Source organism: Streptomyces sp. NPDC002588 (genome assembly GCF_040295925.1).
Taxonomy (GTDB): domain Bacteria; phylum Actinomycetota; class Actinomycetes; order Streptomycetales; family Streptomycetaceae; genus Streptomyces.
On the sequence record NZ_JBEOWF010000048.1, the window covers coordinates 1 to 86,895 of the forward strand.

The following is an 86,895-nucleotide window of genomic DNA, read 5'->3' on the forward strand; positions in this document are numbered from 1 at the left end:
AAGTACATCCAGTACGAGGGCTTGCACCCGGCACGCCGAGAGCACGCGCCGGACGCCGCTCCTTGACGGGCAAACGTTGCCTGCCGCGGCACTAGGCTCGGGTGTCAGCTCTGCGCCTCCGTGATGTTGACCATCCACGCGATGCCGAAGCGGTCGGTGCACATGCCGAACACGTCGCCCCACATCTGCTTGTCCAGCGGTACCGCCACCGCGCCGCCGGCGGACAGCTTCTCCCAGTAGCCGCGCAGGTCGGCCGCGTCGTCGCCGCTCAGGCTCACGGAGAAGTTGTTCCCGGCGGTGAACTGCGTGCCGGGCGGGTTGTCGGCGGCCATCAGGGTGAAGCCGGCGGGGGTCTCCAGCATGCCGTGCATGATCTTGTCCGCGCCGGCGGAGCCCGGGGCGTCGCCCTGGCCGAAGTCGCCGTACGTGTTCACGGACAGGTCGCCGCCGAAGACCCCCTGGTAGAACTCCAGCGCCTGCCGGGCGTCGCCGGCGAAGCTGAGGTACGGGTTGAGTCGCGAGGCCATGGAATCCTCCTGAACGAGGCAGAGGGGCACTGTCCCGGAGACTAACCGGGCGCACCGACAACGGCATGTCGGGCGAGGGGGCGACCGGGGTTCGCCGCGCCGGGGCGTGCGGTGCGGCAGGCTGGACCCGTGAGCAACCTCAACGCCCCCGCCGACGGGCTCTCCGGCCGACCGTCCGACCGTCTCTTCGTCAAGATCTGCGGTCTGCGGACCGAGCACGACGTCGACACCGCCGTGGCGGCCGGCGCCGACGCCATCGGGTTCGTGTTCTCGGCCAGCCCGCGCCGTGTCGACGCCGCGACCGCCGCCCGGCTGTGCCGCCGGATCCCGGAACACGTCCTGACCGTCGGCGTGTTCCGCGAGGAGCCCCTGGACGACGTCCGGTCGCTGGCCGCCGCCGCGGGCATCCGGGCCGTCCAGCTGCACGGCCCCGAGGACCGTGGCTACTACGACGACCTCGCGACGGGCGGCTGGACGCTGATCCGCGCCGCGGCCTTCGGTGACTCCGTGCCGCGCTGCGGGGAGTTCGGCGAGGACCTGCTCCTGCTCGACGCGCCGGTGCCGGGCTCCGGTGTGGCCTGGGACTGGTCGAGGATGCCGCAGCCGTCCGCCGGGGCCGGTCCGGCGGAGAGGTGGCTGCTGGCCGGCGGGCTCACCCCGGACAACGTGGCGGACGCCGTCGCCGCCGCCCGCCCCTGGGGTGTCGACGTCTCCAGCGGGGTGGAGAGCAGCCGGGGCGTCAAGGACCCCGCTCTGATCACCGCGTTCGTCGAGGCGGCCCGGGCCGCCGGCACGGTGGCGCGCTGACGGACGCCGCCCCCGCTCCGGGGGGAAGCCGGCACGTTCTGCGAGGCGTCGTCGCCGGCGGTTCCGTCGCCGCGCGGCTCGACGCGCACCCGCCGAGCTCGGCGGCAGCCGAGTTGCTGAAACGGTCGGGCAGGTGGGCGAGAGCGGAACGGATCTACGGCAGGTCCTGGGGCGGCCGTGGTGCGGTGACGGCGGTGAGGCGTGGCGCCGGCACCTCGTCGCCCAAGGCGTGCAGCCGGGTCCGCAGCTCCGCGGCGCCCGTCGGGTCGGTGCGGGCGAGCAGGCGCAGGGCGCGCTCCCAGACCGTGCGGGCCGAGCCGGGATCGCCCGTTGCGAGGTAGGTGTCACCGAGATGCCGCAGCGTCCCCGCCTCGCTGAACGTGTCGCCGACCTCACGGTAGAGCCGTAGCGCGCACTGGAAGCAGGCCACGGCCCGCTCGTGTTCGCCCAGGTGGTGGCGGGCGACACCGAGGCTGTCCCAGGCGCCGGCCTCGCCGTAGCGGGTCCCTTCGAGCCCGGCGAGTCCGGTCAGGGCCTGCTCGAAGTGGGCGGCGGCCCGGCGGTGGTCGCCCCGCAGCACATGGGTCCAGCCCAGGGCGTGCAGCGCGCTCGTCTCCGCGACCCGGTCGCCGACGGCCCGGTAGAGGGCGAGCGCCCGGCCGGCCGCCTCCAGCGCCCCGTCGTGGTCCCGTGTCCGGTCGAGCAGCCAGCCGTGGCAGCGGTGCGCGTGCGCGAGGCCGAGCCGGTCGCCGAGTGCGGCGAAACCGTCCAGGGAGGCGCGGATGTGGACGCGGGCGTCGTCGTGGCGTTCGAGACGGGCGAAGGCGCGGGCCAGGCCGCGGTGCAGATGGGCCTGTGCGGTGGGGTGGCCGTCGCGCACGGCCGCGTCGAGGCCGGCGCGTTGCAGGGCGGCGGACTCGTGCCAGTGGCCCTGCCGGTCCATGAACCGCTCCAACGTCCACGCCAGGGACCAGACATGGGCGTCGTACCCCTGTTCCCCGGCCAGCGCGGCGACGGCGTGCAGCACCTGCCGCTCGGCCGTGTACCAGCGCAGCGCCTGCCCGTCGTCGGTGAAGGCGGTGACGGAACCGGGGCGTGGGGTGGGCAGCGGGCTGACCGTCCACCAGGGGGAGTAGAGCCGCCCCGCGGCGTGCGCGGTGTGCAGGCAGTGGTCGAGCAGGCGGCGTACGGCTGCCTCCCGCGCGTCCGCGCGGTCGTGTTCGGCGGCGCGTTCCCTCGCGTAGGTGCGGAGCAGGTCGTGGCAGGAGTAGCGGCCGGGGACATGCTCGGTGAGGAGGTGGGAGCGGGCGAGCTCGGCCAGCAGACCGCGGACCTCCTCCGGGGTGCCGCCCGCGAGGGCGGTCGCGGCGGGCAGCGTGACGTCCGGGCCGGGGTGCGGGGACAGCAGCCGCAGCAGCCGCGCCGCACCGCGGGACAGCGCACGGTACGACCAGGAGAACACCGCCCGTACGTCCCCCGCGGGGTCCGTGTCCGTGAACGCGTCGAGGCTGCCGTGCGCAGCGCGCAGTTCCTCCGCGATCGCGGTGAGCGGGAAGTCCGGGTGGGCGGCGGCGCGGGTGGCGACGACGGCCAGGGCCAGCGGGAGCCCCGCGCAGCGGGTGACGATCTCGTCGACGGCCGCGGGATCGGCCAGGACCCGGCCCGCGCCGAGCCGCCGGGCCAGGGACTCACGGGCCTCGGCGGCGGGGAGCCGGTCCAGGGCCAGGGGGTGCGCGGCCTCGGCCGTGACCAGCCCGAAGAGCCGGTCGCGGCTGGTGACGACGACCAGACAGCCGGGGCTGCCCGGGAGCAGCGGGCGGACCTGTTCGGCGTCGCGCGCGTTGTCGAGCAGGATCAGCACGCGGCGCCGGGCCAGCAGACTGCGGTACAGCCCCGTCTGGGCGTCGGCCCCGGCCGGTATCCGCTGCGCGGGCACGCCGAGGGCCTCCAGGAATCCGCGCAGGGCCTGTCCCGGATCCGTCGCGGTGCCGTTCGGGTCGAAGCCGCGCAGATCGACGTACAGCTGCCCGTCGGGGAAGCGGTGGGCGACGCGGTGCGCCCAGCGGACGGCCAGGGTGGTCTTGCCGACCCCGCCCATGCCGCTGACCACGGCGATCCGCACGCCCGGCGGCGCGGTGTCCGCCGCCAGCCCCGTCAGCACGGCGAGCTCGCTCCTGCGTCCCGCGAAGGTCGCGAGATCGGACGGCAGTTGAGCGGGCCGAACGAGAGGCACGGCCCCCGAGCCCCCGGAATCCTCCGCTTCCCCCACTCCGGCGAGAGCGGGAACGGCGGAGAGCCGGGGGGCCGACGGCGTGGGAGCGGCGGGGCCGGGAGGAGGCACGGTGCGGCCCGGAGCGGGGGCGGGGGTTGTCCGGCCGTGGGCCGAGAGCGTGCGGTCGGCGGGGGAGGGGCCGTCAGGGGCCGTGGGGGCGGACGCCGGCCGGCCGGCGCCGCCGGGCCGGGGGCCCGTGTCGCGGTGGAGGGCCGCTTGCTGGGCCGCGCGCAGTTCGGCGCCGGGGGTGACGCCCAGCTCGGTGTGGAGCAGGGACCGTACCCGCTGCCAGGTCTCCAGGGCCTCGGCCCGCTGCCCGGTGGCCGCAAGCGCGCGCACCAGACGGGCCTGGAGCGGTTCGTCGAGCGGGTGGTCGGCGGCCGTGCGGTGCAGTACGGCGAGCAGCTGCCCGTCCGCGGGGCCGCCGTTCGCCGGCAGCGCGTCGGCCGCCTCCTTCACCACCGCCAGGTACTCCCGTTCCAGCGCGGTGAACGCCGGATGCGAGCGGGCCTCCATCGGCACCCCCGTGGCGACGGCACCGGTGCGCAGGGAGAGCGCTTCCACGAAGAGCGGTACGTCGGCGGCGGCCCGCGCCCGCCGCACCAGCTCCCGGAACCGCAGCAGGTCCAGGCTGTCCGGCGAGGCGTTCAGCCGGTACCCTCCCGCGTCCCGCACCAGCCAGCCGCCCGTCTCCCGGATCGCCAGCTGCGGTTCCAGCAGCCGCCGCACCACCCCGACGTGCCGGTACACGGCGTTCGCGGGCGACCCCGGCGGCGACTCGCCCCACAGTGCGTGCACCGCCTCCTCCAGGGCCACCGGCCGCCCCGCGTGCGCCATCAGCAGCGCCAGCAGCAGCCGCTGCTGAGCCGCCCCGAGCCGCACCTCCTCGCCGCCGCGCCAGACCCGCACCGGTCCCAGCACCGTGAACCGCATCCTCACCGTCGTAGCCCTCGATCCGCCCCGTGCGTACGTACGCCGTGCCCGCCCGCCGTCGCCGGTCAGGCGGCCGGAAGTCCGTCGATCCAGCCCAGCACCAGCGCGTTGAACTCGGCCGGACGCTCCTGGAAGAACCAGTGGCCGACCCCCTCCAGCACCACCGAGGCGCTGTAGGGGTGGCTGCTCAGCGACGGCTCCCAGTCCCCGTCGATCCCCTTGGCCTTGAGGGACGCGGCGGACGACAACGACAGCACCGGGCAGGCACGGCGGGACAGATAGGTCTCCACCCCGGGCCGCACGGTCAGCGGGGTCGCCGCCTCGTCGAACAGGCCGTGGAAGACGTCCCGTACCGTCATCGGATCCATGCCGAGGATCCGCCGCCGGTGCCAGACGCGCAGCGCCTCCGCCTCGGGCCCGGCCGCCGCGTTGTTCTCCAGCCCGCCGAGGACGGTCGCGGCGGTCCCGACCGGGTCCGGGACCCGGAAGGCGGCGGCGAGCTGCGGCGCGAACTCGGCCTCGAAGCCGTAGGAGGGGTCCACGGCGACCACGCCCCGCACCAGGGACGGGTACTCGACCGCGAGGACCGAGGCGACCAGGGCGCCCAGCGAGTGCCCGACCACGACCACCGGCCCGGCGTCGATGTCGTCGAGCAGCTCCGACAGGTCCGCGGCGAAGTCGCGCGGCCGCTGTCCGCCGGTGAGTCCTGAGGAGCGGCCGTGGCCGCGCAGGTCCGGCGCGATCACCCGGTGCCGCGCGGAGAAGGCGCCGATCTGCGCGGCGAAGTCGTGCGAGTCGCAGGTCGCGCCGTGCACCAGCAGCAGCGTCTCGCCGCCGCGGTCGGCGCCCGGGCCCTCGTCGGTGTGGAACAGCCGGTTTCCGTTGATCATGGTGTACGTCACTGAACGCGCTCCTCTTGCAAGGGAGTTGCTGGATGGCGGGAGCGTAGGCAGGGGGTAGTGGACGAAGTGTGCCTGCCTTGTGACCGGGGTAGAGGACAGGGTTACGGTGTTTGCGCGTGCCGCTCGGTCTTCGCCCGTACCTCGGCCGCCCAGACCGGGTCGAAGTCCTGCATCGCGTCCCGCGCGTCCCGCCAGGTGGCCAGCGCGCCGGCCCGGTCACCGGCCGCGAGCCGTGCGTCGCCGAGCCGGTCCAGCACGCCCGCCTCGTTGAACAGGTCGCCGACCTCCCGGAACACGGCGAGCGCCCGCTCGTGACAGGTCACGGACCGCCGGTGCTCGCCCAGCCGGCCGTGGACGTGGCCCAGGGTGTCCCAGGTGTAGCCCTCGGCGATCCGGACCCCGAGCTCCTGGAACAGGGCGAGCGCCTGGTGGGCGTGGGTGAGCGCGCCGTGGCAGTCGCCGGTACACGCCTCCCCCCAGGCCCGTGACACCAGCACGTACGCCTGCCCCTTGCGCTGCGCGGACGCCCGGTACAGGTCGAGTGCGGGGGCGAGTTCGTCGAGCGCCTCCCCGAACCTCTCCTGACGGGTGAGCACGGCCCACCGGGCCAGCCGGACCTCGGCCTCGCCGTTGCCGTCCGCTGCCTCCTCGAACCAGCCCCGCGCGTACCGCAGGTGCTCCTCCGCCTCGGCGAAGCGCCGCAGCATCATGCAGGCCCGGCCGAGTGCGCGACGGGCGTGCCCGAGGGCGACGGGGTCACGCAGGCGGTGGGCGGCCGGCAGCGCGGCGCGTTGCACGGCGAGGTACTCGTGCCAGTGCCCGAACCGTTCGTGGAAGCGCTCCAGGCACCACGCCAACTGCCAGACGTGGGCGTCGAGTCCGCTGTCCACGGCCTGCCGGAACGCGCCGAGCAGGACGGGCCGTTCGGTCCGGAACCAGAGCTGGGCGCCCGCCGCGTCCAGGGCGGCCGGCCGGGTCTCCGGCAGGGGCTGGGCGGGTGCCACGGGAGTGATGAGGGCCGTCGGGGCGTCGAAGAGCAGCGCGGCGGCGTACGCGGTGTGCAGACAGTGGTCGAGCAGCCGGCGTCGCGCGGCCCGCCGCTGCGCCGTGCTGTCGGTGGTGTGCAGGAGCTCGGCGGCGTAGGCGTGCAGCAGGTCGTGGACGGCGTACCGGCCGGGCGTGCGCTCGGTGAGCAGGTGGGCGTCGGCGAGTTCGCCGAGCAGCGGGCGGGTCCGCCCCACGGGCAGGTCCGCCAGCGCCGCAGCGGCGGGGACGGTGAGATCGGGCCCGGGGTGCAGGGCGAGCAGCCGGAAGAGCCTGGCCGCGCCCGGCCCGAGGGCGTCGTACGACCACGAGAAGACCGCGCGTACGTCGGTCGCGGTGTCGGACCCGGAGTGCCGGAAACCGTCGAGTGCGCCCGGTCCCTCGAGTCCGCGTGAACCGTCCGGTCCGCGTGACGTGCCCCGCAACTCCTCGGCCAGGGTGGCGAGCGGGAAGGCGGGGTGGGCCACCGCCCGCGCGGCGACGATCGCGAGCGCCAGGGGCAGCCGTGCGGTGAGCGAGACGATCTCGGCCACGGCCTCGGGCTCGGCGGCCGCCCGTTCGGCGCCGATCCGCAGCGCCAGCACGGCACGGGCGTCGTCCGGTGTGAGCACGTCCAGGGTGAAGGGATGGGCTCCGTCGGCGGAGGCCAGGCCGGTGAGCCGGTTGCGGCTGGTGACGAGGACGAGGCAGCCCGCCGTACCGGGCAGCAGCGGCCGGACCTGTGCCGCGTCACGGGCGTTGTCGAGCAGCACCAGCATCCGGCGCCCCGCCAGCAGACTGCGGTACAGGGCGGTCTGCGCGTCGGGCGAGTCGGGCACCCGCGCGGCCGGTACGCCGAGGGCGTCCAGGAACGCCCGTACGGCGTGCCGCGCCGGTGTGGGCGTGGCGGCGGGGTCGAAGCCGCGCAGGTTGACGTACAGCTGACCGTCCGGGAAGCGGTCGGCCACCTCGTGGGCGAGGCGCAGGGCGAGGGCGGTCTTGCCGACGCCGGCCGTGCCGCCGATGGCGCAGACGAGGGGGGCGGTGGTGTCGCCGGATCCTGCGCGGATGCCGTCCGCGCCGTCGAGGAGGGCGCGCAGACGGTGCAGTTCGGCCTCGCGGCCGGCGAAGGCGGGCAGCGAGGAGGGGAGTTGGGCGGGGGTGAAGGCCGGGGGAGTGACGGGGGGTTCCGTGCGGGCGGGGTCCTCCCCCTCCGCCCGCAGCCGGGCGGTGGTGAGTTCGGGGCCGGGGTCCACGCCCAGTTCGTCGGCGAGCCGGCCGGCCGTCGTGCGGAACACCGCGAGGGCCCGGTCGCGGCGCCCGGTCGCCGCGAGGGAACTCACGAGCAGCGCCTGCATCCCCTCGTCGAGCGGGTGGCGCTCGGCGCTCGCGGACAGGGCGGGCAGGACCCGGTCCGCCCTGCCGCATTCGAGCGCGACCCCCGCGGCTTCCCGCACCACGGCGTCGTACTCCCGGTCCAGCTCGACGAAGACCGGATGCGCGGGCGCCTGCGCCGGACAGCCGGCGGCCGGACCTTCGCGCAGCGCGAGCGCCTCGGCGAACACGTCCACGGCGGACTCCGGCCCGCTCCGGCCGAGCACGTCCCGGGCCCTGCGTGCGAGCAGGCGGAAGCGCAGCAGGTCGACGGAGTCGGCCGGGACCACCAGCCGGTAGCCGCCACCGCCGCGCAGCAGCAGACCGCCTTCGGCACGCGGCGGCAGCTCGGGCTCCAACAGCCTGCGCAGGGCGCCCACATGACGGTGCACCATGTTCACCGCTCGCGTGGGCGCCCGCTCACCCCACAACCAGTCGACGATGTCGGGCAGTTGCACCGGGGAACCGGCCCTGGCCAGCAGCAGGGCGAGCAGGGTCCGGCGCAGCGGAGGGCCCGGGTCCACCTCGGCTCCGTCGCGCCAGATCCGTACCTCGCCAAGAACCGTGAACCGTAACGGGACCGGTCTCATCGGAACCCTCCACCTCCACCACCGACCGGATCGTCATGCTAGGCAGTGCGGGAGGGGCGTTCACGGGGCCGGACAAAACAGGCGTGGCGGGGGGCGCGGCGGTGTCACCCCGCGGCGGTCACCACCTCCGCGATGGCGGCGAGTGCGTCATGACGGTCGAACTCGGCGGCCAGTTCGGCCGCCCGCCGACGGTGCCCGGGCTCGGCCAGCACCGCGAGCACGGCCTCCCGGACGGCGTCCGGTGTGGGCCGCCCGGTGCGCAGATCGAGCCCGGCGCCGCTCCACCGCACCCGCGCCGCGATCTCCGGCTTGTCCTCGCCGTCCCCGCCCACCACGATCGGTACCCCGTGCCGCAGGGCCTGGTGGACACCGCCGTAGCCGCCGTTGGTGACGAGGACGGAGGCATGCGGCAGCAGCCGCTCGAAGGGGACGTACCCGCCGAGCCGGACGTTCGCCGGCACGGCGCCCGCGGCCTCCATCTCGGCCGGGCCGTCCGCGCGCCCGGTCACGGCCACGACCAGCACGTCCGCACCGGCCAGCCCGTCGACGGCGGGCCGCACGAGCCGCCCCAGGTCGCGGTTGTCGAAGGAGCCCTGGGTGACCACGACGACGGGCCGCCCGGCGTGCTCCACCTCGCCCCACCACTCCGGCAGCGGCCTCGGCTCCGCCGCCGCCGTGTGCGGCGCGTCGCCCAGCGGCCCGACGAACCGGAACGAGGACGGCACGTCACGGCGCGGGTACTCGAACCCCGGGACGGTCAGCTGGAGGTAGTGGTCGGGCACGGTGACCAGACAGTCGAGGACGAATCCGGGAAGCCGGGTGCCGCTCTCCCCGAAGTTCTCCTCGATGTGCCGCTGGGCGTCCGCGAAGACCTCCTTGACCTGGTCGTTCATCTCGCGGTGCCGCTGCCTCGCGTCCTCGCCCACCAGCGGCGGGAGACCGAACCCGATGGGCGGGGCGTCCTCGCTGAGCAGGGTGGGCAGGGTGATGCCGAGGCTGACGGTGACCGGCCGGCGCCCGGGCGGTGCCGAGAGGGCCAGCGCGGTCGCCCCCAGGAACAGCGGATCGCTGATCACGACGGACGCCGGGAAGCGGCGGTCCAGCAGGTTGCGCAGCGCCCGGTACTGCGCCGCGGTCGGGTCGCCGAAGATGTGCTTCATGTCGTACGTCAGCTGGGCCGGCCCCGGCGACAGCGCCGCCCGTTCGGGGAAGAACAGGTCCAGCTTCCGGTCGTCGAAGTCCGCCGAGGGCGGCAACGACACGGGAAGGGCACCGACGGCCCGGACGTCCTCGGCGAACCGGCTCCCGGTCAGCACGACCACCTCGTGGCCCCGCCGTACGAGGTCGGCGGTCACGGTGAGGACGGGCTGGACGTGGCCGTGGAACGGCGTTGCGGTGGCGATGACCAGTGTCACGACGACTCCCTGTGCTGGGCGGACTGTGCGCCGGGAGCGTAGGAACCGGATGTGCAAAAGAAGTGCGCCGGCGGTACCGCACCACGAAAGCAGGGGGGCAGCCGGGATGCATGCCGCCCAATCCCCCGAGGTCTTCGCGAAGAATGCTTCCTTGTCATGAGCGGGCCGGAATCTTGCTAATATCCGGCAAAATCTTCGCTTCCGCTGGAGGAACCGCGTGGGCAGACCTGCCCTCATACGCGGCGGCATCGCCGCCGCCGCCTCGCTCGCCCTGGCCGTGGGTCTCGGACCGCTGGTCACGTCCGCCCAGGCGGCACCGGCCGCGGAGGTGGTCATCCCGGCACGGACGTACCAACTGCCCGGAACCGCCCTGTTGAGCGCCGGAGCCTCGGGATTCCTGCGCTACGAACCCGGGCGCGGCCACCTGTGGACCGCCTACACGGGTGAGGACACGGTGGTGGACTCCTCGGCCACCGAGATCTGGGGCATGCCGGAGTTCGGCGCCGGCTCGGACGTGGTCGCCCGCTACGACGACGCCACGCGGACCGTGACGCTGCGGGACATGGCGGCCGGGGGGACCGGGACGGAGATCCCGCTCCCCGAGGGCCACACGTACCGGGGCACGCTGGGCCGGACCGTGGTGACCACCGGGCCGGACCTGTCGGCCTGGCATCTGTTCGACGTCCAGGACGACGGCACGGTGCGAGACCGTACGGTGACGGGCGTCCCGGACGGCGCCACCGGGGTGAACGACGGCGACTCGCCCGTGGGCGACGCCCACGGCATGCTGGTCCAGCACTGGGTCGGCTGGACGCAGAAGAGCGCCTGGCTCGACGCCGACGAGGGCCGGCTGGTCGAACTGCCCTACAACCCGGTCGTCTCCGCCACCGGCCGCACCGTCCTCACCGCCACCCACCTGGTGTCCTGGGACACCCTCACCGGCACCGTCTCCGTCTACTCCCGGGACGACCTGACCACCCCGGTGCGGACCGTGCCGCTGGCGGACGACGGCGCGACCCACCTGGTGGGCATGGTCGGCGACACGCTCCTCGTCTCCCGCTACGACTCCTCGCTCGGCGCCAAGGACGGCGGTCTGCCGGTCTGGCGGGTCGACGCGCTCGGCACCGACGGCTCGACGACGGGGACCGTGCTGGCCCGGTCGGAGAGCCTCGCCCTCGCCGTGCCGACCCCCGACGGCGGACTCCTGGTGCCCGGCAGCGGCGGCGACATCGCCGACTGGGGCGTGAACCTGGTCCGGGCGGGCGCGGACGGCAAGCCCGTGGTCCGGCGGGTCGCCGCCTCGGACCTGAGCCCCTCGCCCGATGCCGTACAGGACCTCACCCTCACGGGCGGCCGGCTGACCGTACGGGAACGGGACGAGGAGGTCGGCCGTACATACCTGTACAGCCGGCCGGTCGACGTCACCGGTGACACCATCACGGTCGGCTCCCGCACCAACCGCGGCGAGACCACCGGCGAACCCGGGATCGTGGAGACCGGGGACGGCCGCACGGTCGTCTGGAACACCTGGACCTCGGGCGGCGACCGCGTGCCCCGGGTCGTGCAGCCGACGGGAACCCTGCCCGGCACACCCGTCGACGCCGCGCACGACTACGTCCGCGTGTGGGACGCCAAGGGCCGCCACGTCGCGATGGCCACCGAGTACACCGAGGCGGCCGGTTCGCAGACGCGGGTGGTCGATCTCGACACGGGCGGCACGGTGCTGACCTCGGCGCAGCACGGCATGGCGCTGTGGGGCACCACCCTGTGGGTGCACGACGGCAGCGACAGCGCCGTCCCCGTCGACGTCCGCACCGGCAAGCGCGGCGAGTCGGTGTACTTCGGACGCGGGTGCCTGCTGGAGGACCTCCAGGCCGTCGGACGCTGGCTGCTGTGGTCCTGCGTCGGGTCGCGCGAGGCGCAGGGCGTCTACGACACGGTCGCGCAGACCAGCCTGACCCTCACCGAGGGGGACTCCTGGGGGACCGCGGAACTCGGTGACGGATTCGTCGTCACGGAGAAGAGCGGCGGACTCGAGGTGACCGACGTCCGCAGCGGCACACCCGTGACGCACACCGTGGAGGCGCTCCGCTCCGGGCAGCCCTGGGACGTGGACCCGTACACCGGCCTGATCGCCTACGTCGACACCGGGAACGACACCCACGTGGTGTCCAGCGGCGTTCCGGTCTCCCCGCTCGGCCGGCTCGACTCGGCCGTCGCCGGGTCGGCCGACGTGAAGGGCGGCGCCGCGTCCTGGAGCGCCAGATGGTGGCTGTCGAAGCCGGCCGCCTCCTGGAAGCTCGCACTCAGGAACAAGGCCACCGGCGCCACCGTGCGGACCCTGACCGGCGGTACGGCCCGCGGCGGCCTGATCGCGACGTCGTGGAACGGCAAGGACACGGCCGGCAAGCTGGTGCCCAACGGCACCTACACCTGGACGCTGACCGCCACCCCGGCCGACGGGCAGGGCGCGGCCCTGACGAACACCGGCACGGTGAAGGTCACCGGCGCCACCCCGGTCCGCCGCGACCTCGTCGGCTCGGACGGCTTCGGCGAGGTGCTGACGCTGAACGGCTCGGGCGGACTGACGTACCAGTACGGCACCGGCACCGGAACCCTCACCGGGAAGCGGACGGGCACCGGCTGGCCGACGACCATGAAGGCGGTGCCCTTCGGCGACCTGAGCGGCGACCGCTGCAACGACGTGCTCGTACGGCTCTCCAACGGCACGCTCCGCGCCTACCGGCCCGGCTGCGCCGCGGCGCTGACGCCCACGACCCCCTACACCTCGCTGGGCACCGGCTGGAACCAGTACGACGTGCTGACCTCGCCGGGGGACGTCAGCGGAGACGGCCGGGCGGACCTGATCGCCCGTCAGGCCTCCACCGGGAGCGTCTACCTCTACAAGGCGACGAGCACGGGGAAGCTCTCGGCCAAGGTGAGGATCGCGGCCGACTGGAAGGGCTACAAGAAGATCGTCGGCGCCGGTGACCTGAACGGCGACGGCCACGGCGATCTGCTGGTGCAGGACAAGTCGAACGAACTGTGGCGGTACGACGGCACCGCGACCGGCAGGTTCAAGAGCCGGGTGAAGGTCTTCGACGACTGGGGCTCGTCGTACAACACGGTCGTCGGCGTGGGCGACATCACCGGCGACGGCAAGGCCGACCTCGTGGCCCGCGACACCGCGGGCAACCTCTGGCGGAGCAACGGCAACGGCAAGGGCTCCTTCGGCGGCCGCACGAGGATCGCCACCGGCTGGCAGAGCTACAAGGGCGTGTTCTGAACCTCGCTCCTCAAGTGAGCCCCGGGCCCGGACGACTCACCTCGTCCGGGCCCGGCCTTTCAGCCTGGCCGGCGGCCGTCGTCCCCCAGGGCCCTCACCCCTGCGAGCTCTCCTCGGCCGCGCGGCGGTACTCGGCGTTGATGCGCTGGGCCTCCTCCAACTGGTCCTCGAGGATGACGATGCGGCAGGCGGCCTCGATCGGGGTGCCCTGGTCGACGAGTTCACGGGCCCGGGCGGCGATCCGCAACTGGTACCGCGAGTACCGGCGGTGTCCGCCCTCCGAGCGGAGCGGCGTGATCAGCCGGGCCTCCCCGACGGCACGGAGGAAGCCCGGGGTGGTGCCGAGCAACTCGGCCGCCCGGCCCATCGTGTAGGCGGGGTAGTCGTCGTCGTCCAGTCGACCGCTGAGCGGACTGCCTGATGTCATGTCACCTCGTCATGCGACGCGTCGGGGCCCTGGCGCGCCGTACGGCATGCCAGGGCCCCGATTCAACACCATCGTCCGTGCCGTCCTCACACGTCCGGGAAGGCGGCACCGTCGAGCGGCTGCGAGGGGGTCCAGAACGACGAGGCGTCGGGCCGGGGTTCCGGCGCCGGCTGGGGGTGGCAGGTGAAGCCGAGGCGGGTCATGGCCCGGGTGACCTCGCCGCTGGTGAAGTCGCGGCGGTCCTGCCGGGTGACGACCTCGCCCACCTGCTTGACGGGGTAGCGGCGGCGGCCGATGGTCACGGACTCACCCGTGACGGGTTCGGGCGAGACGTCCTTCATGGCGTCAAGCACCCCGTCCTTGGTCAGTTCGAACGGGTACCGGGCGATGACACAGCGCATGATGCCTCCCAAGGGGGACGGGAACGGGGACGGAGAAACGGTCCGGCCCGAGGCGGGCCGGACCGGCGGAGCGGGACATGGGGCGTCGGGGCGGGCCGTCGGGGTGGACGGGGCCGCTTTGGCCGTCAGGTGGTGACGGGGGACTCCCGGCGCGGCCCGCGGCGCGCACCCTCACCGGTGGGCCGGCCCCGGCCGGCGCGACCGCGACGCCCGCGGGCGGACGGGGCCGCGCCGGGGCCGGTGCGGCGGGGGCGTTCCGCGGGCGGTGCGGCGATGACGACGGGCACGCCGGACGGGGTCCGGGCGCCGGTGATACGGCTCAGTACCGTCTCGCCCGAGCGGACCGGGGTGACCTGGGGGGTGATGCCGGCCGAGGTCATCAGCCGGCTCATGGAGCGGCGCTGGGCCTGGGTGACCAGGGTGACGACGCTGCCGGACTCGCCGGCCCGTGCCGTACGGCCGCCGCGGTGCAGGTAGTCCTTGTGGTCGGCGGGCGGATCGACGTTGACGACCAGGTCGAGGCGGTCGACGTGGATGCCGCGGGCCGCGACGTTCGTGGCGACCAGCACGGTCACGTGACCGTCCTTGAACTGGGCGAGGGTCCGGGTGCGCTGCGGCTGGGACTTGCCGCCGTGCAGGGCGGCGGCGCGGACGCCGCTGCCGAGCAGGTGCTTGGTCAGCCGGTCCACCGCGTGCTTGGTGTCCAGGAACATGATCACGCGGCCGTCGCGGGCCGCGATCTCGGTGGTCGTCCGCAGTTTGTCCGCCTCGTGCACGTGCAGGAGGTGGTGCTCCATCGTGGTGACGGTGGCCGACGACGGGTCCACGGAGTGCACCACGGGGTCGGTCAGATAGCGGCGGACCAGCAGGTCGACGTTGCGGTCGAGGGTGGCGGAGAACAGCATCCGCTGCCCGTCCGGGCGCACCAGGTCCAGCAGGGCGGTGACCTGGGGCATGAAGCCCATGTCGGCCATCTGGTCGGCCTCGTCGAGGACGGTGATGCGTACGTCGTCCAGCCGGCAGTCGCCCCGGTCGATCAGGTCCTTGAGCCGTCCGGGCGTGGCCACCACGACCTCGGCCCCGCCGCGCAGCGCACCGGCCTGCCGGCCGATCGACATCCCGCCGACCACGGTCGCCAGGCGCAGCCGCACGGCACGGGCGTACGGGGTGAGCGCGTCGGTGACCTGCTGGGCGAGTTCCCGGGTGGGGACGAGGACCAGCGCCAGCGGGCGCCGCGGCTCGGCGCGCCGGCCCGCCGTACGGGCCAGCAGCGCGAGGCCGAAGGCGAGGGTCTTGCCCGAGCCGGTGCGGCCCCGGCCGAGCACGTCACGGCCGGCCAGCGAGTTGGGCAGGGTCGCCCCCTGGATGGGGAACGGCACGCTCACGCCCTCGTGGCCGAGCGCGGCCAGCAGCGGCTCCGGAAGGCCGAGAGCGGCGAACGAGTCGACGGCGGGCAATGCGGGTGTCAGTGTCCTGGGCGGCGCGAACTCACCGGCGGTCCTGGGCGGCCCGGACCTGCCACGGGTGGTGCGGTTTTTCCGTGCGTTATTCATGCGGAACCTTCCTTGGTACGGGCGCGCAACAAGGAATTCCCGCAGCAGATGAACGGCGCAGAGAATAACGAGAACGAGCCGGAGAAGAATAAATCCTCAAAGAAAGCGAGCCGGGACCCGCACCCCAAGGTGCGGGTCCCGGCTGCGGAGTACGCTTCAGCGCCGGTGTCAGGCGGGAACGATGTTCTCCGCCGTCGGGCCCTTCTGGCCCTGCGCGATGTCGAACGACACCTTCTGGCCTTCCTGCAGCTCGCGGAAGCCCTGGGTGGCGATGTTGGAGTAGTGGGCGAAGACGTCGGGGCCGCCGCCGTCCTGCGCGATGAAGCCGAAGCCCTTTTCGGCGTTGAACCACTTCACGGTTCCGGTGCTCATATGAATTCTCCTTCGGGGCGGGATGCGGAGTCGCGCTCTGTGCGGACTCCGGTCGCCGTGATGATCACCCGTCGGAAAAATCTTCTGGGAACCACTACTGCAACTGACATCGACAGTAGCATGGCGCGATCGTCCCTGCTCGGACAATGATTTCTCCCGGGCCGGGATTGAGCCGCCTTCCGGGAATATTCCCGTCCCGCCGCGGGAATTTCTCATCCGGCCGGGACAGATATTGCCCGGCGTGGGCCGCAGGATCCCGCCGCTTCCCTGGTCAGCGGACCGGACGTCGGCGAACGCGGCGCGTCCCCGCCACCGCGACGAACGCCACATCGGCGATGAACAGCACGACCCCGACCGCCAGCAGACAGCCCAGTCCGTCCGCCGCCGCGCCGATGATTCCGAGGATCACCGACACCAGGACGAGCAGCAGGAACGTCACCATCACGGCGCCCATCTCCCCTGGGTCAGCGGCGTGCGAGCCGGCGTTCGCCCTGGAGGCCCGGCCGGTACTCGATGCCGTAGTAGCGGAAGACCGTCTCCTCCTGCTCGGCGGGCAGGATGTCGTCCGTTCCGATCGACGGGGCCTTGCGCACCTTCCCCTTGGCGTGCGGGACCGCGACGTAGTCGGGCCCGAGGACGGCCTCGTCGAGCGGGACGAAGACGAGGCGCTGCCGGGTCGGCAGCCCGGTGCGGACGGTGGCCATGGCCGGTTCGTCCGTGGCCGTGTCCACGTAGACCGCTTCCAGATGGCCGATCCGGTGCCCCTTCGGGTCGACCACGTCGTGGTTGCGCCACTCCCGGATGTCCGCCGCACGGATCATGCCTGCTCCCCTGCCTTCACCACCGCCCCGGGCCCCCGGGCAGGTCGACGAGTACCCCGGGTGGCGGGGGTCACTCCTTCGCCGCGTCGTACTCCTCGCGGGCGTGCTGGATCGCCGTCATCCGCCGGTCCACCCACTGCGCGATGCCGCGGACCTGTTCGGCGGCCTCCCTGCCGAGGTCGGTGAGGGAGTAGTCCACGCGGGGCGGGATCACGGGCTTGGCGTCGCGGTGGACCAGTCCGTCGCGCTCCAGGGTCTGCAGGGTCTGGGTCAGCATCTTCTCGCTGACCTGGCCGATCGCCCGGCGCAGCTCCCCGAAGCGGTACGAGCGGTCCAGCAGCGCGATCAGGACGAGGGTGCCCCAGCGGCTGGTGACGTGCTCCATGACCAGGCGCCGGGGGCATCCCGCGACGCCGTCGGTCGTCCGCACAAGGTCCACCGGGGTCGGCTCGCTCACTCCCATGGCCGAACCTTACCCAGCGGACGGCACCGCGGAATGGTCAGCGCAGCGGTCGGTACGGGTCCGCCGTCCGCCGGGCCAGCGAGTCGAACACCACCGCGATGTACAGCACCCCGCCGGTGACCATGAACTGGACCGGGGGCTCGATTCCCAGCAGCGCCATGCCCGAGCCGATCGACTGGATGATGAGCACCCCGAGCAGCGCGGACCAGGGCGAGCCGCGGCCGCCGAACAGGCTGGTACCGCCGATCACCGCGGCGGCGATGGCGTTGATCAGCAGCATGCCGGAGCCCGGGACCTGGCTCGCCGAGGTGAGCCGGGACGCGACGAACAGGCCGCCGGCCGCCGCCAGGGTGCCCGACACCACGAACACCGAGATCCGTACGCGCGTCACATCGACGCCCGCCCGCCGGGCCGCCTCCACACCGCCGCCCAGCGCGAGGATCTGGCGGCCGTAGGGGGTGCGGCGCAGGAACAGGTCCGAGGCGACGATGACGGCGAGAAAGATCAGCAGGGCCAGCGGCAGGCCCTCGAACCGGTTCAGCACGTAGACGGAGGCGAAGGCGACCACCGCGAGGAGGGCCGTACGCGCCCAGATCTCGCCGACCGGCCGGTACGGCATCCCGGCGGCGCCGCGGCGTCCGCGTTCGAGGTAGGAGGCGAGGAGGTAGGCGGCCGTGGCGAGCGCGGCCAGGCCGTAGGTGGCGACGGCGGCGTCGTAGTAGCGGCTCGTCAGCTGGGCGACCAGGCCGTCCTCGCTGAAGTTGATGGAGTTGTCGGGGCCGAGCAGGTAGAGCATCAGGCCGTTCCAGGCGAGCAGGCCCGCGAGGGTGACGACGAACGCGGGGACGCCGATCCTGGCGAAGGAGAACCCGTGGATGGCGCCGGCGGCCGCACCGCAGCCCAGCGCGGTGATCACGGCGAGCCATTCCGGCATGCCCAGGGTCACGTTCAGCGCCGCGAACACGGCGCCCGCGAGGCCGGCGAGCGATCCCACCGACAGATCGATCTCACCGATCAGCAGCACGAAGACGATACCGACGGCGACCATGCCGGTCCCGACGATGTCCACGCTGAGGACGGACAGGTTGCGCGGCGAGAGGAAGTTGCGGTTGAGGGACTGGAAGACCACCCAGGTCACGGCCAGCGCGAGGAGGACGGGTGCCGGGCCCAGGTCGCGTGCGTGCAGTCTGCGGCGCACCAGGGCGGCGTACTCCCCGAGGTGTCCGGCGTACCCCCGGCGTCCGTCGTGGCCACCGCCGGGGCCGGACGCCGCCTCCTCAGGGGTGTCCGCGGTGGGGGTGGTGTGCGCCCGGGACCGCCTTCCCCTCACGGCCATGCCTCCTCGGGGCGGGTCGGGCGGTGCGCGGCGGAGTTGTCCGCCGCGCCGGTGATGGAGGAGATGATCTGTTCCTGGGAGGTGGTGTTCACGTCGAAGAGGCCGTTGTTGCGGCCGAGGCGCAGGACGGCGACCCGGTCGGCGACGGCCTTGATGTCGCCCATGTTGTGGCTGATGAGGAGGACCCCCAGGCCCCGGTCGCGCAGTTCCTCGATGAGGTCGAGGAGCTGGCTGGTCTGTTCGACGCCCAGGGAGGCGGTGGGCTCGTCGAGCAGGAGCAGCCTGGGCTCGCCGAGGAGCGAGCGGGTGATCGCCACGACCTGCCGCTGCCCGCCGGAGAGCGCGGCGACGGGCACCCGCACGTCGGGGATGCGGATGGACAGGGTGTGCAGCAGCTCGCGGGTGCGGCGCTCCATCTCGACCTCGTCGAGGATGCCGAGCCGGTGGATCTCCCGGCCGAGGAAGAGATTGCCGACGACGTCGAGGTTGTCGCACATCGCGAGATCCTGGTAGACGGTCGCGATCCCCAGGACGTGGGCGTCCTGGGGACGTTTGATCTGGATGGCGTCGCCCTGCCACTCGATGACGCCCTTGTCGGCGGGACCGACCCCGGAGATCACCTTGACCAGGGTGGACTTGCCGGCGGCGTTGTCGCCCACCAGGGCGACCACCTCTCCGCCCCTGATCTCCAGCTCGATGTCGACCAGCGCCTGCACGGCAGCGAACCGCTTGGAGACGCCGCGCAACGCCAGCAGGGGCTGAACCGGCACGGGGTCACCTCCTTCCGCCTCCGGGGAAAGGTCATCGGGTCCTCATCGGGTGAGTCCGGCCTTCGCGCAGGCGGACCGGAGGTTCGGGGGGCATATCTGTCGGATGGTGTACATACCGTCCTTCACCAGAGTGTCCTTGATGTTACCGACGGTGACCGAGACCGCCGGGAGCAGAACCGCCGGGATGTTCTTGGTGGTGGCGTTGTCGACGGTGCCGGTGGCGATGGACCCGACCGATCTGCCGCGCCCCAGGGCGACGGCCATCTCGACGGCGGCGTCGGCGGCCGGCTTGAAGGGCTTGTAGACGGTCATGTACTGGTCGCCCCGGACGATGCGCCGCACGGCCGTGAGGTCGGCGTCCTGCCCGGTGACCGGGGGCAGCGGCCTGACCTCGGTGGCGTTGAGGGCGGAGATCACGGCGCCGGCGAGGCTGTCGTTCGCGGCCAGGACGCCGTCGATGGCGCTTCCGCCCAGGGCGGCGATGGCGCCCCGCATGTTGACGAAGGCGTTCTCCGGCCGCCAGTCGACGGTGTCGTAGGACCTGCCGATCTTCACCTTGCCCTGGAGGACGGAGAGCGATCCCCGCTTGAACCAGCCGGCGTTCGGGTCGGTCGTGGCGCCGTTCATCATGACGATCTGGTTGCCGCGGGCCTTCGTGCCCATGGCCTTGAGGAGGGCCTCTCCCTGGAGCCTGCCGACCTTCGCGCCGTCGAAGGTGACGTATCCGGCGATCGGGCCCTGTGCGAGCCGGTCGTACGCGACGACCGGGATGCCGGCCCGGTGCGCGTCCTCGACCGCCGGGCGCAGCAGCTCGGGGTCGACGGCCGCGACGATCAGGACGTCCACCCCCCTGGTGATCATGGACTCGAGCTGCTGCCGCTGGATCGCCGGGTCGGGCGTGGCGCCGACGGCGGCCTCGCAGTGCGGGCACAGCTCCTTGAGTTTCTTCACGATCAGCGGCTTGTCGAACTGGCCGAAGCGGGAGGCTCCGCCGCCCGGGAGCAGCACGCCGACGGTGAGACGGTCGTCACCGCCGCCGCCGCTGTCCTCGGCGCACGCGCCCGCGAGGGTCAGCGTGGCGGCGATGGCGATCGCCATGGACGCGCGGGTGAGGGACCTGCCCTTCCCGACCGGAAGCCTGACACCGAGACCGACACCGAGACCCATCTGCGGTTCCTTAGGAATTTTGTCAGATTTTATCCCGTAATAAGCGTCTAGTGCCAAGCGTAGCCAAACCGACGGGTTCGTTCCGGTTCGCCGGAGATGTCAGGAGGAGGCGCCGCAGGGGGGCGGGAGCACGAAGAAGGCCCGGGCGGGCGGCAGCGAGCACGGCGGGACGGCCGACAGGAGGCGTCGCTGCAGGCGGGCGGGGCCGGACCGGCCGTACGGCCGGACGGTGCGGATACGGCGGACGGCCACTCCTGAAGGAGTGGCCGTCGGCCTCAGAGCTTGCTCATCTTGCTGTACGGGCTCAGGATCCGCTGTTGCACTGGACCGAAGTCCACGAGCGCCGCGATCCCGTCCTCGATACCGATCACCCGGCCGAGGCCGTACATGTCGTGCGTGACCTGGTCGCCCACCTCGAAGTGCTTGGGAGGTGGGACGACAGGCGCTTTGAAGGGGCTGGTGGGCAAGTGTCGCTTCGGTGCAGCTGGCTTTGTCATTGCCCTCAGTATGCGCCCAGGTGACTTGATCGCGGACCTACTTGGTCGTGCGGTATGCCCGGTAGATCGTCTGCCTGGTCGTGCCGCCCCTGGGGTCCGTGAGGGTGACGCGCAGGGAGACGGCGCCGGGACGGGCCGGATGCTTCAGCACGACGCGCCTGCCGGCGACGACCCTGGCCTTCTTCCAGTGCCTGCCGTCGTCGTAGGACACCTGGACCGTGACCTTGCGAGCGGTGCGGTTGGTGGCCGCGCCCTCGATGGTGAACGGGACGGTGAAGCCGCGGCCCGCCTTGGCGGTGTTGGCCGCCGACAGCTTGGGCGTGAAGCGGACCGCGGACAGCGGCAGCCACTGCCACTGGTCCTCGGAGACGTGCGCGGAGCGGAAGGTCCACTCGGCGGTCACCCGGGTGCTGACGGCGGAGAGGGAGGCGGGGCGGGAGACGTCGGTGACCAGGCGGTAGGCGCGCTGCCCGGCGGGGAGGGTGGCGGGCACGCCGGCCAGGGGCGCGGCGACGTCGAACAGCTTGCGGCTGCCCTGGTAGAGCGTGCTCCGGGCCTTGCCCCAGTCGGAGTCGCCCCAGTCGCCGGCGCCGTCGGAGAACAGCGCCACGTTCGCGAGGAACTCGTCACCGCGCCGCAGCACACCCGCCTCGCCCTGGCCGTCGGCGGCGGGCATGCGGGGCCCGAAGACGCCGTAGTCGAAGCGGTGCGTGTACGTCCTGCCCGCCTTGAAGCTCATGGGGTCGGCGGTCAGCCTGAGGTCCAGGGGCGCCTCGCCGTCCGCGCCGGGAGCGCCGAACTGCTGGGCGACGTACTGCCAGCGCACGCCCGGCATGACGTACTCGGTCGCCTTGTACGGCAGCGGGGCCTCGAGCGGAGCGGGGCCGTCCCAGTTCCCGTCGGGCAGGACGGGCGCCGCGGTGTAGGACAGGGTCTTGCCCTTGGCCGGCTCGCCGAAGGAGAGGTTCACCCGGGCGAACTGCTCGCGCTTCGGCTTCGCGGTGAAGCCGGAGAGGTCGCCCCGGCGGATCCACACGGGCCGGTAGTGCACCGAACCGCGGGTCCAGGTCCCGGAGTACTGCATGTAGGCCTCGCCGGCCGGCGACCTGGCGCCCAGCTGTCCGACGCGCACGTCGTCGAAGCTGTTGTAGGCATACTCGATTCCGAAGGACTCGCCGTCGACCTCGCCGCCGAAGGTCACCGAGGCGTCGGTGTTCCTCGCCCTGGCGTCCGGCACGGTGATCTTGACCGGGTCGGCCTTGCGGGCGTCCATGACCACGGTGGTGTTCCGCTCCAGCGTGAGCTTCGGGTACACCAGCAGGGCCTGCTTGTCGTCGTCCCTGCCGGGCGCGGTGGCGATGATGCCGTCCATCATGTAGCGGCCCTTGGGCAGCCGGAGCGTGTACGTCCCGTCCGTGCCGGGGGCCAGGCTCCACCCCTGCTGGGTGTCCAGGCCGGTCACGTCGCTCACGGCGTCGGTGGTGGCCTTGCCCTCGAGGTCCAGGTACTCGAGGGTCAGGTCGTACGACTCGACCTCGCGGTTCACGCCGAGCGCGGTCCGCACCCGGACGTCCCCGGAGGCCGCGGTGACCGCGCCGCTGAACACGCCGTCGGCCGTGCCCTTGCCGGTGTCGGCGGTGACGGTGGCGGTCGCGGTACCGCCCGCCGGGACGGTGAGCCGCTTCGGCGAGACGTCGAACATGCCCTCGGCGGCGGGCTTTCCGTCCTCGCCGGACGCCTCGGTGGTCAGGTCGAGGGTGACCGGCGCGTCGCCGTCGTTGCGATAGGTGATCTCCTTGGCGACGGGCTTGTCGTCGGTGTGCGGCCACTGAACGGTGCCGAAGCCCAGCGTGGCGGGTCCGGCGGTGACCTGCTGGGAGACGGCCCGCTTGAGGTCCGTACGGCCCGTGCCCTGCGCGAAGGCGCTCACACCCTTGGTGGGTTCGGCGGTGGAGGTGAGGAGCGCCTTGATGCGCTCGCCCGTCCAGTCCGGGTGTTCCTGGGCGAGGATCGCGGCGGCGCCCGCGACGTGCGGGGTGGCCATCGAGGTACCGCTCATCGACACATAGCCGTCGGCGGCCGGGTCGCCCTCCGTGCCCTGGGCGGCCTTCGCGGCGACGATGTCCACGCCGGGGGCGGTGATGTCCGGCTTGAGGGAGCCGTCCGCCGTGGGGCCGCGGCTGGAGAAGTCGGCGACGGCGTCCGTGCGGTCCACCGCGCCCACGGTGAGCGCGGCGGCGGCGCTGCCCGGCGTACCGATCGTGCCCGCGTCGGGGCCCTCGTTGCCCGCGGCGATGACGAACAGCGCGCCGGAGGAGGCCGACAGCTCGTTCACGGCCTGCTCGAGCGGGTCGGTGTCGGGGGTGTCGTAGCCGCCCAGGCTGAGGTTGATCACCTTGGCGCCCTGGCCGACCGCCCACTGCATGCCGGCGATGATCTCGGAGTCGGAGCCCTCGCCGTTGTCGTCGAGGACCTTGCCGCTGATCAGCCGGGCGCCGGGCGCGACGCCCTTGTACTTGCCGCCGGACTTGGCGCCGGAACCCGCGATGGTGGACGCCACGTGCGTGCCGTGGCCCACGCGGTCCACGGTGTCCGCGGACTCGGAGAAGTTCTTCGCGGTCTCGACCCGGTCCTTCAGGTCGGGGTGGGTGGTGTCCACGCCGGTGTCCAGGACCGCGACCTTGACGCCCTTGCCGTCGTACCCGGCCGCCCAGGCGGCGGGGGCGCCGATCTGTGCCGTGCTCTTGTCCAGGCTCGCCCTCACCTTGCCGTCGAGCCAGATCCGCTCGACCTTCGGCGCGACGGAGGCGGCGAGTGAACCGCGCTGCGCGCCGCTGCCGGTGAGGGTCTGCCACACCCCGCTTCCGGACTTGGGGGCGCTGACCGCGTCGCCGTTGACGCTGGGCAGGTCACGGGCTACCTCGGCGCCCGCGGAGGACAGCGAACTCCGCGCGACCGTACGGCCCTCGGCGTAGGTGACGATCAACGGGGTGTCGTCGCGGGAGGAGTCGTCGTAGCCGAGTTCCACGAGTCCGGTCACGTCGAACAGACGGCGGTCGGCGGTGCCGTCCGCGAGCGGCTTCTCGGCGTCGCTCGGGATGACGTAGGTGCTGCCGCCCGTCGTGCGGTTGATGCGGAAGGTGATGCCGTCCCGGCCCTTGGCGGTCTGCACGCCGGTGACCCTGCCGGTGCCGTCCAGGGTGACCTTGTCGCCGGTGACCAGGGTGACGGTCGTGCCTGTGCCTGTGCCTGTGCCGGTGGCCGCGGAGGTCGCGGCGGCGCCGGACGCGGCGGACCGGGGCGCCCCGTCGGCCGTGCCGCCCAGCAGGGTGGTGGCGAGGGCCAGGGCGGTGACGGGGGCGATCGCGGCGGCCGTCGCTCGTCTCGGGTGTTTCACGGCATGCCTTTCTGCGAGGTGGGGGAAGAGGTCGTCGGTCAGGCGCGGGCGGCCTTGGTCTGCACGGCGCGGCGGGTGCCGATCCCGCCCGTGGCGATGGCCGAGCCGGGCAGGGCGAGGGCGTGCAGCCGGACCGCTGCCGAGGGGAGGCGCATCGCCTGGCGGAGGACCAGGTAACCGATCAGTCCGCCCAGGGTGTTGGTGATGAGGTCGTCGATGTCCACCGAGCGGGCGTTGTTGCACACGACGTAACTGAGCAACTGGGTCAGCTCGATCGACAGACCGACCAGCGCGCTGAGGCCGGTGACCCGCCTCAGCGAGGTGGCCTTGGCGGACATCAGCGGCAGCAGCATCCCGAGCGGGACCGTCAGGATCACGTTGGCGAGGATGCTGGGGTCGGGGCTGGGCTGCGGGATGTAGGTGACCTGGCTGGTCCAGGGCGTCTGGTTGGCGAACTCGCCGTAGGTCACGACGATCGGGAAGATGGTGAGGCTGAGCACACCGGCGGCGTACACGGCGGCCAGCAGCCGGGTCACGGCGTGGGCACCGGTCCAGCCGGGCCGGCTCCGCCGTACGCGCACGGCCAGCAGCACACCGAACGCGACCAGCAGGGGCCCCAGTACGGTCGCGGCGCCGATCTCGACGTTCACATTGCCCATGGGGGTACTCCTCGGAGGACGGAAGGGTGCCGGCGACGTCCGGCGGGGCTGCCAACTCTCGCCCGCCGTACCGGGGCTGCGGATCTCGCGGCAGTCGGATATTCGGGCCGACCACTACGACTTTCGGCAGAGGGCCCGGCTACGCTCCCGGCATGAGGTTCTGGCGGAAGTCGTGGCGTAGCGAGGCTGTGTGGCCCTTCGTGGTCGTACTGCTGCTCGGTCTCGGCCTGTTCGACTGCATGGCCGGTGCGTTCGGATACAGCCACCAGGCGTTCACCAGGCTCGATGGCACCACCACCGGCCCGTTGATGCTGGTATCCGCCCTGCTGGCGGTCGCCGGGCTGCTGCTCTGGCCCCGGCTCGGCGCCCGGGCACTGCCGCTCACGGCCGGTGTCGTGGCGGTGGCCTCGCTCGGCATCACGCTCGCCATCCACGTCATCGCGGGAATCGCCCCCGGCCTGGACGAGTTCACCACCGTCGAGGTGTCGATCGCACTCACCGAACCGGCGGCGCTGTCGGCCCTGTTGATCCTCATGACCTGGCGCGGGGCGCCGGTGTGGTCGGCGGTGGCCGCACCGCTGTGCGTGGCGGCGATCGTCCTGCGCCCGCTGGCGGCCGAAGCCGACATCGGCGGCATGATCATCGCGTTCTTCCTCACCCTGGCGGCGACCGCCGCCCTGGCCATCGGCCTGACCGTGCGGCTGGTCGTCGCCGACCGGCGGCAGCGGGAGGCCGATGTACGGCTGGAGCAGCGTGCGGAGTTCGCCCGGGACCTGCACGACTTCGTCGCCCACCATGTGACGGGCATCGTCATCCAGGCGCAGGGGGCACGCTCGGTCGCCGCCCGGCGCCCCGACCTGGTGCCGCCGGCGCTGGAACGGATCGAGCACGCGGGCGCCGAGGCGCTGAAGTCGATGCGCGCGATGGTCGGGATGCTGCGCGAGACCGGCCCGCAGGAGACCGGGAAGGCAGCGGAGGTGGCGCTCGCCCCGCTGGCGGGCATCGCCGAAGTGCGTTCCCTCGTCGAGGAGTTCGCCCCCGTGGGCGGCGGCCGGGCGGTCCTGCGGACCGAGGGCGGGTTCGAGGACCTGCCGGTGGAGGTGTCCACCACCGTGCACCGGGTGGTGATGGAGGCGCTGACCAACATCCGCAAGCACGCCCGGGACTTCACCGAGGTGGAGGTGGGTCTGGTCCGCACCGGTCCACGGATCACCGTGACGGTGACCGACGACGGACGGCCGCGCGTCGGCCACCAGGCCCTGCACGCCCTTCAGTCGCTGGGCGGCGGCTTCGGGCTGAAGGGGCTCGGCGAACGGGTGGGCATGATCGGCGGGCGGGTCGAGGCCGGCCCCGGGCCGGCCGGCGGCTGGCGCATCGAGGCGACGCTGCCCTTGGAGGCAGCTGTGGAGGGAACAGTGGGGAAAGCCGCATGACGATCCGGGTACTGATCGCCGACGACCAGGCCATGGTCCGTATGGGCTTCGAGATGATCCTCGCCGCCGAGGAGGACATCGAGGTCGTGGGCCAGGCGGCGGACGGCCTGGAGGCGGTGGAACTCGCCGAACGGCTCCGCCCCGACGTGGTGTTGATGGACATCCGGATGCCGCGCCTCGACGGCCTGGAGGCGCTGCGCCGGCTGACCCGTCCCGGTCTGGTCGACCCGCCGAAGGTCGTGGTGGCGACGACCTTCGACGAGGACGAGTACGTCCACCGCGCCCTGAGCGACGGCGCCTGCGGCTTCCTCCTCAAGGACTCCGGCCCCGCCCTGCTGGTCGAGGCGATCCGGGCCGCGGCGTCCGGGGAGGCCCTCGTCAGCCCGTCCATCACGCTGCGGCTGCTGCGGGGCCTGTCGGGCACCGCCGCGTCCGGACCCCCGATCGATCTGTCGGCCCGTGAGACGGAGGTGGCGCGCCTGGTGGCGGGCGGGCTCACCAACGCGGAGATCGCCGCCGAACTGTTCATCACGGTGGGTACGGTGAAGACCCATCTGGGCAACATCAAGACCAAGCTCCCCGCCCGCAACCGCGTCGAGATCGCCGCCTGGGCCTGGCGGTCGGGCGTCGCCGACCGGTGACCGGTCAGTCCACGGCTGCGGGGCGGTCCGGACGTACGGAGAACGCCGTGCTGCCGACCACCGCCACGATCGCGTCCTGGACGAGCAGCAGTTGCGGGTCCACGCCCGTGTCCCCCGGGTCGTCCAGCGCGGCGGTGCGCCACCGCTGTGTTCCGGTGGCACGGTCCAGCGCCAGCAGCCGGCCGAAGCGGTTGGCGAAGAGGACGCTGTCGTACGTCTTCGACCACACCGGTACCGACAGGTTCTCCACCTCCGTCACCTTCCGCCACAACTGGGTGCCGTCGGCCGCCGACACCGCGGTGACCGTACCGTCGTCCCGCACGAAGTAGACGGCGTCGTCGAGCAGGGTGGGGGTGCCGCCGGGCGCACCGGCCAGGGGCAGCGGCCGGGTCTCGCCGCTGCTCGCGTCCACCCGCAGCAGCGTCTCGTACGTGCCGTCCGAGGAGTCCGTGTCCTCATCCGGCCCGGACGCGACCGCGAACAGGAGCTGTCCGTCGACGGCGCCGAGCGGCTGCGCCGTCAGGGGAAGCTTCGTGAGGACACGCTCCTTGCCGTCGGAGGCGTCGAACCGCAGCAGGAAGGACGAGTCGCCGCCGGATTCGTCGTTCGGCAGGCACAAGCCGTACGGGGCGTCACCCAGCACGAGCGGTTCGCAGGACGTGCCCGCCGACGGCGTCGCCGCCGACCTCCACAGCTCCTGGCCGGACGTCCCGTAGGCCACGAACTCGTTCCGGGAGGGCGTCAGCGTCAGCACGCCGCCGCTGAACACGTGCGCCGGGTCGACGATTCCGCCGACGGTGCGGGTCCACCGCCGTCGCCCGGTGGCGCCGTCCAGGGCCACCAGCGTCGTGACCTCCGAGGTGTCGGCGAGCGAGTCCGGGAGTTCGTAGACGTAGACGAGCCCGTCGCGGGCCCCGACGGGCAGCGCCCGCTGCGAGCCGGTGCCGGGCTGCCAGCGGACCTTGCCGGAGGCGGGGTCGATCCCGGCGACCCTGAAGTTCGTCCCGGCGCAGGTCAGGTCGCTGCCGCCCGAGACACACCAGGTGTTCAGCGCGGAGGAGGCGCCGTCGGCGGCGGCCCGGGTGAGGACCGTCCGCCAGGGCCGCCAGCCGACGGGCAGCGCGGGGGTGGGTGAGGCGGCGGGCGCGGACGCCGACACGGGGGGGCGTCCTGGGTGTATCGCTCAGGTTCGAGGTGAGCTGCACCGCCGTGACGCCCAGTCCGGTGACGGCCAGGGCCGCGGCGATGACGACGGGTGTCCGCAGACGCCGTCCGCCGGAACCGCGTCGGAGCGTGCGCCCGGTCGTCACGGTGGTGCCCCCGCCCGCCGGTCCGGCGTGGGTCGGGAAACCCGCGTCATGACGGGCCAGGGTGACGGGCACCTTCGGCACGGGGGAGTGGTCGGGCAGGCGCCGCAGCATGCCGTGCAGTTCGGCCGGTCCGGGGCGGGCCGCCGGATCCTTCTCCAGACAGCGCCCGGCGATGGTCCGCAGCGGCTCCGGGACGCCGTCCAGGGCGGGCGCCTCGTGCATGACCCGATAGCCCGTCATATAGGGGCTGGTGTCGTCGAAGGGGCCTCTGCAGGTGGCCGCGTACACCAGTATCGAGCCCAGCGAGAACACGTCCGAGGCGGGGGTGACGCCCCGGGGGGCCGAGAACTGCTCCGGCGACATGAAGGGCGGGGTGCCGATCAGCCGTCCGGTCATGGTGAGGTCCTGGTTGTCGGCGGCCCGCGAGATGCCGAAGTCGATGACGCGCGGACCGTCCTCGGCCAGCAGGACGTTGCTCGGCTTGAGGTCCCGGTGCACCAGGCCCGCCTGGTGGATGTCCCGCAGCGCCTCGGCCAGGCCCAGCGCGAGGGTGCGCAGCCGCCGTCCGTCCAGCGGGCCTTCCTTCTCCACGACGTCGGCCAGGGTGCGGCCCGGCACGTACAGCGTCGCCATCCAGGGCAGTTCGGCGTCCGGGTCGGCGTCCACCACCGGCGCGGTGAACGCCCCGCTCACCCGGCGGGCCGCGGCGACCTCCTGCCGGAACCGGGCCCGGAACTCCTCGTCCTGCGCGTACTGCGCGTGCACGACCTTGACCGCGACGAGCCGCCCCGAGGCCGAGCGTGCCAGGAAGACGACGCCCATGCCGCCGCTGCCGAGCCGGTCGACGAGCTCGTAGCCGCCGATCGATCCGACGGCCCCCCAATCGCCGGATCCCAGCGACATCGCCCGCCACCTTCCCAACTGCCATGTACCACGGGGTAGTTCAGCGGATCAGGGCCGCTGTGCCGGGCCGCTCAGCCGGCGAACAGCAGACGCCAGGTCAGCGGTCCGGGCGTGCCGTCGGCGTCGCCGCGCAGTTCCGCCCGCGACTTCTGGAAGTCCCGCACGTTCAGCCGGTCGGCCTCGCCCCAGGTCTTGCTGGGGCCGACCTTGTAGTGGTCGCCGAAGCCGCGCTTCACCAGCTGCTTGCCGAGCTGCAGGACGTACGCGTTCGTCGCCCCGGCCACGAAGTACTTGCGCCCCGGGAAGGCGGGGACCTTCGGCTTGGCGGGGGTGGTGGCCCCCGCGTCGTCGTCCACGTCCAGGTCCGCCTTCGCGTACTTGAGGATCCGGGCGAAGTCGATCGCGCCGGGGTCGCCGTGCACGTTCTCGGGCACGTGCATGTGCCCGCAGATCCCCTTGAAGTCCGTCCACTGCGCGGCCGTCATCCGCTGCCCGCCGCTGCCGTACGACGACGGGTACGCGGGCCAGGACGTCGGCCCGGACAGCGGCACGCCGTGCTCCTCGTGCATCCAGGCCAGGAAGCGGGCGACGCCCTGCAGCGCCCAGTCGGGGGCGTCCGGCCAGTAGACGTGCGCCGTGCCCGCGGCCTTCCACTTCGCGTGGGTCTTCGGGTCACAGGTGCCGACCAGCTCGATCTGGCACACGTTCATGGTGTTCGTCTCGACGCCGCCGCGCAGGTTGACCAGCGCCCGGGAGGAGGTCTCGATGTCGAAGTGCTGGTACCACTTCAGCTTCTTCGCGGCGAGGTCGGGCACCGCCGTCAGGTTCGGCGCCGTGGAGCCGCCCTCGTAGCCGGGCAGGGTGGGGCCTTCCGTGGTGTGCAGGACGACGACGTTGACCTGCATCGGGTCGCCGCCGAAGTCGTCCTGGTACCAGTTGGCCCGGCTCGCGCCGGGGTAACGCTGGGGTCCCGTCTTGGTGCTCATCACGAACTCCTGGGTGCGTGTGGCCTCGCTCGGGCGAGGCGGGGGATGAGAAAAGAAGTGGGGGGTGGGTCCAGAGGTGTCAGTGCCCTTGTCTCAGGGCGGAACGGTGGCCCGGGACGGGCGCCGCGGCCGGAGCCATCGGGCCCGCCTCCCGCAGATGCCGTGCCAGACGCGCCGGGTCGGCATCGTCACGGCCCGCCAGCTCGCGGGCGAGCGCGGCGTGCCGGAGCTGCCGAGAGGACGGGGTCTGGGTGCTCAGCACCACGTCGCGGTGCAGCTCGGGCAGCCGGTAGCGGCCGGTGTCGGCCATGCCGGGGTCCGGGTCCCAGACCAGGATCCGGGCGGTCACGGCGGCGTCGATCAGCGGCAGCAACTGCTCCTGCGCCAGGCCCTGGACGTCGGCGAGCAGACCGACGTCCAGCCACTCGCCGTCGGCGGCGGCGTAGGTGAGCATGGTCCGGGCCGGATCGGGCAGCTCGACCAGCCTGGCGTGGAGGATGCCCCGCACCGCGCCCGGTACCTGTGCCCGCGGCCCGGTGCGCCGGTCCGGCGGCAGCTCGAGCAACTCGGCCAGGGTGAACGGATGCCCCTGGGCACGCCGGTGCAGCGCGGCCGCCTCCTCGGGGCCGGCGTCCTCGCCGCGCGCCGCGAGCAGCTCGGCCACGTCGTCGACGGTCAGCGGCTCCAGGCTGAGCCAGGTCGCGCCGATCGGGGCCAGCTCGGCGAGGAGCATGCTGGACGCCGGGCTGTCGCCGTCGCGCAGGGCGCACACGATCACGACCGGGGCCTCGCGCAGCACCTTGGCGAGCCGCCTCAGCAGGCGGTGGAAGCCCTGCGGTGCCTGGTCGAGGTCGTCGACGACACACAGCGTGGGGCCCTGCGTGAGCTCATGGACGAGGGTGCCGAGCGGGTCCTTCTGCGCGACGTCGTCCTGACTGGAGTCGGAGCCGTCCTGCCGCAGCGCGTCCAGGAGCTGGACGGTGGGGCAGGTCTGGGATATCCCGCGGTTCCCGCTGAGCGCCTGACCGGCCCGGGTGCGGGCGACGGTGAACCCGCCGGCCAGGGCCCAGGCGGACAGCTCGTCCAGCAGCCGGGTCTTGCCGGAGCCCTGCTCCCCGCTGACCACGGCCCACCGGGGGCGGCCCGCGGCCGCGGCCTTCAGCAGGGCGGCCAGCTGTGTGGTCTCCTCGCCCCGGCCCACCAAGGGGGTGGTGGCGTGGCCGAGGTCCGGGTGGACGGACGCGGCGGTGAAGTCGGGGCCCGGCGGAAGAGCCGTGCCGGGCGTGGCCGCGGCGGTGCCGAGGACGAGGACGTCGTGCCGCAGGATCGCGGTGTGCAGGTCCCTCAGCTGGGGGCTCGGGTCCAGACCGAGTTCCGTGGCCAGCATGTCGCGGAACCGTTCGTACTGCCGCAGTGCCTCGACCGGCCGGCCGGCCGCGTACAGCGCCCGCATCAGCAGCGCCCAGGACGTCTCCCGGAGCGGCGCCTTGAGCACGAGCCCCTCGGCGACGGCGATGGCCGGTTCCGTCTCGCCCTGCTGGACGAGGATCGCGGCCTGCAGTTCCCTGGCTTCCTGGAAGGCGCCGTCGAGCCGGGTGCGCTCGCGGATCGCGAAGGCGTGCTCGGTGGCCTCGGCCAGGGCCTCGCCGCGCCACAGCCCGAGCGCCGCGTCGATCTCCTGCCGGGCGACGGTGAGCTGCCGGTTCCTCAGGGCTTCGCGGGCCCTGCTCACGGACTCCTCGAACAGGGTCGTGTCCCGGGCCTCGCGGGGCACCTTCAGGGCGTAGCCCGCCGGGCCGCTGACCAGCATGCCCGACCGGCCCTGACGGACCGGGTCGAGGACGGCGCGCAGCCTGCTGATGTGGGCGCGCACGGAGGAGGCGGCGCCCGTCGGCCGGTCCGTCGGCCACAGGTCACGGCAGAGGGTGTCGGCCGACACGGGGCGGCCGTCCTCGATGAGCAGGCGCAGGAGCAGCAGCCTGCGCTGCCGGGGGCCGAGATCGAGCGAAACGTCGCCATGCAGCACCTCGACGGGGCCGAGCACGCCGAATCGCAGCGTGAGTTCACGACGTGGGTTCAACGGGCGGGCCACCTCCTGGGCCATGCAGGGTACGCGATCGATGCAACAGCGCCTTCGCGCTGTCGGATCGGTCTCGGTAGCCCGGCGCCCCGTTCCGGTGTCCGGCGCCGGCAGTGCCGAGCCGTTCCGGAGGGAGTCAACCAACGATTCGTTGCTCGGTTGTTGTCCATGTGTTGTTCGCGGTGTTCCCCGGTTCACCGGGCAGTTCTTCCGATCGCTCATCCGATCGCCCATCCGGTCGTTGTTCCGGTCGTTGTTCCGGTCGTTCATTCGGTGCCGCCCAGTGCGGTCATCGGCGTGACACGGGTGGCACGGCGGGCGGGCAGGAGGCCGGCCAGCGCGGCGAGGGCGGCCAGGGCGGCGAATACCAGCACGAGTTGGCCGGCGGGCAGGCGCAGGGGCGCGTCGGCGACGACGACGCGGACGACGAGCCACGCGTAGGGGATGCCGAGGGAGAGGCCGAGCACGGCGCCGAGGGCGCCGTACAGTCCGGCTTCCATGGTGATGGTCCGGCGCAGTGCGCCGCCGCCCAGGCCCAGGGCGCGCAGCAGTCCGAACTCACGGGTGCGTTCGATCGCGGTCAGGCCCGTCGTGGCGGCGATGCCGACGACCGCGATGAGGATGGTCAGGGCGACGAGTCCGAGGGCGGTGGTGCCCATCGTCGCGACCATTTCCCGGTTGCTGTCGCGGGTCTCCGCCAGGACGTCGATCGTGACGTCGTCGCGGTCGGGTACCCGCGCGGTGACGATGCTCTCCAGCGCCCGCCTCGCCTTCCCCCGGGCGGCGAAGCCGTCGGCGGCGGCGTCGGCGAGGACGCCGCTCGGGTGCGCGGGCGCCCCCATCCGGTCGAGGTCCTTGGGTGCGACGAGGACGTTCGCCTGGAGCGGGCCCTTTCCGGGCAGGGTGGCGGCGACGGTCAGCCGCAGGTCGCCGCGCGGCGAGGGGAGGGTGAGCGGGTCACCGGCCCGCACGCCGAGCATGTCGGCCAGGTCGGACGCGAGGACCGCGCGGCCGGGGCCCAGGTCGTCGAGGGACCCGGTGACGGTGTCGATGTCCTTGCCGGTGGGCAGGGCGTCCGGGTCCAGGTCCGCCACGTCGAACTCCCGGTCGCCGAGGGTGACCGTCAGGACGCGGTAGCCGGTGACATGGGTGAGCTGCGGGGACGCGGCGAACTGCCGTACCACGGTGGGGTCCAGGCCCTCGGCACCGGCGGCGACCCGGAAGTCGGCGGGGGCGTCGACGGCCGCGGTGCGCGCCAGGTAGCCGCTCAGGCAGGCGAGGCAGACGAGGGCGCCGGAGACCAGGGCGACACCGAGGGCGACGACCACGGAGACGGCCGCGGCGCGACGCGGGGCCCCGCCGACGCCGCCGACGGCGAGCTTGCCGGTGGTGCCGAGGCGGCGCAGCGGCCATCCGGCGACCGCCAGCACGGGGCGGACCAGGAGCGGGCCCAGGGTGATCAGCGCCAGGAAGGCCAGACCCGCCGAGGCGATGGTGACCAGCAGGGCGAAGTCGCGGTCGTAGTCCTGCTGTCCCGGTTCGGGCAGCCGGGACAGGAGCAGGGCGGCGAGCCCGCCGGCCGCGGCGGTCAGGAGGGCTCCGGCGGTGAGGCGGGCGGGGCGGATCCGGCGTTCGCCCGCGAGGGTGCCCGCCGTGCGCAGTGCCTGCAACGGTGACACGCGGGCCGCCGACAGCGCGGGGGCGAGCACCACGCCGACCGTGACCAGTACGGTCCCCAGGACCACCAGCACGGCCTGCGGCACCGGGACGCCCGGTGCGGACAGCTCCCGGTCCGCGAGGAGCCGGGCGGCGGACGGCGCGAGGTGCCCGGCGCCGAGCGCCGCCAGCACCCCGATCGAGCCCGCGACCGCGCCGACCAGGGCGCCCTCGGCGGCGAGCGCGGTCACCAGCCGGCGCTGCGGGGCGCCGATGGCACGCAGCAGCGCCAACTGCCGCAGCCGCTGGGCGAAGACGATACGGAAGGCCGAGGTGGCGACGAGGGCCGCGGCTCCCACGGCCACGGCCAGGAACACGGCCAGGAGCTGGAAGACCTCGCGCAGGTCGCCGCTCACCGCGTCGTGTGCCTCCTGGGCGCGGACCGCGCCGCCGGACCTGACCGTGGCGCCGGGGGAGGTCTCGGCGAGCACCGCGCGCACCTGCCGGGACAGTTCGCCCCGCGGGACGCCGTCCTTGGCGCGGATGTCCACGTGCTGATAGCCCGGCAGATCCGCGAGGGGCCCGATGTGGGCGTCGGTGGTGTAGCCGCCGGACATCTGATCGGCGGTCGCGGTGCTCTTCACCACGCCCGTGACGGTGAGGGTGACCTTGACGGTCTTCTCCGCGTCCTTGCGGTCGGCGATCAGCAGGGTCGTCCGGGTGCCGGGGGCGAGCTCGAGCTCCTCGGCGGCCCGGCGGTTGACCGCGATCTCGCCGGCCCGGCTCGGATAGTCCCCTTCGACCAGCCGGACCTGGGACAGCGGTCCGGTGCCGGGGTCGGAGTGGAGTACCAGCCAGCGTTCGTAGGGGCCGTCGATCGGCGCGCCGGTGTTCACGCGGCCGACGGCCTCGGCCACACCGGGCAGCGCGCGGATCCGCCGCAGCGCGGCGGCGCTCAGGTTGGTCCCCGCGTCCTCGTCCGGGGCCGCGACCAGGCTGACGGCCTCGGGTGTCCCGCGGAAGGCGTCGATCGTGGTGTTCATGGCGATCTGCTGGGCCATGACGGTGGCGAAGACCACGAACGCGGCCACCAGGACGGACAGTCCGGTGGTGAGCAGCCGGCCGGGCCGCCGCAGCAGTTCGGCCAGCTGTGATCCGAGGACGCTCGCCCGCCAGGGGCCGCCGGCGCGCCGTGGGGTGCTCATCGGACGCTCCTGCCCACGGGGCCCGCAGGGCCCGCGGACCGCAGGGTGCGCAAGGCCTCGCCCGGGTCGGAGACGGGCAGGCCCCCCATGGCCCGGCCCACGTCGGCGCCGGACGCCGCGTCCACGTCGTCGACGATGCGGCCGTCGGCGAGGACGAGCACGCGGTCGGCGTAGGCGGCGGCCTGCGGGTCGTGCGTCACCATCACCACGGTCTGGCCGAGGTCGCGCACGGAGCGGCGCAGGAAGTCGAGCACCTCCGTGCCGGTGCGCGAGTCCAGGTTTCCGGTGGGCTCGTCGGCGAAGACCACGGCGGGCCGGGCCAGCAGGGCCCGGGCGAGCGCCACGCGCTGCTGCTGGCCGCCGGAGAGTTCGGCGGGCCGGTGGGACATCCGCTCGCCGATGCCGAGCACGCCGACGAGATGGTCGAGCAGGTCGTGGTCCAGGGGCCGGCCGGTCATGGTGACGGGCAGCGCGATGTTCTCCAGCGCGGTCAGCTGGGGCAGCAGATTGAAGGACTGGAAGACGAAGCCGACCTTGTCCCTGCGGACGCGGGTCAGTGCCCGATCGGACAGCCCGGTCAACTCCGTCCCGTCCAGGATCACTTGGCCCGAGGTGGCGGAGTCGAGGCCGGCCAGGCAGTGCATCAGGGTCGACTTGCCCGAGCCCGAGGGGCCGGCGATGGCCGTGAACCGCCCGCGGGTGAAACCGACGGTCACCGTGTCCAGGGCCCTGATCTGCGCAGGCCCCTGCTGGTACACCTTGACCAGATCCACGGCGGCGGCGATCTGCTCACCACGGGCATTTTGTTCGGGCCCTTGCGTCATATCCATGGGGTGAATTCCCCCTGGTTGTGCCGCGTGGCCACGGAAATCGTCACGGTGACCTCCGGGAGTTTCTTCCGATACTGAATTCGACGGCTGTCGATCAGCAGGATTCAATTCTCGAAGGGAGGCCGTCCCGGCACATCGGCTCAGAACCTGATTGCGTGCGGCGTACCTGCAACCGGAGTTGGAGGGCGGTACTACGACCACGGTCGCAGTGCCGCCCACCGCTCAGCCGGCGGGGCTCACCAGGCCCGAGTCGTAGGCGAAGATGACGGCCTGTACCCGGTCGCGCAGGTCCAGCTTGGTCAGAATCTTGCCGAAGTGGGTCTTCACGGTCGCCTCCGCGATGTACAGACGGGCAGCGATCTCGCCGTTGGACAGGCCTTCGGCGACCAGCTCGAGCACCTCCCGCTCGCGCAGGGTCAGCAGGTCCAGCCGCTCGTCGTGCCGGGGCGTGGGCGCCAGCTTGCCCGCGAACCGGTCCAGCAGCTGGCGGGTGACGCGCGGGGCGACTACGGACTCGCCGGCCGCCACGACCCGGATCGCCGCCACGACCTCCTCGGGCGGGGTGTTCTTCAGCAGGAAGCCGCTCGCGCCGGCCTGCAGCGCGGCGAAGGCGTCCTCGTCGGTGTCGAAGGTCGTGAGCACCAGCACCCTGGGCGAGCCGGCGAGCCGCCCCAGCCGCCGGGTCGCCTCGACCCCGTCCATGACGGGCATCCGGATGTCCATGATGGCCACGTCCGCGCGGGTGTGCGTCAGCAACGCCAGGGCGTCCGCGCCGTTCTCCGCCTCGCCCACCACGTCGATGTCGTCCTGCGCGGCCAGCACCATCGCGAACCCCGCCCGGATCAGGGGCTGGTCGTCCACCACGACCACCCGTATCGGCCCGCTCGTCCCGCTCATCCCGCCGTCCTCACTGGAAGTTCCGCCTCGACCTGCCATCCCGCGCCCATGCGCGGCCCGGCGTTGAACGTGCCGCCGGACACCTCCACCCGCTCGCGCATGCCCACGAGCCCGTTCCCGCCGCTGGCCCGATCCGCCGCGGCCGGCGAGCCGGCCAGCCTGCCGGCGCCGTCGTCGACCACGCTGATCAGCACCGCGTCCGCGTCGAACCGCAGCTCGATCGCGACCTGCGCGCCGGGTCCGGCGTGCCGCAGCACATTGGTCAGGCTCTCCTGGACGATCCGCAGCACGGTCAGCTCGTCCGCCGTCGACAGCCTGCCCCCGTCGCCCTCGACGGTCAGGTCCACCTTCAGGCCCGCGACGCGGGCCCGCTCGGCCACCGTCTCCAGATCGTCCAGCGAGACCCGCCGGCGATCGGTGTCCGGGTCCTGCGCGGAGGCCCGGCCACTGCGCAGGACCCGCACGATCCGGTGCATGTCCTCCAGCGCGTCCCGCCCGGTGTCGCCGATCGCCTTCAGCGCCGAAGCGGCCTTGTCGGGCGCCGACTTGAGGGCGTAACCCGCCCCGTCGGCCTGGAGGATCATCACCGCGAGACTGTGCGCCACCACGTCGTGCAGCTCCCTGGCGATCTCCGCGCGCTCCTCGGCGGCGGCGAGCCGCACCAGGTGCTCCCGCTCCCGCTCGGCCGTCGCGGCCCGCGCCTCCAGGCTGGCCACGTACAGCCGGCGGGTCCGCAGCACCATGGCGGTCAGCCACAGGGCCGTGCCCAGGCCGGCGTAGGCGAACAGGGTGGTGAAGTCCCCTTCCCCCAGCGTCCCGTAATGAGGGCCGTATCCGGACTCCAGCACGATGCCCACGAGGACGACCGCCCCGGCCGCGTAGGTGTGCCACATCGTCCGGGCGTGGGTGACCACCGAGACCATCGCGACGAGCAGCGCCCCGTCGTACGCGGCCGGGGCCGACGCCAGCCCGTACTCCGAGTAGTCGTCCAGCACGTACTGGAGCAGCGCGAGCCCCGAGACCAGCCCCATGGCCGCCAGCGGCCGTCGGCGGCGCAGCAGCATCGCCAGGGCCATCCCCCAGCCGATCAGCAGGTCGTACTCCGCCGTGTACTGCGAGGCCGCCCAGACCACCAGCACCGCGAGTGCGATGTCGTAGGCCGTGAGGAACCACGGCTCTCCCTGTAGGCGGCGCAACATGGCCAACAGGCTACGGCACGCCGCTCCGCGGTCCTTTCCTGAAATGCAGTCAATTATTGACAACATACCGGCAATTCCAGGGCAACGAGCAGGATTCGGTGTCACGGCGCACCGCTGTACGATCCTCATTCCTCACCAGTCCCAAGGCAACTCAAGGGTACTCATGCGTAAATTGACGTCAATTGTCGCCGGCGCCGTTATGGCATTCGCCGGTATGGCGACGATGACCAGCACCTCCGCGCAGGCCGCGACCGGGCAGGAGTACGTGGCTCTGGGGGACTCTTACGCGTCCGGGGTCGGCGCGGGGTACTACGACACCGCCAGTGGTGCCTGCAAGCGCAGCACGCTCAACTACCCGGCCCTGTCGCAGGCCGCGCACGACGGCTACACGCTGAAGGACGTCTCCTGCAGCGGCGCGACCATCGCGGACGTGCGCGCCAACCAGCTGTCCGCGCTGAGCGCCGACACCGACATCGTCAGCCTCACGGTGGGCGGCAACGACGCCCAGTTCACCACCGTCGTCCAGGACTGCCTCCTGAACACCGACAGTTACTGCCAGACGGCCGCGTCGTGGATGTCGGTCTACGCCCGGGGCCAGATGGTGACCGACCTCGCCGGTCTGTACAAGGACATCAAGGCCAAGGCGCCGAACGCCAAGATCGTCGTCCTCGGCTATCCGCAGGCGATCTCCTCGACCGGGACCTGCCCGGTGATCGACCTCGACGCCGCCAAGCGCACCTACATGAACGGCTTCGCCGACGCACTGGCCGAGGGCACCAAGGCCGCGGCGGCCCAGCAGTCCGTCACGTTCGTCGACATGCGCGACACGTTCAAGGGCCACGGGGCCTGCGGCTCCGACCCGTGGATCAACGACCTGAGCAACGCGTCCGAGGTCTTCCACCCCAACCTGGCGGGCTACCTGGGGGGCTACTCCGACAAGCTCAACCAGGCCTGGGGCTGACCACCCGCACGGCAATAGTCGGCGACTTCCATCTCTTGCGAACAGGCCGCACAGTCCGCTCCACAGGTACGAGTGGGCGGCCGGCACCACCTCTACGCAACAGGAGGACGACTGTGTCACTGTCCGACGTCATAGGTCTCGACACGACGGCATCCGCCGTCTACCGGGCCATGCTCAACAACCCCGCGGCCGACGTGGACGAGCTGAGCAGCATGCTCCAGCTCACCGGAGGCGAAGTGGGCCACGCCCTGGACGCGTTGGCCGACAGCGCACTGCTGGAACCGTCGAGGGCGAACCCCGGCACGTTCCGGGTCGTCGACCCGAGAGTGGCTCTGGAACGGGCTCTGCAGCAGGAGGAGGAAGAACTCGCCCGCAAGCAGCGGAAGCTGGAGGCCAGCAGGGCCAAGGCCGCGCAGGTTCTGGCCGAGTTCGAGCGGCCGGGCCGGGTGGAGAGCGGCGACATGTACCGGTCGGTGCGCATCACCGGCCTCGACGCCATTCAGAACGAACTCGAGGTCCTGGCCCGAGACCTCCGCTCGGATCTCCGGTCCGTCGTCCCGGGTGGCGCGCAGTCCGCTGCCGCGCTGGCCGCGGCCCGCCCCATCGACATGGAACTCCTCGCACGGGGCGTGCAGATGCGGACGCTGTACCAGGACAGCGTCCGGAACGACGCCGCGACCCTCGACTACGCGCAGTGGCTGACGGAACACGAGGGCCAGGTCCGTACGGCGCCCCTCATTCCGCCCCGGCTGCTGGTCTTCGACAGCCGCATCGCCATGATCCCGCTCAAGCCGTCCGACACCCGGGCCGGGGCCCTGCGTACCGAGGATCCCGCCGTGGTCAAGAATCTCGTGGCGATGTTCGAGCAGGCGTGGGAGATGGCGGTACCGCTCGGTGCGGACCGCACGTCTGACGCGGGCAGCCTGACGCCGACGGAACGGGAGGTGCTCAAGCTCCTGGCGAGCGGCATCACCGACGAGGCGGCCTCACGGCGTCTGGGCGTCTCGATGAGGACGGTGCGCCGCCAGATGGCCGCGTTGATGGAGCGGCTCGGCGCCTCCAGCCGGTTCGAGGCCGGAATCAACGCCGCACGCCGGGGGTGGCTGTAGAGCCTGCCGCGGATCCAGCCCGCCGTGCCGTGAACACCCGCCACCGACAGGGTCCGGTGTTCACGGCACGGCGGGCTGCTCATCTGTCGCCGGCCCCGCGGCGTCGGCCGGCACGTCGAGGCGGCGGTATGCCTGGAGCACCGGGATGATCTGAACGCTCCTCATGAGACGCTCCAGGCGCAGGGAGGTCTCGCCCGGGTCCGTGCCCCGGAAGAACATGTGCAGCGCCATGCCGCCGCCGTCATCCTTCACCCTGATGTGCTGAAGGCCGTCCTCCGGCCTCGAATGCACCCAGAGAGCGTCCTGGACGACTTGGCATTCACCCGCCACGGGCGGCAGACCGTCATGCCGCTGCAAGTACGTGTACGCGCAGATCACACTTCATCCCATCGTTCACCGGCGGTGGAAGGATCGGCCGTCCACGGCCAGGCCCCGCGTGAGTGCGGGACTCAGTCCCAGATGACGCTGTTCGTGCCCACGGTCGCGGAACCGACGACCCGCTCACCGCTGCCGCGCGTCGCCCCCACCACGGTGGACACGAGACCGACGAGCACCGAAGCCGAGAGGACCAGGCAGACCAGGGTTCGGGTGGTGACGCGCATGGCAGATCCATTTCATCCGGGGAGGCCGGGCGGCTCCGTCCTTCAGGAACAACTCTCTCCCGGCAAGCGGGCGCGCGGAAGACGAGAGGGCTGTCACCAACCGGCCTGGCCGCAAGGTGACATCGGCGGCCTCGGCCGGCGGCCGGCGGGCGGACCCGTGGACGCTTCCGGACAGGACTGTTCCGACCAGCGCTCAGGGCTGTATCCGCCGCGGACGGTCGGGCAATGATCGAGACATCGCCGGGAGGGATCGCGTCGGATCGCCTTCCGAGTCCTGGTGATGTCGTCAGGTCAGCGCCGGCGTCGATACCGGCCGCACCCAGGGAGAAACGATCATGGACAAGTACTCTGCCCTCTCCACCGGCAGCTCCGCCGACACGACCGCGGTGCCCGGCACCCGGGGTACGAAGACCGGCGACCGCGGTGCGCGGATCCCGGTCCTGACGGTTGCCGTGCCGCCGCGGAAGCTGACCCGGGCGGACTTCGTCCTCGTCAACTGAGAGCAGTGACCGAGAGCGGTGACCGAGAGCCGTGGACCTCTCCGTTGTTCCGCACAAGCTGTCCCTACGCGAACCCGTCGGCAGGAGAGCCGCAGTCATGCGCCATTCACCCCATGTCAGAGCACGCGCCGAGATCGACCTCGCCGCGCTGCGCTCGAACGTGCATGCCCTGCGTGCTCGGATCGCGCCCGGCGGCGCCCGGCTGATGGCCGTGGTGAAAGCCGACGCGTACGGTCACGGCATGGTCGAGTCCGCTCGCGCCGCGCGGCTGGCCGGTGCGGACTGGCTGGGCACGGCCACCCCGCACGAAGCGCTCGCCCTGCGCGCCGCGGGCATCGAAGGACCCCTCATGTGCTGGCTGTGGACACCGGGCGACCCGTGGCAGGCATGCGTCGAGGCCGGCATCGACGTGTCCGTCAGCGATCTGTGGGCGCTCGCCGAGGTGCGAGACGCCGCCCGAGCGGCGGGGCGCCCCGCACGCGTTCAGCTGAAGGCCGACACCGGACTCGGCCGCAGCGGCTGCCAGCCCGCCGACTGGGCCGAACTGGTCGCCACGGCGCTTGCCGGGCAGCACGCGGGCGAACTGACCGTCACCGGCCTGTGGTCGCACTTCGCGTGCGCCGACGAGCCCGGGCATCCGTCGACCGACGCGCAACTCGACCTCTTCCACGAGATGGTCGAGCAGGCGGAGAAGGCCGGCGTCGAGCCGGAGGTCAGGCACATCGCCAACTCCGCCGCCGCGCTCACCCTCCCGCGGACGCACTTCGATCTCGTGCGGACCGGCATCGCCCTGTACGGAATCTCGCCGAGCCCCGAAATCGGCCGGCCCGAGGACTTCGGCCTGCGGCCGGTGATGACGCTGTCCGCGGCTCTGGCCCAGGTCAAAGCGGTTCCGCAGGGGCATGGGGTCGGCTACGGGCACACCTGCACGACCACTCACGAGACCACGCTCGGGCTGGTGCCCGTCGGGTACGCCGACGGCGTGCCGCGCCAGGCCTCCGGTCGCGGACCGCTGCTGATCGAGGGCGAGGCCGCCCGGCGGCGGGTCGCCGGGCGCGTCGCGATGGACCAGTTCACGGTCGACCTGGGCGGCGCCACCGTGCCGCCCGGTACACGGGCGCTGCTCTTCGGACCGGGCGACCGGGGGGAGCCCACCGCCCAGGACTGGGCCGAAGCGGCCGGCACCATCGCGTACGAGATCGTCACCAGGATCGGTCCGCGGGTCCCACGCGTCTTTCTGAACGAGACTCCCACGCCGTCACCCGCCTGATCGGCCACCGCCCACGGCGTACGACATCGCACACCCTGCGCAAGGGCCGCCGCAGCACCGCGCGGTCACTCTGACGAGCCCTTGACGACGACACCCCACCAGCACCGGCCGGCCTCAGGGGCCGCGCGACAACCTACGGATGTTCCCATGTCTCTCGTCACCTACCGGCGGCCCTCCGCGATCGGCCTGTCCAAGGTCCGGTCCGCTTCCCGTGGCTCTTCCCGTCGTTTCGTCCTGTACTCGGCGCTGGTCAGCTTCTTCCTGATCTCGCTCGACGGTTCCGCCATCAACGTGTCCCTGCCCGCGATCTCGAAGGGCATCGGCGGCGGTATGTCGGGCCTCCAGTGGGTCATCGACGGCTACACCCTCACGTTCGCCGCGTTCATGCTGTCCGCGGGAGTGTTCTCCGACCGGCTGGGCGCCAAGCGCGTGTACGCACTCGGACTCGCCGGGTTCAGCATCGCCTCCGCCGTCTGCTGCATGGCACCGAACCTGGAGGCGCTGGTCGCCGCCCGGATGGCGCAGGGCCTGGCGGCGGCGCTGATGCTCCCCACCTCCCTCGCCCTGATCCGCCAGGCGTACGACGACCAGGCCGAACGAGCACGTGCCATCGCGGTCTGGACAGCCGTGGGCGGTGTCGCCATCGCGCTGGGTCCCGTCATCGGAGGGGCCGTGACCTCCGCCGCCGGCTGGCGCGTGATCTTCCTCCTCAACGTCCCCATCGGCGCGCTGGGCCTGGCCCTCCTCAGCCGCATCGCCCCCTCGCCCCGCCGTCCCGCCCCGGTAGACATCCCCAGCCAGCTGACGTTCCTTCTCGCCCTCGTCAGTGTCACCGAGGCCGTCATCACCATGGGCCACGCCGGATTCACCTCCCCCGTACCGCAGTTGCTGCTCCTCTCCGCGCTGGCCTTCGGAGTCTTCTTCGTCCTCCAGGCACGCCGCGCCCAGCCGATGGTCCCGCTGCGGATCCTGCGTACCCGCTCCGTGCTGGTGACCATCGCTTCCGGGTTCGCCATCAACGCGGTCTTCTACGGGATGGTGTTCGCGCTCGGGCTCTACTTCCAGCAGGTGAACGGCTACAGTCCGGTGCTCGCCGGGGCCGTCTTCCTGCCCATGTGCGCCGTCGACCCGGTGGGCAACATGGTCGTGATGAAGCTCGAAGCACGGTTCGGCGCACGGTTCCCCCTGGTCGTGGGCCAGATCCTGATGGCTGTCGGGGCGGGCCTGATGCTGATGATCGACGGCTCGACCCCCGCCTGGGCCACCGCGCTCCTGCTGCTTCCCCTCGGCTTCGGCGCGGGGCTCGCCGTGCCGCCCCTGACCTCCACCCTCCTGGGAGGCGTGCCCTCCGAACTCGCCGCCACCTCGGCGGCCGTGCTCAACACCTGCCGGCAGGTGGGAAGCTGCTTCGCCATCGCCCTGCTCGGCGGACTCGTCAGCGCGCCGGCCGGATTCCTGCGGGGACTGCACACGGGCATCCTGGCGGGTGTGGCGGTCCTGGCGGCCACCGCCGCCATCACGTTCCTCTTCCTCCGCCGCATGCCCGCCCCGGACGCGCAGCCGGTGTCCACCGTGTCCGCGAAGGCCGACGGCGCCGCCCAGGCCGTAGCGACCCAGCCGGTCACCGCCCAGGCGCAGACCAGGAAGCTGGGCCAGGACGACCTCGGCCTCGCGTCCTGACGGGCGACGGGCCGATTAGGTGGGGTCCACCCCGTTGCGTGATGCAGATCCAGCCTTCATTATCAGGAATCCTGATACTTCAAAGTTGTAGCGACAGGCGGGTCGGACCATGTCCTTCAGTGCGAACATCCAGGCCAGAGGCGTTCAGCTGCTGCTCAGCGGCATGATGAGCCGCGTCCACAAGGACCTGCGCTTCACCGACATCCCGAAACACACCGAAACCCTTCGGGTGGAGACCGGCGCCGGCCCGGTGGACTGCACCGTCTACCGCCCGTCGGCCACGGCCACCGGCACCCCGGCGCCCGTCTACGTCAACCTGCACGGCGGCGGCTTCGTCGTCGGCCGCCCCGAGCAGGACGACCACATCTGCCGCCGCATAGCCGCCACGGCCGGCTGCGTGGTCATCAACGTGGACTACGCGGTCGCCCCGCAGCGGCCGTTCCCCGCCCCCGTCACGCAGGTCCACGACCTCGTCGAGTGGGTCGCCGGGAACGGCACCGCGAACAACTGGGACGGCTCACGGATCGCCGTCGGCGGACACAGCGCCGGAGCCACCATCACCGCCGCGGTCTGCCGCCTGGCCCGGGACCGCGGCACCTTCTCGCCCCGGCTCCAGATCATCGACTCCGCGGTGCTCGACCAGGTCGCCGACCCCGCCACCAAGCAGTCGCTCATCGCCAAGCCGCTGCTCACCCCCCAGCTGATGCGGATCTTCGCCGCCGCCTACGTCCCGGACCCCGCCGACCGCGCCGACCCGCTGGTCTCACCCGGGCTGGCCGACGACCTCGCCGGACTGCCGCCCGCCCTGGTCATCACCGCGGAGCACGACCGCCTGCGCGACGAGGGCGACGCCTACGCCAAGGCCCTGGAGGCGGCGGGCGTCCCGGTCACCCACCGCGTCTTCGAAGGCGTCGACCACTACTTCACCCACACCGGCCCGGTACCGGCCGGAAAGGAGGCCATCGACCTGATGGCCTCCTCCCTGCGCACGGCGCTCGGCGACTGACGGACCGTCGTGCCCCGGCTCAGCCGAAGTACGCCGTCTCGTTCACGTGGAACATGTAGTCGCGCCAGTGCGCCCTGATGTACGTGAACCGAGCCGGGTCGTAGCTCCACAGTTCGTCCAGCGAGCCGGCGATCACGTCGTCGTGTGCGCGGACGAAGCCCAGGACGGCCTCGGCGACCGGCGCGTACGACCAGTGCCAGCGCTCCTCGCTGATCGCGGGAGTGCCCACGGCCGACTCCGCCGTGTAGGTCTGGAGGAAGCCGTAGCGGGCCGCGTTCGCCCGCAGCCACCGGTAGTCGGCGGCCTGCGGGCCGTCGTCGGTCCAGTCCTGGGGCGTCGTGTCGAAGAAGTCCGCGTCGGAGCCCAGGTGATGGCGTGAGACGCCGGGCGCCGTCGAGGTGCGGAGTATCTCGATCTGGCGCTCGTCCGGGGTCAGGGCCGCCCACACCGTGCGGTGGGAGTCCTTGTCCGGGTCCCACTGCGGATCCGAGCCCAGCTCGGTGGGGTGTTCGGCGCGCACCTCGTCGGTGATGATGCCGAAGGTTCCCGCGCCGCCCGAACCGGTGCGCAGGAAGTCGTACTTGCGGTCCCATATCGTGCGCTGCGTCGCCGCGGTGCGCACCCAGGAGACGAGGACCGCGTCCCGGGGGGTGCCCAGGTCGGCCGCCGCGGCGTCGGCCAGGGCGTTCACCTGGGTGTCCATCTCGGGCTTGATCCCGTCGGGGGCGGACCCCGTGCCGGTGATCCAGGCCGCGACGGCCGTCGGGTCGGCGGCGTCCAGGACGCCCGACAGGATCCGCTCGCGGTCGTCGATCCCGTACTGCGAGGCGTACGTCCGCAGGGGCGCGGCGGGATCCGCGGCCAGGGCCGCCCGGCCGACCGCGGTGGTGCCGACCGCGGCCGCCCCGGCCGCGACCAGCCCGATGAACCGGCGTCGGGTGGGTGTTGTGCGGCGGTGGGCGGGGACTGGGCTGTCGTGCGTGCCGTGCATGGCTTCCCGTTCTGGGTCGTGTACTCCGGTCGGTGCACGAGACTCGCACAGATGTGCTCTGGTCCGACAGGGACAAATGTCCTTCAACAGCGCCTGGAATTGGGCAAGTTCGGCAAACAGCAGGTGAACGGCACGAACGCGGCCGGGCCGGCGTCCCCGTGGTCCGGCCTGCGGGTTTCAACGCCCTGCGGCTCTCCCGGGGCACTGAAACCGGGTTGAGACCGATCTGAACCGCCCCGCCCGCAAGCTCTGCGGCATGACTTCGACGAACAACGAACCCGCGATCGCGGCCACCGGGCTGCGGAAGTCCTACGGGGACAAGAACGTCCTCGACGGCATAGACATCCAGGTGCCCGCCGGCTCGGTCTTCTCCCTCCTCGGCCCGAACGGCGCGGGCAAGACCACGGTGGTCAACATCCTGTCGACACTGATCTCCGCCGACGGCGGACAGGCACGGATCGCCGGACACGACCTCACCGCGGAGGCCCAGGCCGTGCGGGCCGCCATCGGTGTCACCGGTCAGTTCTCCGCCGTGGACGGCCTGATCACCGGCGAGGAGAACATGCTCCTCATGGCCGACCTGCACCACCTGTCCAAGGCCGAGGGCCGCCGGGTGACCGCCGGACTGCTGGAGCGCTTCGACCTGGTCGAGGCCGCCAGGAAGCCCGCCTCCACCTACTCCGGCGGCATGAAGCGCCGCCTCGACATCGCCATGACCCTGGTCGGCGACCCGCGGATCATCTTCCTCGACGAGCCCACCACCGGCCTCGACCCGCGCTCCCGGCACACCATGTGGCAGATCATCCGCGAACTGGTCACCGGCGGTACGACCGTCTTCCTGACCACCCAGTACCTGGAGGAGGCCGACCAGCTGGCCGACCGCATCGCGGTGCTCAACGGCGGCAGGCTCGTCGCCGAGGGCAGCGCCGACGAACTCAAGCGGCTCGTCCCCGGCGGCCACGTACGGCTGCGCTTCTCCGATCCGCTGGCCTACGAGCGGGCCGCGACCGCACTGCGCGAGACCACCCGCGACGACGACGCGCTCACCCTGCAGATCCCCAGCGACGGAAGCCAGCGCGAACTGCGCGCCATCCTCGACTGGCTGGACGCCGCCGGCATCGAGGCCGACGAGCTGTCCGTGCACACCCCGGACCTGGACGACGTGTTCTTCGCCCTGACCGGCAGCGCCACCCCCGCCGACAACGCCGACGCCAACGCCAAGGAGACGGTCCGATGAGTACCCCTTCGTACGCCCTCCGCGACAACCTCACCATGCTGCGGCGCAACCTCCTGCACGCCCGCCGCTACCCCTCCCTCACCCTGAACCTCCTGCTCACCCCGGTCATCCTGCTGCTGCTGTTCGTCTACGTCTTCGGCAACGTGATGAGCGCCGGCATCAACGGCGGTCACGCGGACCGTGCCGACTACGTCGCCTACCTCGTCCCCGGCATTCTTCTCCTGACCGTGGCCATGACCTCGCTGGGCACCGCGGTGGCCGTGTGCACCGACATGACCGAGGGCATCATCGCCCGGTTCCGCACCATGGCGATCTCCCGTGCCTCCGTGCTGATCGGCCATGTGATCGGCAGCGTGATCCAGACGCTGATGGCTCTGGTGCTGGTCCTGGGCATCGGACTGGCCATCGGCTTCCGGCCCGACGCCTCCCCGGTGGAGTGGATCGCGGCGGCCGCTCTGATGGCTCTGACCAGCCTCGCGATGACCTGGCTCGCGGTCGGCATCGGCCTGATCAGCCCCAACCCCGAGGGGGCCAGCAACATCGGGACTCCGCTGGTGATGCTGCCCTTCCTGTCCAGCGCGTTCGTGCCGGTGGACGCCATGCCGGGCTGGTTCCGCTGGTTCGCCGAGTACCAGCCGTTCTCGCCCCTCATCGAGACCCTGCGCGGGCTGCTGCTGGGCAGCGGCATCGGCACCGAGAACGCGGTGCTGGCCGTCGCCTGGTGCCTGGGACTGTCGCTGCTGGGCTACCTGTGGTCCAAGGCGAAGTTCAACCGCGAGCCGCAGCGCTGAGCTCCCGCAGTGCGGCCGCCCGCAGCTCCTCCCGGTTCAGGGTGGCGTACGACGACCTGGCGTCGTCGTAGGCCGCCCTGTCGGCGTTCTCCGCGGCCTGCCGGGACCGGGTCGAGGACAGCGAGGGGAACTCCCGTATCGCCGGCATCCGCTCCGCCAGCGCCACCAGCCGTACGGCCGACGGATCGCCCCCGGCCAGCCCGGCGAACCCGAGTGCCAGCAACACCGTGCCGTGCACCGGCAGTTCCACCGGAGAGCCGTCGCCCGGGGAGCCGGACAGCATCCCGAGCAGCCGTTCCCGCAGCTGCCCGGCCAGCCCCGCCACCGGCTCGAGCCGACCGCACTGCGCGTGCGCCGCCAGCGCGGCCGACTGGATCTCCAGCGACCACGGATCCGCGAACGGATCGTCGGCATGCAGCAGGCTGCCCTCCCGTATCCGCTCCGCCGCCTGGCGCCACAGCCCGAGCCCCACCTCGGTCAGCCCGCGGGCCAGCGCGATCTCCGCGCGGGCCGGCAGATCGGTGCCGAAGGTCTCGGCGGACTCCGACTGCTGGTCCAGGGCCGCGAGTCCCAGCCAGTACTCCGCCTCCTCGACCTCCCCGCGCTGCAGACAGGCCAGCACCAGCCCCCAGCGGACGCCGATCGAGTCCGTCCAGTCGCCCACCTCGTCGAGCGCGCTCAGCGCGGCCCGCAGATGGTCGTACGCCTCCGCGCCGTGCGCGGAGTTCAGGCACAACTCGCTGATCCGCCCATGACTGATCAGCCGCATGGCGGGATTCTCGAGCGGCCCCAGCATGTCCAGCATCCGGCGGGCGCACGCCAGCGCGCGTTCCGTCTCGTGCTCGGCCTCCCACACATAACTGGCGACGCCCGCCGCCATGCCCGCAAGCATGGGCGCGTCGGCGTCGCAGAGTTCCTGCAGCCGCGTGTAGTGCGGCGGGTGGGTCTCCGGGACGGCGCACAGCACGACGGCCAGCGCCCGCACCAGCGTGTCCGGCGGGGCGGGCGGCAGTCGGCGCAGTGTGACGAGATGGCGTGCGGCGTAGGGGCCACGGCCCATGAAAAGGCTGGCCGTGCACACCGTCGCCGCGCTGCGGGCCGTCTCGACGTCCACGGAGTACCCGGGCTCCCCGGGGCGGGGACGGAAATGGGACAGCGGCCCACCGGTCTCGTCGGCGAGGGCGGCGATCCGGGCGTAGTTGGAGCCGGTGGCCCACAACGAGCCCAGCGCGGCGGTGAGCGCCGCGGTGGTGGGCCCGTCGGCGCGGGCCAGCGCGTACCGCAGGGCCAGGACGAGGTTGTCCTGCTCGGCCCGGACGCGGGTCCACGGGCGCTGCGGGCCGCCGTCGAACAGCACATCGTGGTGCGCACGTCCGAAGTCCCGGGCCCAGCTGAGGAACCGGGCGGTCACCGCCTCCTCCTCGCCGGCCTCGGCGCGCCGGGCGGCACCGAACTCCCGCAGCGTCTCCAGCATGTGGAAGCGCACCCCGGAAGGATCCCCGGACGGACGCCCGGACGGACTCCCGGCAGGGTTCCCGGGAGCGTTGGCGGAAGAGCTCTCGTCCACCTTGAGCAGGGACTGACCGGCCAGCTGTTCCAGCAGAGTCAGCGCGTCCTCGCTCTCGCCGAGCACGCACTGAGCCGCGTCCTCGGTGAAGCCCCCGGGGAACACCGACAACGCGCGCAGCGCGGCCCGCCCGTCGTCCTCCAGGAGATTCCAGCTCCACTCGACCACGGCCTGCAGCGTGCGATGCCGCTCGGGCGCGTCGCGGGCGCCGCCGCGCAGCAGTGCGAAGCGGTCCCGGAGCCGGCGCGAGATGTCGGCCACGGAGAGCACCCGGACCCGGGCCGCGGCGAGTTCCACGGCCAGTGGCAGCCCGTCCAGGTGGCGGCAGATCTCGGCCACCTGCTCGGCGGGCAGTTCCACGCCGGGCCTCGCGGCCCGCGCCCGCTGCCCGAACAGCTCGACCGACGTCGTCAGCGAAAGCTCCGGCAGGGCGTACACCGACTCCGAGGTCAGCCCCAGCGGAGCCCGGCTGGTGGCCAGGACCCGCAGCTCCTTCGACCGTGACACCAGTGCCTGTACGAGATCCGCCGCGCCGGGGATCACCTGCTCGCAGTTGTCCAGCACCAGCAGCGCGGGCCCGGTGCCCAGCGCGCCGACGATGCCGCCGACCACGTCCCCGCCGAACCGGCCCTCCCCGGCGCCGACGGCCGAGGCGACCTCACCGGCCACGTCGTCGTCGGAGCGGACACCGGCCAGGGAAACGAAGTGCACCACGGGCTGTGCGGCCGCCCGGCTCACCGCGTGGGAGAGACGGGTCTTGCCCAGCCCGCCGGGACCGACGACCGTGACCACCCGCACCTCGGCCAGCAGCCCGCTCACCGCGGTGACGTCGGCGTCCCGCCCCAGCAGCGGGTTCGGCTCGTGCGGCACACCGTGGCGGACGAGCGGCACGTCCCGGCTCAGCAACTCCTGGTACACGGACCTGAGTCCGGGCCCCGGATCGGTCCCCAGCTCGTCCCGCAGCCGGCGGCGGTAGGCGTCGTACCGGGTCAGCGCCGCCGCCCGGCCGGCGGTCACCGCCTCGCAGCGCAACAGCTCCGCCAGCACCTCCTCGTCCCGGGGCAGTTCCCGGGCCAGCCCGGCCAGCGGCGCCGCCGCCTCCTCCCGCCGACCCACCCGGGCGAGCGCGAGCGCCCGGAAGCGGACCAGCGCACGATGCGCACGGCCCCGGTCGACGCGCAGCGCCACCACCGGATCGTGCAGGTCCTCTCCCGCACCGGCGCCCACACCGCCGTCCCAGAGCGCCAGGCCGGCCTCGGCCTGCGCCAGGGCACCCGCGTGATCCCCGGCCCGCGCCCGCTCGGCGCTCGCCGCCTCGTACAGCAGCAGCGCGGAACTGTCGACCTGTCCCTCGTCCAGCGCCAGCCGGTACCCCGTCGGTGTGCTCACGATCAGCTCGGCACCCAGCTGTGCCCGCAGCCTCGACACCAGGACCTGCACCGCCTTGCCCGGCCGCTCCGGCAGCTCGTCCGGCCACAGGCCCTCCACCAGCCGGCCGGCGGTGCAGCCGCTGTGCAGCTCCGCGGCCAGCAGCGCCAGCAGCCCGCGCAGCCGGGGCGCGGTGATCTCCCGCCCGCGATGGGCGACCCGGGACAGGAGAGCCAACTCGGTGGTCATGCCCGAACACTAGTGCCGAGGCAGGCAACGTTCGCCCCAGCACCTGTCCTAGCCCAGCCAGGCCTTGACCTTGTCGGGGTTGGCCTCGATCCACTTCTTCGCCGCCGCCTCCGGGGTCATCCTGTCGAGGGCGATGTACTTGGCGACGGTGTTCTGGTCGTCGTTGGTCCAGTGGAAGTTCTTCACCAGGTCGTAGGCCGGGCTGCCCGACTTGGCGAACTTCGTGCTGACGATCTTGTCGAGGTCGAACGCGGGGTAGTCGCAGGCGACCTTCGCGGGGTCGGCGTCACAGCCCTTCGTGTACTCGGGCAGCGCGACGTGGACCAGCGGCACCTCGGAGAAGAACCACTGCGGGCGACACCGTGCGGCAGCCGGTGAAACAGCTGTCCGCCGCATTCGCGCTCCAGGGAGCGGATCGCATGCGACAGCGAGGGCTGGGCGACATGGAGCGCGGCGGCCGCGGCGGTGAATCCGCCGTGCTCGACGACGGCGACGAAGTATTCCAGCTGGCGTCGTTCCATCGGTTCTCCGTCGCCGTCGCGCGGCTGTCAGTGGCTGCCTGCCTGGCGCTCAGCCGGGAACGTTCGGGTTGGTCTGGTCCCGCTCCCACTCCGAGGAACCGTTCGGATAGAGGTACGAGGGCCGGCCCACGTTGCCGCTCGTGCGGAAGGGCTTGCCATTGTCGTCGACCCGCAGGACTCCGTGCCGGTCACCGCTGGACCAGTCCAGCTCCAGGTACCAGCTCACGTTGGACGCCCGCGCGTCCGCGAAGAGGTAGAAGACCTCGGGATCGGACTCGCTCACCTTGTACGGGAAATCGCGCTGACCGGACCTGGGGGAGACCGTGGGCTGCCTGTCGTCGAGGTTCGCGTCGAAGCCCACCGTCTCCACGCCGCCGCCGCACCCGTCGTGCATCCGGTAGTCGTTCCAGGCGAGCGGCGCGCTCTTGTCCACCACCCGCACATGCAGGTCCTCCAGGACGACGGTGGCCTTCCCGGTGCCCTGCACGGTCAGCGCGACCATCTGCTGCCCGCCGGTGACCCCGCCGAGCGCAGTGGCCCACCCGCGTGCGTCCGGCTCGTTCGGCGGCGGAGGCACCTGATCGGGCTCCTCGTCGATCAGGATGTGCGGACCGCACGGGTCTTCCCACTTGTACGGATTGACGGTGACGGTGGGCGCGGTCGCCCCGTCCTCGGAGCCGCCGCCCTGGGCCGCCCCGGTGCCACGGCTCGCGGCGGCGGAGGTGGAGGAGGCGGCCGTGGGGCTGCCGCTGTGGGTGGCGGACGGCGAGGCGGATCCGCCCTTCGCGTCGGCCGACCCGGAGGCGGCGGGGCTTTCGGTGACCGAGCCGGCGGACCGGGAGGCGGCTCCCATGATCTGCTGCCCGCTCCGGTCGTCGTCGCCCTTGCCGGACAGGAGGTTCACCAAGAGCGCGGCCGACACGACGGCGGCGGCCACGGCGGTGCCGGCGAGGACGACGGTACGCCGCCGCGCCAGGGGAGCCGCCGCCGGCCGGTTCGGCCGATCACCCACGGAACCGATCTCGGAACCGGCCTCGGCATCTGTCGCGGCACCGGTCCCGGGACCGGCCGGGGCTTCTGCCGCCATCGGCTCGGCCCCGGACTCCACCACTTCGGTCGCCCCGGCCTCACCCTCCGCCGACGCCCCGGCCGCCCGCTGTCTGCGCCGGGCATCCGCGAGAACCCACCGCCGGTGCAGCTCCACCAGTTCCTCGGGCGTCGCCTTGCAGACCCGCGCGAACCGCTCCACGGGCGCGTAGTCCGTCGGTACGGCGTCCCCGTTGACGTACCGATGAAGCGTGGACGTGCTTGTGTGCAGCCGCTTCCCGAGCACCCCGTAACTGAGCCCGGACCGCTCCTTCAACCGGCCCAACAGCTCCGAGAATTCGTCTCCCGCCACCGTCCCGCTCTCTCTCCACGTTCCGTTCCCCCGTTCCAGGGGGAGGGTGTTCCCCCTGGTCAGAGCCATTCCCGGCGTTCCAGTGTCCCGGAAGCCCCGGCAGTCGTGGCGGGTGGGACGGATCGCCGAACAAGCTTGGGCCATCCAAGCACGCCGCTCCCGGCAACGGGGTGAGCGGCCCGTGCACAACACCCGTACCTCATCAGGGGGATCACATGTCCGCTCGTATCCGCAACACCCGCCGCACCCGCACCACCACCCTGTTCGCCGCCGCCGCACTCGCCGCCGCCGCGCTGTCGCTGACCGCCTGCAGCAACGGAGCGGGCGTCAAGAACGAGGGCGCCTCCTCGGTGGGATTCGTCTCCGAGGCCTCCGCCACTCCCACGACCGGCTCGGCCGGCTCGACGGGCTCGTCCGGTCTGACCGACACGCAGGGCTCCACCGGCACGAGCGGCTCCACGGGCTCGACGGGCGCCAAGGCCGCGTCGGGTGGTTCCAAGGGCACGACGACGGGCGGTTCGAAGACCGCCTCGGGTGGTTCGAAGGGCTCCTCGGTCACCACGGAATCGGGCTCGAACCGGGTCGCCTGCACCCCCTCCAACACCCGGATGACCGCCACGGAGGTCTCCAGCCCGCTGAACCACATGCTCCTCACCGTCACCAACACCGGCTCGAAGACCTGCGACCTCCTCGGCTACCCCGCGGTCGCCTTCGGCGAGGCGCAGTCCGTCCCGCCGGTCATCGAGGAGTCCAAGGGGCAGGCGGTGGTCACCCTGCAGCCCGGCGAGTCGGGCTACGCCGGCATCCAGCTCTCCGCCGCGGACGGCAGCGGTTCCAACGGCTACACGGCCAAGTCCCTCGCGGTCTACTGGAACGACAGCGACACCGCCGCCCACCCGTCCCTTCCCGCGGAGGGCGTGTACATCGACGACTCGATCAAGGTCACGCACTGGCAGTTCGACATGGACGACGCCCTGGCGTGGTGACGGGCCGCCCGCTCCACCGGGCCAGGCGTCGGGGAGCGACGGCGCGCGGTGTTCCCCCGCCGCGTGCACGTCCTCCCCGACGACCCCGGACCGCGTGACGACCGCGACCCGGCGCCCGTCCCCGACACCGGCTGCTTCGAGCAGCCGCCTGTCGGGGACGGGCGCCGGTGTGTTCCGCCCGCGCCGCCGACCGTCAGGCGGTGAACCGGTGGGTGCCGGAGCCGACCCGGTAGACGGCGCAGCCCTCCTCCTGGCGAAGGAACGTCCCGTCGGTGTGGGTCACCGTCTTCGGCGTGGCCGCGGGGATCCACACCTCGGCGGTCGTGTTGGGCGGCACCGCGCAGGTCAGGCCGAAGCGTCCGGACCGCTGCCGCCAGCTGACGGAAACGGGGCCGTAGACCGAGGTGAACGTCGCGCGGGCGGTGGTGACCGCTCCGCCCGGACGGGGGCGGACGACGATCTCGCGGTAGCCGGGGCGGCCCGGCGCGATACCGGCGATGTTCGTGTACATCCATTCCCCCACCGAGCCGTAGGCGTAGTGGTTGAAGGAGTTCATGCCCGCGTCCTGGAAGCTGCCGTCGGGCCGGATGGAGTCCCAGCGTTCCCACATCGTGGTGGCGCCCCGGTCGATCTGGTAGCCCCAGCTGGGGTAGGAGTGCTGCTGCAGCAGGCGGTAGGCGACATCGGTGTGGCCGGTGTCGGTCAGGACGGGCAGCAGTCGGGGTGTGCCGAGGAAACCCGTCGACAGGTGCCAGTCCCTGGCCTCGATCAGGGCGACGAGCCGGTCGGCCGCGGGCTTCCGCAGCGTGTCCGGCAGCAGGTCCATCGACAGCGCCAGGACGTAGGCGGTCTGCGTGTCGCCCTTCACCCTGCCGTCGGAGGTGACATAGGCGTTCTGGAAGGCCGCCCGGATCCGTGCGAAGAGATCGCGGTACGGGGCGGCGTCCTTGCCGAGCACCTCGGCCATCCGGGCCGCGAGGTCGGTGCTGTGCGCGAAGTACGCGGTGGAGATGACGTCCTTGGGGGTCTCGTCGGAGACGTTCAGCCAGTCGCCGTAGCCCTCGGCGGGGCGCAGCAGACCGTCGCTGCCCTTCTCCAGGTAGGCCAGCCATGCCCGCACGGACGGCCAGGCGTCCTCCAGGACCCGGCGGTCGCCGTACGCCTGGTAGAGCGCCCAGGGAACGGTGACGCCCGCGTCACCCCAGCCGGCGGCGCCGTTGCCGACGTTGCCGACCACCGGGGACGTGTCCGTGAACGAGCCCGCCGCGGTCTGGGAGTCCCGCATGTCGACGAGCCACTTGGAGAGGAAGCGGGCCGACTCCATGGTGCGGGCGGCGGTGGGCGCGAAGACGTTGATGTCTCCGGCCCATCCGAGGCGCTCGTCGCGCGCGGGGGTGTCGGTCGGTATGGAGAGGAAGTTGCCGCGCTGCCCCCAGGTGATGTTGTGGTGCAGCTGGTCGAGCATCGGTACGTCGGTCTCGAAGTCGAGGGTGAACGGGGCGGACGTGTGCATGACGCGCCCGGTGACGGCCTTCGCCGAGGGGGTGCCGGGGAATCCGGTCACCTCGACGTAGCGGAACCCGTGGAAGGTGAAGCGCGGCTCGTAGATCTCCTCCCCCCGGCCCTTCAGGGTGTAGGTGTCGGTCGCCTTCGCGCTCCGCAGGTTGGCGGTGTAGACGGTGCCGTCGGGGTTGAGCACCTCGGCGTGCCGGAGCCGGACGGTCGTTCCCGCGTCGCCCGACACGCGCAGGCGTACCGAGCCGACCATGTTCTGGCCGAGGTCGAAGACGTGGACGCCGGGCTTGGGCTGGGTCACCGTCTTCGGTGTCAGCTCCTGCTCCACCCGGACCGGGCCGTCCACCTGCGCGACGATCAGACCGGGACCGATGTCCCCTTCGCCCCGTACGCCGAGCCAGCTCCCGTCGTCGAAGCCGGGCGAGGTCCAGCCGGGGGTCTCCTTGCGCGCGTCGTACGTCTCGCCGTTCAGGAGGTCGGCGGCGGCGATCGGCCCGGCGGCGGCCCGCCAGTCGGTGCCCGAGGTGATGCGCTCGCTCGTGCCGTCCGCGTACTCGACCTCCAACTGGGCGAGCAGGGCCGGGTGCCGGCCGTACTGGCCGGGCCCGAACGGGCCCACGTTGCCCGCGTACCAGCCGGGTGCCAGGTACGCCCCGATGGCGTTTGCGCCGGGCCGCACCAACTCGGTGACGTCGTACGTCTGGTACTGGACGCGGGTGCGGTAGTCGGTCCAGCCGGGCGCGAGCTGGTCGCGGCCCACGCGGCTGCCGTTGAGGTGGGCCTCGTACAGGCCGAGCGCGGTGGCGTACAGGCGCGCGCGGGACACCTTCCGGCGCGGGAGCCGGAACTCGTGCCGCAGCTGGGTGACGGCGTACGACACCGGGACGATGGTTCCCCACGGCCCGCCACCCCACGCGGCCGCCACCCTGGCCGCCGGCCAGCCCCCGTCGTCGAAGCCGGACTCGCGCCAGCCGGACGGGGGTTCGGCGTTCGTGGTCTTCCATGAGGCGTCGGTGACCACCTTCTGCTCACCGGAGGCGGTACGGACCGCGAGGACGGCGACGAGCCCCGCCGGGCCCTCGGTCGCGTTGGTGGCGGAGACGGCGATAACGTTGTCACCGGCTCGCACCCGGTCCAGTACGTCGATCACGGCCGGCCGGCGCCAGTCCTCGTTGTCCGTGTCGAGGTCGGTGTGCGCCACCTCGACTCCGTTCACGGAGACGGTGTACACGTTGTCCGCGGTGATGGCGAGCGTCGCCGCGGTGATCCCGTCGGGCAGTTCGGCGGTGCCGCGGAACCAACGGGTGGCCGCCGGAACGCTGTTCGTCGGATCGCCCTCGGGGAACCAGATCCAGGAGGCGCCCTCGAAGGACGGCGCGTCCGTGAGGCTCGCCGGAGCCGAGATCCAGTCGGCCGTCCACTGCCCGGCGTCCATGAGGCCGGTCTCCCACCAGGAGGGCTCACTCCAGCCGGAGACCCGGCCGTCGGCGTCCCACACGCGTACGGACCAGTGGTAACGCGTCATGGGCTTGAGCCCGGGACCCGCATACGGCACGAGGACGGACTCACCGGACACGACCTTCCCGCTGTCCCAGACGTCCGGGCGCGACAGCCCCGACTCGGTGCCGGCGACACGGATTTGATAGGCACTCTGGCGCGCGTCGGTCTTTTCGGAGAGCAATGGCCAGCTCAGTCGCGGGTGTTGCGCGTCGAGCCCGAGGGGGTGCCGGACGTACTCCACGGTCGGTGCCGTGACGCGCAGGCCGCCCCGCCCCGTCTGTGCCTGCGCCCCGTCTCCGGATGCCGGGGCGGCTGCCGCCGGTATCGCGTCTGCCGTGACCGCCGCGACCACGGCGGCCGCGCCCGCGAGAACATTCCTCCTGCTGATCATTGCGACTCCTCACACCACACAGGGGTGAATCGATTCAATGCAGTTGGGCGTGGGTAACGTAACGGCGGCTGCGATTAAGGTCAATCAGTGTGCACGACGGTTTCCTGTGGGCCCGTTGTGATTGAACGGTTTCAATTCGGCTGGGAAGTTCCGCGCCGCGGGCCCATTGGTCTTAAGGGCACAGTTGCAGGCACGACCTCGAAGAATAGGTGGGCAGGGTGCCTGCCTCGGCGGGCGCCGTGGCTGGCCCGATCGGGTCGCACCTTCGGCTCGGGAATTCTTCACAGATGCACAGCCGGGAATGGTGTGAACTCTCCCGCGGGGACCGGCCTTGTTTGCAGTCTCTTCTCGGGTTCCGTTCCGCGGTCCGCCGGAGCAGTGTCACGGCCGTGCGACAGCGGCGTCATGGACGTGGGACGGCATGAACCGACGGGCCGCGCCTGATCATCATGATGCTCGTAAGCACGCGGTAAGCGATCATCTGGCGCACCGCATTTGTCCCCCTGGAAGGAAATCCGTCATGAACCGTCGTCTGCGCACCGCCCTCGCCGCCACCGCCGTGGTCGGTGCGGGCCTGCTGATGACAGCGTGTCAGCCGGGTGACGCCACGTCGGCGGGCGGCACCGACCCGAGCCCCGTCGCGTCGGGCTCCTCCACGGCGTCCGGCGGCAGCACCGGGTCCACCACCGGCGGCAGCACCGGTTCCGGCAGTTCCGGTGGCGGCAGCACCGACACGTCCGGGGACAAGACCGGCGTCGGCCAGCTCTGCGGTTCCAACGACCTCTCCTGGAGCTCGAACCTGGAGACCCAGGCCGGCGGCTACTTCCTGATCAAGGTCAAGGCGAAGTCCGGCATCACCTGCGTCCTGCCCGACCCCCGGCCGGTCGTGGCCTTCGGATCGGACGGCACGGAGGCCTCCGCCGCGGAGCAGTCCGGCGGCGACGAGATCACCCTGAGCGGCGATACCACCGCCTACGCCGGTGTGGTCACGAACAGCACCAACACGAACGACGCCCCGCAGTACCAGGGCCTCATCGTCTCGGTCTCCAACGACGACCCGGACCCGGAGACCCTGAGCGTCGGGACGGTCGAGGTCAACAAGCCGCTCGTCACCAACTGGCACACCTCCGCCGCGGACGTCGTCACCCCCTTCCTCTGAGCCGTCCCGTCCCGTCAGTCCCCGTAGCCGGGGGCGACGCGGTCGACGAGCCGGAGCAGTGCCGACCAGGCGAGGTCGTAGGCCTGGTCGTCCTGGAAGTCGGATCCGTGCTCCTGCCCCGTCAGCTGGCGGGCGGTGAGCTCGCAGACCTCGGGGTCGGGGAGGACGAGCTTCGCGCCCCCGGCCGCCGCGGCGGTCTGGATCTCGCAGGCCTTGTCCAGGTAGTACATGCGCAGGAACGCCTGGGCCGGGGTCTCGCCGACGGTCAGCAGGCCGTGGTTGCGCAGGATCATCGCCGGGTGGCCGCCGAGGTCGGCGACCAGCCGTCGCTGCTCGGCCAGGTTGAGGGCGACGCCCTCGTAGGCGTGATAGCCGAGCCTGCCGTAGAACTCCATCGAGATCTGGTTGAGCGGGAGCAGACCGTCCTCCTGGGCGGCCACCGCGCATCCGGCCCTGGTGTGGGTGTGCAGGACGCACCGGGCGTCGGGGCGGGCCGCGTGGATCGCGCTGTGGATGACGAAACCGGCCGGGTTGACGGGGTGAGGGGTCTCCTCGACGGGGTTGCCGTCGAGGCCGACCTTCACCAGGCTGGAGGCGGTGATCTCCTCGAAGAGCAGCCCGTACGGGTTGATCAGGAAGTGGTGTTCGGGGCCGGGGAGCCGTACCGAGATGTGCGTGAAGATCAGGTCGGTCATCCGGAAGTGGGCCACCAGGCGGTAGACGGCGGCGAGTTCGCGGCGCAGACGGAGTTCTTCCGCGGAGGGGGCGGGCATCGGAAGCCTTTCGAACGAGGTACGGGCACGTGCGGGTGCGGGTGCGGGTGCGATGGGGTGGGCGGGGTGAGGTGGCGGGTCAGGCCGCGCTGAGCTCCGGGGCCGCGGCGGAGGCCGGTGCCGGGTCGCCCGCCAGACGGCGGCGCCACGTCTCCAGGACCGTCTCGTCGGTCGGCCTGGTCACCAGACTGACGGCGACGTAGGCGACGAGGCTCGCGAGGAGGCCGTAGTAGATCGGCTCGTTGGCGAGCAGACCGTCGGTCACCATGAAGGTGATCACCGTCGTACCGCCCGCGACCATCGCGGTCAGCGCACCCGCCAGGTTGCCGCGCCGCCAGACCAGACCGCCGAGGATCGGGACCAGCAGACCGCCGACGAGCAGGTTGTAGGCGACGGTGAGCGCCTCGATGACATCCCCGAGGACACAGGCGATCACCATGGCGGCCACGCCGAGTACGGCGATGGCGAGCCGGTTGGAACTGATCTCGTCGTGGTCCTTCGACGGGGTACGGCGGCGCAGCCGGGCCCAGATGTCCTGGTTGGCCACCGTCGCGGAGGCGATCAGGGCCCCGCTGGCGGTGGACATCATCGCGGACAGCGCGGCGGCCAGGACCAGACCGCGGACCCCCGTCGGCAGGGCGTGCTTGACGATGGTGGCGAAGGCCTGGTCGGCCTCGGCCAGGTTCGGGTAGAGGGTCTTCGTCGCCATGCCGATGAACGCGCCGGCCAGGGCGTACGCCAGGCAGTAGACCCCGGCGACGGTGCCGCCCCAGGCGGCGACCCTGTCGCTGCGGGCGGTGAAGACGCGCTGCCAGATGTCCTGCCCGATCAGCATGCCGAAGGTGTAGATCAGCACGAAGGTGACGATGGTCTGCCCGCCGATGGAGGTGAGGGAGAAGTAGCCGCCCGGCAGCCGGTCCGACATGGCGCCGAAGCCGCCCGCCTTCACCACGGCGATCGGCAACAGCAGGACGAGCACGCCCAGACTCTTCACGACGAACTGCACCATGTCGGTGAGCGTGATCGACCACATACCGCCGAGCGCCGAGTAGCCGACGACGATCGTGCCGCCGACGACCACCGCGACCCAGCGCGGCACGTCGAAGAGGACGTCGAAGACACTGGCGTACGCGATCGTCGAGGTCACCGCCAGCATGAGGGTGTAGATCCACATGACGACGCCCGAGATCACGCTCGCCGCGTCGCCGTAGCGGAGCGACAGCATCTCGGCGACCGTGTAGACGCGCAGCCGGGAGATACGGGCCGAGAAGAAGACGCTCAGGGCCAGCAGCCCGAGGCCGATGGCGCCGACCATGGCGGCACCCGAGACGCCGTAGGTGTAACCGAGGCGCACACCGCCGATGGTGGAGGCGCCGCCGAGGACGACGGCGGCCATCGTGCCGGTGTACATCAGCGGGCCGAGCCGGCGTCCGGCGACCAGGAAGTCGCTCTTGGAGGCGGCACGGCGTCTGCCCCACCAGCCGACGCCGATGATGCCGAGCAGGTAGGCGGACATGACGAGGTAGTCGACGGTCACGGGGACCTCCGGGAAGGGGAAGAGGGGAGAGCGGGAGGGGGGAACGGGGTGGGGGGTGACATGACCGTAGCCACGCGGTGTACTGGGGCTGAAGTGCCGCTTCCGCCCAATCGGGAGACGTTCATTGGACGAGTCCGACAACCCGGGTGCGGCGGCGGCCGCCGCCGACCCCGAGCAGCCGTCCGTGCGCCTCGGCGTGCTGCTCGCCGACCCGCGCCTCGGCCTCACCCAGATCGCCGGGCCCGCGGCCGGGGACCGCCTGGTCGGCACGGTCGGCACCACGGAGATCGAGGACCCCACGCCCTACCTCGTCGGCGGCGAACTCCTCCTCACCGCCGGCGTACGGCTTCCCGACGACCCGGACGGCATCGACACCTACGTACGACGGGTGGTCGCCGCCGGAGTCGCCGCACTCGGCTTCGGCGTGGCCCCCGTGCACGCCGAGGTGCCGCCCGAACTCGTCCGGGCCTGCGACCGGCACCGCCTGCCGCTCCTCCGCCTTCCGCCCGCCACCCCCTTCGTCGCCGTCGGGCAGGCCGCCTACGCGGCGATCGCCGAGGTCCGCAACCGCGAACTGCGGGAGATCTCCCGGGCCCAGTCGGCGCTGGCCTCGGCCGCCGCCCGCCCGGACGCCCTCCGGTCCGTCCTCGGCCAACTCGCCGCCCACACCGGGGCGTGGTCGGTGCTGTACGACGCCCAGGGCACCGAACTCCTCTCGGCGGGCCGGCGTCCCGCGTCCCCGCACCTGCTGCGCGACCTCGCCGTACGCACCCTGCGGCGGGGCGGCGGCCCCAAGGCCGCGGCGGCCCACGACCCCGACCAGGGAAGCCACCTGACCGTCCACACCCTGCCCGCCGGCGCCGACCGTACGACCGCGGCGGCGCTGGCCCTCGGACAGGCCGCCACCACACCCCCGAACGCCGTGCACCGCCAGGTGACCGGCACGGCGACGGTCCTGCTGGCCCTGCTCACCAGCCCGCGGCACGCCCTGAGCACCGACGCCCACAGCGTCGGCGCGCTGGTGCGGCTCATGCTCGGGGCCACGCCCGCCGAGGTCGCCCCCTCGCTGGTCCCCGGGGACGGGGCGGCGGGCGGTCACTGGACGGTGGTCCACGGCCGGTATCCCGACGGGACGCCCCCGGCCGTCGACCCGGCTCAACTGGCCGCCCTGGCCACTCTGTTGGGTACCCCGTATGTGCACATCGACGGCCCCGCGCTCCAGGCGCTGGTCCCCTGCGCCGCCGACGCCCGGCCAACCGTTCCCGCCCGGGCGGCCGAGCTCGGATGGGTCCTCGGCTACAGCGCGCCCGCGACCGCGTGCGCCCTGCCGCACGCCGACACCCAGGCCGAACGCGCCCTGCAACGCGCCCTCGCCGCCGGGGCACCCGCCGTCGTCCACACCACCGATGCCCTCACCCTCCACGCACTCGTCGCTCCGGCCGACGCCCGCGAACTCTCCCGCAGCCGCTTCGCCCCCTTGGACCGGACCGGCCCGCCCGGCGCCCAGGTCCTCCTCGACACCCTGCGGACCTGGCTGACCCACCACGGCAGCTGGGACCGCACCGCCGCGACCTTGCGGATCCACCGCAACACCGTCCGCCACCGCCTGGGGCGGGTCGCCGACCTCCTCGACGTCGACCTCCAGGACCCCGGAGTCCGCATGGAGCTCTGGTTCGCCCTGCAGTGGCTGCCGGGCGAACCGGCCGACGCACCGCACCCGCGACCCTGAAGTACGGCCCGCCCGCCGAAGTCACAGGGGCAGGCTGAGGGTGAAGACCGTTCCGATGTCCGGGGTGCTGATCACCGAGACCGTCCCGCCGTGGGCCTCGGTGAGCTGGCGGACTATGGCCAGGCCCAGGCCGCTGCCGCCGGTCTGGCGACTGCGGGACTTGTCGGCGCGCCAGAAGCGGTCGAAGACGCGGGGCAGGTCGTCGGCGGCGATACCGGTGCCGGTGTCGGCGACCTCGATCACCACCCGGTCGCCGGTGCGGCGGCAGCGCAGCGCGACGAAGCCCCCGGGAGGGGTGTGCCGGATGGCGTTGGACAGCAGGTTGCCGACGGTCTGGCGCAGGCGCACGGGGTCCGCGGTGAGGACGGGGGCGCCCTCGACGTGAGTGGTGAGCGTGACACCGGCGGCGTCGGCCCGGCTGCGGTGGGCGGCCGCCACATGGTCGAGGAGTTCCCGCAGCTGCAGGAGTTCGGGGTGCAGCCACAGCCGGCCCGCGTCGGCCTGCGCCAGCTGCTGGAGGTCGTCGACGATGTGCTGGAGCAGCATGGCCTCCTCCAGCAGGGAGGCGATGAAGGCGTCGTCGGAGGCGGCCAGGCCGTCCTGGGCCGCTTCGAGCCAGCTGCGGATCGTGCTGAGCGGGGTGCGCAGTTCATGGGCGACGTCGCTGACCATGGCCTTGCGCTGGCCCTCCATGCGCTCGCGGCGCTCCGACAGGTCGTTGAAGGCGGCGGCCAGGTGACCGATCTCGTCGTTGGTGGTCACCGGTACCCGCAGATGCTGCTGTGTCGGGCGGCGGGCGGCGTCGGTCAGTGCCCGCAGGGGCCTGACCAGCCGGGTGCCGACGGTGACGGTGACGGCCACGGTGAGGACGAGTACGAGGGCGGCGACACCGGCGACCCGGACCCCGTTGGCCGGCGAGAGATCGAAGCCGGGGGCGGCCGATCCGGCCGGGGCGGTGACGAACAGCAGCGCGGGCGGAGCGACGTACGGGGCGAGCTGCTCGCGGCGGGCGGTGTCGATGCACAGCTGTGCGTCCTCGCCGCTCCTTCCGATGGGGGTGAAGCTGAGCCCGACCGTCACGGGGGCCAGGTTCTGGCGTTTCATACAGTCGCCGACCAGGACGTTGAGCCGGTCGAGCGCCTGTTTCTCGGTGCGGGTGGGGGTGTCGAGCGCGTACAGGTCGCACTCCTGGGTGACTTTCTGCTGGAACTCGTTGTCGCCGGTGATGACGATGAAGGGCCTGCCGCTCGGCGCTCGGGTCACTCCGCTGCGACCGATGCCACGCACGCAGGACTGCAGCACCTGCACGCGGTCCTCCAGTTCCTTGCGCTCGGCCTTCGGCAGGCGGTACGGGCCGACCGCTCGCGGGTCGATGCCGTCCGTGTTGACGCCGGGCAGCAGCGCCGGGTCGGCCCGCAGGGGGTCGACAAGCGCCGAGGCTCTGGTGGGAAGGGCGGTGGCGGAGCCGGACGCGGCGATGGGCCGACGCTCCTGGGTGGTCAGGGTGATGTGGCGTCCGGTCCGCTCGGCCAGCCGGCGCAGGGTCGGCGTCACTCCGGACCAGTCGGTGTGGCCGGCGGCGTAGCCGATGAGCGTGTCGTAGATCTGGGCGTCGTTGGCGAGGACCTGTCCCTGCTCGTGCTGGATGGCGCTCGTGGCGGTGCGCGCGGCGAGCCAGGCGGTGGCCGCGACCGAGCACACGGCGATCGTGATCGACGCCGCCAGCAGCCGGACCAGCAGACTGCGGCGCAGCGGCAGCCTGCCCCTGCCCCGGGTTCCGGATGGTGTGGCTTCCGATCCTGTGGTCTCGGTTCCTGTGGCGGGTTCGTTTTCTGCCGCGGCCCGGGCCGCCGTCTCAGCGCCCACGGCTGCCGTCGGTGAGGCGGTAGCCGACTCCGAACACCGTCTGCAGATAGACCGGCCGCCGGGGAACGGGTTCGATCTTCTTGCGGAGGTTCAGGACGTGTACGTCGATGGTGCGTTCGGTGATGTAACGGTCGTCCCCCCGCGTCCGGGCCAGTAACTGGCGCCGGGTGAAGACCCGTTCCGGTTCGGCCGCCATCGTCGCGAGGACGTCGAACTCACCCGGCGTGCAGGCCACTTGCCGGCCCTCGATCTCGACGACGCGGCGGACGGGGTCCAGGGCGAGGGCACCGACCCGCAGCACCGGGTCGTCCGGCGCGGCGGCTGCCCGGGTCCGCCGCAGCAGGGTGCGGACCCGGGCCATCAGCTCGCGCGGGCTGTAGGGCTTGGTCAGATAGTCGTCGGCGCCGAGGTCCAGGCCGAGCAGCAAATCCTCCTCGGTGCTGCGGGCGGTCAGCATCAGCACCGGCAGGTCGCTCTCGCGCCGCAGGATGCGGCACACGTCCAGACCGTCGACGAGAGGCATCATCACATCGAGGACCAGCAGGTCGGGCCGGTGGCGGCGCACTTCGTCCAGCGCCGCGCGCCCGTCATGGACGACCAGGGCGGTGTGGCCCTCACGCTCCAGATAGCGGCGGATCACCTCGGCCTGTTTGATGTCGTCCTCGGCCACGAGGACACGGGCGTTCATGAGCGTCACTTTAGGGGCGGCCGGATGGGGCCAGACGGATTTCTGACTGCGCCCTGACAGGATCGTCATAACTTCGGGCCATGGTCTGGGCCATGTCGAACCTCTTCCATCGAACGCCGTCGGACCATCGCGGCGGGCCCTCCCCCCGCCCGCGGCCAGGGCGCAGTCGTACGACCCGAGCCGCGGTGCTCGCCTCCCTCGGCGCGACCGCGCTGATCGTCCTCACCGCATGCGGGGGCGGTGGCGAGGGCGGCGACGCGGACAAGGGCGGCAAGGGCGAGGTCGCCTCGATCAGCAGCCCGGCGGCGGGCGGTTCGGCACAGCCGAGCGCCGATCCCGACGCGGGCCGTCCGCAGATCCGGCTGGACAGCACCCAGGACGACATCAACCGCATGATGGACGCCTGGCTCGCCTGCCTGAAGGAGAACGGGGCGGAGAAGACCTACAAGACATCCCCGAACTCCCCCGGAGTGAAGGCCTGCCAGGGGAAGAAGCCGGTCGATCCGCCGGAGCTGGACCCGGCCAAGAACCCGGACTACGGCGACGACGTACGCATCATGGTGAAGTGCATGAACGAGCACGGCATCAAGTCCGTGGTCACGGACGGCGGCTGGGGCCTGGATGACGGAGCCAGCCTGAGCGCTCCCGGCTACGACGAAACCATGACCGCCTGTCAGGTGAAGGCGTTCGGTGGAGACAAGTAACGACACCGGGGCCGCCCGTCCGCCCGGCCGACGGCGGATGGTCATCGGGGCGGTGGCACTGGCGGTCGTCATGGCGAGCGCGTTGACCGTGACCGCGTGGCAGAACCGCGACGGGAAGCCGGACAAGGCGGCCGGCGGCGCCGCCCGAGTCGCGACCGCCGTCGTGACCAGAACCGATCTGTCCAACGCCCAGACCCTGGACGGGACCCTCGGCTACGGCCGGACCATCACGGTGAAGGGCGACAAGGCAGGCCGGATCACCTGGCTGCCGGCCGAGGGGACCACGGTGCGCAGGGGCGAGCCGCTGTACCGGGTGGACAACGTTCCGGTGCCTGTCTTCTACGGCAGCACGCCGCTGTACCGGACGCTGAACGCCAAGGGCACCACCGGCCCGGACGTGAAGGTGGTGGCCGACAACCTCAGGAAACTCGACTACGACATCGGCACACAGCCCGCGGTGGGCACGTGGATCCCTCAGCAGCCGGTCACGCCCGACGAGGCGGACACCGGACAGACGGCCGGGGACGTGGAGCAGAAGACGGCGGGCTCGGCCACGGCCGGTACCCCGCCCGAGGCCACCGGGACCGGGCAGCCCGCCTCGCCTGACGCCGCCTCCTCCACCCCGGCTCCCGTCCAAGTCAAGCGCGGCGACGGGGTCCTGACCGACAGCCTCGTCTCCGCGATCAAGCGCTGGCAGACCGAGGTCGGCATGCCCGCCACCGGCGTTCTGGGCGTCGGCGACCTCTCCGTACTGTCCGGTGCCGTGCGGGTCGACGGCCTGCAGGCCCAGCTCGCCGACGCGGCCGACGGGACCCTGATGACGGTCACTTCCACCGTCAAGTCGGTGACCGTACCGGTGGAACCGACCGACGCGGGCTCGATCAAGAGGGGCGACACGGTGACGGTGAACCTGCCCGACAACTCCACGGCCCAGGGCACCATCACCGTCATCAGCACCACCGTCAAGGGCGCGGAAGCCGCCGACGGCGGCTCCGATCAACCCAAGTTGAACGTCAGCGTCTCACTGCCCGACACCGCGGCGGTACGCAAGCTGAACTCCGCCCCCGTACAGGTGCAGTTCACCTCGGAGACCCGCAAAGACGTGCTCGCCGTGCCCGTCGGCGCACTGACGGCGCTGCGCGAGGGCGGCTACGCGGTCCAGTTGCCCGGCGGCCGTCTGGTGGCGGTGAAGACCGGGATGTTCTCCAAGGGCGTGGTGGAGATCAGCGGCAGTGGCATCAACGAGGGAACCAAGGTGGTGACGACCTCATGAACGCGCACCCGGTCCTGGCGGTGCGCGGCGCGAGCATGGTGTACCCCGGCGGGGTCACGGCCCTCGACGACGTCTCGCTCTGCGTCGACCAGGGCGAACTGCTCGGCATCGTCGGCCCGTCCGGGTCCGGCAAGTCCACCCTGCTGAACATCATGGGCACCCTGGACCGGCCGACCAGCGGCACGGTGGAGATCGGCGGCCAGGACGTCGCGGAACTCTCCGACCGCAGGTTGTCGGCGCTGCGGGGCCGCCAACTCGGCTTCGTGTTTCAGCAGTTCCACCTCACCGACGGGCTGACCGCCGCCGAGAACGTCGCCACCGGTCTGCTGTACGCCGGGGTGCCGCGCGGCAAGCGCCGCCCGCTGGCCCTGGAGGCGCTGGACCGGGTGGGGCTCGCCCGCCGTGCCCGGCATCTGCCGCACCAGCTCTCCGGCGGTGAGCGGCAGCGGGTGGCCATCGCCCGCGCGCTCGTCAACCGGCCCGTCCTGGTGCTCGCGGACGAGCCCACGGGCGCACTGGACACCGCCAACGGCAGCGCCGTACTGGATCTGCTGACCACACTGAACCGGGAGGGGACCACCATCGCGGTCATCACCCACGACCGGGACATCGCGGCCCGGCTGCCCCGCCGGGTGGAGATCCGCGACGGCCGCCTCCGCTCCGACACCCACGCCCCCGCCCGTACGGAAAGCCGGTCATGACCATCACATCGACGCGGCCCGCCGCCGGCCGTCCCGCGGACGGGGACGCCGACGGTGTCGCCGACAGCAGGCCGGTACGGCTGGCACCGCTGGACATTCTGGGCCTGGGGCTGCTGGGCATCCGGACCCGCAAGCTGCGGGCGGCCCTGTCCGCCCTCGGCATCTCGATCGGCATCGCCACCCTGATCGTCGTCACCGGGATCCCGGCGTCCAGCCAGAAGGCCCTGATGACCAGGCTCTCCGCGCTGGGCACCAACATGCTCCAGGCCATGCCCGCCAACCAGGACCCACCGGTACTGCTGCCGCCGGAATCGGTGGACATGGCCGGCCGGATCGGGCCGGTCACGGTGGCCAGCGCGGTCGCCAACACCCATGCCGAGGTCTTCCGCAACGACCGCGTCAGCGCCGGCGACTACCAGGGCCTGACCGTCCTGGCGAGCAAGCTCAATCTGCTCCGGGCGATCAACGCCAAGGTGGGCTCGGGCCGGTTCCTCAGCACGGACACGGACAAGTTCCCCACCGCCGTCCTCGGCTCGGTGGCCGCCTCCCGCCTCGGCATCGCGAAGATCACCGCCGGGCAGCCCGCCCCGCAGATCTACGTCAACCGCCGCTGGTTCACGGTCATCGGCATCCTCGAGAAGACCCCGCTGTCTCCGGACATCGACCGCTCGGTCCTGGTCGGCTGGGACGCCGCGCGCAGCCTGCTGAAGTTCGACGGCCACCCCACCGTGATCTACCTCAAGGCCAGAGAGTCGGAGATCGAGGCCGTACGCGACGTGCTGCCCGCGACCATCAACCCCGAACTGCCCGGCGTGGTCCTGGTCAGCCGCCCGTCCGACGCACTGGCCGCCAAACGGGCCACCGAGACCACCTTCTCCGCACTCTTCCTGGGACTCGCCGGGGTCGCCCTCCTCGTCGGCGGCATCGGAGTGGCCAACACCATGGTCATCTCCGTCCTCGAACGCCGCCGGGAGATCGGACTGCGCCGCGCCCTGGGGGCCAACCGGGGCCAGATACGCGCCCAGTTCCTCACCGAATCCGTTGTCCTGTCGGGGCTCGGCGGTCTGGCCGGCACCGTACTCGGCGCCCTGGCGACCGTCGGCTACGCCACCCAACAGGACTGGCCGCCGGTCATCCCCCTCACCTCGGTGACCGCAGGCTTCGGCGGCGCGATCCTGATCGGCATGCTCGCCGGCGTCTACCCCTCCCTCCGAGCAGCCCGCCTGACCCCCACCGAAGCCCTCGCGACGACCTAGTGCCGCGGCAGGCAACGTTCGCCCCGTCGCGACGCCCGGCACGCTCCCCCACTCTCGACTTCGCTCGAGCGGGAGGGGCCCCCACCGCCGCACCGGGCACAAGCCCAAGTACATCCAGTACGAGGGCTTGCACCCGGCACGCCGAGAACACGCGCCGGACGCCGCTCCTTTACGGGCAAACGTTGCCTGCCGCGGCACTAGTGCTGTCCTGCACGGACGCGGCCGCCAGGCCCTGCTCATGGCGGCCGCGTCGGCTACAGTCTCGGTCCCGCGAAGGCGTAGGCCGCGGTGCCGCCGACCGTGAGGAGCAGGGCCGTCCAGGTGCCCGCCGGCGTGCCGGGCGGCAGCAGCATCCAGGTCGACACCTGCGCCGGCACACCTGTGGGGGGCGGGGCGAAGACCGAGTACGACAGCCAGGCCACCGGCACCGTCCACGCGTACTGCGCCCCGCACACCGCCGCCCCCATGGCGACGAGCCCCGCCAGCCCCGCGCTGTCCCGGACGACGAACGCGGTGGTGGCCAGGTCCCCGCCCAGCGTCTGCACGGCCGACAGCACCGCACCGACGACCGCCCCGATCAGCAGCACATGCGCCGCCCTGCGCGGCACCCAGCGGACGGCGGCCGTCCGGTCCAGGGCGAGGTCCTGCCCGCCGAGTCCGATCGAGGCCGCCGTCACCCCCGCGGCGAGGACGAGCACGGCCATCCGCGGAGCAACGGACCCGTCCGTCCCGTGTCCCGCGAGTGCCGACACCGCCACCGCGCTGATCACCACCACGGCGAACGACGCGGGCACCTGCCGCGAGCGCGCGTACAGCGTCAGCCATCTCATCGGGACGCACCGCCCGCCAGCGTCTCGAGCGGGTCACCCTTGCAGGAGACCGCGGCGGCGTGCGCCGCCCTGATCCGCGCGACCTGTTCGGTGCGCGGCAGCGCCTCGAGCTTCTTCCACACCGGACCTGCCTCGGCCGTCTGGTCCTGCGGGGAGTGGAAGGTGCCGCCGAGCGGTCTCAGGTCACCGAGGACCCAGCCCGCCGCGATGCTCTGCGCGCTGATCTCCCCGAGCGTGCCGCTCTCGTTGTCGCTGCGGGCGAAGCACGTCGGCGCCATGCCCTGGGCGATCAGGGCCCGGGTCAGCTCCTCGCCCTTCACGCTGCCGATCATCCCGTCGCGGAAGTCGACGAGCACGGCCGTGCGGGACCGTTCCGGTGTGTCGCCGATGGCCCGCAGGGCGGTGCTCTCCCGGATGGAGACCGGCGCCTGGTCGCCCAGGGCCTCGTGCAGCAGGCGCAGCGCCTTCTTGCCGGGACCCGCCAGTCCGGCGAGTCGTGTCTGGTGCACCTTCGTCACACACACCGGGCCGTCGCACACCTGCGCCGCGGCGGCCTCGTCGACGACGAAGGTCCGGCGGGGGTCGGAGGGGAGGACGAGCAGCGCGATCGCCGCGCCCGCCAGGATCGGCGTCAGGGCGAGCAGCCGGGTGCGCGGGGTGACGGCGGTCAGCAGCGCGAAACCCGTCGCGGCCACGCCGAGCAGCCACACCGTCTGACCGAGGTGCACGGAGGCGGAGAGCGTGAGGAGCACCTCGCGCACCTGTGCGCCCGCCGGCGACAGCAGCGCGAGCCGGTTCGGCACCGTGGCCGTCGGCACCGCCCAGTCCGCCGACTGCTGGAGGAGGTTGGTGAACACGAAGGCGGCCACGGCCAGCGCGGGCGGGGTGAGCACGGACGGCAGGGCCCGCCCGACGCCCATGCCCAGGACGCCCCCCGCGACGAGGGCGAGTGCCGCCACCAGCGAGATCGGCAGCCATCCGAGGTGCGTGTAGTCGGTGCGGCCGAGCACCTGGGCCGAGCCCAGGAGGACGACGAGCACGAAGGCCGCGGCGAGCGTGGCCGCCGTCGGGCCGGCCAGCGCGGCCGCGCGGTGCCGGGCGGGCCGCGGCGTGCTCGTCAGCAGCTCGGACATCTTCGAGCGGTGGTCGCGCAGCCCCTGCAGGGCCCCGAGCCCCATGACGAGCGGCCACAGAAGGATCAGCGGGAAGCGGGTCCACAGGGCCATGGTCGTCCACTGGGTCGTCCACAGCGCGGTGCCCTTCCACCACGGTCCGCTCAGCAGGTACAGGAACGCCGGCCCGGCGGCGAGGACCATGACGCCGGCCCACGGGGCGATGGAGCGCCTCAGCTCGATGCGCAGGACACGGACGTTCACCAGGTGCCCCTCGTCTGCTCGGGGGTGCGGAGCAACGCCGAGTAGCCGCGCTCCAGCGGGCTGTCCCCCACGTCCTCCGGGCCGCCGGCCGCGGCCAGTTCGTCCGGGGTGCCCTGGAAGACCAGCCGGCCCTCGGCGAAGAGCACCACGTCGGTGCAGGCGGCGGCGACGTCCTCGACCAGGTGGGTCGAGACGACCACGCAGGTGTCCGTGCCCAACTCCTGCAGCAGCTCGCGGAAGCGCAGCCGCTGCGCCGGGTCCAGGCCGACCGTCGGTTCGTCGAGCAGCAGGATCGACGGGTCGTTGACGATGGCCTGGGCGATGCCCACCCGTCGCACCATGCCGCCCGACAGTGTCTTCATCCGCGCATCGGCGCGGTCGGCCAGACCCACCCGCTCGACGGCGCGCTGCACCGCCGCCGGTATGTCCGCCTTGGGCACCTCCTTCAGCCACGCCATGTACTCGACGAACTCGCGCACGGTGAAGCGCTTGTAGTAGCCGAACTCCTGCGGCAGATAGCCGATCCGGCGGCGCAGCGCACGGTGCTCGCCCATGCCGCCCGCGGACTCGCCGAGCAGTGTCAGGGCGCCCTCGGTGGGGCGCAGCACGGTGGCCAGCGCGCGGATGAGGGTGGTCTTGCCCGCTCCGTTGGGTCCGAGGAGGCCGTGCACACCGGTGCCCAGCGACAGGTCGAGCCCGTCGACCGCCATCCGTTTCCTGCCGACCCTGACCTTCAGCCCCGTCGCCTGGATCTCCCAGGCGTAGGCCGTAGGCGCTATGTCGGCCGCGCTCACCGCGGGCATCATGTGTTGGTCCTTTCCGATGGTCATCGATGGGCTCCCAGCACGGAGTACGCGCCCTTGCGGGCGATCACGACACCGATGCCGAGGGTGAGGATCAGCCCCCACACGGGCAGGCCGCCCGTCTGCAGGGCGAAGGTCGCACGGCTCGCGGCCACGGACGGCGCCACGACCATGACGGCCCACACCGCCACCAGCGCGATGGCGGCGCGAGTCACGCCGACGACACCGCCGAGCGCCAGGGTCGTCGAGGTGAAGGCCAGACAGGGCAGCAGCCACTGCGCGGCCGTCACCCCCGACACCCCCGTCACCCAGCCGGCCGCGAGCAGCGCGGGGACGACCACGGCGAGCACGGACACCGTGCGCTTCAGCACCAGGCGGAGCCCGGCCCCGGGCACCGACGCCGTCAGCTCCCACGCCGGGTCGAGGCCCTGCGACCACGACGCGGCGACGCCGAGCACGGGCAGCACCGGGGCGAGCAGCAGCACCAGCGACACATCGCCGGTGCCGGCGCCCACCACGTCGAGCAGCACCGCGAGCAGTGTCACGATCACGACCATGGCCAGCCACGGCACCATCGTGGGCGTCAGCCAGCTCGACAGCCGCGCCGACCGGTGCCGTCGGCGCGGCACCGGGGCGGTGTCGGCCAGCCGGGGTTCGAGGCCGGCCCACACGGTGCCGACCAGCGCCGCCACGTCCGGAGCCTGCGCCGCGACGGCGGCCGACAGCCGGTCACGGCACATCCGGCACGCCTCCAGATGGGCCTCCACGGCCCACACCTCGTCGGCGGCGAGGCCCGTGCCGCCGCGCGCGTAACCGTCGATGATCCGCATCGACGCGTGCTCCACGCTCATGTCAGCGCCTTCCGCATCGCGATCCGGGCCCGGCGGGCACGGGTCTTCACCGTTCCCTCGGGCAGCCCGAGCAGGACGGCGGTCTCCCGGACGGACAGCCCGTCGAGCACCATGGCCTGCAGTACCTGTCTGAGTTCCGGTGCCAGGCGCCGCAGCGCGTCACCGACGTCGCCGCCGACGGTCGCCGCGAGCGCCTCCTCCTCGGCGGCCGGCGCCGCGTCGGCGAGAGCGGCGGCGGGCGGCGGCTCGGCATGGTGGGCCCGGCGCCGGAAGGCGTCGACGAGACGGCGCGCCGCGATCGTCCACAGCCATCCGACGGCCGTCCCGCCCACCGAGGCGCCCGCGAACGCGCCCGCCGCGCGCCACACCGCCAGATACGTCTCCTGCATGACTTCGGCGACGATCTGCTCGTCGGCACAGCGACGGCGCAGCCGCACCGCCATCCACGGCGCGGTGCGCCGGTACAGCTCCTCGAACGCCGCGCGGTCACCCTTGGCCACCAGCTGGACGAGACGTGCCTCGTCCAGCTCGCCCGGTGCCTTCCTGACTGATCTCACACCGGCTAGACGCCCGGCCGGGACCGCCGGTTTTCCTTTTGGTGTGACCCCCGTCACATGCGGGAGCGGTTCATGCCGCGGCCGTTCACCTCACGCGGTCCTCCTCCGGTTCGGGCTCCTCCTCGTCGGGAAGATGGACGTCGTCGACGGCGATGTTCACCTCGACGGCCTCCAGGCCCGTCATCCGCTCCACGGAGCCGATCACGTTGTCACGCACGTCACCGGTGACCTCGACGATGGAGACGCCGTACTCGACGACGACGTCCAGGTCGACGGCGGCCTGGCGCTCGCCGACCTCGACCTTCACGCCGCGGGTGACGCCGTCGCCGGAGCCGGGGACCCGCTCCCGCACGGCGCCGAAGGCGCGGGCCATGCCTCCGCCGAGATTGTGGATGCCCGGGATCTCGCGGGCGGCCATTCCCGCGATCTTGGCCACCACACCGTCGGCGATGCTGGTCTTCCCCCGTGTCGGAGCCGGAGCCCCGGCCCCCGTACGGCCCTTCAGTGTGCTCGTGTCCGCATCCGGCCGGCTTGTCGAACCGATGCCGGTGGTGGTGGTGTCCGTCATGGCGACCGCCTCAGCGCTTGTCCGATGTGCAGTGCGGACCCCGAGTACCCGCCCCGCACGAGACGCGAAACGGCATCGGCATGATCGAACGCCCGATTTATCCACTCTCGGCCCCGTGACCAGCACCGGGGCCTGCCGGCGTCGGTCAGCAGCGCGTTTCGGGTCGTGGGCGGGGTAGCGTGGGCACATCGGGAGTTCTCCGTGCACCGCTGCTTCGCGGGTGCCGTTCCCGGTGACCGACAACGCCGGGCGGTCGTGGACGCGCCCGGAGGCAGGTTCGCGCCATGACCGTGACCTTCGACCCTACGACGTCACGCGGGCGTGCCCCCTCGCCGGGCGGAAGCCGGCAACCGACGGCCGACAGCCGACAGCCAGGAGCAGACATGACCACCGCACTGCAGCCCCCGCCGCCCTCCGTTCCCGTCCTCCGTCTGAGCCTGGCCCCCCACGGCACCATGCCCCGGCCGATCGACGGCGCGTGGTGGCCCCGCTCCTACGATCTGCTGGCCGAACTCCCGCGTCTCCTGGCCGGGTTGCCGCCGGACTGGGGCCACATCACCAGCGTCACCGTCAACGGATCGACGTGGTCCTCGACGCCCGGCCGGATGCTCGTCTGCAACCAGGTCGTACGACTGCGCAGAACCGCTGCGGTGTCCGCGCCGCACACGGTCGTCCTGCTCGCTCCCGGCCAGGGACGCTGGGATCTGCTGGTCGTTCCCCCGGACACAACCGAGCAGGCCGCGAGGCCGCTCATGGCGGCCGCGGCGGACGGCTGCGCCTGACATCGACGGGCCGGTCCGCCTCGGGGGACGGCCGGGCCTGCCTCAGGCAGGGACGCTCATACGCTGCCGCTCCGCCTCGGCGAGGCGTGCCGAGCGCGTCCGGGTGCCGAAGACGGCCAGGGTGATCGCGCCGATCATCCAGGTGCCGGCGATGAAGCAGAACACGCTCTGATAGCCGTGGCCGTTGTACAGCGCCGCGACGATCAGCGGGCCGGCGGCGTTCGACAGCCGGCCCAGGCCGTAGGAGACGCTCGTTCCCAGCGAGCGGCTCCGGGTGTCGAAGAGCTCGGGTGAGTAGGCGTAGGCGAGGGCGGTGTAGCCCCGCTCGAAGAGGTTCACCAGGAAACCGAACACGATGATGAGGGCCGGGTCGAAGGTGAGCCCGTACAGCAGGCCGCAGATCGCGATCACCGTGCCGAAGGCGACCAGGCACCACTTGCGCTCGAACCGGTCGGTGACCAGGGACGCCAGATAGCAGCCGAGGGGTGCGCCGACCGTGGTCAGGGCCACGTAGAAGACGGACTTCTCGACGCTGAAGCCCTCCTTGGCCAGCAGGGTGGGTGCCCAGCTGGAGTAGCCGAAGAAGCCGATGGTCTGCGTCGTCCACAGCACGGTGAGCAGCACCGTCGGGAGCAGGTACTTCCTCTGCAGGAGCAGGCGGAGCGGGGCCCTGGTCGACGGCGTCGCGTCGACCGGGGGCGCGGGCTCGGGGAGGGGGCCCTTCTCCGCGGCGACGCTCGCCTCGATCTCCCTCAGGACCGCGTCCGCCGTGGCGTGCTCTCCCCTGCTCTCGAGCCAGCGGGGCGATTCCTTGAGGTGCCGGGTGAACAGGACGAGCAGGATGCCCAGGGAGCCCCAGAGGTAGACCAGCCGCCACGACCAGTCGCTCAGCGGCACGACCGCGCTGGCGATGAGGTTGGTGACCGGCGTGCCGCAGATGCCGATGACGATGGCGTACGCCTGGTACTTGCCGCGGATCGCCGACGGATACATCTCGTTGACGTAGACGACCCCCACGACGGTCATCGCCGACAGCCCCGCCGAGGTCAGGACGCGGAACACACCCAGCGACACGAGGTCCCAGGAGAACACCGCCGCGAACGAGGAGACGCCGAAGGACAGCGTCGTCCACAGCAGGGCCCGCTTGCGGCCCCATCGGTCGGCGACGGACCCGGCGACGACGGCCCCGAGGAACATGCCGACGAACGAGAGCGAGGTGACGTAGGCGATCTGGTCGACCGTCACGCCCCACAGTCTGATCAGTTTCGGCGCGGTGGTGGCGAAGCTGTTGATGTCCGCGAACTCGAAGAAGTAGGCGAAGGCGACGGCGAGCAGGGTGACTTTGTGGAACCGGGAGACGGGAAGCCTCTCCAGCCGGTTCAGCGCGTTGGCGTGTTGCATGAGCGGCCCTTGTCGAAGTCGGTGGGCGGGTCGGGGAGTCGGGGTTGTCAGACGTCTTCGCCGGGCCAGTACAGGCCCATCGGGTTGGCGACGAGGAGCTTGTGCCGTTGCTCGTCGGTGACCGCGACCTGCGGCAGATGGTCGACGAGGAGGCCGTCGTCGGGCATGTGGTCGGTGAGGTTGGGGTGGGGCCAGTCGGTGCCCCACAGCACCCGGTCGGGGAACTCCTCGACGACGCGGCGCCCGAAGGGGACGACGTCGGTGTAGGCGTGCCGCTCGCCGTTCAGGGCGGCGGGTCCGGTCACGCTGAGGCGCTCGGGACAGGTCACCTTCACCCAGACGTCGCCCGACTCGACGAAGCGCAGGAACCGGGTGAACTGCGGGCCGTCCACCGGCCGGGTCACGTCCGGGCGTCCCATGTGGTCCACCACCAGCGGGGTGGGCAACGACCTGAAGAAGCCCTCCAGTTCGGGCAGGTCGACGCTCTCGAAGTAGAGGACGATGTGCCAGCCCAGCGGGGCGATCTTCTTCGCGATCGTCTGCAGGTCGTCCTCGGGTGAGGTGTCGACCAGACGCCGTACGAAGTTGAAGCGCACTCCGCGCACGCCCGCCGCGTCGAGTTCGAGCAACTCGGCCTCGCCGATGTCCGGGCGGACGGTCGCGATGCCGCGTGCCCGGCCGCCCGCCGCCCGGACGGCGTCGACCATGGCGCTGTTGTCCGCGCCGTGGCAGGTGGCCTGCACGATGACGTTGCGGGCGACGCCCAGGTGGTCGCGGAGCGCGAAGAGGTCGTCCTTGCCGCCGTCGCAGGGCGTGTACTTCCGCTCCGGTGCGAACGGGAACTCGGCCTGCGGGCCGAAGACATGGCAGTGGGCGTCGACGGTTCCCGGCGGCAGCCGGAACGCCGGCTCGGACGGGTTCCGGTACCAGTCCAGCCAGCCGGGGGTCCTGGGGGAGAGAGTGCTCATGTCCTTCACCGGCCCTGGCTCTTCAGCAGGGCGTCCAGGCGGGGATACACCGCCCGGGCGTTGTGCTCCTGCACCGCCGCCAGGTCGTCCGCGGGCAGTTCGGCCGCCTCGGCGTAGCGGCGGGTGTCGTCGAAGTGGTGGCCGGTGCACGGGTCGACGTCGCGGACGGCGCCGATCATCTCCGAGGCGAAGAGGATGTTGCGGGCCGGGACGACGTCGTAGAGGAGGTCCGAGCCGGGCTGGTGGTAGACGCAGGTGTCGAAGTAGACGTTGCCCAGGACGTGTTCCTCCAGGGGCGGTTTGCCCAGCGCCATGGCGAGGCCCCGGAAACGCCCCCAGTGGTAGGGAACGGCCCCGCCGCCGTGGGGGATCACGAAGCGCAGGGTCGGGAAGTCGGCGAACAGATCGCCCTGGACCAGCTGCATGAACGCCGTGGTGTCGGCGTTGAGGTAGTGCGCGCCGGTGGTGTGGAAGGCGGGGTTGACGCTCGTGCTGACGTGGATCATCGCCGGGACGTCGTACTCGGCCATCTTCTCGTAGAGGGGGTACCACGAGCGGTCGGTCAGCGGCGGGGCCGTCCAGTGGCCGCCCGAGGGGTCGGGGTTGAGGTTGAGTGCGACGGCGCCGTACTCCTCCACGCAGCGGGTGAGTTCCGGTATGCAGGTGGCGGGGTCCACGCCGGGGGACTGCGGAAGCATCGCGGCGGGCACGAAACGCTCCGGATACAACCGGCTGACGCGGAAGCAGAGTTCGTTGCAGACGGCCGCCCAGGCGGCGGAGGTCTCGAAGCCCCCGATGTGGTGCGCCATGAACGACGCGCGGGGCGAGAAGACCGTCACGTCGATGCCGCGCTCGTCCATCAGCCGCAACTGGTTCGGCTCGACGGTCTCGCGCAGTTCGTCGTCGCCGATGCGCAGGTCCGTGCGGGCGGGGGCGGCTGACGGCTCGGTGAGAGAGGCGACCTGCCGGTTGCGCCATGCCTCCAGGGCCGGCGGGGCGGTCGTGTAGTGACCGTGACAGTCGATGATCATTACGGCGTCCTTCTCGGGCTGCTGGGTGCCGTGCAGCCTGGCCCCGCCGCACGGGGCGGGGGAGTGACCCGAACACAGAACTAACCTCCCCTTAACACTCAGGCGGGCGTCCGGCCGGCGTGGTCTACATTCGGCTGCGGGGAGTGGCTGAAAGGAGGTGGCCGAGGTGCGGATACTGCTTGCCGAGGACGACGACGGCGTGGCCGCGGCGCTCGTGGAGACCCTGTACGACCACGGTCACGTCACCAGACGGGTCCGGTACGGCAGGGATGTGCTGACCTACCACCGCAGCTCCGACCTGCTGCTTCTCGATCTGGGACTGCCCGACACCGACGGCCTGGACGTACTGCGCTTCCTGCGGACGGTGAGCGACATGTCGGTGGTGGTCCTCACCGCGCGCGGCGACGAGCGCTCGGTCGTGCGCGGACTGCGGCTCGGGGCCGACGACTACCTCGTCAAGCCCGTACGCCTCGCCGAGCTGCTCGCCCGGATCGACGCCGTCACCCGGCGGACCGCGGCCAAGGGGGCCCCCGCCGTGCGGAAGGTCCGTGCCGGCGACGTCGAGGTGGACCTCGACGCCCGCGGGGTCCGGGTCGGCGGGGCGGAGGTCGAGCTGACCACCAAGGAGTTCGACGTCCTCGCCGTGCTGGCCGCACGGGCGGGCACGGCGGTCAGCCGTGAGCAGCTGCTGGACGAGGTGTGGGGCGACGCCTACCACTCGGTGTCCCGTTCCCTGGACGTCCACCTCACACAGCTGCGCGCCAAACTGGGTCGCCCCGAGCTGCTCACGACGATCCGCGGCTTCGGCTACCGTTTCGGGGCCCTCGAGGACCCCGGGCACTGAGGGACCGCCGTGCGCACCCGGGTCCAGGCCGCACTTCTGCTGTTCGTCGTGATCGCGGTGGCCGCGTTCGCCGTACCGCTGCTGCTCTTCACCGCGTCCGACCGCACCCAGCAGCTGGTCCTCGCCCGCAGCGCGGACCTCGACCGTTTCGCGTCCCTCATGGACCAGGCCGCGCAGACCGGCGACACCTCGGCCGTCGTCGCCGAGGCGCGGCGCTACACACAGCTGTACGGGGAACCACTCGTCGTCACCGACACGCGCCGCGAGCCCGTCGTCCAGACCGGCGGCATGCGGGCGGCCGACCCCGCCGTCGCCCGGCTGCTCGACGAGGCGCTCCGCAACCAGACCGCGCACCCGGCGGGCTCGCTGCGTCCCTGGTCACGGGGGTACCGGATGTTCGCCGAGCCCGCGGGCACCGGGACCCGGGTCTCCGGGGCCGTCGTCCTGCGGGCCTCGGTGGGGACCGCGGCGCAGGACGTCGCCCGGCGCTGGGCCGCCGTCCTGGCAGGCACCGCCCTGGTCGCCGCCGCCTGCACGATCCTCGCCCGGGCCGCGACCCGCTGGGTGGTCAGCCCGCTGCGCCGCCTCGACCGCGCCGTCGGTCAGCTCGCCGCGGGACTCCCGCCCGAACAGACCCGGGCCGGCGGCCCGCCGGAACTGCGTCAGCTCGCGATCGGCTTCAACCGCATGGCGGCCACGGTCACGGCGGCCCTGGAGCAGCAACGTCGGCTCGTCGCCGACACCTCGCACCAGATGCGCAACCCGATGGCGGCGCTGCGGCTGCGCGTCGACGCCCTGGGCACCCACCTGCCCGTGTCCGCCCGGCGCACCTACACCGGCGTCACCACCGAACTCGACCGTCTGGAGACCCTCCTCGACGACATGCTGGCCCTCGCCGCCGCGGAGCACCGGGCCGGGGAGCTGACCGTGACCGACGGCTCGGACGCCCACTGCGACGCCGCGGCGGTCGCGGCGGCCCAGTACCGGCTGTGGGAGTCGGTCGCCCGCCGCGCCGGCGCCCGCCTCACCTTCCAGGCCCCGCCGCGCCCGGTCCCGGCCGCCTGCGCGGACCGCGAACTCGCCCAGATCATGGACATCCTGCTGGACAACGCCATCAAGTTCGCGGGCGGGGGTGCCGAGATCTCGCTGCGCTGCACCGTCGAAGGTCCGCTCGCGGTCCTCACGGTGACGGACGACGGCCCGGGCCTGGACACGGAGGAACTCGCCCTGGCCACCACGAGATTCTGGCGCTCGGGCCGGCAGCGACAGGACGGGACGGCGGGTACGGGCCTGGGGCTGGCCATCGCCGAACAACTGCTGGCGGGGCGGGGAGGCGGACTGGGGCTGGAGCCGGCGCGACCGCGAGGGCTGCGGGTCAGGGCGGTCGTGCCGCGCGCCATGACCGCCGCGGCCGGCGTCCGCGAAGGCGGTGCGCGGTGAACCGCCTCGCCGGCGCCCGCCCCGTCGAACGCCGCACCGTTCTCCACGCCGCCCTCGGCACGGCGGCCGTCGCCGTCCTCGGCGGCGCGCTCACGGGCGACGCCTCCCGGCAGCGCCCCGAGCCGAGCGGTGTCCTGCGCTTCGCGACCGGTGAGCCCACGGCGTTCTACGAGGCTTTCGGCCGCCTCCTCGCCGCGGAACTCACGGCGGTGCACCCCCGTCTGAGCTGCCGTGTCCGCACCACCGCGGGCAGCGTCACCAACATCGAACAGCTCCGCGACCGCCGCGCCGACCTCGCGCTCGTCCTCACCGACACCGCGCGGGCGGCCCAGGGCACCGACCTCTTCCCGCACCCGGTGCCCCTGCGCGCGATCGGCAGGGTGTACGAGACGTACCTCCAGTTCGTCGTCCGCGCCGACTCGCCCGTGCGCGCCGTGTCCGACCTGGCCGGTCACACCGTCTCGCTCGGTGCGGAAGGATCGGGCGCGGCCGTACTCGGCGAACGGATCCTGCACGCCGCGGGTCTTTCCCCGGGCACCGACGTCCCCGTACGCCATCTGCCGCTGGCCGACGCGGCCGACGCCATGCGGGCGGGCTCGGTCGACGCCCTGCTCGTCGCGGGCGGCGTACCGCTGCCGGTGCTGTCCGGTCTCGACGACCGGTTCGGTCTGCGGTTCCTGCCGCTGGCCGGCCTGTTGTCCCGGCTCGGCGGCCGGGGCGGGCTGGCCGGCTCCGGCCTGGAGGAAGTGTCCTTGCCGCAGGGCGCGTACCGGGCGGCGGGCGGTGTCGAAACCATCGGCGTCTCCAACCTGCTGGTGTGCCGCCCCGACCTGCCCCGCGGTGTGGCCGAAGCGCTCACCCGTCTGCTGGTCCTGCACGCGACCGCCCTGGTCCCTCGCAACGCCGTCGGCACCCAGTTCCTGGACGTCCGCAGTCTCATCGGCACGGGTGCCGTCGCCCTGCACCCCGGGGCGGTCGCGGCGTACCGCTCACTGCACGGCTGAGCCCCGGGCGGCCGCGAGATCGCGGTGACGGAGGCCGGGGACGGACCAGCCGGCCGCCGCGAGGGCCGCGAGGGCCGCGGCGACGAGGAACGGATGGGCGACGAGCGCGTCGGAGACGTGGTTGAGCGGGTTGTCCGGGAGCAGGGTGGTGCGTTCGGCGAGCCACGCCGCGGCCAGCACGATGCCGATCGCGGCGACGGTGAGTTGGGCCGCCGGGTAGATCCGGGTCCGGCTGAGGACCAGCAGCGACGGCATGAGCAGGGCGACGACCATGAGCTGGGTCAGTTCGATGCCGAGGTTGAAGCCGAGAAGGGTGGTGACCAGGGATCCGTGGCCGAGGTCGAGGCCGCCCAGCAGTGCGGCGAAGGCGAGGCCGTGCATGAGTCCGAATCCGGCGGCGATCCACGCCTCGCCGCCGGGGACCAGGGGCCGGAGGGCGTGGATGCCGGAGACCAGGATGGACAGGGCGATCAGGCTCTCCACCACGCGCGTGGGAGCGCTGATGTAGCCGAGGGCGGCCAGGGCGAGGGTGATGGAGTGCCCGACGGCGAAGGCGGTGACCACGTGCACGACGCGCAGGCAGTTGCGGCGCAGGTCGTCGGCGCGGACCCAACGGCCGCGGCGGGCCAGGAGCGGTGCGGGGAGCAGCAGCATGACGAGGAACAGCAGATGGTCGGCGCCTTCGGCGATGTGCCGGACGCCCAGATGGACGGCGGCGGCGAAACCGTGCCCGGTGGAGGCACCGGCGGCCGGTACCGCGATGGTGTGCTGCTGCCAGTCGAGCACGCCCGCGGTCGTGTAGCCGGCGGAGCCGTCGGGGCGCAGCGAGACGAGGATCTGGTGGGACAGCAGGTGGTGCACGATCCCGTCGTAGGTGAGCCGGAAGTCGTGGACCGTGCCGGTCGGCGGCCTCAGGACCAGGCTGAAGACCAGGTGGTCGACACCGTCGATGTTCTCGACGCGACCGCCGCCGACGGTGGTGGTCCACCGGGTACCGTCGGCGTCGGCCGCGGAGGTGTGGCCGAGCACGTAGCGGCGCAGTTCTCCGAGCTCGGCCGGCTGGACGACGGTCTTCGCGGTGAGGGGCTCGTCGAGGGCGATGGCGAGCCGGTCGATGGGCAGTTCCACCTTGCCGGTCACCTGGTCCGGTGCCACGTCGAGCAGGATCGCGGTGGTGCTGAGGGGGTGGGCGTCCGCGCGCGTCGGTGCCGTGATCGTGAGGACGGCCGTCAGGGCCGCGAGACACGCGAGCAGTGTTCCGGCGCGGGCCGCCCACCTGCCGAGCGGGCCGCGCCGGGAGTGCCGGCTTGTGCGGGGCGCCGCCCGGGGAGGCGTGATGGTGTGCACGGTCACTTCGGCTTGCTGCTGCCGTAGTCGTCGGTCTTGTCCCGGTACACCGAGTGGTAGTGGATGTCGGGTGTGCTCTGGCTGCGGGTGTTGATGAACTCGATCCACACGCTGGGGCCGTCGATGCGGATGTAGCTGTTCTCGTCGGTCGGGCCGGCGTTGTTGGACCAGCCGATGCGGGTCGTGTCCAGCTCGGACTCGTACTTCGCCATCAGCTTGTCCGCGGCCGTGCTGCTCAGGTCACCGACATACGTCCTGATCGCCGCGACGACCAGTTTCTTCTGGGCGGCGGTCAGCTCCGACACCGACAGCCCCTCGGCGGCGGGGAACACCCCCGAGTCCTTGCCGGGGCCCATGACCAGGTCGTCGAACGTCCCGGAGGTGATCTCCGCGGCCTTCTTCTGCTCGGCGTCGAGCCCCGCCAGCATGCCGAACACGGCCGTCGACTCGGCCTTGACCGGCTCGACGGTGGTGCCGCCGGACGTGAACGACGTCGGCTCGGAGCCGACGAACTGCGGGGTCTGGCTGACCTTGTCGCCGTTGTAGGTGAGATTGCGGGCCAGGTGGTGCCCGCCGAACTGGACCATGAACGGCTGCGTCGTCGACGGTGTCCCGTACACGGCGAAGTAGTAGTCCTTCAGGCTGCCGAAACCGTCCGCGCCCTGGCCCCCGAGGCGGTTCAGCTCGTTGTCGGCCTTCCGGATGTCGGCGTCCTCCTGGGCCCCTTCGGGGCTCAGCGCCACCTGGAGCACCGCGTCGGCGGCCTTCTGCTGCGCGGCGGTGAGGTCGGACATCTCGATGCCCTCGCGGGGCACGGTGGTCGCGGGGAAGTTCGACCAGGTCTGCCGCGCCTTGTTGTCCGAGAAGTCGTACTCGACCTTGTCCCGCTGGGTGTCGTCCAGGGTGGCCAGGAACGTCTTCACCGCCTTGACGACCGCCGCGGTGTCGGCGCCGCCCGGGCTTGCCCCGTCGGTGTTGAGATCGACCTCCGTGACCTGCTGCATACCCATCCCCCCTGGGCCCCCCTGGCTGTTGCCCTGCTGCGCAGAGGGGCTCGACGAGGATGTCGTGGAATCACCTGAACCGCAGCCGCTGACGACGAGAGCCGCCGACAGAACAGCGCCGGTTGTGAGAGCGAGGTTCTTGCGCATGGTCGGAGAAATCTCCTCGGGTCGCAGAGAGGGGAGAGAGAAGGAAAAGGGGGAGAGGGGAAGGCGTATTCCGGCTTCCTTGTCTACCACGCCGTAATCGGGATCCGAGCTCTCAAGCTCCTCTGAATTCCCTGTGATACGGCCCCTGAGCGGGAGAATATTGATCCCGTCCCCGGTGTTTAAGACCGGGTGGTCGATTCCATCGGCCCCTTGCGAAGATGCGCAGCGTGCAATCTAAGGTTGCGGATTATTCGAGTTCGTTGCTCTTCGACGGGGCGAAGAGCAGGGCCATGCCGCGCAGCAGGGGCATGGCGGTGGCGGTGGTGTCGGCCCTGTGCCGGGACGGGGCGGCGGTGGCGGACGTGGGCCGGCCGGTGCGGGACCGCTTGGTCGTGGTGGTGACGGTGTGCGGCATGGGAGACGCTCCTGAGGTCGTGGGTTCGGGTGTGTTCCAAGGACGTTCGAGAGGCTTCGAGGGGTCCGGGAGCGGGGCGGGTGAGGTGTGTCCCGCCCCGGGGTCAGGCGTGCCGGCCCCGGCTCCGGCTCCGGAGGAGGCCGCTGCCCGCGCCGAGGGCGACGACGCCCATGCCGGCGCTGGTGAGGAGGCCCTGGGTGCCGTCGACGGCGAAGGGGGCGACCGCGGCGACGGCGAGGTTGAACAGGAACAGGAACCACAGGACGGGACGGGAGGAGAGGAGCGCCTTCATGGGATCTGCCTTTCGGGAGGACTTGCTTGCTTGAGTTAGGCAACCATATAGAGCTTGCTTAAGTCAAGCAATTTGGTTCTCCGTCCACCGGGCCTCCGGTCGGCGGCGGCCTAGAAGGCGTCCTCGGCGGTCCAGGTGATGTGCGGGGGCTCGACGCGTGCGCACAGGGGGCCGCCGTGCGCGTCGGTCAGGCCGAGGCGTCCGACCAGCAGGCCGTGGTGCGCGGCGGCGGCCAGTACCTCGACGGGGACGGCGTCGAGCATGAGCTTGGCGCGGCGGAACATGGTGAAGACGCCCGCGTCGTCGACCGTGCCCCAGGACAGGTAGACGAACCGGCGGCCCAGACGGTCCTGCACATACGGGCCTGTCACTTCGATGCCGTCGGGTGCGGCGGTCGCGGTGCACTGAAGGGTCCAGGTCGCGGACACGGCGTCGCCGGGCTGTGGTTCGAGGAGTTCGGCCGGACGGTCGCGACGCTGCACGGCGACATGGATGTTGGCGTACTCGGGGACGCTCCCGTCGGCGCGGGCCGGGCAGGTGCGCCCGGGCAGCTCGACGGCGTCGATACGGATGTGCATACCGGCCATCATCCGCCCCTGGCCGGCGCGGCGGACGGCCGAAATGGCTCCGGCGGCGGGTACGGCGACCCGGACCCGGCGCGGAGCAGGAGCGATCCTGATGCCGATCGGCTGGAACCCGCACTCCCGGACAGGATGATGTACGTGATGTCTCCTTCCGCCCGCCCCCTGTGGGACGCGTCGTCGGGGCCGGCCCGGTGACCGCGCCGACCGAGCTCTGGAAGAGCCTGCCCAGTGCGGTCGTCCCGCGCGTGACCGACGCCGAGCCGCTCTCCGGCGGCGCCGTGAACGATGTCTGGCGGCTGACCCTCGACGACGGGACGGCGTACGTCCTCAAGGGGTCCCTCGACGCGCCGGGCGACCTGTTCCCGCTGGAGGCGGCGGGCCTCGGGGCGCTCCGGGAGCGGGCGGGCATCCGGACTCCCCGGGTGTTCGAGGTGAGCACGCACCACGTCCTCATGGAGGCGCTGCGGCCACGGCCCGACACCGGCGAGTTCTGGGAGGCGGCCGGCCGCACCCTCGCCATGGTGCACTCCGTGCGCGGCGACCGGTTCGGCTGGGACACCGACGGACGGCTGGGCCTGCTTCCCCAGGAGAACGGCCCCACCGCCGACGGCCACGAGTTCTTCGCCGAGCGCAGGATCCGCCGCTACCTCCGTGAGCCCAAGGTCCGCCAGGCCCTCGACGCGGCCGACCTGGCGGGCCTGGAGCGGATCTGCGAGCGTCTTCCGCGGCTCGTCCCGGCGGCCCCGAGCGTGCTCAACCACGGAGACCTCTGGCGCGGCAACATCGTGGCGGACCCGGCCGGCGAGCCCGTGTTCATCGACCCGGCGGTGTGCTGGATGTGGGCCGAGTCCGACCTCAGCATGATCTACTGCTGCGACCCTCCGCCGGACCGCTTCTTCCGCGCGTACCAGGAGATCTGCCCCCTGGCCGACGGCTGGCGGGACCGTATGCCGCTGCTGCACCTGCGTGAACACCTCAGTGTGCTGGCCCACTTCGGGACGTACGGCGACACCGTGGCGCGGGTCCGGCACGTCGTCCACGGCTTCTCCTGAACCCGGCCGGAGCCCGCCGTGCCTTCCCGTGGTGCGGCGGCGCGCCTAGGGCCCTTCTGATGGATCTCCGCGGCGTCGCGACGCCCGGCACGCACTCTCGCCGCACCGGACAAAAGCCCTAGTAGCTCCGCTACGAGG

At 72.3% G+C, this 86,895-nt stretch carries 72 protein-coding genes and 3 pseudogenes; 24 read left to right on the forward strand and 51 right to left on the reverse strand.

Features of this window, described 5'->3' with window-relative positions:
• Nucleotides 1-104: 104 nt before the first annotated feature.
• Nucleotides 105-527 (reverse strand): VOC family protein, encoded by a 423-nt coding sequence (locus ABT057_RS39380; RefSeq protein ID WP_352348731.1) that lies wholly within the window; start codon nt 525-527, stop codon nt 105-107.
• A 129-nt stretch (nt 528-656) separates the two neighbouring features.
• Here ABT057_RS39380 and ABT057_RS39385 point away from each other — a divergent pair, with 129 nt between their 5' ends.
• The gene (locus ABT057_RS39385) at nt 657-1,334 is read left to right on the forward strand and encodes a phosphoribosylanthranilate isomerase (protein ID WP_352348732.1); all 678 of its coding nucleotides are present in this window, start codon (nt 657-659) and stop codon (nt 1,332-1,334) included.
• A gap of 154 nt (nt 1,335-1,488) precedes the next feature.
• On the opposite strand, the gene ABT057_RS39390 is transcribed toward ABT057_RS39385, so the two are convergent.
• The 4 genes from ABT057_RS39390 to ABT057_RS39405 all read right to left on the reverse strand — a co-directional run bounded on the left by ABT057_RS39390 (nt 1,489) and on the right by ABT057_RS39405 (nt 9,843).
• Nucleotides 1,489-4,539 (reverse strand): AfsR/SARP family transcriptional regulator, encoded by a 3,051-nt coding sequence (locus ABT057_RS39390; protein ID WP_352348733.1) that lies wholly within the window; start codon nt 4,537-4,539, stop codon nt 1,489-1,491.
• Between the two features lie 65 nt (nt 4,540-4,604).
• Nucleotides 4,605-5,441, reverse strand: coding sequence for an alpha/beta fold hydrolase (locus ABT057_RS39395; protein WP_352348734.1), 837 nt, complete (start codon nt 5,439-5,441; stop codon nt 4,605-4,607).
• 101 nt (nt 5,442-5,542) lie between these two features.
• Nucleotides 5,543-8,428, reverse strand: a complete 2,886-nt coding sequence (locus ABT057_RS39400; RefSeq protein WP_352348735.1) for an AfsR/SARP family transcriptional regulator — start codon at nt 8,426-8,428, stop codon at nt 5,543-5,545.
• A gap of 104 nt (nt 8,429-8,532) precedes the next feature.
• On the reverse strand, nt 8,533-9,843 hold the full coding sequence (locus ABT057_RS39405) for a nucleotide disphospho-sugar-binding domain-containing protein (RefSeq protein ID WP_352348736.1): 1,311 nt from the start codon (nt 9,841-9,843) through the stop codon (nt 8,533-8,535).
• 217 nt (nt 9,844-10,060) lie between these two features.
• On the opposite strand from ABT057_RS39405, the gene ABT057_RS39410 reads away from it, so the two are divergent.
• A complete protein-coding gene (locus ABT057_RS39410; protein WP_352348737.1) occupies nt 10,061-13,129 on the forward strand; it encodes an FG-GAP-like repeat-containing protein in 3,069 nt (1,022 codons plus the stop codon).
• Nucleotides 13,130-13,223: 94 nt separating this feature from the next.
• Here ABT057_RS39410 and ABT057_RS39415 read toward each other — a convergent pair whose 3' ends face one another.
• From ABT057_RS39415 to ABT057_RS39475, 13 genes are all read right to left on the reverse strand, one after another.
• Entirely contained in the window at nt 13,224-13,556 is a 333-nt protein-coding gene (locus ABT057_RS39415; protein WP_352348738.1) for a MerR family transcriptional regulator, read from the reverse strand.
• Nucleotides 13,557-13,642: 86 nt separating this feature from the next.
• On the reverse strand, nt 13,643-13,957 hold the full coding sequence (locus ABT057_RS39420) for an SCO5918 family protein (RefSeq protein WP_352348739.1): 315 nt from the start codon (nt 13,955-13,957) through the stop codon (nt 13,643-13,645).
• Nucleotides 13,958-14,082: 125 nt separating this feature from the next.
• Complete coding sequence (locus tag ABT057_RS39425; RefSeq protein ID WP_352348740.1) at nt 14,083-15,510, reverse strand: DEAD/DEAH box helicase; 1,428 nt, start codon at nt 15,508-15,510, stop codon at nt 14,083-14,085.
• Nucleotides 15,511-15,678: 168 nt separating this feature from the next.
• Nucleotides 15,679-15,882 carry a cold-shock protein gene (locus tag ABT057_RS39430; RefSeq protein ID WP_352348741.1) on the reverse strand — a complete coding sequence of 68 codons (204 nt, stop codon included), beginning with the start codon at nt 15,880-15,882 and terminating at the stop codon, nt 15,679-15,681.
• Nucleotides 15,883-16,153: 271 nt separating this feature from the next.
• Nucleotides 16,154-16,336: a hypothetical protein gene (locus ABT057_RS39435; protein WP_352348742.1), complete on the reverse strand. Its 183-nt coding sequence runs from the start codon at nt 16,334-16,336 to the stop codon at nt 16,154-16,156.
• 10 nt (nt 16,337-16,346) lie between these two features.
• Nucleotides 16,347-16,703, reverse strand: coding sequence for a PRC-barrel domain-containing protein (locus ABT057_RS39440; RefSeq protein ID WP_352348743.1), 357 nt, complete (start codon nt 16,701-16,703; stop codon nt 16,347-16,349).
• 70 nt (nt 16,704-16,773) lie between these two features.
• Nucleotides 16,774-17,166 (reverse strand): winged helix-turn-helix transcriptional regulator, encoded by a 393-nt coding sequence (locus tag ABT057_RS39445; protein WP_352348744.1) that lies wholly within the window; start codon nt 17,164-17,166, stop codon nt 16,774-16,776.
• Nucleotides 17,167-17,203: 37 nt separating this feature from the next.
• The gene (locus ABT057_RS39450) at nt 17,204-18,502 is read right to left on the reverse strand and encodes a sugar ABC transporter permease (protein WP_502974040.1); all 1,299 of its coding nucleotides are present in this window, start codon (nt 18,500-18,502) and stop codon (nt 17,204-17,206) included.
• On the reverse strand, nt 18,493-19,272 hold the full coding sequence (locus ABT057_RS39455) for an ATP-binding cassette domain-containing protein (protein WP_352348745.1): 780 nt from the start codon (nt 19,270-19,272) through the stop codon (nt 18,493-18,495). The genes ABT057_RS39450 and ABT057_RS39455 overlap by 10 nt, the downstream gene beginning before the upstream one ends.
• A 42-nt stretch (nt 19,273-19,314) precedes the next feature.
• Nucleotides 19,315-20,439, reverse strand: a complete 1,125-nt coding sequence (locus ABT057_RS39460) for a sugar ABC transporter substrate-binding protein (RefSeq protein ID WP_352348746.1) — start codon at nt 20,437-20,439, stop codon at nt 19,315-19,317.
• A 275-nt stretch (nt 20,440-20,714) separates the two neighbouring features.
• Entirely contained in the window at nt 20,715-20,936 is a 222-nt protein-coding gene (locus ABT057_RS39465) for a hypothetical protein (RefSeq protein WP_352348747.1), read from the reverse strand.
• A gap of 37 nt (nt 20,937-20,973) precedes the next feature.
• Nucleotides 20,974-24,333 (reverse strand): S8 family peptidase, encoded by a 3,360-nt coding sequence (locus ABT057_RS39470; RefSeq protein WP_352348748.1) that lies wholly within the window; start codon nt 24,331-24,333, stop codon nt 20,974-20,976.
• A gap of 38 nt (nt 24,334-24,371) precedes the next feature.
• Nucleotides 24,372-24,992, reverse strand: a complete 621-nt coding sequence (locus tag ABT057_RS39475) for a VanZ family protein (protein WP_352348749.1) — start codon at nt 24,990-24,992, stop codon at nt 24,372-24,374.
• A gap of 152 nt (nt 24,993-25,144) precedes the next feature.
• Here ABT057_RS39475 and ABT057_RS39480 point away from each other — a divergent pair, with 152 nt between their 5' ends.
• Both ABT057_RS39480 and ABT057_RS39485 read left to right on the forward strand, forming a co-directional pair.
• Nucleotides 25,145-26,425 carry a sensor histidine kinase gene (locus ABT057_RS39480; protein WP_352348750.1) on the forward strand — a complete coding sequence of 427 codons (1,281 nt, stop codon included), beginning with the start codon at nt 25,145-25,147 and terminating at the stop codon, nt 26,423-26,425.
• Nucleotides 26,422-27,066, forward strand: coding sequence for a response regulator (locus ABT057_RS39485; RefSeq protein WP_352348751.1), 645 nt, complete (start codon nt 26,422-26,424; stop codon nt 27,064-27,066). Before ABT057_RS39480 ends, ABT057_RS39485 begins: the two co-directional genes overlap by 4 nt.
• Before the next feature lie 4 nt (nt 27,067-27,070).
• On the opposite strand, the pseudogene ABT057_RS49305 reads toward ABT057_RS39485, so the two are convergent.
• From ABT057_RS49305 to ABT057_RS39530, 7 genes and pseudogenes are all read right to left on the reverse strand, one after another.
• A pseudogene (locus ABT057_RS49305) lies at nt 27,071-29,279 on the reverse strand (serine/threonine-protein kinase).
• Nucleotides 29,280-29,350: 71 nt separating this feature from the next.
• Entirely contained in the window at nt 29,351-30,265 is a 915-nt protein-coding gene (locus tag ABT057_RS39505) for a peptidoglycan-binding protein (protein WP_352348752.1), read from the reverse strand.
• 79 nt (nt 30,266-30,344) lie between these two features.
• A complete protein-coding gene (locus tag ABT057_RS39510) occupies nt 30,345-32,345 on the reverse strand; it encodes an ATP-binding protein (RefSeq protein ID WP_352348753.1) in 2,001 nt (666 codons plus the stop codon).
• 266 nt (nt 32,346-32,611) lie between these two features.
• Complete coding sequence (locus ABT057_RS39515) at nt 32,612-35,206, reverse strand: FtsX-like permease family protein (protein WP_352348754.1); 2,595 nt, start codon at nt 35,204-35,206, stop codon at nt 32,612-32,614.
• Nucleotides 35,203-36,030 carry an ABC transporter ATP-binding protein gene (locus tag ABT057_RS39520; RefSeq protein WP_352348802.1) on the reverse strand — a complete coding sequence of 276 codons (828 nt, stop codon included), beginning with the start codon at nt 36,028-36,030 and terminating at the stop codon, nt 35,203-35,205. Before ABT057_RS39520 ends, ABT057_RS39515 begins: the two co-directional genes overlap by 4 nt.
• A gap of 228 nt (nt 36,031-36,258) precedes the next feature.
• Entirely contained in the window at nt 36,259-36,933 is a 675-nt protein-coding gene (locus tag ABT057_RS39525) for a response regulator (RefSeq protein WP_352348755.1), read from the reverse strand.
• A complete protein-coding gene (locus ABT057_RS39530) occupies nt 36,930-38,132 on the reverse strand; it encodes a sensor histidine kinase (RefSeq protein WP_352348756.1) in 1,203 nt (400 codons plus the stop codon). Before ABT057_RS39530 ends, ABT057_RS39525 begins: the two co-directional genes overlap by 4 nt.
• Nucleotides 38,133-38,355: 223 nt before the next feature.
• On the opposite strand from ABT057_RS39530, the gene ABT057_RS39535 reads away from it, so the two are divergent.
• The gene (locus ABT057_RS39535) at nt 38,356-39,093 is read left to right on the forward strand and encodes an SGNH/GDSL hydrolase family protein (RefSeq protein ID WP_352348757.1); all 738 of its coding nucleotides are present in this window, start codon (nt 38,356-38,358) and stop codon (nt 39,091-39,093) included.
• 113 nt (nt 39,094-39,206) lie between these two features.
• Nucleotides 39,207-40,202: a helix-turn-helix transcriptional regulator gene (locus ABT057_RS39540; protein WP_352348758.1), complete on the forward strand. Its 996-nt coding sequence runs from the start codon at nt 39,207-39,209 to the stop codon at nt 40,200-40,202.
• 60 nt (nt 40,203-40,262) lie between these two features.
• Here ABT057_RS39540 and ABT057_RS39545 read toward each other — a convergent pair whose 3' ends face one another.
• Nucleotides 40,263-40,493 (reverse strand): hypothetical protein, encoded by a 231-nt coding sequence (locus tag ABT057_RS39545; RefSeq protein ID WP_352348759.1) that lies wholly within the window; start codon nt 40,491-40,493, stop codon nt 40,263-40,265.
• 158 nt (nt 40,494-40,651) lie between these two features.
• Nucleotides 40,652-40,804, reverse strand: coding sequence for a hypothetical protein (locus ABT057_RS39550; RefSeq protein WP_352348760.1), 153 nt, complete (start codon nt 40,802-40,804; stop codon nt 40,652-40,654).
• Between the two features lie 335 nt (nt 40,805-41,139).
• On the opposite strand from ABT057_RS39550, the gene ABT057_RS39555 reads away from it, so the two are divergent.
• The 4 genes from ABT057_RS39555 to ABT057_RS39570 all read left to right on the forward strand — a co-directional run bounded on the left by ABT057_RS39555 (nt 41,140) and on the right by ABT057_RS39570 (nt 45,260).
• Nucleotides 41,140-41,304, forward strand: a complete 165-nt coding sequence (locus ABT057_RS39555; RefSeq protein WP_352348761.1) for a hypothetical protein — start codon at nt 41,140-41,142, stop codon at nt 41,302-41,304.
• Nucleotides 41,305-41,401: 97 nt separating this feature from the next.
• Complete coding sequence (gene alr / locus ABT057_RS39560) at nt 41,402-42,574, forward strand: alanine racemase (RefSeq protein ID WP_352348762.1); 1,173 nt, start codon at nt 41,402-41,404, stop codon at nt 42,572-42,574.
• A gap of 147 nt (nt 42,575-42,721) precedes the next feature.
• Entirely contained in the window at nt 42,722-44,254 is a 1,533-nt protein-coding gene (locus ABT057_RS39565; RefSeq protein WP_352348763.1) for an MFS transporter, read from the forward strand.
• Between the two features lie 109 nt (nt 44,255-44,363).
• Nucleotides 44,364-45,260: an alpha/beta hydrolase gene (locus ABT057_RS39570; protein ID WP_352348764.1), complete on the forward strand. Its 897-nt coding sequence runs from the start codon at nt 44,364-44,366 to the stop codon at nt 45,258-45,260.
• A 19-nt stretch (nt 45,261-45,279) separates the two neighbouring features.
• Here the strand turns inward: ABT057_RS39570 and ABT057_RS39575 are convergent, their stop codons facing one another.
• On the reverse strand, nt 45,280-46,251 hold the full coding sequence (locus tag ABT057_RS39575; protein WP_352348765.1) for a D-alanyl-D-alanine carboxypeptidase family protein: 972 nt from the start codon (nt 46,249-46,251) through the stop codon (nt 45,280-45,282).
• Between the two features lie 256 nt (nt 46,252-46,507).
• On the opposite strand from ABT057_RS39575, the gene ABT057_RS39580 reads away from it, so the two are divergent.
• Both ABT057_RS39580 and ABT057_RS39585 read left to right on the forward strand, forming a co-directional pair.
• A complete protein-coding gene (locus ABT057_RS39580) occupies nt 46,508-47,488 on the forward strand; it encodes an ATP-binding cassette domain-containing protein (RefSeq protein WP_352348766.1) in 981 nt (326 codons plus the stop codon).
• Nucleotides 47,485-48,279, forward strand: coding sequence for an ABC transporter permease (locus ABT057_RS39585; protein WP_352348767.1), 795 nt, complete (start codon nt 47,485-47,487; stop codon nt 48,277-48,279). Before ABT057_RS39580 ends, ABT057_RS39585 begins: the two co-directional genes overlap by 4 nt.
• Here ABT057_RS39585 and ABT057_RS39590 read toward each other — a convergent pair.
• The 4 genes and pseudogenes from ABT057_RS39590 to ABT057_RS39605 all read right to left on the reverse strand — a co-directional run bounded on the left by ABT057_RS39590 (nt 48,257) and on the right by ABT057_RS39605 (nt 53,383).
• Nucleotides 48,257-51,463 carry an ATP-binding protein gene (locus tag ABT057_RS39590; RefSeq protein WP_352348768.1) on the reverse strand — a complete coding sequence of 1,069 codons (3,207 nt, stop codon included), beginning with the start codon at nt 51,461-51,463 and terminating at the stop codon, nt 48,257-48,259. The two genes, ABT057_RS39585 and ABT057_RS39590, sit on opposite strands and share 23 nt — an antisense overlap.
• A 48-nt stretch (nt 51,464-51,511) precedes the next feature.
• A pseudogene (locus ABT057_RS39595) lies at nt 51,512-51,817 on the reverse strand (glycine betaine ABC transporter substrate-binding protein); the annotation flags it as partial.
• 62 nt (nt 51,818-51,879) lie between these two features.
• A pseudogene (locus ABT057_RS39600) lies at nt 51,880-51,984 on the reverse strand (LysR family transcriptional regulator); the annotation flags it as partial.
• A gap of 49 nt (nt 51,985-52,033) precedes the next feature.
• The gene (locus ABT057_RS39605) at nt 52,034-53,383 is read right to left on the reverse strand and encodes a helix-turn-helix domain-containing protein (protein ID WP_352348769.1); all 1,350 of its coding nucleotides are present in this window, start codon (nt 53,381-53,383) and stop codon (nt 52,034-52,036) included.
• 215 nt (nt 53,384-53,598) lie between these two features.
• On the opposite strand from ABT057_RS39605, the gene ABT057_RS39610 reads away from it, so the two are divergent.
• Entirely contained in the window at nt 53,599-54,369 is a 771-nt protein-coding gene (locus tag ABT057_RS39610; protein WP_352348770.1) for a DUF4232 domain-containing protein, read from the forward strand.
• Between the two features lie 193 nt (nt 54,370-54,562).
• Here ABT057_RS39610 and ABT057_RS39615 read toward each other — a convergent pair whose 3' ends face one another.
• Nucleotides 54,563-57,775: an alpha-L-rhamnosidase gene (locus tag ABT057_RS39615; protein ID WP_352348771.1), complete on the reverse strand. Its 3,213-nt coding sequence runs from the start codon at nt 57,773-57,775 to the stop codon at nt 54,563-54,565.
• Between the two features lie 520 nt (nt 57,776-58,295).
• Between ABT057_RS39615 and ABT057_RS39620 the strand changes: the two genes are divergently transcribed.
• Nucleotides 58,296-58,934 carry a DUF4232 domain-containing protein gene (locus ABT057_RS39620; protein WP_352348772.1) on the forward strand — a complete coding sequence of 213 codons (639 nt, stop codon included), beginning with the start codon at nt 58,296-58,298 and terminating at the stop codon, nt 58,932-58,934.
• Between the two features lie 14 nt (nt 58,935-58,948).
• Here the strand turns inward: ABT057_RS39620 and ABT057_RS39625 are convergent, their stop codons facing one another.
• Both ABT057_RS39625 and ABT057_RS39630 read right to left on the reverse strand, forming a co-directional pair.
• On the reverse strand, nt 58,949-59,707 hold the full coding sequence (locus ABT057_RS39625; protein WP_352348773.1) for a class II aldolase/adducin family protein: 759 nt from the start codon (nt 59,705-59,707) through the stop codon (nt 58,949-58,951).
• A 79-nt stretch (nt 59,708-59,786) separates the two neighbouring features.
• Nucleotides 59,787-61,244, reverse strand: a complete 1,458-nt coding sequence (locus ABT057_RS39630) for a sodium:solute symporter family protein (RefSeq protein ID WP_352348774.1) — start codon at nt 61,242-61,244, stop codon at nt 59,787-59,789.
• Nucleotides 61,245-61,368: 124 nt separating this feature from the next.
• Here ABT057_RS39630 and ABT057_RS39635 point away from each other — a divergent pair, with 124 nt between their 5' ends.
• Entirely contained in the window at nt 61,369-62,973 is a 1,605-nt protein-coding gene (locus ABT057_RS39635) for a PucR family transcriptional regulator ligand-binding domain-containing protein (protein ID WP_352348775.1), read from the forward strand.
• Nucleotides 62,974-62,994: 21 nt separating this feature from the next.
• On the opposite strand, the gene ABT057_RS39640 is transcribed toward ABT057_RS39635, so the two are convergent.
• Complete coding sequence (locus ABT057_RS39640) at nt 62,995-64,731, reverse strand: sensor histidine kinase (protein WP_502974041.1); 1,737 nt, start codon at nt 64,729-64,731, stop codon at nt 62,995-62,997.
• A 97-nt stretch (nt 64,732-64,828) separates the two neighbouring features.
• Nucleotides 64,829-65,527 (reverse strand): response regulator transcription factor, encoded by a 699-nt coding sequence (locus ABT057_RS39645; RefSeq protein WP_352348776.1) that lies wholly within the window; start codon nt 65,525-65,527, stop codon nt 64,829-64,831.
• Nucleotides 65,528-65,712: 185 nt separating this feature from the next.
• Between ABT057_RS39645 and ABT057_RS39650 the strand changes: the two genes are divergently transcribed.
• From ABT057_RS39650 to ABT057_RS39665, 4 genes are read left to right on the forward strand one after another with little or no spacing between them, the layout of a single operon-like run.
• Nucleotides 65,713-66,231, forward strand: a complete 519-nt coding sequence (locus tag ABT057_RS39650) for a hypothetical protein (protein ID WP_352348777.1) — start codon at nt 65,713-65,715, stop codon at nt 66,229-66,231.
• The gene (locus ABT057_RS39655; RefSeq protein WP_352348778.1) at nt 66,218-67,504 is read left to right on the forward strand and encodes an efflux RND transporter periplasmic adaptor subunit; all 1,287 of its coding nucleotides are present in this window, start codon (nt 66,218-66,220) and stop codon (nt 67,502-67,504) included. The genes ABT057_RS39650 and ABT057_RS39655 overlap by 14 nt, the downstream gene beginning before the upstream one ends.
• Entirely contained in the window at nt 67,501-68,205 is a 705-nt protein-coding gene (locus ABT057_RS39660; protein WP_352348779.1) for an ABC transporter ATP-binding protein, read from the forward strand. The genes ABT057_RS39655 and ABT057_RS39660 overlap by 4 nt, the downstream gene beginning before the upstream one ends.
• Entirely contained in the window at nt 68,202-69,461 is a 1,260-nt protein-coding gene (locus ABT057_RS39665; protein WP_352348780.1) for an ABC transporter permease, read from the forward strand. The genes ABT057_RS39660 and ABT057_RS39665 overlap by 4 nt, the downstream gene beginning before the upstream one ends.
• Before the next feature lie 254 nt (nt 69,462-69,715).
• Here ABT057_RS39665 and ABT057_RS39670 read toward each other — a convergent pair whose 3' ends face one another.
• From ABT057_RS39670 to ABT057_RS39695, 6 genes are all read right to left on the reverse strand, one after another.
• Complete coding sequence (locus tag ABT057_RS39670; protein ID WP_352348781.1) at nt 69,716-70,291, reverse strand: hypothetical protein; 576 nt, start codon at nt 70,289-70,291, stop codon at nt 69,716-69,718.
• Nucleotides 70,288-71,667, reverse strand: a complete 1,380-nt coding sequence (locus ABT057_RS39675) for a hypothetical protein (protein WP_352348782.1) — start codon at nt 71,665-71,667, stop codon at nt 70,288-70,290. Before ABT057_RS39675 ends, ABT057_RS39670 begins: the two co-directional genes overlap by 4 nt.
• Complete coding sequence (locus ABT057_RS39680) at nt 71,664-72,497, reverse strand: ABC transporter ATP-binding protein (RefSeq protein WP_352348783.1); 834 nt, start codon at nt 72,495-72,497, stop codon at nt 71,664-71,666. Before ABT057_RS39680 ends, ABT057_RS39675 begins: the two co-directional genes overlap by 4 nt.
• Nucleotides 72,494-73,321: a zf-HC2 domain-containing protein gene (locus ABT057_RS39685; protein WP_352348784.1), complete on the reverse strand. Its 828-nt coding sequence runs from the start codon at nt 73,319-73,321 to the stop codon at nt 72,494-72,496. Before ABT057_RS39685 ends, ABT057_RS39680 begins: the two co-directional genes overlap by 4 nt.
• Nucleotides 73,318-73,878, reverse strand: a complete 561-nt coding sequence (locus ABT057_RS39690; RefSeq protein ID WP_352348785.1) for an RNA polymerase sigma factor — start codon at nt 73,876-73,878, stop codon at nt 73,318-73,320. The genes ABT057_RS39685 and ABT057_RS39690 overlap by 4 nt, the downstream gene beginning before the upstream one ends.
• 85 nt (nt 73,879-73,963) lie before the next feature.
• Entirely contained in the window at nt 73,964-74,446 is a 483-nt protein-coding gene (locus tag ABT057_RS39695) for an Asp23/Gls24 family envelope stress response protein (protein ID WP_352348786.1), read from the reverse strand.
• 383 nt (nt 74,447-74,829) lie between these two features.
• Between ABT057_RS39695 and ABT057_RS39700 the strand changes: the two genes are divergently transcribed.
• Nucleotides 74,830-75,228: a DUF5994 family protein gene (locus tag ABT057_RS39700; protein WP_352348787.1), complete on the forward strand. Its 399-nt coding sequence runs from the start codon at nt 74,830-74,832 to the stop codon at nt 75,226-75,228.
• A 42-nt stretch (nt 75,229-75,270) separates the two neighbouring features.
• On the opposite strand, the gene ABT057_RS39705 is transcribed toward ABT057_RS39700, so the two are convergent.
• From ABT057_RS39705 to ABT057_RS39715, 3 genes are read right to left on the reverse strand one after another with little or no spacing between them, the layout of a single operon-like run.
• Entirely contained in the window at nt 75,271-76,629 is a 1,359-nt protein-coding gene (locus ABT057_RS39705) for an MFS transporter (protein WP_352348788.1), read from the reverse strand.
• 47 nt (nt 76,630-76,676) lie between these two features.
• On the reverse strand, nt 76,677-77,597 hold the full coding sequence (locus tag ABT057_RS39710) for an amidohydrolase family protein (RefSeq protein WP_352348789.1): 921 nt from the start codon (nt 77,595-77,597) through the stop codon (nt 76,677-76,679).
• Nucleotides 77,598-77,602: 5 nt separating this feature from the next.
• Complete coding sequence (locus ABT057_RS39715; RefSeq protein WP_352348790.1) at nt 77,603-78,628, reverse strand: amidohydrolase family protein; 1,026 nt, start codon at nt 78,626-78,628, stop codon at nt 77,603-77,605.
• A 166-nt stretch (nt 78,629-78,794) separates the two neighbouring features.
• Between ABT057_RS39715 and ABT057_RS39720 the strand changes: the two genes are divergently transcribed.
• From ABT057_RS39720 to ABT057_RS39730, 3 genes are read left to right on the forward strand one after another with little or no spacing between them, the layout of a single operon-like run.
• Complete coding sequence (locus tag ABT057_RS39720; protein ID WP_352348791.1) at nt 78,795-79,472, forward strand: response regulator transcription factor; 678 nt, start codon at nt 78,795-78,797, stop codon at nt 79,470-79,472.
• 9 nt (nt 79,473-79,481) lie between these two features.
• Nucleotides 79,482-80,912 carry a sensor histidine kinase gene (locus tag ABT057_RS39725; RefSeq protein ID WP_352348792.1) on the forward strand — a complete coding sequence of 477 codons (1,431 nt, stop codon included), beginning with the start codon at nt 79,482-79,484 and terminating at the stop codon, nt 80,910-80,912.
• A complete protein-coding gene (locus ABT057_RS39730; RefSeq protein ID WP_352348793.1) occupies nt 80,909-81,916 on the forward strand; it encodes a TAXI family TRAP transporter solute-binding subunit in 1,008 nt (335 codons plus the stop codon). Before ABT057_RS39725 ends, ABT057_RS39730 begins: the two co-directional genes overlap by 4 nt.
• Here the strand turns inward: ABT057_RS39730 and ABT057_RS39735 are convergent.
• From ABT057_RS39735 to ABT057_RS39755, 5 genes are all read right to left on the reverse strand, one after another.
• A complete protein-coding gene (locus ABT057_RS39735) occupies nt 81,902-83,269 on the reverse strand; it encodes a HupE/UreJ family protein (protein ID WP_352348794.1) in 1,368 nt (455 codons plus the stop codon). The two genes, ABT057_RS39730 and ABT057_RS39735, sit on opposite strands and share 15 nt — an antisense overlap.
• Nucleotides 83,266-84,267, reverse strand: a complete 1,002-nt coding sequence (locus ABT057_RS39740; RefSeq protein ID WP_352348795.1) for a DUF3500 domain-containing protein — start codon at nt 84,265-84,267, stop codon at nt 83,266-83,268. The genes ABT057_RS39735 and ABT057_RS39740 overlap by 4 nt, the downstream gene beginning before the upstream one ends.
• A gap of 394 nt (nt 84,268-84,661) precedes the next feature.
• A complete protein-coding gene (locus ABT057_RS39745) occupies nt 84,662-84,829 on the reverse strand; it encodes a hypothetical protein (protein ID WP_352348796.1) in 168 nt (55 codons plus the stop codon).
• 103 nt (nt 84,830-84,932) lie between these two features.
• A complete protein-coding gene (locus tag ABT057_RS39750) occupies nt 84,933-85,121 on the reverse strand; it encodes a hypothetical protein (RefSeq protein WP_352348797.1) in 189 nt (62 codons plus the stop codon).
• A 110-nt stretch (nt 85,122-85,231) separates the two neighbouring features.
• Complete coding sequence (locus tag ABT057_RS39755) at nt 85,232-85,699, reverse strand: DUF5990 family protein (protein ID WP_352348798.1); 468 nt, start codon at nt 85,697-85,699, stop codon at nt 85,232-85,234.
• Between the two features lie 197 nt (nt 85,700-85,896).
• Between ABT057_RS39755 and ABT057_RS39760 the strand changes: the two genes are divergently transcribed.
• A complete protein-coding gene (locus ABT057_RS39760; RefSeq protein WP_352348799.1) occupies nt 85,897-86,757 on the forward strand; it encodes a fructosamine kinase family protein in 861 nt (286 codons plus the stop codon).
• Nucleotides 86,758-86,895: the final 138 nt, after the last annotated feature.

What these genes read in the sequence shown, in the direction of transcription:
- ABT057_RS39610 (WP_352348770.1), top strand. Translation starts at nt 53,599, where the DNA reads ATGTCCGCTCGTATCCGCAACACCCGCCGCACCCGCACCACCACCCTG.
- ABT057_RS39460 (WP_352348746.1), bottom strand. Translation starts at nt 20,439, where the DNA reads ATGGGTCTCGGTGTCGGTCTCGGTGTCAGGCTTCCGGTCGGGAAGGGC.
- ABT057_RS39660 (WP_352348779.1), top strand. Translation starts at nt 67,501, where the DNA reads ATGAACGCGCACCCGGTCCTGGCGGTGCGCGGCGCGAGCATGGTGTAC.
- ABT057_RS39555 (WP_352348761.1), top strand. Translation starts at nt 41,140, where the DNA reads ATGGACAAGTACTCTGCCCTCTCCACCGGCAGCTCCGCCGACACGACC.
- ABT057_RS39685 (WP_352348784.1), bottom strand. Translation starts at nt 73,321, where the DNA reads ATGAGCGTGGAGCACGCGTCGATGCGGATCATCGACGGTTACGCGCGC.
- ABT057_RS39615 (WP_352348771.1), bottom strand. Translation starts at nt 57,775, where the DNA reads ATGATCAGCAGGAGGAATGTTCTCGCGGGCGCGGCCGCCGTGGTCGCG.
- ABT057_RS39535 (WP_352348757.1), top strand. Translation starts at nt 38,356, where the DNA reads ATGACCAGCACCTCCGCGCAGGCCGCGACCGGGCAGGAGTACGTGGCT.
- ABT057_RS39580 (WP_352348766.1), top strand. Translation starts at nt 46,508, where the DNA reads ATGACTTCGACGAACAACGAACCCGCGATCGCGGCCACCGGGCTGCGG.
- ABT057_RS39680 (WP_352348783.1), bottom strand. Translation starts at nt 72,497, where the DNA reads ATGACCATCGGAAAGGACCAACACATGATGCCCGCGGTGAGCGCGGCC.
- ABT057_RS39695 (WP_352348786.1), bottom strand. Translation starts at nt 74,446, where the DNA reads ATGACGGACACCACCACCACCGGCATCGGTTCGACAAGCCGGCCGGAT.
- ABT057_RS39440 (WP_352348743.1), bottom strand. Translation starts at nt 16,703, where the DNA reads ATGATCCGTGCGGCGGACATCCGGGAGTGGCGCAACCACGACGTGGTC.
- ABT057_RS39565 (WP_352348763.1), top strand. Translation starts at nt 42,722, where the DNA reads ATGTCTCTCGTCACCTACCGGCGGCCCTCCGCGATCGGCCTGTCCAAG.
- ABT057_RS39710 (WP_352348789.1), bottom strand. Translation starts at nt 77,597, where the DNA reads ATGAGCACTCTCTCCCCCAGGACCCCCGGCTGGCTGGACTGGTACCGG.
- alr (WP_352348762.1), top strand. Translation starts at nt 41,402, where the DNA reads ATGCGCCATTCACCCCATGTCAGAGCACGCGCCGAGATCGACCTCGCC.
- ABT057_RS39515 (WP_352348754.1), bottom strand. Translation starts at nt 35,206, where the DNA reads ATGAGCACCCCACGGCGCGCCGGCGGCCCCTGGCGGGCGAGCGTCCTC.
- ABT057_RS39550 (WP_352348760.1), bottom strand. Translation starts at nt 40,804, where the DNA reads ATGCGCGTCACCACCCGAACCCTGGTCTGCCTGGTCCTCTCGGCTTCG.
- ABT057_RS39380 (WP_352348731.1), bottom strand. Translation starts at nt 527, where the DNA reads ATGGCCTCGCGACTCAACCCGTACCTCAGCTTCGCCGGCGACGCCCGG.
- ABT057_RS39505 (WP_352348752.1), bottom strand. Translation starts at nt 30,265, where the DNA reads ATGAGCACCAAGACGGGACCCCAGCGTTACCCCGGCGCGAGCCGGGCC.
- ABT057_RS39420 (WP_352348739.1), bottom strand. Translation starts at nt 13,957, where the DNA reads ATGCGCTGTGTCATCGCCCGGTACCCGTTCGAACTGACCAAGGACGGG.
- ABT057_RS39575 (WP_352348765.1), bottom strand. Translation starts at nt 46,251, where the DNA reads ATGCACGGCACGCACGACAGCCCAGTCCCCGCCCACCGCCGCACAACA.
- ABT057_RS39435 (WP_352348742.1), bottom strand. Translation starts at nt 16,336, where the DNA reads ATGGGCGCCGTGATGGTGACGTTCCTGCTGCTCGTCCTGGTGTCGGTG.
- ABT057_RS39425 (WP_352348740.1), bottom strand. Translation starts at nt 15,510, where the DNA reads ATGAATAACGCACGGAAAAACCGCACCACCCGTGGCAGGTCCGGGCCG.
- ABT057_RS39645 (WP_352348776.1), bottom strand. Translation starts at nt 65,527, where the DNA reads ATGAACGCCCGTGTCCTCGTGGCCGAGGACGACATCAAACAGGCCGAG.
- ABT057_RS39700 (WP_352348787.1), top strand. Translation starts at nt 74,830, where the DNA reads ATGACCACCGCACTGCAGCCCCCGCCGCCCTCCGTTCCCGTCCTCCGT.
- ABT057_RS39590 (WP_352348768.1), bottom strand. Translation starts at nt 51,463, where the DNA reads ATGACCACCGAGTTGGCTCTCCTGTCCCGGGTCGCCCATCGCGGGCGG.
- ABT057_RS39745 (WP_352348796.1), bottom strand. Translation starts at nt 84,829, where the DNA reads ATGCCGCACACCGTCACCACCACGACCAAGCGGTCCCGCACCGGCCGG.
- ABT057_RS39480 (WP_352348750.1), top strand. Translation starts at nt 25,145, where the DNA reads ATGAGGTTCTGGCGGAAGTCGTGGCGTAGCGAGGCTGTGTGGCCCTTC.
- ABT057_RS39755 (WP_352348798.1), bottom strand. Translation starts at nt 85,699, where the DNA reads ATGCACATCCGTATCGACGCCGTCGAGCTGCCCGGGCGCACCTGCCCG.
- ABT057_RS39740 (WP_352348795.1), bottom strand. Translation starts at nt 84,267, where the DNA reads ATGCAGCAGGTCACGGAGGTCGATCTCAACACCGACGGGGCAAGCCCG.
- ABT057_RS39750 (WP_352348797.1), bottom strand. Translation starts at nt 85,121, where the DNA reads ATGAAGGCGCTCCTCTCCTCCCGTCCCGTCCTGTGGTTCCTGTTCCTG.
- ABT057_RS39450 (WP_502974040.1), bottom strand. Translation starts at nt 18,502, where the DNA reads ATGGCCGTGAGGGGAAGGCGGTCCCGGGCGCACACCACCCCCACCGCG.
- ABT057_RS39390 (WP_352348733.1), bottom strand. Translation starts at nt 4,539, where the DNA reads ATGCGGTTCACGGTGCTGGGACCGGTGCGGGTCTGGCGCGGCGGCGAG.
- ABT057_RS39485 (WP_352348751.1), top strand. Translation starts at nt 26,422, where the DNA reads ATGACGATCCGGGTACTGATCGCCGACGACCAGGCCATGGTCCGTATG.
- ABT057_RS39715 (WP_352348790.1), bottom strand. Translation starts at nt 78,628, where the DNA reads ATGATCATCGACTGTCACGGTCACTACACGACCGCCCCGCCGGCCCTG.
- ABT057_RS39430 (WP_352348741.1), bottom strand. Translation starts at nt 15,882, where the DNA reads ATGAGCACCGGAACCGTGAAGTGGTTCAACGCCGAAAAGGGCTTCGGC.
- ABT057_RS39520 (WP_352348802.1), bottom strand. Translation starts at nt 36,030, where the DNA reads ATGACGCAAGGGCCCGAACAAAATGCCCGTGGTGAGCAGATCGCCGCC.
- ABT057_RS39525 (WP_352348755.1), bottom strand. Translation starts at nt 36,933, where the DNA reads ATGAGCGGGACGAGCGGGCCGATACGGGTGGTCGTGGTGGACGACCAG.
- ABT057_RS39570 (WP_352348764.1), top strand. Translation starts at nt 44,364, where the DNA reads ATGTCCTTCAGTGCGAACATCCAGGCCAGAGGCGTTCAGCTGCTGCTC.
- ABT057_RS39585 (WP_352348767.1), top strand. Translation starts at nt 47,485, where the DNA reads ATGAGTACCCCTTCGTACGCCCTCCGCGACAACCTCACCATGCTGCGG.
- ABT057_RS39665 (WP_352348780.1), top strand. Translation starts at nt 68,202, where the DNA reads ATGACCATCACATCGACGCGGCCCGCCGCCGGCCGTCCCGCGGACGGG.
- ABT057_RS39705 (WP_352348788.1), bottom strand. Translation starts at nt 76,629, where the DNA reads ATGCAACACGCCAACGCGCTGAACCGGCTGGAGAGGCTTCCCGTCTCC.
- ABT057_RS39625 (WP_352348773.1), bottom strand. Translation starts at nt 59,707, where the DNA reads ATGCCCGCCCCCTCCGCGGAAGAACTCCGTCTGCGCCGCGAACTCGCC.
- ABT057_RS39400 (WP_352348735.1), bottom strand. Translation starts at nt 8,428, where the DNA reads ATGAGACCGGTCCCGTTACGGTTCACGGTTCTTGGCGAGGTACGGATC.
- ABT057_RS39670 (WP_352348781.1), bottom strand. Translation starts at nt 70,291, where the DNA reads ATGAGATGGCTGACGCTGTACGCGCGCTCGCGGCAGGTGCCCGCGTCG.
- ABT057_RS39530 (WP_352348756.1), bottom strand. Translation starts at nt 38,132, where the DNA reads ATGTTGCGCCGCCTACAGGGAGAGCCGTGGTTCCTCACGGCCTACGAC.
- ABT057_RS39465 (WP_352348747.1), bottom strand. Translation starts at nt 20,936, where the DNA reads ATGACAAAGCCAGCTGCACCGAAGCGACACTTGCCCACCAGCCCCTTC.
- ABT057_RS39445 (WP_352348744.1), bottom strand. Translation starts at nt 17,166, where the DNA reads ATGGGAGTGAGCGAGCCGACCCCGGTGGACCTTGTGCGGACGACCGAC.
- ABT057_RS39620 (WP_352348772.1), top strand. Translation starts at nt 58,296, where the DNA reads ATGAACCGTCGTCTGCGCACCGCCCTCGCCGCCACCGCCGTGGTCGGT.
- ABT057_RS39475 (WP_352348749.1), bottom strand. Translation starts at nt 24,992, where the DNA reads ATGGGCAATGTGAACGTCGAGATCGGCGCCGCGACCGTACTGGGGCCC.
- ABT057_RS39415 (WP_352348738.1), bottom strand. Translation starts at nt 13,556, where the DNA reads ATGACATCAGGCAGTCCGCTCAGCGGTCGACTGGACGACGACGACTAC.